At 69.0% G+C, this 113905-nt stretch carries 106 protein-coding genes and 3 pseudogenes (1 of these 109 only partly in view); 53 read left to right on the top strand and 56 right to left on the bottom strand.

All coding sequences use genetic code 11. The features are described from left to right. From NVU01S_RS35750 to NVU01S_RS35730, 5 genes and pseudogenes are all read left to right on the top strand, one after another. A protein-coding gene (locus tag NVU01S_RS35750) for an ATP-binding cassette domain-containing protein (RefSeq protein WP_043665627.1) crosses the window boundary here: on the top strand, window positions 1-147 show its final stretch. Its footprint begins 2139 nt before the window's first position; 147 of the gene's 2286 nt are visible here — the last part of the coding sequence; its start codon lies beyond the left edge, outside the window; its stop codon occupies window positions 145-147. A gap of 25 nt (window positions 148-172) precedes the next feature. After that, entirely contained in the window at window positions 173-1060 is an 888-nt protein-coding gene (locus NVU01S_RS35745; protein WP_244896324.1) for a glycoside hydrolase family protein, read from the top strand. A gap of 42 nt (window positions 1061-1102) precedes the next feature. Beyond that, a complete protein-coding gene (locus tag NVU01S_RS35740; RefSeq protein WP_043665250.1) occupies window positions 1103-2596 on the top strand; it encodes an FGGY-family carbohydrate kinase in 1494 nt (497 codons plus the stop codon). 59 nt (window positions 2597-2655) lie between these two features. After that, window positions 2656-3021, top strand: a pseudogene (locus tag NVU01S_RS35735) (thioredoxin family protein); the annotation flags it as partial. A 158-nt stretch (window positions 3022-3179) separates the two neighbouring features. Beyond that, entirely contained in the window at window positions 3180-4151 is a 972-nt protein-coding gene (locus NVU01S_RS35730) for a glycoside hydrolase family 172 protein (protein ID WP_244467124.1), read from the top strand. Here the strand turns inward: NVU01S_RS35730 and NVU01S_RS35725 are convergent. Beyond that, window positions 4127-4630 carry a hypothetical protein gene (locus NVU01S_RS35725; RefSeq protein ID WP_043665255.1) on the bottom strand — a complete coding sequence of 168 codons (504 nt, stop codon included), beginning with the start codon at window positions 4628-4630 and terminating at the stop codon, window positions 4127-4129. The genes NVU01S_RS35730 and NVU01S_RS35725 overlap by 25 nt on opposite strands. Window positions 4631-4754: 124 nt before the next feature. Here NVU01S_RS35725 and xylB point away from each other — a divergent pair, with 124 nt between their 5' ends. The 4 genes from xylB (at window position 4755) to NVU01S_RS35705 (ending at window position 9326) form a co-directional block, all read left to right on the top strand. Then, on the top strand, window positions 4755-6158 hold the full coding sequence (gene xylB, locus NVU01S_RS35720; RefSeq protein WP_043665258.1) for a xylulokinase: 1404 nt from the start codon (window positions 4755-4757) through the stop codon (window positions 6156-6158). 102 nt (window positions 6159-6260) lie between these two features. Beyond that, window positions 6261-7985 (top strand): N-acyl-D-amino-acid deacylase family protein, encoded by a 1725-nt coding sequence (locus tag NVU01S_RS35715; RefSeq protein ID WP_043665260.1) that lies wholly within the window; start codon window positions 6261-6263, stop codon window positions 7983-7985. Between the two features lie 144 nt (window positions 7986-8129). Beyond that, entirely contained in the window at window positions 8130-8780 is a 651-nt protein-coding gene (locus NVU01S_RS35710; RefSeq protein WP_043665263.1) for a maleylpyruvate isomerase family mycothiol-dependent enzyme, read from the top strand. A gap of 24 nt (window positions 8781-8804) precedes the next feature. Continuing rightward, window positions 8805-9326 (top strand): DinB family protein, encoded by a 522-nt coding sequence (locus NVU01S_RS35705; RefSeq protein WP_043665266.1) that lies wholly within the window; start codon window positions 8805-8807, stop codon window positions 9324-9326. A 7-nt stretch (window positions 9327-9333) separates the two neighbouring features. Here NVU01S_RS35705 and NVU01S_RS35700 read toward each other — a convergent pair whose 3' ends face one another. Further along, entirely contained in the window at window positions 9334-11613 is a 2280-nt protein-coding gene (locus NVU01S_RS35700; protein WP_043665633.1) for an ATP-binding protein, read from the bottom strand. Between the two features lie 96 nt (window positions 11614-11709). Then, window positions 11710-13035 (bottom strand): annotated as a pseudogene (locus NVU01S_RS35695) (2-isopropylmalate synthase); the annotation flags it as partial. 240 nt (window positions 13036-13275) lie between these two features. On the opposite strand from NVU01S_RS35695, the gene NVU01S_RS35690 reads away from it, so the two are divergent. The 5 genes from NVU01S_RS35690 to NVU01S_RS35670 all read left to right on the top strand — a co-directional run bounded on the left by NVU01S_RS35690 (window position 13276) and on the right by NVU01S_RS35670 (window position 16776). Continuing rightward, on the top strand, window positions 13276-13947 hold the full coding sequence (locus tag NVU01S_RS35690; RefSeq protein WP_043665271.1) for a FadR/GntR family transcriptional regulator: 672 nt from the start codon (window positions 13276-13278) through the stop codon (window positions 13945-13947). Then, window positions 13944-14783: an ABC transporter ATP-binding protein gene (locus tag NVU01S_RS35685; protein ID WP_052280233.1), complete on the top strand. Its 840-nt coding sequence runs from the start codon at window positions 13944-13946 to the stop codon at window positions 14781-14783. Before NVU01S_RS35690 ends, NVU01S_RS35685 begins: the two co-directional genes overlap by 4 nt. Window positions 14784-14804: 21 nt before the next feature. Further along, window positions 14805-15002: a hypothetical protein gene (locus NVU01S_RS35680; protein WP_043665273.1), complete on the top strand. Its 198-nt coding sequence runs from the start codon at window positions 14805-14807 to the stop codon at window positions 15000-15002. Window positions 15003-15117: 115 nt separating this feature from the next. Continuing rightward, window positions 15118-15468 carry a YciI family protein gene (locus NVU01S_RS35675; protein ID WP_043665275.1) on the top strand — a complete coding sequence of 117 codons (351 nt, stop codon included), beginning with the start codon at window positions 15118-15120 and terminating at the stop codon, window positions 15466-15468. A 12-nt stretch (window positions 15469-15480) separates the two neighbouring features. Beyond that, window positions 15481-16776, top strand: a complete 1296-nt coding sequence (locus tag NVU01S_RS35670) for an RNA polymerase sigma factor (RefSeq protein WP_043665277.1) — start codon at window positions 15481-15483, stop codon at window positions 16774-16776. On the opposite strand, the gene NVU01S_RS35665 is transcribed toward NVU01S_RS35670, so the two are convergent. The 3 genes from NVU01S_RS35665 to NVU01S_RS35655 form a co-directional block, all read right to left on the bottom strand. Beyond that, window positions 16770-16976, bottom strand: coding sequence for a hypothetical protein (locus tag NVU01S_RS35665; protein WP_043665279.1), 207 nt, complete (start codon window positions 16974-16976; stop codon window positions 16770-16772). The two genes, NVU01S_RS35670 and NVU01S_RS35665, sit on opposite strands and share 7 nt — an antisense overlap. An 83-nt stretch (window positions 16977-17059) precedes the next feature. Continuing rightward, complete coding sequence (locus NVU01S_RS35660; protein ID WP_043665638.1) at window positions 17060-17824, bottom strand: alpha/beta fold hydrolase; 765 nt, start codon at window positions 17822-17824, stop codon at window positions 17060-17062. A 51-nt stretch (window positions 17825-17875) separates the two neighbouring features. Next, window positions 17876-18244 carry a hypothetical protein gene (locus NVU01S_RS35655; RefSeq protein WP_043665281.1) on the bottom strand — a complete coding sequence of 123 codons (369 nt, stop codon included), beginning with the start codon at window positions 18242-18244 and terminating at the stop codon, window positions 17876-17878. A 21-nt stretch (window positions 18245-18265) separates the two neighbouring features. Here NVU01S_RS35655 and NVU01S_RS35650 point away from each other — a divergent pair, with 21 nt between their 5' ends. Then, window positions 18266-18868 carry a TetR/AcrR family transcriptional regulator gene (locus tag NVU01S_RS35650; RefSeq protein ID WP_043665283.1) on the top strand — a complete coding sequence of 201 codons (603 nt, stop codon included), beginning with the start codon at window positions 18266-18268 and terminating at the stop codon, window positions 18866-18868. Between the two features lie 12 nt (window positions 18869-18880). On the opposite strand, the gene NVU01S_RS35645 is transcribed toward NVU01S_RS35650, so the two are convergent. Further along, window positions 18881-19537, bottom strand: a complete 657-nt coding sequence (locus NVU01S_RS35645; RefSeq protein WP_042260862.1) for an HAD family hydrolase — start codon at window positions 19535-19537, stop codon at window positions 18881-18883. Between the two features lie 152 nt (window positions 19538-19689). Here NVU01S_RS35645 and NVU01S_RS35640 point away from each other — a divergent pair, with 152 nt between their 5' ends. Next, window positions 19690-20364 (top strand): PaaI family thioesterase, encoded by a 675-nt coding sequence (locus tag NVU01S_RS35640; protein WP_029892355.1) that lies wholly within the window; start codon window positions 19690-19692, stop codon window positions 20362-20364. A 46-nt stretch (window positions 20365-20410) separates the two neighbouring features. On the opposite strand, the gene NVU01S_RS35635 is transcribed toward NVU01S_RS35640, so the two are convergent. From NVU01S_RS35635 to NVU01S_RS35625, 3 genes are read right to left on the bottom strand one after another with little or no spacing between them, the layout of a single operon-like run. Further along, window positions 20411-21574, bottom strand: coding sequence for a sulfotransferase family protein (locus NVU01S_RS35635; RefSeq protein ID WP_043665287.1), 1164 nt, complete (start codon window positions 21572-21574; stop codon window positions 20411-20413). A 46-nt stretch (window positions 21575-21620) separates the two neighbouring features. After that, complete coding sequence (locus NVU01S_RS35630) at window positions 21621-22397, bottom strand: SDR family oxidoreductase (protein WP_014984279.1); 777 nt, start codon at window positions 22395-22397, stop codon at window positions 21621-21623. Then, entirely contained in the window at window positions 22397-23560 is a 1164-nt protein-coding gene (locus NVU01S_RS35625; RefSeq protein ID WP_043665293.1) for a hypothetical protein, read from the bottom strand. Before NVU01S_RS35625 ends, NVU01S_RS35630 begins: the two co-directional genes overlap by 1 nt. A 99-nt stretch (window positions 23561-23659) precedes the next feature. On the opposite strand from NVU01S_RS35625, the gene NVU01S_RS35620 reads away from it, so the two are divergent. The 7 genes from NVU01S_RS35620 (at window position 23660) to NVU01S_RS35590 (ending at window position 32184) form a co-directional block, all read left to right on the top strand. Next, on the top strand, window positions 23660-24559 hold the full coding sequence (locus NVU01S_RS35620; protein WP_043665296.1) for a helix-turn-helix domain-containing protein: 900 nt from the start codon (window positions 23660-23662) through the stop codon (window positions 24557-24559). 49 nt (window positions 24560-24608) lie between these two features. Beyond that, window positions 24609-25541 (top strand): sulfate adenylyltransferase subunit CysD, encoded by a 933-nt coding sequence (gene cysD / locus NVU01S_RS35615; protein WP_043665299.1) that lies wholly within the window; start codon window positions 24609-24611, stop codon window positions 25539-25541. Beyond that, the gene (gene cysC, locus NVU01S_RS35610) at window positions 25541-27376 is read left to right on the top strand and encodes an adenylyl-sulfate kinase (RefSeq protein ID WP_043665302.1); all 1836 of its coding nucleotides are present in this window, start codon (window positions 25541-25543) and stop codon (window positions 27374-27376) included. Before cysD ends, cysC begins: the two co-directional genes overlap by 1 nt. A gap of 144 nt (window positions 27377-27520) precedes the next feature. Continuing rightward, window positions 27521-28642, top strand: a complete 1122-nt coding sequence (locus NVU01S_RS35605; RefSeq protein WP_043665305.1) for a CaiB/BaiF CoA transferase family protein — start codon at window positions 27521-27523, stop codon at window positions 28640-28642. A gap of 76 nt (window positions 28643-28718) precedes the next feature. Beyond that, the gene (locus NVU01S_RS35600) at window positions 28719-30515 is read left to right on the top strand and encodes an acyl-CoA dehydrogenase (RefSeq protein WP_043665307.1); all 1797 of its coding nucleotides are present in this window, start codon (window positions 28719-28721) and stop codon (window positions 30513-30515) included. Window positions 30516-30560: 45 nt separating this feature from the next. Then, entirely contained in the window at window positions 30561-31187 is a 627-nt protein-coding gene (locus NVU01S_RS35595) for a TetR/AcrR family transcriptional regulator (protein ID WP_052280267.1), read from the top strand. Window position 31188: 1 nt separating this feature from the next. Then, window positions 31189-32184 (top strand): 1-aminocyclopropane-1-carboxylate deaminase/D-cysteine desulfhydrase, encoded by a 996-nt coding sequence (locus NVU01S_RS35590; RefSeq protein ID WP_244467125.1) that lies wholly within the window; start codon window positions 31189-31191, stop codon window positions 32182-32184. 144 nt (window positions 32185-32328) lie between these two features. Here NVU01S_RS35590 and NVU01S_RS35585 read toward each other — a convergent pair whose 3' ends face one another. Beyond that, window positions 32329-32928 carry a TetR/AcrR family transcriptional regulator gene (locus NVU01S_RS35585; RefSeq protein ID WP_043665314.1) on the bottom strand — a complete coding sequence of 200 codons (600 nt, stop codon included), beginning with the start codon at window positions 32926-32928 and terminating at the stop codon, window positions 32329-32331. A gap of 106 nt (window positions 32929-33034) precedes the next feature. Between NVU01S_RS35585 and NVU01S_RS35580 the strand changes: the two genes are divergently transcribed. Together NVU01S_RS35580 and NVU01S_RS35575 are read left to right on the top strand one after the other, a co-directional pair. Beyond that, window positions 33035-33730 carry an SDR family NAD(P)-dependent oxidoreductase gene (locus NVU01S_RS35580; RefSeq protein ID WP_043665317.1) on the top strand — a complete coding sequence of 232 codons (696 nt, stop codon included), beginning with the start codon at window positions 33035-33037 and terminating at the stop codon, window positions 33728-33730. 53 nt (window positions 33731-33783) lie between these two features. Beyond that, window positions 33784-34932 (top strand): MarP family serine protease, encoded by a 1149-nt coding sequence (locus NVU01S_RS35575; RefSeq protein WP_043665320.1) that lies wholly within the window; start codon window positions 33784-33786, stop codon window positions 34930-34932. Window positions 34933-34974: 42 nt separating this feature from the next. Here NVU01S_RS35575 and NVU01S_RS35570 read toward each other — a convergent pair whose 3' ends face one another. Both NVU01S_RS35570 and NVU01S_RS35565 read right to left on the bottom strand, forming a co-directional pair. Beyond that, window positions 34975-35559: an NAD-dependent epimerase/dehydratase family protein gene (locus tag NVU01S_RS35570; protein WP_043665322.1), complete on the bottom strand. Its 585-nt coding sequence runs from the start codon at window positions 35557-35559 to the stop codon at window positions 34975-34977. 49 nt (window positions 35560-35608) lie between these two features. Further along, on the bottom strand, window positions 35609-36154 hold the full coding sequence (locus tag NVU01S_RS35565) for a hypothetical protein (RefSeq protein WP_043665641.1): 546 nt from the start codon (window positions 36152-36154) through the stop codon (window positions 35609-35611). A gap of 164 nt (window positions 36155-36318) precedes the next feature. On the opposite strand from NVU01S_RS35565, the gene NVU01S_RS35560 reads away from it, so the two are divergent. The 4 genes from NVU01S_RS35560 to NVU01S_RS35545 all read left to right on the top strand — a co-directional run bounded on the left by NVU01S_RS35560 (window position 36319) and on the right by NVU01S_RS35545 (window position 39663). After that, on the top strand, window positions 36319-36780 hold the full coding sequence (locus tag NVU01S_RS35560; RefSeq protein WP_156161440.1) for a hypothetical protein: 462 nt from the start codon (window positions 36319-36321) through the stop codon (window positions 36778-36780). A 209-nt stretch (window positions 36781-36989) separates the two neighbouring features. After that, a complete protein-coding gene (locus NVU01S_RS35555) occupies window positions 36990-37724 on the top strand; it encodes a DUF6882 domain-containing protein (RefSeq protein WP_043665326.1) in 735 nt (244 codons plus the stop codon). Window positions 37725-37947: 223 nt separating this feature from the next. Next, window positions 37948-39240, top strand: coding sequence for an aspartate--tRNA(Asn) ligase (gene aspS / locus NVU01S_RS35550; RefSeq protein WP_043665643.1), 1293 nt, complete (start codon window positions 37948-37950; stop codon window positions 39238-39240). 66 nt (window positions 39241-39306) lie between these two features. After that, a complete protein-coding gene (locus tag NVU01S_RS35545) occupies window positions 39307-39663 on the top strand; it encodes a hypothetical protein (RefSeq protein ID WP_043665329.1) in 357 nt (118 codons plus the stop codon). Here NVU01S_RS35545 and NVU01S_RS35540 read toward each other — a convergent pair. After that, window positions 39660-40034: a hypothetical protein gene (locus NVU01S_RS35540; protein ID WP_043665332.1), complete on the bottom strand. Its 375-nt coding sequence runs from the start codon at window positions 40032-40034 to the stop codon at window positions 39660-39662. The two genes, NVU01S_RS35545 and NVU01S_RS35540, sit on opposite strands and share 4 nt — an antisense overlap. A gap of 349 nt (window positions 40035-40383) precedes the next feature. On the opposite strand from NVU01S_RS35540, the gene NVU01S_RS35535 reads away from it, so the two are divergent. Further along, window positions 40384-40878 carry a phosphoribosyltransferase gene (locus NVU01S_RS35535; RefSeq protein ID WP_043665334.1) on the top strand — a complete coding sequence of 165 codons (495 nt, stop codon included), beginning with the start codon at window positions 40384-40386 and terminating at the stop codon, window positions 40876-40878. Between the two features lie 79 nt (window positions 40879-40957). Here the strand turns inward: NVU01S_RS35535 and NVU01S_RS35530 are convergent, their stop codons facing one another. The 7 genes from NVU01S_RS35530 to NVU01S_RS35500 form a co-directional block, all read right to left on the bottom strand. Further along, window positions 40958-41494: a MarR family winged helix-turn-helix transcriptional regulator gene (locus tag NVU01S_RS35530; RefSeq protein WP_307684532.1), complete on the bottom strand. Its 537-nt coding sequence runs from the start codon at window positions 41492-41494 to the stop codon at window positions 40958-40960. Window positions 41495-41529: 35 nt separating this feature from the next. Beyond that, window positions 41530-42522: a pyridoxal phosphate-dependent aminotransferase gene (locus tag NVU01S_RS35525; RefSeq protein WP_043665337.1), complete on the bottom strand. Its 993-nt coding sequence runs from the start codon at window positions 42520-42522 to the stop codon at window positions 41530-41532. 12 nt (window positions 42523-42534) lie between these two features. Continuing rightward, window positions 42535-43557 carry a 3-oxoacyl-ACP synthase III family protein gene (locus NVU01S_RS35520; RefSeq protein ID WP_082031865.1) on the bottom strand — a complete coding sequence of 341 codons (1023 nt, stop codon included), beginning with the start codon at window positions 43555-43557 and terminating at the stop codon, window positions 42535-42537. Next, entirely contained in the window at window positions 43557-44213 is a 657-nt protein-coding gene (locus NVU01S_RS35515; RefSeq protein ID WP_043665339.1) for a DUF8713 domain-containing protein, read from the bottom strand. The genes NVU01S_RS35520 and NVU01S_RS35515 overlap by 1 nt, the downstream gene beginning before the upstream one ends. Next, window positions 44210-46009 carry a thiamine pyrophosphate-binding protein gene (locus NVU01S_RS35510; RefSeq protein ID WP_052280236.1) on the bottom strand — a complete coding sequence of 600 codons (1800 nt, stop codon included), beginning with the start codon at window positions 46007-46009 and terminating at the stop codon, window positions 44210-44212. Before NVU01S_RS35510 ends, NVU01S_RS35515 begins: the two co-directional genes overlap by 4 nt. Window positions 46010-46207: 198 nt before the next feature. Then, complete coding sequence (locus NVU01S_RS35505) at window positions 46208-46486, bottom strand: hypothetical protein (RefSeq protein ID WP_029892379.1); 279 nt, start codon at window positions 46484-46486, stop codon at window positions 46208-46210. Window positions 46487-46838: 352 nt separating this feature from the next. Then, a complete protein-coding gene (locus NVU01S_RS35500; RefSeq protein ID WP_052280237.1) occupies window positions 46839-47156 on the bottom strand; it encodes a type 2 periplasmic-binding domain-containing protein in 318 nt (105 codons plus the stop codon). Between the two features lie 18 nt (window positions 47157-47174). Here NVU01S_RS35500 and NVU01S_RS45310 point away from each other — a divergent pair, with 18 nt between their 5' ends. Then, window positions 47175-47306: a hypothetical protein gene (locus tag NVU01S_RS45310; protein WP_280140703.1), complete on the top strand. Its 132-nt coding sequence runs from the start codon at window positions 47175-47177 to the stop codon at window positions 47304-47306. A gap of 86 nt (window positions 47307-47392) precedes the next feature. Here the strand turns inward: NVU01S_RS45310 and curA are convergent, their stop codons facing one another. Further along, window positions 47393-48412 carry an NADPH-dependent curcumin/dihydrocurcumin reductase gene (curA, locus tag NVU01S_RS35495; RefSeq protein WP_043665345.1) on the bottom strand — a complete coding sequence of 340 codons (1020 nt, stop codon included), beginning with the start codon at window positions 48410-48412 and terminating at the stop codon, window positions 47393-47395. 109 nt (window positions 48413-48521) lie between these two features. Here curA and NVU01S_RS35490 point away from each other — a divergent pair, with 109 nt between their 5' ends. From NVU01S_RS35490 to NVU01S_RS35450, 9 genes are all read left to right on the top strand, one after another. Further along, entirely contained in the window at window positions 48522-49268 is a 747-nt protein-coding gene (locus NVU01S_RS35490) for an LGFP repeat-containing protein (RefSeq protein WP_043665347.1), read from the top strand. A gap of 98 nt (window positions 49269-49366) precedes the next feature. Then, the gene (locus NVU01S_RS35485; RefSeq protein WP_052280238.1) at window positions 49367-50104 is read left to right on the top strand and encodes an LGFP repeat-containing protein; all 738 of its coding nucleotides are present in this window, start codon (window positions 49367-49369) and stop codon (window positions 50102-50104) included. 16 nt (window positions 50105-50120) lie between these two features. Then, window positions 50121-51026 carry a class A beta-lactamase gene (gene bla, locus NVU01S_RS35480; protein ID WP_373864238.1) on the top strand — a complete coding sequence of 302 codons (906 nt, stop codon included), beginning with the start codon at window positions 50121-50123 and terminating at the stop codon, window positions 51024-51026. 33 nt (window positions 51027-51059) lie between these two features. Further along, complete coding sequence (locus NVU01S_RS35475; RefSeq protein ID WP_043665353.1) at window positions 51060-51551, top strand: VOC family protein; 492 nt, start codon at window positions 51060-51062, stop codon at window positions 51549-51551. A gap of 51 nt (window positions 51552-51602) precedes the next feature. Then, window positions 51603-52439 carry a MerR family transcriptional regulator gene (locus tag NVU01S_RS35470; RefSeq protein ID WP_082031883.1) on the top strand — a complete coding sequence of 279 codons (837 nt, stop codon included), beginning with the start codon at window positions 51603-51605 and terminating at the stop codon, window positions 52437-52439. 83 nt (window positions 52440-52522) lie between these two features. Next, on the top strand, window positions 52523-52981 hold the full coding sequence (locus tag NVU01S_RS35465; RefSeq protein WP_043665356.1) for an SRPBCC family protein: 459 nt from the start codon (window positions 52523-52525) through the stop codon (window positions 52979-52981). A 39-nt stretch (window positions 52982-53020) separates the two neighbouring features. Then, entirely contained in the window at window positions 53021-53551 is a 531-nt protein-coding gene (locus NVU01S_RS35460; protein WP_043665358.1) for an O-acetyl-ADP-ribose deacetylase, read from the top strand. 216 nt (window positions 53552-53767) lie between these two features. After that, window positions 53768-53977 (top strand): hypothetical protein, encoded by a 210-nt coding sequence (locus tag NVU01S_RS35455; RefSeq protein ID WP_043665361.1) that lies wholly within the window; start codon window positions 53768-53770, stop codon window positions 53975-53977. 209 nt (window positions 53978-54186) lie between these two features. Next, a complete protein-coding gene (locus NVU01S_RS35450; RefSeq protein WP_244467126.1) occupies window positions 54187-54783 on the top strand; it encodes a DUF6636 domain-containing protein in 597 nt (198 codons plus the stop codon). Window positions 54784-54802: 19 nt separating this feature from the next. Here the strand turns inward: NVU01S_RS35450 and NVU01S_RS35445 are convergent, their stop codons facing one another. Together NVU01S_RS35445 and NVU01S_RS35440 are read right to left on the bottom strand one after the other, a co-directional pair. Further along, the gene (locus NVU01S_RS35445; RefSeq protein WP_043665364.1) at window positions 54803-55522 is read right to left on the bottom strand and encodes a haloacid dehalogenase type II; all 720 of its coding nucleotides are present in this window, start codon (window positions 55520-55522) and stop codon (window positions 54803-54805) included. A 100-nt stretch (window positions 55523-55622) separates the two neighbouring features. Next, window positions 55623-56021 carry an NUDIX hydrolase gene (locus NVU01S_RS35440; RefSeq protein WP_043665367.1) on the bottom strand — a complete coding sequence of 133 codons (399 nt, stop codon included), beginning with the start codon at window positions 56019-56021 and terminating at the stop codon, window positions 55623-55625. Between the two features lie 166 nt (window positions 56022-56187). Here NVU01S_RS35440 and NVU01S_RS35435 point away from each other — a divergent pair, with 166 nt between their 5' ends. Together NVU01S_RS35435 and NVU01S_RS35430 are read left to right on the top strand one after the other, a co-directional pair. Next, complete coding sequence (locus tag NVU01S_RS35435; protein WP_052280240.1) at window positions 56188-56979, top strand: DsbA family protein; 792 nt, start codon at window positions 56188-56190, stop codon at window positions 56977-56979. Window positions 56980-57173: 194 nt separating this feature from the next. After that, window positions 57174-58556, top strand: a pseudogene (locus NVU01S_RS35430) (TerD family protein); the annotation flags it as partial. Between the two features lie 88 nt (window positions 58557-58644). Here the strand turns inward: NVU01S_RS35430 and NVU01S_RS35425 are convergent. The 3 genes from NVU01S_RS35425 to NVU01S_RS35415 all read right to left on the bottom strand — a co-directional run bounded on the left by NVU01S_RS35425 (window position 58645) and on the right by NVU01S_RS35415 (window position 59849). Then, on the bottom strand, window positions 58645-59016 hold the full coding sequence (locus tag NVU01S_RS35425) for a hypothetical protein (protein ID WP_014984233.1): 372 nt from the start codon (window positions 59014-59016) through the stop codon (window positions 58645-58647). An 11-nt stretch (window positions 59017-59027) separates the two neighbouring features. After that, window positions 59028-59465, bottom strand: a complete 438-nt coding sequence (locus NVU01S_RS35420) for a roadblock/LC7 domain-containing protein (protein WP_014984232.1) — start codon at window positions 59463-59465, stop codon at window positions 59028-59030. Between the two features lie 66 nt (window positions 59466-59531). Continuing rightward, window positions 59532-59849: a hypothetical protein gene (locus NVU01S_RS35415; RefSeq protein WP_014984231.1), complete on the bottom strand. Its 318-nt coding sequence runs from the start codon at window positions 59847-59849 to the stop codon at window positions 59532-59534. A gap of 450 nt (window positions 59850-60299) precedes the next feature. Between NVU01S_RS35415 and NVU01S_RS35410 the strand changes: the two genes are divergently transcribed. Beyond that, window positions 60300-61196 carry an aromatic prenyltransferase gene (locus NVU01S_RS35410; protein WP_082031866.1) on the top strand — a complete coding sequence of 299 codons (897 nt, stop codon included), beginning with the start codon at window positions 60300-60302 and terminating at the stop codon, window positions 61194-61196. Window positions 61197-61296: 100 nt separating this feature from the next. Next, on the top strand, window positions 61297-61497 hold the full coding sequence (locus NVU01S_RS35405) for a hypothetical protein (protein WP_042255509.1): 201 nt from the start codon (window positions 61297-61299) through the stop codon (window positions 61495-61497). 148 nt (window positions 61498-61645) lie between these two features. Here the strand turns inward: NVU01S_RS35405 and NVU01S_RS35400 are convergent, their stop codons facing one another. Beyond that, window positions 61646-62041: a nuclear transport factor 2 family protein gene (locus tag NVU01S_RS35400; protein WP_043665381.1), complete on the bottom strand. Its 396-nt coding sequence runs from the start codon at window positions 62039-62041 to the stop codon at window positions 61646-61648. A 281-nt stretch (window positions 62042-62322) separates the two neighbouring features. On the opposite strand from NVU01S_RS35400, the gene NVU01S_RS35395 reads away from it, so the two are divergent. Beyond that, window positions 62323-62793 carry a hypothetical protein gene (locus tag NVU01S_RS35395; RefSeq protein ID WP_042255511.1) on the top strand — a complete coding sequence of 157 codons (471 nt, stop codon included), beginning with the start codon at window positions 62323-62325 and terminating at the stop codon, window positions 62791-62793. A 3-nt stretch (window positions 62794-62796) separates the two neighbouring features. Here the strand turns inward: NVU01S_RS35395 and NVU01S_RS35390 are convergent, their stop codons facing one another. Genes NVU01S_RS35390 through NVU01S_RS35335 form a run of 12 tightly spaced genes read right to left on the bottom strand, consistent with a single transcriptional unit; the run spans window position 62797 to window position 88446 of the window. Further along, on the bottom strand, window positions 62797-63588 hold the full coding sequence (locus tag NVU01S_RS35390) for an ABC transporter permease (protein ID WP_052280241.1): 792 nt from the start codon (window positions 63586-63588) through the stop codon (window positions 62797-62799). Continuing rightward, entirely contained in the window at window positions 63575-64534 is a 960-nt protein-coding gene (locus NVU01S_RS35385) for an ABC transporter ATP-binding protein (RefSeq protein WP_052280242.1), read from the bottom strand. Before NVU01S_RS35385 ends, NVU01S_RS35390 begins: the two co-directional genes overlap by 14 nt. Continuing rightward, window positions 64497-66044: an SDR family NAD(P)-dependent oxidoreductase gene (locus NVU01S_RS42790; protein WP_043665384.1), complete on the bottom strand. Its 1548-nt coding sequence runs from the start codon at window positions 66042-66044 to the stop codon at window positions 64497-64499. The genes NVU01S_RS35385 and NVU01S_RS42790 overlap by 38 nt, the downstream gene beginning before the upstream one ends. After that, the gene (locus NVU01S_RS35375; RefSeq protein WP_063602714.1) at window positions 66041-66289 is read right to left on the bottom strand and encodes an acyl carrier protein; all 249 of its coding nucleotides are present in this window, start codon (window positions 66287-66289) and stop codon (window positions 66041-66043) included. Before NVU01S_RS35375 ends, NVU01S_RS42790 begins: the two co-directional genes overlap by 4 nt. Then, window positions 66279-68018 (bottom strand): HAD-IIIC family phosphatase, encoded by a 1740-nt coding sequence (locus NVU01S_RS35370; RefSeq protein ID WP_052280243.1) that lies wholly within the window; start codon window positions 68016-68018, stop codon window positions 66279-66281. Before NVU01S_RS35370 ends, NVU01S_RS35375 begins: the two co-directional genes overlap by 11 nt. 2 nt (window positions 68019-68020) lie before the next feature. Then, window positions 68021-68977, bottom strand: coding sequence for a hypothetical protein (locus NVU01S_RS35365; protein ID WP_052280244.1), 957 nt, complete (start codon window positions 68975-68977; stop codon window positions 68021-68023). Continuing rightward, a complete protein-coding gene (locus tag NVU01S_RS35360; protein WP_052280245.1) occupies window positions 68974-70740 on the bottom strand; it encodes a fatty acyl-AMP ligase in 1767 nt (588 codons plus the stop codon). Before NVU01S_RS35360 ends, NVU01S_RS35365 begins: the two co-directional genes overlap by 4 nt. Beyond that, complete coding sequence (locus tag NVU01S_RS35355; protein WP_052280246.1) at window positions 70737-76376, bottom strand: non-ribosomal peptide synthetase; 5640 nt, start codon at window positions 76374-76376, stop codon at window positions 70737-70739. Before NVU01S_RS35355 ends, NVU01S_RS35360 begins: the two co-directional genes overlap by 4 nt. Beyond that, window positions 76369-79350 carry a type I polyketide synthase gene (locus NVU01S_RS35350; protein WP_043665387.1) on the bottom strand — a complete coding sequence of 994 codons (2982 nt, stop codon included), beginning with the start codon at window positions 79348-79350 and terminating at the stop codon, window positions 76369-76371. Before NVU01S_RS35350 ends, NVU01S_RS35355 begins: the two co-directional genes overlap by 8 nt. Beyond that, complete coding sequence (locus NVU01S_RS35345) at window positions 79347-84380, bottom strand: non-ribosomal peptide synthetase (RefSeq protein ID WP_052280247.1); 5034 nt, start codon at window positions 84378-84380, stop codon at window positions 79347-79349. Before NVU01S_RS35345 ends, NVU01S_RS35350 begins: the two co-directional genes overlap by 4 nt. After that, window positions 84364-87627, bottom strand: a complete 3264-nt coding sequence (locus NVU01S_RS35340; protein ID WP_280140708.1) for a beta-ketoacyl synthase N-terminal-like domain-containing protein — start codon at window positions 87625-87627, stop codon at window positions 84364-84366. Before NVU01S_RS35340 ends, NVU01S_RS35345 begins: the two co-directional genes overlap by 17 nt. A gap of 57 nt (window positions 87628-87684) precedes the next feature. Then, complete coding sequence (locus tag NVU01S_RS35335; RefSeq protein WP_167829347.1) at window positions 87685-88446, bottom strand: CPBP family intramembrane glutamic endopeptidase; 762 nt, start codon at window positions 88444-88446, stop codon at window positions 87685-87687. Window positions 88447-89218: 772 nt separating this feature from the next. On the opposite strand from NVU01S_RS35335, the gene NVU01S_RS35330 reads away from it, so the two are divergent. Continuing rightward, window positions 89219-90643, top strand: a complete 1425-nt coding sequence (locus NVU01S_RS35330; RefSeq protein WP_043665393.1) for an MDR family MFS transporter — start codon at window positions 89219-89221, stop codon at window positions 90641-90643. 27 nt (window positions 90644-90670) lie between these two features. On the opposite strand, the gene NVU01S_RS35325 is transcribed toward NVU01S_RS35330, so the two are convergent. Then, window positions 90671-91411 carry an endonuclease/exonuclease/phosphatase family protein gene (locus NVU01S_RS35325; RefSeq protein WP_342028780.1) on the bottom strand — a complete coding sequence of 247 codons (741 nt, stop codon included), beginning with the start codon at window positions 91409-91411 and terminating at the stop codon, window positions 90671-90673. Window positions 91412-91576: 165 nt separating this feature from the next. On the opposite strand from NVU01S_RS35325, the gene NVU01S_RS35320 reads away from it, so the two are divergent. Further along, window positions 91577-93538, top strand: coding sequence for an ABC1 kinase family protein (locus NVU01S_RS35320; RefSeq protein ID WP_043665668.1), 1962 nt, complete (start codon window positions 91577-91579; stop codon window positions 93536-93538). Here NVU01S_RS35320 and NVU01S_RS35315 read toward each other — a convergent pair. Beyond that, window positions 93516-94766: an FAD-dependent monooxygenase gene (locus tag NVU01S_RS35315; RefSeq protein ID WP_043665395.1), complete on the bottom strand. Its 1251-nt coding sequence runs from the start codon at window positions 94764-94766 to the stop codon at window positions 93516-93518. The two genes, NVU01S_RS35320 and NVU01S_RS35315, sit on opposite strands and share 23 nt — an antisense overlap. Before the next feature lie 65 nt (window positions 94767-94831). Here NVU01S_RS35315 and NVU01S_RS35310 point away from each other — a divergent pair, with 65 nt between their 5' ends. Beyond that, the gene (locus NVU01S_RS35310) at window positions 94832-95428 is read left to right on the top strand and encodes a TetR/AcrR family transcriptional regulator C-terminal domain-containing protein (RefSeq protein WP_043665398.1); all 597 of its coding nucleotides are present in this window, start codon (window positions 94832-94834) and stop codon (window positions 95426-95428) included. On the opposite strand, the gene NVU01S_RS35305 is transcribed toward NVU01S_RS35310, so the two are convergent. Genes NVU01S_RS35305 through NVU01S_RS35295 form a run of 3 tightly spaced genes read right to left on the bottom strand, consistent with a single transcriptional unit; the run spans window position 95411 to window position 98004 of the window. Next, window positions 95411-95647 (bottom strand): 2Fe-2S iron-sulfur cluster-binding protein, encoded by a 237-nt coding sequence (locus NVU01S_RS35305; protein WP_043665401.1) that lies wholly within the window; start codon window positions 95645-95647, stop codon window positions 95411-95413. The two genes, NVU01S_RS35310 and NVU01S_RS35305, sit on opposite strands and share 18 nt — an antisense overlap. Then, complete coding sequence (locus NVU01S_RS35300) at window positions 95644-96981, bottom strand: oxygenase MpaB family protein (RefSeq protein WP_043665403.1); 1338 nt, start codon at window positions 96979-96981, stop codon at window positions 95644-95646. The genes NVU01S_RS35305 and NVU01S_RS35300 overlap by 4 nt, the downstream gene beginning before the upstream one ends. A 3-nt stretch (window positions 96982-96984) precedes the next feature. Next, on the bottom strand, window positions 96985-98004 hold the full coding sequence (locus NVU01S_RS35295) for an oxygenase MpaB family protein (RefSeq protein ID WP_052280250.1): 1020 nt from the start codon (window positions 98002-98004) through the stop codon (window positions 96985-96987). 47 nt (window positions 98005-98051) lie between these two features. Between NVU01S_RS35295 and NVU01S_RS35290 the strand changes: the two genes are divergently transcribed. After that, the gene (locus NVU01S_RS35290; protein WP_244467128.1) at window positions 98052-98717 is read left to right on the top strand and encodes a TetR/AcrR family transcriptional regulator; all 666 of its coding nucleotides are present in this window, start codon (window positions 98052-98054) and stop codon (window positions 98715-98717) included. 56 nt (window positions 98718-98773) lie between these two features. Here NVU01S_RS35290 and NVU01S_RS35285 read toward each other — a convergent pair whose 3' ends face one another. Next, complete coding sequence (locus tag NVU01S_RS35285; RefSeq protein ID WP_043665409.1) at window positions 98774-100198, bottom strand: amino acid permease; 1425 nt, start codon at window positions 100196-100198, stop codon at window positions 98774-98776. A 345-nt stretch (window positions 100199-100543) separates the two neighbouring features. Between NVU01S_RS35285 and NVU01S_RS35280 the strand changes: the two genes are divergently transcribed. Further along, window positions 100544-101314 carry a siderophore-interacting protein gene (locus NVU01S_RS35280; RefSeq protein ID WP_043665412.1) on the top strand — a complete coding sequence of 257 codons (771 nt, stop codon included), beginning with the start codon at window positions 100544-100546 and terminating at the stop codon, window positions 101312-101314. Window positions 101315-101360: 46 nt separating this feature from the next. Here NVU01S_RS35280 and NVU01S_RS35275 read toward each other — a convergent pair whose 3' ends face one another. The 6 genes from NVU01S_RS35275 to NVU01S_RS35250 form a co-directional block, all read right to left on the bottom strand. Continuing rightward, entirely contained in the window at window positions 101361-102227 is an 867-nt protein-coding gene (locus NVU01S_RS35275; RefSeq protein ID WP_043665414.1) for an alpha/beta fold hydrolase, read from the bottom strand. A gap of 72 nt (window positions 102228-102299) precedes the next feature. Then, complete coding sequence (locus NVU01S_RS35270) at window positions 102300-102917, bottom strand: TetR/AcrR family transcriptional regulator (protein ID WP_043665416.1); 618 nt, start codon at window positions 102915-102917, stop codon at window positions 102300-102302. Between the two features lie 10 nt (window positions 102918-102927). Next, window positions 102928-104073: an aromatic ring-hydroxylating oxygenase subunit alpha gene (locus NVU01S_RS35265; protein WP_043665419.1), complete on the bottom strand. Its 1146-nt coding sequence runs from the start codon at window positions 104071-104073 to the stop codon at window positions 102928-102930. A 144-nt stretch (window positions 104074-104217) separates the two neighbouring features. Beyond that, window positions 104218-105270, bottom strand: a complete 1053-nt coding sequence (locus NVU01S_RS35260) for an ABC transporter substrate-binding protein (RefSeq protein WP_042255570.1) — start codon at window positions 105268-105270, stop codon at window positions 104218-104220. Between the two features lie 2 nt (window positions 105271-105272). Continuing rightward, on the bottom strand, window positions 105273-106160 hold the full coding sequence (locus tag NVU01S_RS35255; protein ID WP_082031872.1) for an ABC transporter permease: 888 nt from the start codon (window positions 106158-106160) through the stop codon (window positions 105273-105275). Continuing rightward, window positions 106150-106989, bottom strand: coding sequence for an ABC transporter ATP-binding protein (locus tag NVU01S_RS35250; RefSeq protein WP_043665421.1), 840 nt, complete (start codon window positions 106987-106989; stop codon window positions 106150-106152). The genes NVU01S_RS35255 and NVU01S_RS35250 overlap by 11 nt, the downstream gene beginning before the upstream one ends. Window positions 106990-107135: 146 nt before the next feature. On the opposite strand from NVU01S_RS35250, the gene NVU01S_RS35245 reads away from it, so the two are divergent. Next, a complete protein-coding gene (locus tag NVU01S_RS35245) occupies window positions 107136-108824 on the top strand; it encodes an ATP-binding protein (protein WP_175068937.1) in 1689 nt (562 codons plus the stop codon). Further along, a complete protein-coding gene (locus tag NVU01S_RS35240; RefSeq protein ID WP_043665425.1) occupies window positions 108806-109477 on the top strand; it encodes a response regulator transcription factor in 672 nt (223 codons plus the stop codon). The genes NVU01S_RS35245 and NVU01S_RS35240 overlap by 19 nt, the downstream gene beginning before the upstream one ends. Before the next feature lie 3 nt (window positions 109478-109480). On the opposite strand, the gene NVU01S_RS35235 is transcribed toward NVU01S_RS35240, so the two are convergent. After that, the gene (locus NVU01S_RS35235; protein ID WP_043665428.1) at window positions 109481-110053 is read right to left on the bottom strand and encodes a carboxymuconolactone decarboxylase family protein; all 573 of its coding nucleotides are present in this window, start codon (window positions 110051-110053) and stop codon (window positions 109481-109483) included. A 69-nt stretch (window positions 110054-110122) separates the two neighbouring features. Between NVU01S_RS35235 and NVU01S_RS35230 the strand changes: the two genes are divergently transcribed. Next, the gene (locus tag NVU01S_RS35230; protein ID WP_043665674.1) at window positions 110123-110467 is read left to right on the top strand and encodes a winged helix-turn-helix transcriptional regulator; all 345 of its coding nucleotides are present in this window, start codon (window positions 110123-110125) and stop codon (window positions 110465-110467) included. Window positions 110468-110473: 6 nt separating this feature from the next. On the opposite strand, the gene NVU01S_RS43745 is transcribed toward NVU01S_RS35230, so the two are convergent. The 3 genes from NVU01S_RS43745 to NVU01S_RS35215 all read right to left on the bottom strand — a co-directional run bounded on the left by NVU01S_RS43745 (window position 110474) and on the right by NVU01S_RS35215 (window position 113393). Further along, complete coding sequence (locus NVU01S_RS43745) at window positions 110474-111013, bottom strand: LppP/LprE family lipoprotein (protein WP_167829348.1); 540 nt, start codon at window positions 111011-111013, stop codon at window positions 110474-110476. Window positions 111014-111147: 134 nt separating this feature from the next. Then, window positions 111148-111840 carry an HAD family hydrolase gene (locus NVU01S_RS35220; RefSeq protein ID WP_082031873.1) on the bottom strand — a complete coding sequence of 231 codons (693 nt, stop codon included), beginning with the start codon at window positions 111838-111840 and terminating at the stop codon, window positions 111148-111150. Further along, on the bottom strand, window positions 111837-113393 hold the full coding sequence (locus NVU01S_RS35215; RefSeq protein ID WP_167829349.1) for a mannitol dehydrogenase family protein: 1557 nt from the start codon (window positions 113391-113393) through the stop codon (window positions 111837-111839). The genes NVU01S_RS35220 and NVU01S_RS35215 overlap by 4 nt, the downstream gene beginning before the upstream one ends. Between the last annotated feature and the right edge of the window lie 512 nt (window positions 113394-113905).

Raw genomic sequence — 113905 nt, 5'->3', positions numbered from 1 at the left:
CGCGCGGACTGGGTCATCGATCTCGGGCCGGACGGCGGCAAGCACGGCGGCGAGATCGTGTTCACCGGAACGCCGGCGGCGCTGCTCGACGACCCGCAGTCGATCACCGCGGACTACCTGCGGCGCAGTGTGGTGCCCCACGACTGAGCGGATCGCGAGGATGATGGTGGATATGGCGATGCGCGAGGTGGTGAGCGCGGGACCGTTCACGCGAATCTATGACCCCGGCGCCGGGGAGGCCGAGGACTGGTACATCAACGACCACACGATCGTTCGGGAACCGAAGGGGCGTCTGCACCTGTTCGGCATCACGCATCCCGAGCCCGCGGACCCGTTCGACGAAACCGAATTCGCCCATGCGACGGCGCGCGAACTGCTGGGACCGTGGGTGAAACAGCGCCCCGCCCTGCAGGTCGACCGTGACTACGGCGAAACCCATTTGTGGGCCCCGTTCGTCGTCGCAGCCCATCGGCGGTACTACATGTTCTATGCCGGTGGCGGCGCCGACCGGACCGCCGCGGCGATCAACCTGGCCACCTCGACCGATCTGTTCCATTGGGTGCGAAGACGTTCGGGCCCGCTGTTCCGGGACGGCTACGACGCCCGCGATCCGATGGTGGCCAGGGTGGGCGATCAGTGGGTGATGTACTACTGCGCGACCAGCACCCCCGCCGGCGGGCATCACGTGGTCGCCTATCGCACCAGCAGCGATCTGGTGCACTGGGGGCATCGGCACATCGCCTACACCGACCCCACGAAGGGCACCGAGGCCGGAAACACCGAGTCCCCCTTCGTCGTCCAGCAGGACGGCTGGTGGTATCTGTTCATCGGCCCGCGGCCGACCTATGTCGGCACGGACGTCTTCCGTAGTGACAGCCCGTTCCGGTTCCGGATCGGGGACAAGATCGGCCATATCACCGCGCACGCCGCCGAGGTGCTGCCGGACGCGGACCGCTGGTGGATCACCAGCGCGGGCTGGGGTCAGGGCGGGGTGCACCTCGCGCCGCTGCGGTTCCCGCGGCCACGCGAGCCACATACCGCGAAAGTGGTGCCACGGTAGGTTCGGGTGGTCGCTGCGGCTCACTCACGGGAGGTCTCGGGTATGGCTGGTCCCCTGTTTCTCGGCGTCGATATCGGCACCGCCAGTTCGAAGGGCGTGCTGACCCGCGCGGACGGCACCGTGGTCGCCAGATCCGAACGGGCGCACGGGGTCTCGACGCCGCAGCCGGGCTGGGTGGAGCACGACGCGGAAACGGTGTGGTGGGCCGATTTCGCCGCCATCGTCGGCGATCTGGTCGGCGCGGCCGACGGTGCCGAGCTCGCCGGACTCGCGGTTTCCGGCATCGGGCCCTGCCTGCTGCCCGCCGACGCGCATGGCACACCGCTGCGACCCGCCATCCTGTACGGCGTCGACACCCGGGCCACCGCCGAGATCGCCCAGCTGGAAACCGAATTCGGCGCGCAGGCGGTGCTGCGCCGGGCCGGCTCGCCACTGACCAGTCAGGCCGTCGGGCCCAAACTGCGCTGGCTGGCCGCCCACGAACCGCACATCCAGGCCCGCACCGAACTGCTGCTGATGGCCAGTTCCTTTCTGGTGCACCGCCTCACCGGCCGATACGTGCTGGACCATCAATCGGCGAGCCAGTGCGTGCCGATGTACGACCTGCGGCAGCGCGAATGGGCCGCAGACTGGGCCGAGCAGGTGGCGCCCGGCCTGCGGCTGCCGGAGCTGGCCTGGCCGACCGAGGTGGTCGGCCGGGTCACCCCCGCGGCCGCGGCGAGCACCGGTCTGCCCGTGGGACTTCCGGTCACCACCGGCACCGTCGATGCCTGGGCCGAGGCCACTGCCGTCGGCGTGCGCGCACCCGGCGATGCCATGATCATGTACGGCACGACGTTGTTCCTGGTGCAGGTGCTGACCGAACCGAACCCGCATCCCGGTCTCTGGAGTACCTGCGGAACCTGGCCGGACACATACACTCTCGCGGCGGGCATGGCCACCGCGGGCGCGGTGACGGACTGGCTGCGCGAACTGGTCGGCGGCGAATTCGCCGAGCTCGTCGCGGCGGCCGCCGACGTGCCCCCGGGCAGCAACGGACTACTGGTACTGCCCTACTTCGCGGGCGAGCGCACCCCGCTGTTCGATCCGGGCGCCAGGGGTATCGTCGCCGGGCTCACCTTGCGCCACGGGCGCGCGGAGTTGTATCGGGCGGTGCTGGAAGGCATCGCGTACGGCGTGCGGCACAATCTCGCGGCGATGGCCGCGGCGGGCGGCCGGGCGGGGCGGCTGGTCGCGGTCGGCGGCGGTACCAAGGGCGGTCTGTGGACCCAGATCGTCTCCGACGTCACCGGACTGCCCCAGCAACTGCCCGCCGACCCGATCGGCGCTTGTCTCGGCGACGCCATGCTCGCGGCCGAGGCCGCCGGGGTGGACACCCGCGACTGGAATCCGATCGTCGGCACCGTAGCGCCGCGGCCCGGGCACACCGCCGACTACGATTCCTACTACCAGCACTACCGTGAGCTCTACGAACGCAATACCGATATCGCGCACTTCCTGGCGAGCGAACAACACCGTACCGGGGCGAGTTCCTGACTGTCGCGCGCTGTGCGAAGATGCACGGTTGCTCTGTCGGACACCTATGCGAGGATCACATGCCCACCCAGACCCTGACCCAGCAGAACTTCGACTCCGTGATCACCGGCAATCACATCGTGCTGGTGGACTGGTGGGCCGGCTGGTGTGGTCCGTGCCGGCAGTTCGCGCCGATCTTCGAATCGTCCGCGGAACGCCATCCGGACATTGTGCACGCGAAGGTGGACACCGAGGCCGAGGAGGAACTCGCCGCGCGGGCCCAGATCACCAGTATCCCGACGGTGATGGCGTTTCGGGAGGGCCTGCTCGTCTACGCCGAGGCCGGGGTGCCCGCGCCCGGCACGCTGGACGAATTGATCGAGCAGGTCAAATGGCTGGACATGGACCAGTTCCGCCGCGAAGTGGCCCGGCACCAGCAGGCGCAGCAGCCCGAGTATCCGTCGACCGCGCCGGTGCCGGCGACCGCGGGCGCCTCCAGAGCGGCCGGGCTGGCGCCGACCGCGAGCAAGTACGGCTGGCCGGGGCTGTGACCGCTCGGCGCCGGTCGGAGCTGTGGCTGCTCGACGATACGCGGACGCGGTCGGTGAGCGCCGAGAATCCCACCGGCGCTCCCGGCGGCGGCGCCCGCGCGACGACCGGTACCGGCGCGCACGCGGCCCGGTTGCTCGGCCCCGGCTGGAAGATCTCGCCGTCGATCATGCTCGGCGACGGTGAAACCGCCACGCTGGCCGATGTTTCCGGCCCCGGCGTGCTGCGGCACTGCTGGCTCACCACCGACCGTGCGGTCCTGCGCGACCTGACGCTGCGCATGTACTGGGACGATGCGGCCGAGCCCGCGATCGACGTGCCGCTCGGCGACTTCTTCTGCAACGGCTGGGACGAACTGGCACTGGTCGATTCGGAGATGGTGGTGGTCGCCCCGGCGGGCGGCCTGAACAGCTACTGGCCCATGCCGTTTCGCCGGCGGGCCCGCATCACGCTGGAAAACCACTGCGGCCGTTCGGTTCCGGTGTACTACCAGATCACCTACGGCGAAGAGGACGTGCCGGGCGAAGCCGGGTATCTGCACGCCCGCTGGTCCCGCAGTGCGCCGCTGGGCAGTCCCGCGGTGCACACCCTGCTCGAGACCGGTCCCGCGCGCGGCCGGTATGTCGGCACGTACCTGGCGATTCGGCCGGGCGCGCCGCGCTGGTGGGGCGAAGGCGAGCTGAAGTTCTATCTCGACGGCGACGACGAATATCCGTCGCTGTGCGGCACGGGCACCGAGGACTACTTCGGTGGCGCATGGAATTTCGATATGGACGGGAAGTACCGGACCTACTCGACCGCGTACCTCGGCCTGCCCCAGGCATTGCCCGCCGACGAGATCTACCAGGCGCACCAGCGTTTCGGCATGTACCGCTGGCATGTGCGCGACCCCATCTGCTTCCATCGCGAACTGCGCGTCACCGTGCAGGGACTCGGCTGGCGCGACAGCGACACCTATCTCCCGCTCGAAGACGCGGAGATCGCGACCACCGCATGGTGGTATCAGGAAGTACCGCCGTCCGCCTGATCCTCCGGGTCGCCCACGTCCGCGAGCAGTTCGTCCGCTCGCGCCAGCGCGTCGTCCATGCTCGACCCGATAGCGTCGAGCACCGACAGTCCGCCGAGCAGATCGTCGAACTCGCGCAGTACCGACCGGACCTCCTCCACCGCCGGGTCGACGCGGTACCAGGCGACCGACGCACGCCACCACGGGTTCTCGTCGATCCAGGCGAACATGACGTCGCGGACCATGCGGGCGTCGGAGGTGTACATCTGGAAGATCTCGGTCGCGTCGCCGGCGCAGTATTCCAGTTCGTACATGCCGTCGGGGAGCAGCCGCGCCCGGAGGTAGTCGTGCGCAGCGCGTTCGAGTTCGATGGACGGATCCCGCGGACTTTGCGGGTCGTCGAGAATCTCCGTGAGCAACGCGTCGGTCAACTCCGGCACCGGCGTTCCGGCACCGGTCCGGACATGCACGTCGGCAGGTCGGTCCGGATCGTCGGTCACCGGGCCAGTGTGCCCGATCCCGGGATCGAATACCCGAAATGCCTCGTGCGAAGGCGCTTCGGGTGCACAGTGGACTGATGTGTGCCGTGGTGATCGAGGGTGACAGCGGGCGGGGACAGCACCGATGACGCTGGTCGCGGGGGTGGACAGCTCCACCCAGTCCTGCAAGGTGGTGGTCTGCGACGCGGCGACCGGCGAACTCCGACACGAGGCGCACGCGCCGCATCCGGACGGTACCGAGGTCGCGCCGCAGGCCTGGTGGGACGCGTTGCGCGCGGCGAGCGCCGGACTGCTCGAGCAGGTGGCGGCGGTGGCGATCGCCGGTCAGCAGCACGGCTTGGTCGCACTCGACGCCGCGGGTCACCCGGTGCGAGACGCGCTGCTGTGGAACGACGTCCGCTCCGCGGCCGCGGCAGCCGACCTCGTCACCGAATTGGGTGGGCCGCAGGCATGGGCCGAGGCCGTCGGCAGCGTTCCGGTGGCCGCGTTCACCGTGGCGAAACTGCGCTGGCTGGCCGATCACGAACCGGACCGCGCCGACCGGGTCGCCCGGATCATGCTCCCGCACGACTATCTCACCTGGCGGTTGCGCGGCGGCGCAGCCGCGGAACCGACCACCGACCGGGGTGACGCCTCCGGTACCGGCTACTGGTCGGCGGCCACCGGCGGGTACCGGAAAGACCTGCTCGCCCTTGGCTTCCGGGGGCGCACGCCGGAACTACCCCGGGTTCTCGGCCCGGCCGAAGCCGCCGGGCGCACGCCGTCGGGCGTGCTGGTCGCGGCGGGCACCGGCGACAATGCCGCGGCCGCACTGGGACTCGGCATCGGCGACGGCGACGTGGTCGTCTCGCTCGGCACCAGCGGCACGGTCTTCGCCCGCGCCGCACGGCCCAGCGCCGACGCCACCGGGGCGATCGCCGGATTCGCCGATGCGACAGGCGCTTTCCTGCCGCTGGTGTGCACGCTCAACGCGGCGCGGGTGCTGAGCGCCACGGCGGACCTGCTCGGCGTCGACCTGCCTGCGCTCGAAGCGCTTGCGGCACAGGCGCCTCCGGGCGCGGACGGGCTGGTCCTGCTCCCCTATCTCGCCGGTGAGCGCACGCCGAACCGGCCGGACGCGACCGGCAGTCTGCACGGCCTGTGCGCGGCGACCATGCGCCCCGGCCATATCGCCCGCGCCGCCTTCGAAGGCATGCTCTGCAATATGGCCGAGGCGCTCGACGCGATCCGCGCCGCCGGCGTCGCGCCGCGACGCGTCCTGCTGATCGGCGGCGCAGCGCGCTCCGCACTGGTCGCCACGATCGCGGCGCAGATCTTCGCGACGCCGATCACCGTGCCCGAACCTGCCGAATACGTCGCGCTGGGCGCGGCGCGACAGGCCGCGTGGGCGCTCGCGGGCACGCCGCAGCCACCCGACTGGCCCGCTCGACCCGCCGGCGCAGTGCCGTCCTCGGCCGACGACGCCGCGACCGGTGCGGTGATCCGCGCACGCTATCGGCAGGCGCAGACCGCGCTGTATGGCGGCTGATCAGGACCGATCCGCCCGCGGGATGAGCCGCGGCGACAAACGTGCAACCATGTATCCAATACCCGCAGTAGCAGATACTGGGTGCTGGTCGAAGGAGCTCAGATGACGGCGTGCGACTTGGTCATCCGTGGTGGATCGGTGTTCGACGGCACGGGAGCACCGCCGCGCACCGCCGATGTGGGCATCACCGCGGGCAAGGTCGTGACCATCAGTGCCGCCCCGCTGCCCGACGGCGCGCGCACCGTGGACGCCACCGGCAAGTGGGTTATCCCGGGCATGCTCGACGTGCACACCCACTACGACGCCGAGGTGCTCGGCAGTCCCGGCCTCGGCGAATCGGTGCGCCACGGCGTCACCTCGGTGGTGATCGGTAATTGCTCGCTGTCCACGGTCTATTCGACGGCCGAGGACTGCGCCGACATGTTCGCGCGGGTGGAGGCGCTGCCGTGGGACGCCGTGCATTCGGCCGTCAAGGAGCACAAGGACTGGGCAAGCCCACTGGCATACCGGGACTCGCTCGCCGCGCGGCCACTCGGCGCGAATGTCGCGGCGCTGCTCGGGCATTCGGATATCCGCGTCGCCGTGATGGGGCTCGGCCGCGCCACCGACGCGACCGTCACCCCGACCCGCGACGAGCTGAATCGCATGCGGCACATGCTCACCGACGCGTTGGACGCGGGCTTCCTGGGCCTGTCCACCATCCGCAGCTCGTTCTCCAAGCTGGAGGGCGACCGCTTCCCGGCCCGGCAGCTGCCGTCCACCTATGCGAGCTGGCGGGAGTACGCGGCGCTGAACAAGATTCTGCGGCAACGCGATCGAATCCATCAGAGCACGCCGAATCTGACCTCCCGGCTCGAGATCGCTCGCTACTTCGCCGAGAGCGCGGGCCGGTTCCGCAAACCCCTCAAGACCACGCTGATCGCGGGCATGGACGTCAAGGCCGATCGCACCACCGCGCGGGCCGCGGCCACGGCGGCCTGGATCGCGAACACGGTCGGCGGCGCCGCGTTCCGCTGGCAGCACCTGCCGGTGCCGTTCGAGGTCTACGCCGACGGTGTCGATCTGGTGGTCTTCGAGGAGTTCGGTTCGGGCGTCGCGGCGCTCAACATCCGCGACGTGCTGAAGCGCGGCGAGCTGCTGGCCGACGAGTCCTACCGGCGGCAGTTCCGCAAGGACCTGGCCAAGAAGTACGGCCCCCGGGTCTGGCATCGCGACCTCTACGACGCCCAGATCGTGGCCTGTCCGGAGGCCGAGGTGGTCGGCAAGTCGTTCGGCCAGGTGGCCGACGAGCGCGGTATCCATCCGGCGGACGCACTGCTCGACCTGGCCGTCACGCACGGCACCGGGCTGCGCTGGCGCACGGTCATCGCCAACGATCGCGAAGAGGTGCTCGACCGGCTGCAGCAGTCGGCGGTGATGCAGGTCGGCTTCGCCGATTCCGGTGCGCACCTGCGCAATATGGCGTTCTACAACTTCGGGCTGCGCATGCTCGAGCGGGTGCACCAGCGCGGCTTCATGCCGGTCGAGCAGGCCGTGCATCGGCTGACCGGTGAGCTGGCCGACTGGTACGGCCTGGACACCGGCCGCCTGCGCGAAGGCGCCCGCGCGGACCTGGCCGTGCTGGACCCGGCGGGCTTCGACGGGTCCAGTGCGGCCTACGCGGAAGCTCCGGTTCCCGGCATCACCGGCCTGGATCGCATGGTCAACCGCAACGATCGGGCCGTCGCGGCCACCGTGGTCGGCGGCCATCTCGTCTATGAATACGGCGAGTTCGCGCCCGGATTCGGCAGCACCTTGCGCGCGGGAGCCTTCCTCACCGCGCAGTAGCTGGGCCTATCTACTACGTCTATCGCGACACGCCGCGCGACACACGGACGACCACTTGTCCGCAACGTCCCATTAGACCGACCAGTTTCGTGATTGGGTGACGTCTCAGGATGTGGGAAGGACGGTCGCGACGAGGAGACGGCGATGGCGGAGGTGCGCAGGGCGATCATCGACGAGCGGGCCGAGCTCGCCGAGTTGCTCACGGGTTTCGACAGTGCGGCCTGGGACGCGCCGACGCTGTGCCGAGGCTGGCGGGTGCGCGAGGTGGTCGCCCACATCACCGTGCCGTTCCGCCTGACCGGCACCCGCTTCGCCGTCGAATTCGTCCGGGCCGGCGGCAATTTCGACCGCATCGCCAACCACACCGCACACGTCGACGCCGCCACGCTGACCTCGGGCCAATTGCTGAAATCGCTCTGGGACAACGTCGGACATCCGTGGCGGCCACCGGGGTGCGCAGCGGTGCATGCCCTGGGCCACGACATCGTGCACGGCCTCGATATCACCGTCGCGCTGGGGCTGGACCGCAAGGTGCCCCACGATCGCCTGCGCCTGGTCCTGGACCTGATCAACCCGCGCTGTATCGAGTTCTTCGGGACCGACCTGACCGGTGTCGAGTTGCGTGCCGACGACCTGGACTGGAGCTATGGCACCGGTGCGGTCGTCACGGGCAACGCGCAGGATCTGTTGCTCGTGGCGTGCGGACGCACGTTACCGGCCCGGCGGTTACGCGGCGACCACGCGACCCGGTTCACCCGTAGCCGTCGCCGGGCGAAAAGGAGGCGCCGCCGCTGACCGTGCCGAGCTACAGTCGGCCGGATGAACTGGATCGCGCCCGAAGTGCCCCGAACCGCGGCCCCGCACGTCGCCGACGAGCGATCGATGTTGCAGGGCTGGTTGGACTTTCACCGCCGCACCCTCTTGGCGAAATGCGCGGGCCTCGACGACGAGCAGCTCCGGCGCAGTTCCGCCGAGCCGTCGACGCTGACCCTGCTCGGCCTGGTCCGGCATCTGACCGAGGTGGAACGCGGCTGGTTCCGGCTCACCGCGGCGGCCTCGGACGTGCCGTACGTCTACGGCAGCGAGGACGATCCCGACGGCGACTTCGATCTGCGTGAAGCCGACGCCGCAACGGATTTCGCGACCTTCCGGCGGGAGATCGAACTGTCCGACGCCGCGGTGGCCGACCTGCCGCTGGACCACACCTTCCGGCACCCGCGGCGGCCCGAACTCGAATACAACCTGCGCTGGATCTATCTGCACATGATCGAGGAGTACGCCAGGCACAACGGCCACGCCGACCTGCTGCGCGAACGCATCGACGGAACCACCGGCGCTTGAACGGATTTCACAGCTGCCGCGCGCTGACCCAGGACGCGACCTGCGCCCGTGAGGTGAACCCCAGCTTGGTCAGGATGTGGTCGACGTGGCTTTCCGCGGTACGAATCGAGATGACCAGTTCCGCGGCGATCCGCTTGTTGCTGTAGCCGGCCGCGACCAACCGGGCGACATCGCGTTCCCGGCGGGTCAGCGGTGCGGCCGCCGCCGCTTTCGGTTCCGCCGGCGCTTCGGTGCCGAGGGCGAAGCGGACCGCCTCGTCGAAGGTGAGCGCGCCCCCGCTGTCGAAGGCGGACCGGAAACTCTTGTCCCCCAGCACGTCGCGCACCTGCGACCGGACCCGCTCGCCGATCGTGTCGGTCATCGCGTGCGCGAGATGCTGGGTACTGCCGCTGCGCACCGTCGCCGCCGCGCCCATCAGCCGCGCGGCCCGGGGGTGCTCCCCCACCGCGGCCGCGGCCCAGGCCAGACCGTCGAACGCCGAGGCCGTCCACACGCACCGATCGAACAGCCGCAACTGTTCCACCGCGCGGCGCAGTTCCGCGATCGCCTTGTCCGCGTCGCCGTTTCGCCAGTGGTCGGTGCCGACCGCCCACGAGGCGAGCCCGCCGAGCAGATGCGAACCGTGCTCGGTGGCCTTGCGCAAGAATCGCTCGGCCAGGCCGCTCGCCCGGTCGTCGGAGCGCACCATCGCGCAAACATAGGCGAACGCAAGGCTTTCCATCTCCGTGCCGTGATGGGCGCAGGCCCGGGCGCGCGCGGCGGCGGCCTCGGCGAGTTCCAGCGCGCCGACCGGGTCGGCGTCGGCGAACGCGAGCACCGAGGCGAGCAACATGGCCTCGACGAGCACCTCCTCGGCGGCCAGTTCCGTCGCGATCGCCACGCATTCGTCCAAGAAACCGTGCGCCGTCGCGGGATCGGCGAACATGGCGGCGATCACCGAGGCCGCGGCCAGCGCGCGGGCCCGGTCGACGGTGTGCGCGAGATCCTTGCCGAGGGCATCGGTCAGCCACCGATATCCTTCGCGCAGGAAGCGGTAGTGCTCCCAGAACGGCCGCAGCTCTGAGGCGATCTGCAGACCACGGTGCACGCCCTGCGGGTCGGCCAGCGCGAACTGCAGTGCCGCACGCAGATTCGCGTGTTCGCGGGTGACGTCACGGAACCAGCCGACGTCGGCGTCGCCCCAATATTCGATGCGGCCGCGCTGGGCGATCCGGTAGTAGTGATCGCGGTGGCGCAGCCGGACGCTGTGCTCGTCGCCGCGGGCCACCAGGCGAGCCAGCGCGAACTGCCGCAGCGGTTCGAGCATGGTGTAGCGGCCCGCACCGTCGTGGCCCTGATTGCCGAAACTCAGCACCGACTTCTCGACCAGACCGGTGAGCGCGTCGAGCAGGGCACCCGGTGGCTCGAGCGCGCAGACCGCCTCGGCGGCGGTGAGGTCGAAACCGCCCGCGAACACCGCCAATTGCTCCCACAGATGCTGCTCGTCCGGAGTGCACAGGTCGTAGCTCCAGCGGATCGTCGCCTCCAGCGTCTGCTGCCGCTCGGGGGCGGTGCGCAATCCCGTCGTCAGCAGGCGCATGGTGTCGTCGAGTCGTTCCAGCACCTGCGCCGGAGTGAACGCGCGCAGCCGCAACGCCGCCAGCTCCAGTGCCAGCGGAATACCTTCCAGGCGGGCGCAGATCGCCGCCAGCGTGCCGAGACCGGCTGCGGTGGCCTGGAACTCGGGATTCGCGGCGGAGGCGCGATCGATCAGCAGCCGCAACGCGGCGTTGTCTGCGGTCTCGACGGCGCCGGACTCGTCGGCCGGCTCGGGTACCGGCAGCGGCGCCACCGGCAGGATCTGCTCCCCCTCGACCCCGAGCGGTTCCCGGCTGGTCGCGAGCACCCGCACGTCCGGGGTGCCCGCGAGCAGCCGATCGACCAGCGCCGCACACGCGCCGATGAGGTGCTCGCAGTTGTCGAGGATCAGCAGCAGGTGTTTGTCGCCCAGGTACTCGATCAGCCCGGCGACCGGCAGGCTGGTGTCGTCGCGCAGGCCGAGCGCCTGGGCGACGCTCGGCGCCACCAGCTCACCGTCGTTGACCGGAGCCGCTTCGACCAGCCACACACCGTCCGGGAAGGCCCGGCGGACCGCGTCGCCGACCCGCCGGGCCAGCCGGGTCTTGCCGACGCCGCCCGGCCCGGTGAGCGTGAGCAGCCGGGTGCCCGACAGCAGTTTCCTGGCAGTGGCGACTTCGCTGCCCCGCCCGACGAAGCTGGTCACTTCGGCCGGGAGGTTACCTGTCACGTGCCGCGCCACGCCGATTACCTTCGCACGGACGACCGCGGCCGCCGGGCGCTTTGCCCGAAGATGCGGTGACCGTCACCGCGTCCGCGTGGTCGGGTACACCGCCTCGAACAGCTCACGCAGTTGCGCCGCGGTGATCTCCGCGCCGGTCGCGTCGACATGCGCCTGCACATGCCGGGCGAACTCGATCTGCCGATGCCGCGGCAGGTCGATACCGTATTCGGTCTGCAACAGATACGCGATACCGCCCTTGCCCGACTGTGAGTTGACCCGGATCACGGCCTCGTAGCTGCGGCCGAGATCGGCCGGATCGATCGGCAGATAGGGAACCTGCCAATCCGCTTCGCGCTCCGGGATTCCCGCCTGCTCCGCGCGCGCCCGATGCGCCGCCATCCCCTTCTTGATCGCGTCCTGATGGGTGCCGGAGAACGCGGTGTGCACCAGTTCGCCCACGTACGGATGGCGTTCGGGCACCCGCATGCGCGTGCAGTATTCGACGGTCGCCCGGATTTCCTCGATATCGGAGAAGTCGATCATCGGATCGACGCCCTGCGCATACAGATTCAACGCGAGCGTGGCGAGATCGACGTTGCCGGTGCGTTCGCCGTTGCCGAAGACACAGCCCTCCACGCGTTGCGCGCCGGCCAGCACCGCGAGTTCGGCGGCGGCGACGCCGGTGCCGCGGTCGTTGTGCGGGTGCACGGACAGGATGACGCTGTCCCGGCGGGCCAGCTGGCGATGCATGTATTCGATCTGGTCCGCGTACACGTTGGGGGTCGCGACCTCCACTGTCGCAGGCAGATTCAGGGTCACCGGCCGCTGCGGGGTGGCGTCCCACAGGGTGGTCATCCGGTCGCACAGGTCCAGCACATAGTCGGGTTCGGTCAGGTTGAACACCTCGGGCGAGAACTGGAACCGGACGTGCGGCAGGCCGGCGGCGAATTCCAGGACGTCGCGGCCACCGGCCAGGATCAGCTCACGCAATGCGGCACGGTCCTTGCCCAGCACCGTGTTTCGCCAGGCGGGCGCGGTCGCGGTGTACATGTGGATCACCACATCGCGCAGGCCGCGGACGGAGTCGACGGTGCGTTCGATCAGATCCCTTCGGGCAGGGGTGAATACGACGACGGTCACGTCATCGGGCACCAGGTCGGACTCGGCGAGCAGGCGGACGAATTCGAAATCGGCCCGCGAGGCGGACGGATAGCCGACCTCGATCTCCTTGTAGCCCATGGCGACCAGCAGTTCGAAGAAGCGGCGCTTGCGCGCCGGATCCATCGGTTCGGCCAGCGCCTGGTTACCGTCGCGCAGGTCCACCGGCACCCACAGCGGCGCCGCGGTGATCCGTGCCGCGGGCCAAGCACGCTGGGTGTGGGGCACTTCCACGCGATCGTAGACGTCGCGATATCGGTGGAACGGCATCTGCGAGTGCCGCTGCCGATTCCAGGCGGGGGCGGATTCCGGTACGGCACCCTGCGGAGTGTTGATCATGATGCGGTCTGCTTTCTGGCCGGACGGCCGTCACGAACGAGGTGACCGGCCACGACAAAGCCCCACGGCGGGGGGCCGGTCGGTCAGGCCCCGCCGTGGCGGCTAAGCAGAAGCATGGTGCGCATGATGGGTAGACTATACACAACTCCTCAGACAAGTAGAGAGGTTGCGATGGTCTCGCAGGTACGCAGGCATCCGCTCGCCGCCCAGGCGGCCGAGCTGCTGCTGACCCGGATCAAAGCGGGCGAATGGCCACTGGGACACCGGCTTCCAGGGGAAACCACGCTGGCCGCGCAGCTCGGTGTCGGCCGTTCGACGCTGCGCGAAGCGATCCGCGAGCTGGCGGGCAAAGGCGTGCTCGACAGTCGCCAAGGGGCCGGGGTGTTCGTCACGGCGCTGGACGCGAAACAGGACTGGGACATCGTGCTGCGCCGGGCCACCATCGCCTCGGTCATCGAGGCGCGCATCGCCATCGAGGCCGAGGCCGCCGCGCTGGCCGCGCACCGCCGGACCCGGGCCGACCTGCGCATTCTGCGCACGACGCTGGCCGCCCGGGCGGCGCACGGCGAGCCGGTCGCCGAGCATGTGGACGCGGACATGGCCTTCCACCGCGCGGTGCTCGTCGCCGCGCACAACGAGGTGCTCGTCCAGCTGTTCGACACCTTCCTGCCCCGGCTGCGGCTCGCGATGATCGACATGCTGACCATCCGGCCCGTCCCGTCCGAGCCGGCCGACCACGCGGCGCACGAGCAGTTGGTCGAGGCGATCGTCGCCCGAAATGCCACGGCGGCAGCGGAATTCAGCCGCGCCCATCTGACGAGCCTGAAGGAGGCCTTCCAATGACCGATGCGCCGGTGCTCGAACTGACCGATGTGACCTTCCGCCGCGAGGGCAAGAAGATCATCAACGGCATCTCGATGACCGTGCACGCGGGCGAGCACTGGGCGCTGCTCGGCCCGAACGGTGCGGGCAAGAGCACCCTGCTCGGCTTCTGCGGTGCCGTCACCTTTCCGACGACGGGCACCGTGCGGGTGCTCGGGCAGCAGCTCGGCCGCGTCGAACTGCAGCGACTGCGCCATTCCATCGGGCATGTGAATCCGCGCCATCCTTTGCAGTACCCGCTGACCATCCGCGAAGTGGTGCTCACCGGCATCACCGCGACCATCGACACCCCGATGCGCTGGACACCGACCCCGGAGCAGGTGGCACGCGCCGAGGCGATGATCCATACCGTGGGACTCACCGGGAAAGCCGGCGAGATCTGGCCGACGCTGTCCCAAGGGGAACGCGGGCGCACCCTGATCGCCCGCGCGCTCATCGCCGAACCCCGGTTGCTGCTGTTCGACGAACCGTCCACCGGCCTGGATCTCGCCGCGCGCGAACAGCTCCTGGAAACCCTCGACACCCTCGGCGACACCCACCCCGACGTCGCCTCGATCCTGGTCACCCACCACCTCGAGGAACTCCCCAGCAGCACCACGCACGCCATGCTCATCGCCGACGGCCACACCGTCGCCGCGGGCCCGGCCACCCAGACCCTCACCACCGAGACCGTCACCGCCGCCTTCGCCCACCCGGTCGAGGTCCGCTACGACGGCCGCTGGTCCGCCCGCGCCGCCCACACCCGCCCCGCCTGGCCCAGCCGACTCCCCGAGCACGGGCCAGCTGCAACGCCGTGACCAGCAGCAACGACATAGCCAGTGGGTTGCCTGGTCAAGATGTACGGCCTGCTGAGCGTCGCGGGTTTCGCGCTGCTGCTCGCCACCCTCGAGGTCGACATACAGGTCAAGACCGCGACGTACACGCTGCTCGGCATCATCGCGGGTTACCTGGCCGGTGCTCGGGTCGACAAAGAACCGGCCGAGACGCGCGGCGAGCACGCCGCCCGGCCGAGCTGACTTCGGGGGATGTTTGCGGAAGAATTTTCGGGGAGGTGTCGATTCGGGGGGTGGCCGTTCGATGCAGTGAGGTGAGGGTCGGCCGATCCTGACGACGACGAGCAAAGGACGCGCTATGCGCTACATGATGTTGATCCGCCTCGACCCGAACACCTCGCCGGAACCGGACGAGGCGTTGATGGAGCAGGTCGGCAAGGTGATCGAGGAGATGACCAAGGCGGGCGTGCTGCTCGACACCAACGGCTTGCATCCGATCGCCGAGGCCACCCGGATCACCCAGGCCGGCAGTAAGCAGACGGTGCTCGACGGACCGTTCACCGAGACCAAGGAGATCGTCGGCGGGTACTGCATCCTGCAGACCAAGTCGAAAGACGAAGCGGTGGAATGGACCTCGCGGTTCCTCGGCGCACACGGGCCGGAATGGGAGATCGAGGTCGAGCTCAGGCAGATCGCGGAACAGGGCTGAGCGAGCACCCGAATGAGCCCCGACCGGTCGCCGGAGCAGGCCCGTCGCGCCGTGGAAACGGTGTGGCGGATGGAATGGCCCCGGCTGGTCGCGGGGCTCACCCGCGTGGTCGGCGATATCGACCTCGCCGAGGAACTGGCGCAGGACGCGCTGGTCGCCGCGCTGGAACAGTGGCCGCGCGACGGGGTGCCGCCGAACCCGGGCGGCTGGCTGATGCTCACCGCCAAGCACCGCGCGATCGATCGGATCCGGCGCAACCAGACCTTCGCCCGCAAACTGGCCCTGCTCGGGCACGATCTACTGACCACACCGGAGCCGGCTCCGCAGACCGAAGCCGTCGAGGACGACCTGCTGCGGATGATGTTCACCGCCTGCCATCCGGTGTTGCCGGAGCAGGGCCGCGTGGCGTTGACCTTGCGGTTGCTGGGCGGGTTGACCACCGGCGAGATCGCCCGCGCCTTCGTGGTACCCGAATCGACGGTGGCCCAGCGGATCGTCCGGGCCAAACGCACCATCGCGGCCCGCGCCCTGCCCTACGAAGTACCCGGCGCCGACGAGCTCGCCGACCGGCTCGATTCGGTCCTCGCGGTGATCTATCTGATCTTCAACGAGGGCTACGCGGCGACCGCGGGCGAGGATTGGATGCGCGTCGAATTATGCCAGGACGCATTGCGTTTGGCGCGCATGCTGGCCGAGCTGCTGCCGGGTGAACCCGAAGCGCACGGGCTGGTCGCACTGCTCGAATTACAAGGCTCCCGGCTACCGGCGCGCACGGGTCCGGCGAAAGACGTTGTGCTGCTGGCCGATCAGGATCGGTCGCGCTGGGACCGGCTGCTGATCCGGCGCGGTTACGCGGCACTCGGCCGAGCGAATACGGTCGCGCGCGAGCGCGGACTGCCGCCGGGCCGCTACGCCTTGCAGGCGGCGATCGCCGCGGTACACGCCATGGCGGCGGTACCCGAGGAGACCGACTGGCGGCGCATCGCCGGACTGTATGCCGTTCTGGCCGAACGCTTTCCCTCCCCCATCGTCGAACTGAACCGCGCCGTCGCCGTCGGCAAGGTGCACGGCCCCGCCGCCGCCCTCGACCTGGTGGACGCCCTCGTCACCGTGGGCGCGCTCGACGCCTACCACCTGCGCAGCGCCGTTCGCGGCGACCTGCTCGCCCAACTGGGCCGCCGAGCCGAAGCCCACGCCGAATTCATCCGCGCCGCCGACCTCACCGCCAACCGCGCCGAACAATCACTCCTGCGCGCCCGCGCCGCCGAATGCGCATCCGGTGACCGGCCCGAGCACGGCGATCAGTAACCGTTGGGCAAGCCGCCGATGATGCGGGGTAGTTCGATGGTGTCGTCGTCGCGGCGGGCGGCGTGGGCTTGCGCCAGCTTCTCCAGGAACGCTTCCGCGGAGCCGAAGCGGGCAGCGACCTGCGCCAACAGCTCCTCCGCCGGTTTCATGAAGTCCATACCGATCAGCATGACCGGTTCGGCGATCAACCTGACCATCATTCGCCCACAGTTTGCCCAAATGTCGCGCGGCAGCAAGGCCCTGCGGACTTATGCCATCACCGCGCCACATGCAGCACACTTGTTCAGGCGCGCCGGATGGGCTGCCAGGTAGGTGTCGCGTCGGTGGCGAGGAAGTTGCCGACGAGGTGGTAGACCTCGGCGGGCTTCTCGACGACGAGCAGATGCGACGTGCCGGGCACGATCGCCAGTTCGGACTCTGGGATCGCCCGGTAGAGCGCGATCGTGTGTTCCAGGCTCATCGCGTCGTCGTCGGCGGCGAGGACGAGGGTGCGCGCGGCGATCCCGCCGAGTTCCTCGACCGTCAGCGTGGGCTCGGCGTTGGCCATCCGGAACAGCTTTTCCGCGAAGACCGGAAAGTGGTCCACGCCGTCCGGGGAGACCTCGCCGTAGCGAGCGGCCAAGCGCCGCATGGGTTCTTCGTGCGCGAAGCCGTCGAGCACACCGGGCAGCAGGCCGTGGTGGTGGAAGTTGCCGCTGATCGACACGAGTTTGCGGACGAGATCCGGCCTGCGCAGCGCGACCAGCAGCGCGACGACCGCGCCGTCGCTGTAACCGACCAAGTGGGCCGGACCGCCGATCACCGCGTCCAGGAACGCGATGGTGTCCTGGGCCATCAGGTCGTACGAGATCGGCCCGGCCACATCGGCGGTCCGGCCGTGCCCGCGCCGATCGGTCCGGAACACCCGGAACTGTTCGGCGAGAACCGCAACCGCCGCATCGAACGATCGCGAATCCACGAACCCACCGTGCAGCAGCAACACCGGCTCACCATCGCCGGTCACGTCATACCAGGCCCGAACCTCGCCGAGCTGAACATCTTTCGCCATGCCGACGATCATCCTCGATGGGCATGACATGTTTTCGGGCGGTGCGCGAGGTCATACCGCCGCCTCGATCCGGCGCAGCAGCTGACGCATCACCAGACGGTGGCCGCCGCTGCCGATCACCAGGGCGCGATAGATCTTGCCGTGCAGCCCAGGGAAATTCGCCAGGGATCTGGCGCGGATGCGGGTGCGGTTCGCGTCCTGCTCGTCGAGTTCGAAGATCAGGGCGTAGCGGGCGAACCAGTGCTGTCCGCTCAGGGCCAGCTTGCTCGGGGCCTCGGCGACGTCGAGCACGAAACCGGTGGGGACCGTCGCCGGGTCCGCCGGGTCTTTGCAGACTACTTTCAGCAGTGCTTGCCAGACCCGGTCGCGGTTCGCGGCGATCGATCTGGCATGCTCGTCAATATAGGACAAACGCTCCATATAGAAGGAACGTACTAGTAGATGGCGCCACCCCGCAAGCACGACACCGACGTGATCCTCGACGCAGCCCGTGCCCTCGTCCTCGCCGACGGGCCGCGCGCCGCCAGCGTGGCCGCGATCGCCGACGCCAGCGGTGCGCCGGTCGGCACGCTGTACCACCGCTTCGGCAACCGCAACGGCGTACTCACCGCGGCGTGGCTGCGGGCGCTCGCGCGCTTCCAAGCCGGCGTGCTCACCGCCGCGGAGCACCCCGATCCGGTCGAGGCGGGCGTCGCCATGGTGCGCGCCGCGCTCGTCTTCGGCCGCGAATTACCCGATGACGCAAAGCTTCTGCTCAACCTGCGCCCCAGCGATCTGCTGGACGGCGGCCCCGACGACGAATTCCGCGCCCGGCTGGCCGAGATGAACGCGCCATTGCTCGACCACCTGCGGCGCATCGCCACCGGCGCCTTCGGCCGGGCGGACCACCGCGAGATAGACGCGGTCAGCCGCGCCGTGGTCGATCTCCCCTACGCCGCCCTGCGTCGGCACGCACACAGTCCCGAGTTGCCGGACTGGCTGGACACCGACCTGCCCGCGGCCGCCCGGACGTTGCTCACCACACCGCTACCCGGGCCGGACTGAGCCCGCGCACGGCTACGCCGCGCCGCCGACCAGCTCGGGCGTCAGCTGGGAGAGGTCATCGATGACGTGCGCGGCCAGGGCGAGCGCGTCGTCGGCCGGTGGGTATTCGGGGCGCGGCGCGGCGATCACCCGCAGGCCCGCGGCGTGGGCGGAGCGCATGCCGTTGCTCGAATCCTCCACCGCCGCACAGTCGGCCGGGCGCTGCCGGAGCAGGCCGGCCACCGCCAGGTATACATCCGGAGCGGGTTTGCCGCGGTCGACTTCTTCGGTGGACAGGGTGCCCGTGAAGAACTCGATCAATCCGGTGCGCCCCAGGACCACGTCGATCAGGGACCGCGGTGACGAGCTCGCCACGCCGAGCGGCCACTGCTCGCTCATCCGCTGCACGGCGTCGATCGCGCCGGGCAGCAGCGGCACCGCGCGGTCGTAGTGCGCCACCATCTGGTCGATGACGTCGCGCGCCACGGTCTCCGGCGATTCCCCGACGCCGAGATCGGCGCTGAGGTATTCCGACCATTCCCGGGTGCTCATCCCCATCAGCCGCTGCTGGGTATCGGGCAGCCACCGCCCGCCCTTGTCCGCGACGTAGGCGCGGCGCACCTGCTCCCACACCGGCTCGGAGTCGATCAGCACGCCGTCCATATCGAAGACAACCGCCGTAATACCCATCTACCCTTAGCCTTTCGCCGCCGGACCGGTCCACCCGCCGGGCGACCGGCCTGTCCCGGCCGGCGCCGTCCACCCCGGACCAGCCTAGGCCACGCAACCCGCCGAGCCCCTGCGGCGCGAGCATTCCGATGGCAACCTATAACGTGTTCCTTATGAACGAAGAGCAGGCCGGTGCCTCGCTGCCGAGCAAAGAGCATCACGAGGGCGCGTTCCGGCCGATGACCGAGCTGATCAACGCGCGCGAAGAACAGGGCGCCGATATCGAGCGCGGCGGACCGCATTACGGGGAGTTCGTCGAACAGGTGCGCGGGTTGATGGACCGCGTGCGTCTGGCCTGCCCGTCCGATGAACTCGCGGTGGAGACGATCGGCCTGCTCAAGGAACTCAACGACAAACTCGACGCGGCCCGGGTGGACGAGTGGTCCACGCCGAACTGGACCCGCCACGATCTGCCCGCCCGCGGCAACATCACGCTGCCGCCCTACGTCATCGATCACGCGGGCAAGGACGGCGTGGACGCGCGCGTCACGTTCCGGACCTTCCACCTGGGCGGCAACAGTGCCGCACACGGCGGCCACATCGCACTCAGCTTCGACGACCTGCTCGGCATGGCCGCCGCGGTGCACGCCCGCGCGGTGACCCGTACGGCGTCGCTGACCATCGACTACCGCTCGATCACGCCGCTGAACACCGAACTGCAGGTGCACGCCTGGGCCGAGCGGCAAGAGGGGCGCAAGGTCTACGTCCGGGCCACCCTGCACGACGGCGAGCGCCTCTGCGCCGAAGCGCACGGCCTGTTCATCGTGCTGAAGCCCGGTCAGCCGTAACAACACCGCCGCCACCGTCCCGGAAGACGGTGGCGGCGTGCTGGATTCAGGCCTTCGGGAAATGTTCGGCCCGGTAACCGGCGAACCGGGCGTCGACCTGTTCGGCCGTCAGGCCGAAATCCTCGAGCGTGTACCGATGTGCCGGACGCGCTGCGCCGGAGGTACTTTCGGCGTGCAGTGCGGTCATCGCCGCGGTGGCCTGCGCGGTCAGCGGCAGGTCGAACTGCCGGTAGATTCCGGCGACGGTGCCGATCGGGTCCGCGACGAAATCGTCGTAGTACACATCGCAGAACTGAGCGGCGTTGTGGTGCTGACGATCCGCCAGGAAACGGTCGGCCCCGCGGGCCCAGAGATCGAGCTGCGCGGCGCCCACCACCGGACCGCGGAACTTGTCCGACCACCCGGCCGAGGCCTGTTCGTTGAGGCTGCACACCGAGGCGATGATGGTGCGCGGATCGCGGTGCATCTGAATGATCAGCGCGTCCGGATACACCTCGAAGATGGCGTCGAGGGCGAACAGGTGGCTCGGGTTCTTCAGCACCCAGCGCCGTCCGGCATCCGGCAGCCCGATCAACTGCAGGTTGCGGCGATGCCTGCGGTAAGCCGGGGTCCAGTCCTGCGCACGCAGCCATTCCGAGTAGGTCGGCAGATAGCCCAGGCACTCGTAGGACACCGACATCGCCGACTGCCGCAGCAGTTGCCAGCACTCCTCCACCTGGTCGGCCGAAATATGGTGCACCCCCATGAATTCCGGGTGTTCGACGTGGTGCTTCTCGAAGGCCGCCTCGATCCGCTGATAGACCGGGTTGCTCGCCCAGGTGTCCCGGGGCGGGCGCGGCTGCGGCATCTCGGTCAGCCACATCTCCAGGCCCTGATGCGCCGAATCGGCGTTGAGCAGCCGGTGCACGGCCGTCGTCCCCGAACGCGGCAGACCGGTCACGAAGACCGGACGCTCGATCGCGACCTCGGCGTGTTCGGGAAAGCGTTGCCACGCCGACTCACTGAGCAGCCGGGCGATCAGCGCCCCGCGCAGGAACGCACGATTCACCTTGTTGCCGAACGGGGTCAGCTCCGCGTCCTTGGCGTAGGACGCCAGCAGGACCTCGAGCCCCGCGCGGTAGTCGTCGCCACCGAAATCGTCCAGCCCGACGACCTTGGTCGCCGAAGCGTGCAGATCGTCGATGGTGCCGACGTCGTCCCTACCGATCACTTCATCTCCTCTGAATCGCCGCGAATCTGTGTTGCCGTGCATCCGGCTAGTGGTGGTACTCGCCGCCGTTGACGTCCAGGCACGCACCGGTGATCGCCCGCGCCATGGCCGAGGCGAAGAACACGACCGCGTCGGCGATCTCGTCGGGCTCGGGCAGCTTGCGCAGGTCGATGGTCTTCGCCGTCTCGGCGTACACCTCGTCGGCGGTGATGCCGCGCTGCTCGGCGAGGTAGTTGAAGTACCACTTCAGGTTGTCGGCCCAGATATAGCCCGGGGCAATGGTATTCACCCGGATGCCGCGCGGGCCGAGCTCGGTGGCCAGGCTCTGCGCCAGCGCGAGCAGGCTCGCCTTGGCCATCTTGTAGGGGCCGAAGGTGCGCCGCGAATGCCGCAGCACCGCCGAGTTGATCATCACCACCGAGCCCTTCGACTCGGCCAGCGCGGGCACGAACAGCCGCGTCAAGCGCAGTGCCGCAAGCACATTCGTCTCGAAGCCGGCGCGCACCTGGTCCAGGTCGACCTCGGCGAGGTCGGCGATCGGCGGAATGGCGAAGGCGTTGTTCACCAGCGTGTCCACCCGGCCGAACGCACTCTGCGCCGTCTCGACCAGATTGATCGCGGCCGCCTCGTCGTTGATATCGGTGGGCACCACGACCGCGCGCCTGCCGAGCTCGGTGATCTCCTTGGCCACCTCGGTGAGCCGCGATTCGGTCCGGGACGCGAGCACCACGTCGGCGCCGGCCTTCGCGCTCTGCACCGCGATGGACCGGCCGAGCCCGGGACCGATACCGGAGACGACGACAACTTTGTCCTGCAACAACATCAGCCGAGCATCCTTTCCGCGACCGCGGCCTGCCGGGCCGCGATTCGTGCGCGCCATTCGTCCGGCGTGACGCGCGCCTGGTCATAGAACGGAAGTCGTTGTCCCAGTTCGGCGACCGGAACCACCTCCACCGTCGGGCCGTCCTCCGGTTTCATCTCCCGGGACAGCCGCTGCCACCGGAATTGGAGGTAGCCGCGGTCGTGCCCGGTGCGTTCGATCCAGTTGGCCAGCCCGGGATCCCGCTCGCTGACCACGAGGCGGATCATGCCGTCCGGGTCCACCCGCGCCTGGTCGGCGGTGAGGCTGGTCTGGTGGTTGATGTAGTCCAGCGACAGGTACCACATGCTGCCGAGCTGGAAACCCTGATACGGCGCATCGGATTTCGGCACCGTGATGATCATCGCCTGATCGTCGGTCAGCTCGTAGTGCCCGGCCGAGGAGAACTGGGTGGTGAGACCGCCCGGCGTGGAACGCGGTTCGGTCATCGTGTTCACCGGCAGGTTCAGATAGAACCATTCGGGGAAGGCGAGGAAGGTCTGCAGGCGCGAGATCAGCATCTTTCCCGCCACGCCGTAGCGTTTGGTCAGCAGGTCTCTGGTCAGCGGCGGCGGGGCGTCGCCGATGCCCTCGACCCGGGCGATGCGCACGGTGCCCGGGCGCTCGTTGCCCCAGTCGCTGTAGACCTCGCGGATCACCAGCATGGCGGAGTCCGCCGCGAGGTGGACGTAGCCGGGACGCGCGGGACCGGGGCCGAGCCGCAGTTCGTAGGACCCGTCCGGCGCCACCTCGAGTGTCCGGTCGTCGAAGGCGGTGAGGCTGTCCGGCACATCCACCGGGGAATAGTTCCCGTTCAGCACCTGGAAGCTCAGATCCCTTGTGGTTCCCCGCTTTCCGGTGACCACATATTCCGCGTCCGGGCGCAGGTAGGAGTGGAAGTAGAGCGTATCCGGGTTGTCCAGGCCCATTTTCGTGTACGGCCCGGTGGACTGGACGAAGAACGGGAAGTCCCGCTCGTAGGCCCACGCCATCTGCAAGGCCGCGCGAATGCTGCCGGCCAGGTAGTCGTAGCCCTCGACGAGGTCCTGCTCGGTCCGGATGTGCGCGGCTCCGGTGATGATCTGCTCGGCGGCGGCGATAGCGTCCGCGAACGGCTGTGTCAGCAAAAGGCTCTCCGTTGAATCACACGCTGTGGTGTTCCAAATATGTACCGCTCTGGTACATTTCCTCTCAGCTGAGATTAGAACGTGTTCTAGGAGTGGTCAATGGTCGGCCGTAGATCCGCACCGACGGTGCGCGTGGTGCAGGTGCTGGATTTCTTCGTCGAACAGCGCGGCAAGCGCTTCGGCCTGTCCGAGCTCGCCCGCACGCTCGACCTGGCCAAACCCACCTGCCTCGGCATTCTCACCGAGCTCGCCGCGGGGGGCTACCTGGTGCGTGATGCCGATACCCGGACCTACGGCCTCGGCCCCGCGCTCATCGCCGCCGGCCGGGTCGCGCAGGACAGCTTCGCGATCTCCGCGCTCGCGCGGACGGAACTGGAACGACTCACCGGCGAATACCGCACGACCTGCACCGCATCGGCCGTGGTCGGCGATCGGATCATGGTGCTGGAGAGCACCGGCCCGGGGATGGTCAAGGTCGGCGCCGCCTACCACTTCGCGCCGCCGGTCGGGCTGATGTACGTGCTGTGGGATACCGACGCGGCATTCGACGCATGGCTGGCCCAACCGCCGACCGTGCCGCTCCAGCAGGACGAGACACGATTGCGCCAGGTGGTCGCCGAGTGCCGCGAGCGCGGCTACCTGGTGGAGAGCCTGACCGCCGCGGGCCGCAGGTTGTACTCCCTGCTGGCCGGGTTCGCGGCTCGCGATCTGCCCGGTGAGCTGCGCGAATTGGTGGGCGAGCTGGTGACCAGCCTGGGCGAGCGGGTGTACCTGGGCACCGATCTGCGACCACGCAAGGAACATCCGGTGAGCCTGCTCGCCGCCCCGACCTATGGCGGCGACGGCAGGCAGAACATGGTGCTCACGATGTACGTTGGTAAGTCCATCACGGGTGCCGAAATCGATAGGCGCGGAACGGCTCTCATCGCCGCCGCGGACGCCGTCACAGCCGCCTCGGGTGGCCGGAAGCCGGCCACTCGACCGGCATCGCACGGTTGACGCCCGCACACCCATTGCCAATAACCGAAACGTGTTCTAGTTTTGCGATGTGAGCCAGTACGCGAAGTCGACGGCGAGCACCTACGAGCTGCCTCATCTGGACGCGCTCGAGGCCGAGTCGGCACACATTTTCCGAGAAGTAGCGGCGACCTTCGAGCGACCGGTGCTGCTGTTCTCCGGCGGCAAGGACTCGGTGGTGATGCTGCACCTCGCGGCGAAGGCCTTCTGGCCCGCGCCGCTGCCGTTCCCGGTGCTGCACATCGACACCGGGCACAATTTCGACGAGGTGATCGCCTACCGCGACGAGACGGTCGCGCGGCTGGGACTGCGCCTCGTCGTCGGCCGGGTGCAGGACGATATCGACGCGGGCCGGGTCACCGAGGAGACCGGCCCGCGCGCCTCGCGCAACCGATTGCAGACCGCGACGCTGTTGCGCTCGATCAAGGAGGGCGGCTTCGACGCCGTCTTCGGCGGCGCGCGCCGCGACGAGGAGAAGGCGCGCGCCAAGGAGCGCGTGTTCAGCTTCCGCGACGAATACGGCCAGTGGGACCCGCGCAGTCAGCGACCCGAGCTGTGGAACCTCTACAACGGCAAACACCGTGCGGGCGAACATATTCGAGTGTTCCCGCTGTCGAACTGGACCGAGCTCGACATCTGGACCTATATCGCCGCGGAGGGCATCGACCTGCCGCCGCTCTACTACGCGCACCGCAGGCCGGTGGTGCAGCGCGACGGAATGCTGCTGGCGCACACCAGGTTCCTGCAACTACTGGACGGTGAGCAGCCTTTCGAGACCACGGTGCGGTTCCGCACGGTCGGCGACGCCACCTGCACCGGCTGCGTCGAATCCAGCGCGGCCACCCCCGCCGAGGTGGTCACCGAGGTGGCCGCCGCCCGGGTCACCGAGCGCGGCGCCACCCGCGCCGACGACCGGATCTCCGAGGCGGGCATGGAAGATCGCAAACGAGAGGGCTATTTCTGATGACCGCCACCCTGCTGCGCCTCGCCACCGCGGGCAGCGTCGACGACGGCAAGTCCACCCTCATCGGCCGGCTGCTGTTCGACTCCAAGACGATCTTCACCGACCAGCTCGCCGCCGTCGAGCGCACCAGCCGCGACCGCGGCGACGACTACCCGAACCTCGCGCTGCTCACCGACGGGCTGCGCGCGGAACGGGAACAGGGCATCACCATCGACGTGGCACACCGCTACTTCGCCACGCCCCGACGGAAGTTCATCATCGCCGACACCCCCGGCCATATCCAGTACACCAGGAACATGGTGACCGGCGCGTCCACCGCCGATCTCGCGCTGATCCTGGTCGACGCGCGCAAGGGGGTGGTCGAGCAGACCCGCAGGCATGCCTTCCTGGCCGGCCTGCTCGGCATTCCGCACCTGGTGCTCTGCGTCAACAAGATGGACCTGGTGGACTGGTCGCAGGCCCGTTTCGAGCAGATCCGCACCGAATTCGCCCAGTTCGCCTCGAAATTGGACGTCTCCGATCTGACCTTCGTGCCGATGTCCGCGTTGCACGGCGAGAACATCGTGCACCGCGGCGCGAGCATGCCGTGGTACGAGGGCACGCCGCTGCTGCACCACCTCGAGGAGGTGCACATCGCCTCCGACCGCAACCTCATCGACGCGCGCTTCCCGGTGCAGTACGTGACCCGCAGCCACGCCCAGGATTTCCGCGGTTACGCGGGCACGGTCGCGGGCGGTGTCTTCAAGCCCGGCGACGAAGTGGCGGTTCTCCCTTCGGGATTGACGAGCACGGTGGCCGCGATCTGGGGGCCGGGCGGCACGCCCGTCACGGAAGCGTTTCCGCCGCAGGCGGTCACGATCCAGCTCGCCGACGAGATCGACGTCTCGCGCGGCGACATGATCTGCCGCCCGAACAACCGGCCGATCGCCGGGCGCGACCTCGACGCGATGGTGTGCTGGTTCGCCGACGACAGCCGGCTCTCCCCCGGCGCGACCTACACCATCCGGCACACCACCCGCACCGCCACCGCCGAGGTGCGCAGCCTCGACTACCGGCTCGATGTGAACACGCTGCACCGGGACGAGAGCCCGGAATCGCTGTCGCTCAACGAGATAGGCCGAGTTCAGCTCCGCACCCGGCAACCGCTGCTGTTCGACCCGTATCGGCGCAATCGGTTCACCGGAAGCTTCATCCTGGTCGACGACACCACCAACAACACCGTCGCCGCGGGCATGATCACCGGCCCGACCCTGCCGTCGTCGCGGGTCGTCTGGCATTCGACCGCGGTCGGCCGGGACGAGCGCGCCACGCGGGGCCTGACGGTCTGGTTGACCGGCCTGTCCGGCTCCGGAAAGTCCACCGTCGCAGTGGAACTCGAACGCCGCCTGGTCGCCGCGGGGCGTCCGGCCTTCCTGCTCGACGGGGACAATCTGCGCCACGGACTGAACGCCGATCTCGGCTTCAGCGCCGCCGACCGGGTCGAGAACGTCCGCCGCGTCGGCGAAGTCGCCCGGCTGTTCGCCGACGCCGGTGTGGTGGCGGTGGTCTCGCTGATCAGTCCGTATCGCGCCGACCGCGACCGGGTCCGGGCCGCGCACCTCGCGGCGGGCATCCCGTTCGTCGAGGTCTTCGTCGATACGCCGCTGGAGGTCTGCGAAGCCCGCGACCCGAAAGGCATGTACGCCAAGGCCCGCGCGGGCGAGATCAGCGGCTTCACCGGCATCGACGATCCGTACGAGGCGCCCACCGACGCCGAACTCGTGCTGCGCCCGGACCACGGTGACCCCGCCGCCATGGCCGCCACCGTACTCGCGCGGTTGTCGCGTCTGGACTGAGCGTGAGCGCTGCGGTCACGGTTACTCGAGCGCGACGGTCATAGGCCGCGTGCCGAGTCGGACCTACGGTCGGGGGCACCGACCGGACGGGCGGGGTTCGGCCGTGGCCGCATGCCCGCGTCGAGGACGACAGAGAGCGGAGCCATGGGACCACTGCACGGAGTCAAAGTCATCGAGATCGCCAGCCTCGCACCGGGTCCGTTCGGGGCGATGATCCTGGCCGATCTCGGCGCGGAGGTGCTGCGGGTGGACCGCGGCGGCACCCCCGGTGCGGGCATCGTCTCGCCGGAGGGTCCGCTGGACCGCGGCAAGCACAGCATCACCCTCGACCTCAAGAACCCCGCCGATCGGGACACGCTGCTCGCGCTGGCCGAACACGCGGACGTGCTGATCGAAGGGTTCCGGCCGGGCGTCACCGAGCGCCTCGGCATCGGCCCGGCCGATCTGGCCGCGCGCAACCCGCGCCTGATCTACGGCCGGATGACCGGGTGGGGCCAGGAGGGTCCGCTGGCGCGCACCGCGGGCCACGATATCGACTACATCGCCGTCTCCGGCGCGCTCGGACTGGTCGGGCGCGCGGGCGAAGCTCCGGTGCCGCCCGCGAACATGCTCGGCGACTACGCGGGCGGCGGTCTGCTGCTCGCACTCGGCGTGCTCGGCGCGCTGTATGAACGGGAGCGCTCCGGCCGGGGCCAGGTGATCGATGCGGCCATGGTCGACGGCGCCGCGCTGTTCACCGCGTCCATGCACGGTCTGCACCACCTCGGGCTGTGGAACTTTCCGCGCGGGGAGAACATGCTCGACGGCGGCGCGCCGTTCTACGACACCTACGAATGCGCCGACGGGGAGTACCTCGCCGTCGGCTGCGTCGAGATCCCGTTCTACAACCAGATGCTCGCGATCCTCGGCATCGACGACCCCGACCTGCCGTTCCAGCTGGACAAGAACGGCTGGCCGCAGCTCAAAGAGGTGCTCGGCGCCAAGTTCAAGGAGCGCACCCGCGACGAGTGGACCGAGCTGTTCACCGGTTCCGACGCCTGTGTGGCCCCGGTGCTCAGCCCCTGGGAGGCCCACGAGCACCCGCACAACGTGGCCCGCAACGCCTTCATCACGGTGAACGGCGTCCTGCAGCCCGCGCCCGCACCACGCTTCGACCGCACGCCCACCGACGTCCCGGCGCCGCTCTCCGCCGACCCGCAGCAGGTGCGAAAGCTGCTGTCCGGCTGGGGTGTTCCCACCGACGAGCTGGATCGCCTCAGCACCTGAGGCTACGATTTCCGGCAAGCGGGCCAGGCCGCAGCGTAAGATACAGTAGATTGCACATGTCTCGAAAGGATGGGTGATGCGGTCTACGCTGCTTTCCCGGCGCGATCTCGACTTCCTGCTGTACGAGTGGCTGCATGTCGAGGAGCTGACCAAACGCGAGCGGTACGCGGATCATTCGCGGGAGACCTTCGATGCGGTGCTGGACCTGAGCGAGCAGCTGGCGACCAAGTACTTCGCGCCGCACAACAAGCTCAACGACGCGCACGAGCCGACCTTCGACGGCGAGCGCGTCACCATCGTCCCCGAGGTGGGCGTGGCGCTCGACGCGTTCGCCAAGGCCGGATTGCCCGCCGTGGCAATGGATTACGAGTTCGGCGGCGGGCAGCTGCCGGTGACCGTCGCGCAGGCGAGCTACGCGTGGTTCCAGGCGGCCAACCCCGGCACCGCCGGCTACTCGTTCCTCACCGTCGCCAACGCCAATCTGCTGCTCGCCCATGCCAGCCCCGCGCTCGGTGCACGATTTGTGCGACCCATGCTGGAGGGCCGGTTCTTCGGCACGATGTGCCTGTCCGAACCGCAGGCCGGGTCCTCGCTGGCCGATATCGTGACCCGCGCCGAGCCGCGCGAGGACGGCACCTATCGCCTCTTCGGCACCAAGATGTGGATCTCCGGCGGCGACCACGAGCTCGGCGAGAACATCGTGCACCTGGTGCTCGCGAAGATCCCCGGCGGCCCGGCGGGCACGAAGGGCATCTCGCTGTTCGTCGTGCCGCGCTTCCTGGTCGGCGAAGACGGCGCGCTCGGCGAACGCAACGATGTCGCGCTCGCCGGACTCAACCACAAGATGGGTTTCCGCGGCACCGTCAACACCGTGCTCAACTTCGGCGAGGGCAAGTGGACGCCCGCGGGTGCGCCCGGCGCGATCGGCTACTTGGTCGGCGAGCCGCACCGCGGTCTGAGCTACATGTTCCACATGATGAACGAGGCGCGCATCGGCGTCGGCCTGGTCGCGACGGCGCTCGGCTACACCGGATACCTGGAGTCGCTGGACTACGCGCGCACCCGTGCCCAGGGCCGCGCGAAGCTGCCCGCCGACCCCACCGCTGCGCAGCGGCCGATCGTCGAGCACGCCGACGTCAAACGAATGCTGCTGGCGCAGAAGGCTTATACCGAAGGCGCGCTGGGCCTCGTGCTCTACTGCGCACGACTGGTCGACGAACAGCGCACCGCCGATACCGACGAGGAGCGCCAGGCGCGCACCCTGCTGCTCGACATCCTCACCCCGATCGCGAAGAGCTGGCCGTCGCAGTGGTGCCTGGAGGCGAACAATCTCGCGATCCAGGTGCTCGGCGGTTACGGCTACACCCGCGAATACAACGTCGAGCAGCACTACCGGGACAACCGGCTGAATCCGATCCACGAGGGCACCCACGGCATCCAGGGCTTGGATCTGCTGGGCCGCAAGGTCACCCAGCAGGGCGGCGCCAGTCTGCTCGCGCTCGGCGGCCGGGTGCAGGCCACGGTCGCGGCGGCGCAGGCCGTCGGCGGCGAAGCGGCCGAGCTTGCCGCGCAACTGGATTCGGCGTGGCAGCGGCTGGTGGAGGTGACCGCGGGCCTGTTCGCCTCGGGCGACTTCGAGGCCGCGCTGGCGAACAGCTCGGTCTATCTCGAGGCGTTCGGCCACATCGTGCTGGCCTGGATCTGGTTGGAACAACTGCTGGCCACCGGCGCGCACACCGGCGACTTCTACGACGGCAAGCGGCACGCGGCCCGGTTCTTCTACCGCTTCGAGCTGCCCAAGACCGGACCGGCGCTGGATCTGCTCGCCCGGCTCGACACCACCACGCTGGAGATGCGCGACGCCTGGTTCTGAGCACAATCGGTTCGGTACACAAATGGAAGGATGTACCATTTTCCGATGACCTCCTCCAGCCAGCGGACCACCCGCCCGCCCGGACGACCGGCGTCTGCGACCAGGGCCGAGGTCATCGATCTCGCCCGCCGCGCGTTCCTGGCCGGCGAGCGGGTCGACATTCAGGCGATCGCCGCGCAACTCGGGCTGAGCCGCGCCTCGATCTACCGCTGGTTCGGTTCCCGCGAGGGCGTGCTCGGCACGGTGCTCGCGGGTGAGTTCGAGGCGCTGCTCACCCGGGCCGACGCACGCCGGCGTTCGGCCGGGGCGCGGCGCATCCTCGACGTGCTGTATCGGGTGAACCGCTGGATGACCGACAACGAGCCGTTCCGGCGGTATTTCGAGAACGAGCCGCTGGCCGGGCTGCGCATTCTCACCGCGAGCGACGGACCGGTGCAGCCGCTGGTGGTCGCGACGGTGCGCGAACTGATCGCGCGCGCCGAACGCGAGGACGACTACCACCCGCCGCTCGAGCCGGATCTGCTCGCCTACGCGCTGGTGCGGCTCGGCGAGGCCTTCCTCTACAACGACAATGTGGCGGGCATCAGCGGCGACGTCGATCGCCTGCACGAGGTGCAGGCCGCGCTGCTAGGCATCCCGGGGGCGATCACCAAACCGCGTACGGATCGCTGACGTGCCCACGGATTCCTTACTGCACCAACGCTTTCCCGAGCTCGCCGACACCCTGCCGTATTTGCGCCTCGGTACCGCCCCGACCCCGATCCGACCGCTCGACGTCGGCACCGGAGTTCGGCTGTGGTGCAAGGACGACAGCGCCTATGGCGACGGGGGGTGGGGCGGCAACAAGGTCCGCAAACTGGAATGGCTGCTGCCCGAAGCCCATCGGCGCGGCGCGCGCACCATTCTCACCGTCGGCGGTACCGGCACCAACTGGGGCCTGGCCACCGCGCTCTACGGCCGCGCCCACGGCATCGGCACCGTGCTCGCACTCGTCGACCAGCCGGTGGACGAGCACGTCCGGGCGCAACTCGAGCGTTTGGCGAATTCCGGTGCGACGCTGCATTTCACACACACCAAACGACAGACCCTGCTCCGGGCGCCGTGGTTGTATCTGCGACATACGCTCGGCCGCAAGCGACCGTACTTCTTGCCGGTGGGCGGCTCGTCCCCGATCGGGGCGCTCGGCTACGTCGAAGGCGCGCTCGAACTCGCCGCCCAGATCGACGCCGGGATCCTCGCCGAACCCAGCCATATCGTGACGGCGGTCGGATCCGGCGGCACCGCAGCGGGATTGGCACTCGGGCTGCGGCTCGCCGGATTGCGCACGCGGGTGATCGGTGTCGTCGTCAACGACTCGCTACCGCTCGACGCCGCGCACATAATCGGTCTGGCCCAGCGGGCCGAGCGCCTTTTGCGTTCACGCGGAGCGCGATTCGCGCCGACCGGGCTGCGGCCCGCCGACGTGACGATGACGACGGACTGGCTCGGCCCCGGCTACGGTCACCCCACACCCGCCGCGGCAGCGGCCGCGAACCGCGCCGCACACGACGGGCTCCGGCTCGAGCCGGTCTACACCGCCAAGGCCTTGGCCGCCCTGCTACACCTGGACACCACGGGCGAGTTCGGGACCGGGCCGGTGCTGTTCCTCAATACCTACGGCCCGCGATGATCCGCCGCATTCGAATCGTGTTCATCGCCGTCACCGCGACGTCGGCTCCGGGCGCTGACCAGCCCACCGCGTGACCGCGGATCGCACCGGTCGCCACTGAATCCGGTTGTCCGCCTTCAGATCTACGCAAGCAGGCCGGGCCGCTCACTCGGCGACCGGTACGAGCAGGCGGTCGACGAGGGTGTCCACCAGGTCGCGCGGAATACTCGCGCCGGTCATGGCGCGATAGACGAGCGGCCCGACGAGTGCGTCGAGCACCGCGTCCGGGCCGAGCACGGGCGCGATCTCCCCCGCTTCGACGGCGCGGGCGAGCAGGTCGCGCTCGGCGGCCCGGCGCGGACCCAGATAACGCGCCTGAACTCGCTCGGCCGTGCCCGGATCGTGCTGGGCCTGGGCGAGGAGCGCGAGCAGCACCTTGCCCGCCGGATCGCGGGCGACGAAACGCGCGAAGTCGCGCAAATACGCCCGAATGCCCGCGGCCGTCGGCTTTTCCACCGGCACCGGAAAGTGTTTGGCGCTGTCCTCGATGAGCGTGTCGAGCAGGATCTCGACTTTGGACGGCCACCAGCGATAGATCGTCTGCTTGGCGACACCCGCCCGGCGCGCGATGGCCTCGACGGTCAGCGCCGCGAAGCCGTGTTCGACGAGCAGATCGTCGGCGGCGTGCAGCACGGCCAGGCGCGCGGCCTCGTCGCGCTGGTTGCCGGAGCGCACCCTGCGGGCCGGTGATTTCGCGTCGGGCATGCAGGACACCCTATCGGCCCGCTCGGATGTGCAGATTCGATCCGCCTGCTACTGTCTAGACGCAACGTCTAGTCTAGACAAATTGCTTTATTGCCAAGGAGTGCACATGTCCGACACCACCCAGCCCAGCGCCCTCGTCCTCGGCGCCGCCCGCGGCCTGGGCCTCGTCCTCGCCGCCGAGCTCGTCCGCCGCGGCCGCCAGGTGATCGCCACCACCCGCAGCGGCGGCGGCGAACTGGCGGCGCTCGCGCAGACCTCGCACGGGCGCTTGCGGATCGAGACAGTGGAGATGACCAGTCAGGAACAGCTCGCCGCGCTGCGCGCGCGTCTGGCCGGCTGCCCGCTCGATCTGCTGTTCGTCAATGCCGCGATCGACCGCGGCGATCTGCCGATCAGCGCGGTCTCCACCGAGATGTTCACCGAGGTGATGATCACCAACGCGCTCAGCCCGCTGCGCGCGATCGAAGCGCTGCGCGATCTCGTCGTGCCCGGTGGCACCGTCGCGGTCATGTCTTCCGAGCAGGGCAGCATCTCGCAGAACACCGAGGACGGCTACGAGCTGTACAAGGCGAGCAAAGCCGCGCTGAACCAGCTGATGCGCAGCTACGCCACCCGCAACGCCGACGACGGGCACACGAAGCTGCTCATCGATCCCGGACACAATCGCACCGCGCTCGGCGGACCCGACGCGCCGCTCAGCCCGAAGGAGAGCATCCCGGCCGTGGTGGACGTGCTCGACGCCCGAGCGGGCGCACCCGGACTGCAGTTCCTGGACCGGCACGGCGTGCCCGTCCCCTGGTGATACCGGGCAGTCGACGAACCACAGCGCCGACGAGCAGTCGCTACCGTGGAGGCGTGCCCTTGCCGAACTGGCTCGACCTCGCCGTTCTCGCCGCGACCGGACTGGCGGCCGTGCTCGGTTGGCGCCGCGGCGCGCTCGCCGCGGTGATCGGCGTGCTGTGCGTCGTCGCGGGCGCAGTGGCGGGCGCGTTCGTCGCGACGGCGACGCTGGCCCAGCTGCCGCCGGGACCGACCCGGCTGCTGTTCGTGCTGTGCCTGATCGTCGGCATGGTGGCGCTCGGCGAGACGGCCGGGCACCGGCTGGGCCGGGCCGCGCGCCGCACGATCCGCGGCCGCCTCGCCCAACGCGTCGACGCCGCCGGTGGCTCGTTCGTGCACGCCGTGGCGGTGCCGCTGGCGGTGTGGCTGCTCGCCGCCCCGCTCACGGTGTCGACGCAGCCGGGACTGCTGGCGGCTGTACGGGATTCGGTGGTGGTGCGCTCGGTCGACGAGGTCGCGCCGTACTGGTTGGCGAGCCTGTCCACCGTCGTCACCACCCCGATGGTGGCGGCGGGACTGGTGTTGCCGCTCCCGCCGCCCGATCCGCGCATCCTGCAAAGCCCGGTCCCGCGCGACCTCCAGCAGAGTGTGCTGCGGATCCATGGCGAGGCGCCGGCGTGCGGTAAGCAAGAGACCGGTTCCGGCTTCGTCGTCGCCCCGGAGCGCGTCCTCACCAACGCGCACGTCGTCGCGGGCACGACCGATCGCTGGGTCGACACACCTCGCGGTCGATTGAAAGCCGCTGTAGTGCAATTCGATTCAGCACGTGACGTGGCGGTGCTCGCGGTGCCGGGTCTCAGCGCACCGGTGCTCACCGTGGCTCCCGAACCGGGCGCGCCAGGCGCCGACGCCATCATCCTCGGATATCCGAGGGGCGGACAGTACACGGCCGCCGCCGCGCGGGTGCAGCAGCGCGGCCCGCGCTCGGTGCCCGACATCTACCACCGTGCGACGAGCGAACGCGCAACCTACACGGTGCACGGCCCTGTTCAGGACGGGAACTCCGGTGGACCGCTGATCGACCCGCAGGGCCGGGTGCTCGGCATGGTGTTCGGCGTCGACCCGGACAACGGCACGGTCGGGTACGCGGCGAGCCTGCCCGAACTGCTCGACGGACTCGCTCTCACCGGCCCTGCCGTGGACCCGGGCCCCTGCCTTCGGTGACACCGAGGCACTGCGGAGTTTCCGCCCCGGAAGCGGATCGGCTCAGGCGTTCTCGGCGATGATCACCACGCCACCGGCCGCTTCGAGCAGCGGAATCGTCTGTGCCGCGGCCTCGTCCACGTGCACCCGCGGATGCGCGGGCAGCTCCGTCACGTAATAGGTTCCAGGGCCGTAGAACTGGCCGTACTTCACGACCACGCCGCCGATGTCGAGCACGGCCGCCTCGTGCTGCCGGATGACCTCGCCCCGGCCGCCTGCGGGCTCCCACGCGATGCTCTGCGCGAGAAAGCGTTTCGCACCCGCGGCCTGCGCGGCGGCGACCAGGTTGCGGGTGCCCTCGGTACGGATGCGGGAATTCGCCGCACCGGATTCGGGCAGCAACGCGGCATCGTCGGGCAGGTCGGTCAACTGGTGCAGCACCAGATCGGGACCGAATTCCCGGACGGCCGCGGTCAGCGCGTCCGCGTCGTACACATCGCAGATCACCGGCTGCGCACCGGCCGCGCGCACCTGCTCGGCCTTGCCCGCCGATCGGGTCATCCCGGCCACCTCGTGCCCGGCCGCGATCAGTAGCGGCACCAACCGTGTTCCGATGACGCCGGTCGCGCCGGCCAGAAAGATCCGCATCGTCCCACCATAGTCAGCCCGTCCCGCACGCCGCGGCGCGCAGCCACGGTCACCAGACGAGCGTCATGTCCTGCACGCGAACGCTGCCGAAGAACCGCTTGCCGATCTCGGGGCCGTCCCGGTTGTAGCTGTCCATGATGTCGGCCAGCGCCGCGGCGAGTTCGTGCAACGCCGGGGCGACGGTCTCGATCCCGTCCGCCGCCGACCATCCCCACTCGAGCGGGACGTTCTCGATGCCGATGACGATCCGGCCGTAGAACGGCGACTCGACCGCATAGGTGATCCCGGCCGGAGCGTCGCGGATCGGGCTGCGGAGTTCGAGTTCGGCGACCTCCCCCGGCACCGTGAACCGCCGCGCGAAATCGATGTCCGCGCGGATCATTTCGACGATGCGCGCAAGATCGGCATGCCGCCCGCCGCGATCGTGCCTGGCGCCGTAGGACCGCTGCGCGGAACCGGTCCTTGCGCTGGTACCGGACTTGTGCAGGATGCGGTCGAGCATCCGCTGCGCCACGGCCCGTTCGCCGGCGCCGGTACCCGGATGATCGATCAGCGCCCGCAACCGGGCGATGCGCAGTACGCCACCGGTTGCCATGAACCACCTCCCGTAGCCGGGCCCACCTGGCCCGGGTTCGATCATGCCACCCCGGCGTCCGGGACGGCCGAACGCCCGCTGTGCGCGGTGGACGCGGTTGCGGTGCGCGACTGGGGAATAGGTGAACGATTACGTTCGCCGACCTGTCTGAGTAGCGTAGAAGCATGCGGAAACCGCGATTTCACCGCAGGCGAGTACTGGCGGCGGCCTTCCCGATCGGAGTGGCCGCGGCACTGCTCGGAGCCACCGGCTGTGGCTCGGAATCCAGCGGTCACGCACCGGACCCGTCCACCGCCGCAACAACATCCGCGGCGGTACGCATCGAACTACACCAGACCGGTGGCATCGCGGGGGTCCACGACATCTACACCGTCGACAGCGCGGTCGCCGACCAGCGGCGCGGCCAATTGTTCGACCTGGTCGGCAGCCAGCAGTTCCGCACGCTCAGCGACAGCTATCTGGGGCCGGACGAATGCCTCGACCAGTTCTACTACGAGGTGGTCGTGACCTACGCCGACAACACGACGAAGAACGTGAACACCGACGACTGTAGCCAGGCACCACCACTGCTGACCGACGTCCGGGCGCTCACCAAGCAGATCGGCGTACAAACCAGCCACCGGTAGTCTGCGCACGCGAACACATCGTGCACACCGGTCGGTTCTCCGGGACATCGGGGTATATCCACGCCCACGCCACGCCGACGACATCGGTTCCGGCGGGCGTAATTTCATAATCATCGGATCACCAGACGCTCATAACGACAGGCGAACCGCTATGGACGCCAATTCTAGGGGGATGCGTCGTGTATGAAAATCGATCAGGATTAGCTGTCGTGACGGCTTATCTCCGCAGTGAATCGCCAACCCTCGAACAGTTGCTCGATGACGCGGCATTAATGTCGTATGAACATCAAGAGCGCAGTATCGAAGTGCTCGGCGCGCACCGCTGGCATGTCACATATGAGCCGCCATTATTCGAGTTCTTCGGCGATCATCCGTTGGCCTGTACGCGGTTTCACGTCCTCGGCACGGCCGCGCCCGGTCCGCGCAGCTGGCTGTGGAGCTGGGCCAACTACGACTGGTATCCGTCGGAGGTCACCGAACTGGCCCGGTCGGTGCGCGATTACGGTCTGCGCCACGGGATCCCGGAACTGCACACCGCCGAGATCCCGTTCGCGAAACTGCCCGGCGCGCCGACCGAACCGAACCGGGTCACCTGGCTCATCGGTGAACTGTGCAAGGCGGTCTCGGGCAGCTGGACGTGGTACAGCTGCGATGTCGGCGGCGGCACCCGGCTCGCGGTGCTGATCGAGCACCCCGACCTGACCCCGCCCGCGCTCGATCTGCTCAGCCTCATGCACGTGCTCAACGGCGTCTTCCGGCTCGAACTGCCCGATCATCGACGGGCCATCCACAGCTACGCGGTGCAGCGCGGGCTCGCCGCGACCTTCACCGACGACGCGAGCAAGCTCCTGCTCGCCGGTCCGGGTCTGGAGGTGGCCATCGCCTTCGACACCGCCGGACGCGTCACGACCATGTCGTCCTCACGGGCGGACAGCCTGGCCTGAATCACCGGGCCGCGCCGGGAAAATGACTGGCGCGGCCGCCGGTGGTCGCTACCATCGAGGACGCGGCGCCGACGAGCGTGACGAACTCCGAGCCGCGTCGGCCGGTCACCGATCCCGAATCGACCAGCAGAGGCGGCGCGCCACGCGCCGCGAAGGTGTGGTGGCACCGCGACATACCCGATCGCCCACACCTCCCGGGGACGACAACCAGGAGGTGATTTCGATGCCACGTACGCTCTGTGCGGGACTGCCCGCAGCCCTGCGACAACCGGATCCGGTGACCATCGAGGGCTGGATCCATCGGCGCAGGCAACTCGCGAGCGTGACCTTCGTCGTGCTCCGCGACCGCTCCGGACTGGCCCAGGCGGTGGTCACCGATCCCGCTGTGCGTCAGCAGGTTTCGGAACTGCCGGAGGAGACCGTGGTCCGGCTGACCGGCACCGCGAGCCGCAACGCCAAAGCGCCGGGCGGGGTCGAACTCGTCGACCCGGCCGTGCACGCGCTGAGCGCACCGGCCGCGGCCTCGTCGCTCGAGCTGTGGCGCCCCGAACTCGGCGTCACCCTGCCGGTCGCGCTGGACCACGCCGCGCTCAGCTGGCGCCATCCCACCCGACGGGCGGTGTGGCAGATCGCCGCCGCCTCGCTCACCGGTTTCCGGCGGCACCTCGACGGTGCGGGTTTCACCGAGGTGAGCACCCCTAAGATCGTCGGTCAGTGCGCCGAGTCAGGCGCGAATGTGTTCGCGCTGGACTACTTCGGGGCGCCCGCCTACCTGGCGCAGTCCCCGCAGTTGTACAAGCAGATGCTCACCGGCGTCTTCGAGCGGGTGTACGAGGTCGGTCCGGTCTTTCGCGCCGAACCGCACGACACCGCCCGGCATCTGGCCGAATACGTCTCCCCGGACGTCGAATTCGGGTTCGTGCGCGACCACCGGGACGTACTCGCCCAGCTCCGTGCGACACTCGCGGCCATGCTGGCGGCCATCGCCGAAAAAGCCTCCGCGGCAGTCGAAACCGCGGGCGTGCACCTGCCCGTCCTGCCCGAGGAGATCCCGGTCGTGCACTTCCGCGAGGCGCTCGAACTGGTCGGCGCCGCCGCCGACGAGCCCGACCTCGCACCCGAACACGAGCGCTTCCTCGGCGCCTGGGCAAAGCAGCGCTACGACTCGGATTTCCTTGCCGTGGAAGGCTATCCGGCGGCCAAACGTCCCTTCTACACCCATCCGCAGCCGGACGACCCGCGCTGGACCAACTCCTTCGACCTGCTGTTCCGCGGGCTGGAACTGGTCACCGGCGGGCAACGCCTGCACCACCATGCCGACTATCTCGCCGCGCTGGCGGCGCGCGGCGAGGATCCTGCCGCGTACGAGGCCTACCTGGCCGCGATGCGGCACGGCATGCCGCCGCACGGCGGTTTCGCCATCGGGCTGGAACGGTGGGTGTCGCGCCTCACCGAGGCCGACAACATCCGCCGGGCGGCACTGTTCCCCCGGGATCGCCACCGCCTGCGGCCCTGAGGTCCGACCCGTGGCGCGTCCGGCGGGTACGGTGGGCTGATCAACCGAGGCGCAGCCGGGGGAAACATGAGAAGCGACAGGGCCATTCGCCGGTTCACGCCGGACGCGCAGGAAACACGGGTTTATGGCGAACCCTATGAAACCGCCGACGGGTCGACGATCGTCACTGTCGTCAGGCCCGGCGGTGGTCCCCGCGCGGCCGCGCCGCTCGGTATTTTCGTCGTGCACGACGGCAAGGTGACCTGGGAGCCCGTCGTGGATACCACCCGTCTCGCGCTGTTGGGCGAATTCATCGGGCTGGCAGCAGCGGTGATCACGACGCTGGCGATCCTGCGCCGCCCGCCGTGGCCCGATCTGTCCGTCGCGGGTCTGCGCGCGATGCGCGGGCTGCACGACTCGTGGCAGGATCGCCGCCGGGACTAGCCGCCCAGCGCGCCTTCGTAGACGTAGCAACCGAATCCGTCGACCTTCGCCGGCAAGGCCGCCTCGCCGAAAGCCTCCTTGCTCTCGCCTTCGCAGACCGCGATCATCTCCGGCTTCGGCGCCACGCCCCGCTGGTGCAGCTTGAACTTCTGCTTGATCGGCCCGGACTCCGGAGCGCCGTTGCGCGCCTGGCAGTTCCCCGTGCCGACCGCCCCCACCTGTTCCGGCTCCTCGATGTCGTCGCACACGTAGGTCCATGGTTCCTCGGCGCCCGCGATCGCGGCCACGGAGGTCAGGCCGGCTACCGCCGCGATGAACAGGACTGCGAGGACCGCGATCCGGACCGGGGACAGGCGCATGACAATCCTCATTTCTCTAGTGCACGGGAGGCAGGAAAGGGGTCGAGGTGAGACCCGATAGCGCGAACCGTAGCCGACGCCACAAACGTTTTGCCCGATTTCAAACGGGTGTCGTCCACGTATCGGCACACCCGGAAAAGCCGGACACAATTCCGCCGGAAATCGCACAGCGGAATGCGTTCGCGCCGTTTGGCGACGCCGCGAATCGGGTAAAGGGCTTTCTCCTTCGAAATCGGGCCGAGCGGCGCGCACCGGCCCGATGCACCTGCGTGGCCGGACCGGACGCGGACCGTGCGGGCGGCCACCGTGTTCGCCCCTCGTATGCTCGGTGCGCAGTCGCGACGAGGGAGATGGAGGATCCATGGCGGATCGGGAAGTGCTGACCTGGGAACTGTTCGGTTCGGCGAGTCGGGAATTGGCGACCACGATCGCGGACGACGGGTTCGAGCCCGATCTGATCCTCTCGATCGCCCGCGGCGGGTTGTTCGTGGCGGGCGCGCTCGGCTACGCGCTGGACGTGAAGAACCTGCACGTGATGAACGTCGAGTTCTACACCGGCATCGACCAGCGGCTCGATCTGCCGGTGATGCTGCCACCGGTCCCGCAGGCCGTGGACCTGGCCGGCGCCACCGTGCTGGTCGCCGACGACGTCGCCGACACCGGGGCCACGCTGAAACTGGTGCGCGACTTCTGCGAACACCACGTCGCCGAGGTGCGCTGCGCGGTGATCTATCAGAAGCCGCGCTCGGAGGTCGACTGCGAATACGTGTGGAAGCGCACCGATCGCTGGATCAACTTCCCGTGGTCGACCGAGCCGCCGGTGGTGCAGCGGCAGGTCGAGGTGCTCGACGCCTGAGCGCACGATGTTCGAGCGCTCGATGTTCGAGCGCTCGATGTTCGAGCGCTCGATGTTCGAGCGCACGATGTTCGAGCGCCTACCGCTCCTTGCGCTCGCCGGTCAGTGCGTCGAGCCGGGTGCCGAGCGCGTTGACCTGGTCCCGCAGCGCGATGAGGGTGTCGAGCGGGTAGCCGACCGAGGCCATCACGGACTCGATCATGTCCCGGGCCTGGCGCTGCAGCGCGATACCCGCCTCGGTCGCGCGCAGTTCGACCGAGCGGCGGTCGTGCGCGCTGCGCACGCTCTCCACGAAACCGTGCGCCTGTAGTCGCTGGATCAGCGGCGACACGGTGCCGTAGTCGAGGCGTAACTGTTCGCCCAGTTCCTTCATGGTCATCCCGGGCCGCTCCCACAGCGCGAGCAGCGCGAGGTACTGCGGATACGTGATGTGCATCGCGTCGAGGAACGGCCGGTAGGCCGCGGTCATCGCGCGCGAGGTCGAGTACAGGGCGAAACACAGCTGGTTCGTCAGCGAGAGCAGGTCGTGGTCGGGATCCCCGGCGGTTGCGACGGTGCCGTGTGGTGCAGCCGGCTCGACACGCACCGCTGCGGTGGGATGCGCTTGTTCGAACATACCTTGCACTGTACGCATGGTGGACAGGGAATTTCTCACCGTGCGGCCGCGACCACCGCCTCGGTTGCCGCGGTGTCGCCCACCGTGATCCTGATGCCCGTAACGCAGTGTTTCACCTGGATCCCGGCGCGGGCGAAACCCACACGCAGCCGGTCGAGTTCGAGCGCATCGCAGCCGGTGAGATAGACGAAGTTCGCGGCGCTGGTCGGCACCCGATAACCCAGCTCGCGCAGCCCCGTCGTGAGCCTGCCGCATTCGCGGGTGATCGTCGCGGTGCGCACTGCCAGTTCCGCCTCCGCCGCGTAGCAGGCGCGCACGCCCGCCTCGGCCAGGGCGGTCATCCCGAAAGGCAACTGCCAGCGCCGGATTCGGGCCATGATCGGCACCGCACCGAGCGCGTAGCCGACCCGGAGCGCGGCCAAACCGTACGCCTTGGAGAAGGTGCGCAGCACGATCAGGTTCGGATGCCGCGCGAGCAGCTCGGCGGTGCGCACCCGTTCACTCGGCCGCACGAAATCGACGTAGGCCTCATCGAAAACCACCACCACCGACCGAGCGGTACGTTCCAGGAACCCCGCCAGTTCCTCGTGCCGGATCCCGGTTCCGGTCGGATTGTGCGGACTGCACAACACGACGACGGCCGTCCGCTCGTCGACGGCCGCGGCCAGCGCGGGCAGATCCTGGTGTCCGGTCGGCGTCAAGGGGACTTCCACCACCCGGCCGCCGACCGTCGCGGTCAGCAGCGGGTAGCCGTCGAAGGTGGGCGTCGCCAGCACCACCCCCGCGCCCGGCGGCACGAACTCCTGCAGGATGTGCATGATCACGCCGGTCGCGCCCGCGCCGAGCACGACCTGCTCCGGCGGGTAGCCGAGCCGGGCCGCGATCAGCTCGGGCAGCGTGCGCGGCAGGAACTCCGGATACCGGTTCGCCGCGCCGAGCGCCCCGGCCAGCGCCTGCCGCACCGAAGGCAGCGGGCCGTACGGGTTTTCGTTCAAGGACAGCCGATGGCCGCGCTGCGCGGTGTGCATCAGCCGCGGCCCTCAGCGTCCGCCCCAGCGCACCGCGGCGGCCGCCGCGAAATCCCCGGCGTGCGCGAAACCGGCGAGCAGCAGCAGCGATCCGGCCGGCACTTTCCCGGCGCGGACCGCGTGATCGAGCGTCACCGGGATGCCCGCGGCGAACAGGTTGCCGCACTCGTCGAACGTGTCGGGATGCCGGTCGACCGGAAGTTGCAGTGCGTCACGCCAATTGCGCAAGAACGCCCGGTTCGGCTGGTTCGTCACCAGCAGATCCAGCTCATCCGCCCGCACGCCGATCCGCCCGCATACCGCGTGCGCCACCTCCGGCACGATGCGATTGCCCCGGGCGAGGACTTTCGCGATCTTCGATTCGGTGAAGCCGACATGCATCTGACCCGGGCCCGCCTCCCAGTATTTGCGCGGCGGATCGGCGAGCACCGTCATCTGGCCCGCGAACTCCGGCAGATGCCGGGCTTCCACGTCGAGAATCGGTGATGCGCCGGACTTCACGAGCAGACCGACGCCCGCCCCGTCCCCGGGGACGGCGGCCTGCGGCTTGGACCGCACCTGCTCCTGGGTGAAGATCTGGCCCGCCGCGTTCTGCACGGTGACGATCAACGCCGACCGCGCGGCACTGCTCAGCAAGAGCTGCCTGGCGATCTTCATCGCGTAGACGAACGCCACACACCCGCCGTTGTGCAGGTCGATCAGCCACTCCGGGGCGAGGCCGAGCCGCGCGGCGACCTCTCCCCCGTTGCCGACGATGCCGAGTTCGGGGATCTGCGTGTGCACGATGAGAACGTCGATCTCCCTGAGGAATTCGCTGCCCCGGCGTTCGAGCATCGGCGCGATCGCCTGCTCCGCCATGTCGGCCGGTGTCTCGCCGGGCGCGATGTGATGCCGGAACGGCGGGGCCTTGAACATCGCGTTCGAGGTGTTGTCCGCGGGATCGGCGTAGCGGGCGAAATAGTCCGCGGCGACCCGGTTCTTCGGCAGGTAGCTGGAAATGTCGGCCAGGCTTACGGTTTCGGTCATCGTGCCCATCAGTCCATCCATTTCGGCTTGACCGGCTCGCCGTTGGCGTGGCGGTGCTCGCAGATCGCTTTCAGGTTCCGCAGTTCCAGCAGGTGGCCCGCGTAGAAGAGATTCCAGAAGTCCCCGACCCAGACCGGGCGATCCGGCGGGGCGGTGTCCGGGTAGCCGTTCTCGTCGTAGAACGGGTGGTGACAGTTGGTCCACACGACCACCGACCCCGGCTTGTTCAGCACCACCTGCGCGTCGAGCACGCGCATCAGATAGATCATCCAGAGATGCTCGGATTGATCCCAGGCACAGTGGTAGTCGACGGTGCGGGCCGCGGCGTTGGCGACCGTGCGGGTGTAAATGCGGGTGTGCTCGCCGATCCGATCGTCGGACACCCACAGGTCCGGTTCGGCGGTGCGCTCGAAACCCCGCATGCTGTAGGTCCATTCGCACAGGCTGCGGGTATCGGACAGGTACTCGAACACCTCGTCGGGCGGGGCGGCGACGTACTCGTTGACAGTGCAGAACTGCCCGTAGACCTCGTCGTGCGGGTACACCGCGCGGGTCATGTCCAGGACGATCGGCATGCCCTCTTTGACGCTGATGTTCTCGATCCGATAGACGCCTGGCACTTCGACATCCGGGACCTCGATCGGCGCGGCGGCGGGTTCGGTCATGCGTAGAGCTCCTTCAAGAAGGGGGCGAAGGGTGGGATTTCGTCTGGGTCGCAGCGGATCTCAAGGAAGACCGGGCCGGTCGCGGTGGCGGTCGCGTCCAGTGCGGCCTCGAACTCGGCCCGCGTGTCCGCGCAATGGGCCGGCAGATGCGGGAACATGGCGGCCACCGCCGCGCCGATGCGCGCGGGCCCGAACCTGTTGTAGGTGTAATCGCCGGAGTAGTAGAGCTGTTCGCGCGTGACGCACATGGCGTGCGCGTTGTTGTTGAAGATCACGAATGTGACCGGCGCGTGGTACTCCACCGCGGTGTGCACCTCGTGACCATGCATGAAGTAGGCGCCGTCCCCGGCGAGGACGAACGTGCGCCGCCGCCGGCCCAGCGCGCTGCCGATGCCCGCGCCGAACGCATAGCCCATGCCGCCCATGCCCAACGCGATCACGAAGCGGCCGCCCGGTGGCACCGGTAGGTGATGGACCGCGGCCGCGCCGGTGTTGCCCGCGTCGACCACCACGTCGGTGCCCGGCGTCAGGCGTGCGGCGATCGCGTCGACGGCGTCGCGGTAGCGCACGCCGGGGCCCGCGGCCTGCGGAACCCGCAGTGGCGCAGGCATGATCGGCTCCCGGGCGGTCGCATCGGTCGCCGCCGACGCGGCCAGCTCGGCCAACCGGGTTCGCAGCGGTCCACACAGCCATGCGTCTGTGCGCACGAAGGCGCGATCGGTGCCGATATGCCAGACCCGCGGGCACGCGGCGAGCGCGGCCTCGAGCCCCGCCCTGGCAAGCACGGGCAACGGAGTGCCGACCACAACACACAACTCGGCAGCAGCCAGTAGCTCCGCTACCCGCGGATGCCCCATACTCCCCGCGATCCCCGCGAAGTGCGCGTGCCCGTTGGGAAAGACGTCTTTCGCGTCGGGCGTCACCGCCACCGCCGCCCCCAATGCCACTGCGGCAGCGTGCAATTCCTCCCGCGCGTCCGCCCGCGCAACCTCGGGTCCCGCGATGATCACGGTGCGCCACACACCCGCACGCCCCGCGCCGTCGACCCGTCGCGCCTGGCCCCTTTGCGCCGCGCCTTCGCGGCAATCGCCCTTCGGCTCGGAGTCGAGCGCGCCGGCAAGCTGCACTCCGCCTCTACCCCGCCTCGCACCGTTTCCGTATGGCTCACCGCCAACAAGGTCGAGTGGCCTCGGTCCAGGGCCGATCGGCCAAGTTTCTTCGCCGGGCGCTTGCTGTGCCTGAATGTCCTTGGGGAGCAAGAGGACTGCCGGGCCGCCTGCTTGTGCGGCTTCGATCGCCCGGGCGACGACCTCGGTGACGTCCTCGGCTCGGTCCAGACGCAGGCAGACTCGTGCGACGGTGCCGAACAGGCGTTCGGCGTCGATCCGGCCGTGGCCGCCGCCGGTGTCCTGGAAGGCGCCGTGTCCTTCGAGCGGGCGCGGCGGCTGGCCGACCAGGGCCAGCACCGGTATCCGCGAGTCGAACGATTCGCCCAGCGCGGCAACGAGATTCAGTGCCCCACCGCCGGACGTCGCGACCACGACCCCCAGGCGTCCGGTGGTGCGGGCATAGCCGTCGGCCATGGTCGCGGCACCGAACTCATGTTTCGCGACGACGCCGGTGAGTGGCGCGGGGCTGCGGTGCAGCGCGTCGTAGACGTCCTCGATATTCGCGCCGCCGACCCCGAAAACATGATCGGTATGCGCGGCGATCAGCTCGATGATGCGGTCGGCGACCGTTTTTCGGCATTCGACAGCGACGCCGTTCACTTCCGAGATAGATCGCGTGCGATTCATCGCACACAATGTATCTGGGACAGTTGTGCGTCACAATGTGATCTGAGTCATATTCCAAGCGGAATTAGATTGCGGCACAACAGCTTTGAGCAAGCGTCCAATTGTTGTGCCGCCGCCCAACGGGCACTGTGCAGATGACAGCTGAGTCCGGCTCAACGAGATCCACTCGCCGAGCCGGTGATCGAAATCGGGACGAGGTCAGCCGATAACGGAGTTCATGATGGTGCCTGCACTTGTTGCCACCGCACCGCCGGCCATCGCACTGGCGATCATCTTGGGCGACTGCAAACCGCCGCCGCTCCACTTCTCCCACGCGAACCGGCCGCCGCCGTAGGTGATGGCGGTGATGCCGGAAAGTTGCACGAGCCAGGTGAAGTAGCGGCCCATTTGCATCAACTTGTCCGCCAGCGGCGGCGCCTCCGGAGTCGGATTGCTGACCTCCGCAAGAACGGTGTCGTGTAGCGCGGCCAGAATCATGCTCACGTTCGTTGCTCCTTTTCGCAGGCTGAGGTGGGTCCGGACACGAGGAAATCGCGCTGTCGTGCGCGATTCGATCAACCGAAGAAATGCGCCGGCACAGAATTCGCCGACACCACTGGCACGACGGAGCTATCTGCCGCTACGAACTCGTGCCATGTCGCTCCCGCTTTCCGCTCGTCGCCGGAAAAACTCGTGACCTGCGCAATTCAACCTCACCAAGATCACGCGTGGTCTGCGACACACCGAAAATTCGACACACCGAAGCGAGACCGTGATCTGACCCGAAGACGACCCACAAACGCTAGCGGAAGGTTCGCCGAAACCGGATAACCGCCCGAAACCACCCGGGCTAGCAGCTCGCCTCGGTCAGCAAAGTCTGGGCGGACCGGCGAAACGCGGCCACCAGATGTGCGCTGTCCCCGGCGCGGGTGGCGAGCACCACCTGCGCTGGCTCGACCCCGTGCAGCGGGATCGAGATCAGGTCCGGCCGGGTGCCCTCGTCGCGCAACCCGGCGGGCAGGATGGCGACCGCCTGCCCGGGCGCGATCAGTTCGAATACGTCCTCGATATGGCCGGCCAGCGGCCCGTCGGGTGCCGACGTGCCATCGGGGCGGGGGTCGACACGCCAGAACGAGTCCCACTCGGCAGCGGGGCCGGTGCGTGCCACAGCTGGTACCGCCTGGGCATGGCGGGCAAGGTCGTGACCAAATGGCCCGGAAGCCTCGCGAGCTTCCAGAAAATGACCAGCACGATCGACCGGGGAGATCTCGTGCTGAAGTTCGGCACGCCCGGAGCCCCGGCCCTGGTGACCTCGTAGTCCGCGGACCCGACGTCGAATCCGCCTGGCACTGGGCAGGTATCGGCCGCAAGCCCTGACCGCGCCGGCCGGTGACTGTCGTTGCGCTAGTCGGCGACCTTCACCACGAGCTTGCCGAAGTTGCGCCCCTCGAGCAGCCCGATGAAAGCCTCGGGCGCGTTGTCCAGCCCTTCGACGACATCCTCGAGGTAGCGGATGCGCCCCTCGGCGATCCAGCCGGAGACCTCACGCAGGAAATCGGGATACAGCTCGCGAACGAACTCGGTCTGGATGAAGCCGCGGATGGTCAGGCTCTTGGTGAGAATGCGACCGTAGAACGACGGGAAGCGGTCGGGACCGGCCGGCTTGCCGCTCGCGTTGTAGTTCGCGATCATGCCGCAAACCGGCACGCGCGCATAGGTATTCAGCAACGGATACACCGCGTCCGCGACGTGGCCGCCGACGTTCTCGAAATAGATGTCGATACCGTCGGGGACCGCCGCCCGCAGCTGATCGGCGAAGTCGGGGGCGCGGTGATCGAGGGCGACGTCGAAGCCCAGCTCGTCGCGCAGCGCCGCGCACTTCTTGGGCCCGCCCGCGATACCGATCGCGCGCGCACCCTTGATCTTGGCGAGCTGCCCGACCGTGGCACCGACCGGCCCGGTCGCCGCGGCGACGACGAGCGTCTCCCCCTCCTGCGGCTGACCGATCTGCAACAGTCCGGAGTAGGCGGTAAAGCCCGGCATGCCGAGCACACCGAGCGCCGTGGAGATCGGGGCCTTGTCCGGGTCGAGCTTGCGCAGGCTCGACCCGGACGCCACGGCGGCGCTCTGCCAACCCGAGTAGGCCAGCACCACATCGCCCTTCGCGAACCCGGAGTCGCGCGAGTCGAGCACCTCCGCGACCGTGGCGCCGACCATCACCTGGCCGAGCTCGACCGGCTTCGCGTAGGACTCCGCGTCGCTCATACGCCCGCGCATATAGGGGTCGAGCGACAGGTACAACGTTCGCAGCAGCACCTGCCCGTCCTCGAGCGGTGGCAGCTCCGTGGTTTCGAAACGGAAGTCGGCGGGGGTGGGTGCGCCCACCGGCCGGGATGCAAGCACGATTCGCGTCGACTCGACCATGCGGCCAAGCGTAGTCCTCGGCTAACGACCTCGCCGGTACCGCCGATAGGGCTGGTGTCGGATTGCGCGACACCGTTGTCTCGTACTCACCAGCACCCCGGGAGTTCTTTTGGCACGTCTATCTCGCACCCCTCGCCCACTCGGCCGCGTCGCGCTGACCACGGCCACCGCCACCGCGCTCGCGGCACTGCTCGCGGCGGGCCCGGCGGGCGCCCGGCCGATCGGGCCGTTCGATGTCGGCGGCGCGATCGAGGTCGAGTACGACCAGGCGGGCGGCGGCGCCGTGTTCGGCGACCCGGTCACGCCGGAATCCGACGCGGGCCGCGGCGGGAAGTTCCAGGCCTTCGAACGCAACGCCTCCATCTACTGGCATCCCAGCACCGGCGCGAACGCGGTCGGCGGCGCGATCCGCGATAAATGGGGCAACCTGGGCTGGGAGAACGGCGTGCTCGGCTACCCCGTGACCAGGGAGGAGTCGACCCCGTCGAAGCCGGGGCGCTACAACCACTTCCAGGGCGGGTCCATCTACTGGTCCGTCGGCACGGCCGCCCACCAGATCGGCGGCGCTATCCGGGACAAGTGGGCCGCCTACGGCTGGGAGAACAGCCCGCTCGGCTTCCCGATCACCGACGAGGCGGCCGCCAAGAACAACGGCCGGTACAACCTGTTCAACGACGGCGCCATCTACTGGTCCCCGAAGTACGGCGCGCACGTGGTCTGGGGCGCGATTCGCACCACGTGGGAAGCACGGGCGGGCGCGAACGGCGGCTACGGCTATCCCACCAGCGACGAATACGACTACCAAGGCGGCAAGGCGCAGGACTTCGAAGGGGGACGTATCACCTGGCAGCCCTGAGCGCACCGCCGGGTCGGCGGGTTCGACGCGGTCGCGGCGTGTCATCATCCTCGGCGACGCTGTCTCGTCATCGAGGATCGCCTGACCGAGGAGTTTCATTGGCACGCCTGTACCGGATTCTGCCCGGATCGCATTCGACCGCACTGGCCACCGCGGTGCTCGCGGTAGCCCTCACCGCGGGGGTCGCGCACGCCCGGCCGATCGGACCGTTCGAGGTCGGCGGCGCGATCGAGGTCGAATACGACGCGGCCGGTGGTAACGCGGCGCTCGGCGACCCGACCACTCCCGAAGCCGACGCCGCGAACGGCGGCAAGTACCAGGACTTCGAGCGCAACGCCGCGATCTACTGGAACGCCGAGGTCGGCGCGCACCAGATCGGCGGTCCGATCCTGGAGAAGTGGCGGGGCCTCGGCGCGGAGTCCGGCGCGCTGCGCTACCCGGTCACCCGGGTGGAGCAGACGCCGGTGAAAGCGGGCAGCTTCAGCCATTTCCAGGGTGGTTCGATCTACTGGTCGGTGGGCACCGCGGCGCATCAGCTCGGCGGCGTGATCCGGGACAAGTGGAACTCGCTCGGTTCGGAGAACAGCCCGCTCGGCTTCCCGATCACCGACGAGGCGGCCGCGAAGAACAACGGCCGCTACAACCTGTTCAACGACGGCGCCATCTACTGGTCGCAGAAGACCGGTGCCCATGCGGTGTGGGGCGCGATCCGGCTCACCTGGGAATCCCGCGCCGGGGCCAACGGCGCCTACGGCTACCCCACCGGCGACGAATACGACTACGAGGGTGGCAAAGCCCAGGATTTCGAAGGTGGTCGTATCACCTGGCAGCCGTAGCATTCATCGGATGACCTTGGGTGACAAGCGCATCAGCCGCCGCACACTGCTCGGCGCGACCGCACTGCTACCGCTGACGGCCTGTTCGACAAGCGCGACAACGGATTCCGCGCCGACCGTCTCGCCGACTGCGCAGGCGCGACACGACCGGCTTTTCGAGCTGGAACGAAAGTTCGACGCGCGCTTGGGTGTCTACGCCCTCGACACCGCGAGCGGTGCGACCGTCACGCACCGGGCAGACGAGCGGTTCGCGTTCTGCTCCACCTTCAAGGGACTGGCCGCTGCCGCCATGTTGCAGCGAAACCCGTTGTCGCACTTGGACACTGTGGTTCGGTACACCGATGAGGACCTGACGAAGAATGCCGCGATCACGCCGCAGCATGTCGCCACCGGCATGACGATCCGTGACCTGTGCGACGCCGCCGTGCGCTACAGCGACGGCACGGCGGGCAACCTGCTGCTACGCGATATCGGCGGACCCGCGGAACTGACGGCGTACCTGCGCGGGCTCGGCGATCCGATCACCCGGATGGATCGGATCGAACCCGCGATCACCGAGGCGACACCCGGCGATCCACGCGACACCAGTTCACCGCGCGCGCTCGGCACCGACTACCAGCGGATCGTGCTGGGCGACGCGCTGCCCGAGGACAAGCTTGCGTTCCTGCGAGATCTCTTGGAGCGCAACGCGACCGGTGCGGGCGCGTTGCGCGTCCGGGCGGGCGTGCCGCAGGGCTGGAAGGTGGCCGACAAGACCGGGACCGGGGATTACGGCACGCTCAACGATATCGCCATCGTGTGGCCGCCGGACCGGGCGCCGCTGGTCCTGTCCCTCATGTCCAGCAAGGCGACCGCGGACGCCGAATACGACCAGGCGTTGCTCGCCGAGGCCGCCGCGTACGTGGTGAAAGCGTTGGCTTGACCCTTACGTCGCGTGAGGCTCGACGCTCGAGGCATGAACGAATACATCAGCCCGGTTCCCGTGCCCGCACTCGACGCGGTCGCTCCCGAGGTCTACCGCAGCTACTACGGCATGCCGATGTTCCTCACCGTGCCGACCGCCGATTTCGCCGGCTCCGCAGACTTCTGGCTGCGCGGGCTCGGGTTCATCGACATCTTCACCATCCCCGGTCAACTGATCCATCTGCGGCGCTGGGCATTTCAAGACGTATTGCTCGTCGCCGGGGAGCCGGCCGACGCCGCGCCCGCCATGCGGGTCGACTTCTCCTGTGTGCCCAGTCAGATCGACGAGATCGCAAGCCGCTGCGAAGAACTCGTCCCCGGATCCACTCGCGGCCCGCGGGAGATGCCGTGGAACGCCCTCGAATTGACGGTGATCACGCCGGAACGCGCGCACGTCGTCATGACGGCGGCGCGGCCGATCGACCCGAGCAGTCCGCAGGCGGACGCGCTGCGGGCCGTCGGATTCCCCGTACCGGAAGCGTGACCTGGGATTCGCCGGAGATCGGAGAGAATAGCCATGCGCGATACTGACCTGATGACACGAGAGGCCCGCGACGCACCGGCCGGGACGGGCGAGCCGATCGACCCCGACGGCGCGACCGTCGGCCGGACCGCCGCGCTCGTCGGGATCAGCGTGCGCACGCTGCACCACTGGGACGTGATCGGCCTGGTCCAGCCGAGCGGGCGGACCTGGGCCGGCTACCGGCTGTACTCGGACGAGGACATCGCGCGGATCCATCGCGTGCTCGTCTACCGGGAAATCGGGCTCCCGCTCGCCGATATCGCCCGAGTCCTCGATGACCCGGCCACCGACGCGCGCGACCACCTGCGCAGCCAGCGATCCCACTTGGTCGACCGGATCGCTCGTTTGCAAGAAATGGTCGGCGCGGTCGACCGGATGCTGGAATCCTTCCGGTCCGGCATCCGGTTGACACCGCAGCAGCAGGTCGAGATCTTCGGCGACCAGTGGCGCAGCGAATGGGTCGAGCAAGCCGGACAACGCTGGGGCGACAGCCCGCAGTGGGCGCAATACGCCGAACGGGCCGCGCACCGCTCCGCGGACGACTGGCGCGAAATCGCCGCCGAAACCGAGCAGCTGTACGCCGACCTGGCCGCCGCGAAACTCGCCGATATCGCCCCCGGTTCCGACGCGGCCAACACCCTCGCCGAACGTCATCGCGCCTTATTGTCGCGCTATTTCGACTGCCCCCACGCCCGCCACGTCTGCATCGCCCGCATGTTCGTCGACGAACCCGGCTACGCCGAGTACCACGACGCCATGGCCCCCGAACTCACCCCGTGGTTGCGCGACGTGGTGTTCGCGAACGCCCGCGCGCACGGAGTCGAGCCGGAGACGGCTACGTGGGGTTGAACGTCGAGGGTGGATGGTGCGGTCGAGGTGAACGCGGACGGTTGGGGGTGCGGGATGGGTGTGGAGATGTTTCGATCGGAAGCATGACAGAGACCGATGAAGTCGCTCAGGTGGTACAGGCCAGCCGGGAGGTTGCCGCGGGGGCGGCGGCGATCTTCGAGTTGATCGCCGACCCGGCGCAGCAACCGCGCTGGGACGGGAACGAGAATCTGGCCGAGGCGCCGGCCGGCCAGCGGGTGCGTGCGGTCGGGGACGTGTTCACGATGACGCTCACCATCGGGGCCGTGCGGGAGAATCACGTGGTGGAATTCGAGGAGGGACGCCGAATCGCTTGGCGCCCATCCGAAGTCGGGCAGGAGCAGCCAGGACACCTGTGGCGCTGGGAGATCGAACCGCTCGATGACGCACGCACCCGGGTGACGCACACCTACGACTGGTCGCAGCTGACCGACGAGAAGCGGCTGGTCCGAGCCCGCGCCACCACCTCGGACAAGCTCTTGGCGTCCGTCGATCGCCTCGCCGAACTCGCCGAGAAGTCCTGAACCGGCTCACTTCTCGACACACCCGCTACCGTCGACCCCATGACCGCTGAATCGCCTCGGACCGCCGACATCGTGCTACTGCGCGGGGACATCACCCGGCAGTCCGTCGACGCGATCGTCAACGCGGCCAACTCTTCCCTGCTCGGCGGGGGCGGCGTCGACGGCGCGATCCACGCGGCGGGCGGCCCCGAAATCCTCGCCGTCTGCCGCGAATTACGCGCCACCCGATACCAGCAGGGCCTCCCCGTCGGACAAGCCGTCGCCACCACCGCGGGCCGCCTCCGCGCCCGCTGGGTCATCCACACAGTCGGCCCGATCTGGTCGCCCACCGAAGACCGCTCCGCCCTCCTCGCCTCCTGCTACCGCGAATCCCTCCGCGTCGCAGCACAACTCGGCGCCCGAACCATAGCCTTCCCCGCCATCTCCACCGGCGCCTTCGGCTGGCCCCTCGACGACGGCGCCCGAATCGCCGTCGACACCGTGCGCAACACGAAAACCACCGTGCGAGAAGCCCATTTCGTGCTGTTCGACGACTACGGATACGAGGCGTTCGCCGCCGCCGCGGGGTAAGCGGTTCTCGCGTGCTCGCCACGACCAGAGCCAACCATCGAGCCCGGTCCGGGCTTCGGTGGTGTCTGCACCGGTTGTCAACCTGGCGATATGTAGCTACTATTCGGCTATCTGTGATCAGTGTTCTCTATTTGAACGCCGATCAGATAATGCACTTCACCTGCGAACACAGCGTCCTACGCCTCGCAGGTCCAACCTTGGCAGGAAGGAACACCTATGCGGAAGTTGCTGCTCTCGGGCGCAGCCGGGGCGATCATCGCGTCGACGGTGGTAGTGGCGGCGCCGGCTCAGGCCTCTCCGCCGCCGCCCTCGCTGCTGTGCTCGGTGTTCACCTGGCCGGCGGTGTTCCTGATCGAGATCACAGGCGGGAAGGACGGCCCCGTGAGCCCGCTGCTGACTCCGCTTCAGCCGTTGTTCTGCGGTTGACCGGTTTACCGCACGAGGCCCTGCGTGACACCTCGGCGCAGGTCGTCCACCACTGTCTACAGGCACAGAGAAGTGAGGAAGGGGCAGCCAGCACGAGGGCGCGGCAGGCATCAAGATCACGGGTGCGCGCCGCCGAGTCGTAACAAGCCGGTCGGTCGGGTCGATGGAAAGCTCAGTTCGTTGGGGTGGAATCGACTGTGGGAGACGACATGAAGACATTGGTACTGGCATTTGCTCTGCTGGCGGCGGTGGGTGGCGCGGCCGGATGTACGGACAGTTCGAAGTCGAGCAGCGACAGCACCTCGAGCGTGTCGAGCGCGGTGCCGGGGCTGTCACCGCAGCGCAGTCCGGATGCGGCGGGGACACCTGCGGCGCCGACGAAACTGCCCTCGCGCGAGGACGCGACGGTCGACGCCCGGGACTATCAGCAGGAGGGCTACTACTACTTCCAGTCGCCGAGCAAGAACATCAAGTGCGGGTTCATCGAAAGCAACGGGCTCGGCACGGGATGTCAGTTGAAGAACGCGACGGTGATCCCGGCGGAACTGCCCGACTGCGGGAAGCGGCCGGATCGGGCGGTGGCGGCGCAGGTCGTCGGCGGGGAAGGCAAGTACCTCTGCTTGAATCAGGGTGTGTTCGTGGGCCCGCCGATCGAAGGCGGGAGCGAAGGCGGCGGCAAGGTGCTCGCTTACGGCGAGACGATCGTCGTCAAGGGGACCGCGTGCACGTCGTCGGAGGCGGGTATCCAGTGCAGTCAGGCCGGGCACGGGTTCTTCATCGCGGCGGACAAGCAGTCGCTGTTCTGAGCCGATCCGCGAAAGCTGCTCAGCAGCCCAGGATTTCGGCGAGTTGGAGGAAGTCGGACGCCGTCAGATCGCTGACGGTGTCCGACGGACGGTCCGCCTGCCGATGCGGGCCCTTCTCCCCCGGTCGTTCGACGAAAGCGGTGCGCAAGCCCGCCGCCCGTGCACCATCGATGTCCCAACCGTGGGTGGCGACCATCAGCACCCGATCGGGGTCGACATCGAGCAGCGCTGTCGCGGTGCGATACACCTTCGGTGCCGGCTTGTAGGACCGAGCCAACTCCGCGGACAGGATGCAATCGAACGGCAGCTCAGCAGCTTTCACCAGACGGGTGAGCAACGCCATGCCGCCGTTGGACAGCGCCGCGACGGTGTAGCGGGTCCGCAGCCGAGCCAGTCCGGCTGCCGCTTCGGGCCAGGCGGGCAGTAGATGCCAGGCTCGGACCAGCCGGGCGCGAGCGTCGTCATCGAGGACGACGGCGTGCCGCTCCAGCAGACTGTCCAGCGATTCACGGTGCAAGGTGTCGAGATAGGCCCACGGTCGCTCACCCGCCCGAACCCGTTGCATCGCAGGCAGATACATGTCCCGCCAATCGTTGGCGAACGCCGCTGCGTCGAGCGGCACCTCGGCCGCCGCGAAGATCTCCGCCGCCTGCCCGCTTACCCCGCTGAACCAGTCCACGGTGGTGCCGAAGATGTCGCACAGAATTACCTGCACCGCATCCCGCTCGAATCCGGACATTCGGACTCCCTTCGAGTAGGTGCGCCGCAACCCGGCCTTCGCCGAATCTCGCAGCCGAGCGTAGCGCGGAGGTATCCGCGAGACCGCAATTCTCACGGACCTACCAGTCGACGACGCCCAACTCGTGCAACCTGCGGAACACCAGCATCGAGCCGGGGGCGACGTGATCCATTGCCGCGTACTCGCTCACCGTGAAATAGCGCAGCTCGGCGATCTCACTGGTCGGCTGGGGCTCCCCGTCCAACTCCGCGGTGAAGCACGTCATGTGCAGCTGAGTGCCGGCCGCGTGGCCGTAGGCTTCGGCCTCGAACACACCGAGTTCATCGCAGGACAGGACGCCGACGCCGAGTTCCTCGCGCACCTCGCGGTGCAAGGCGCCGACGGGCGTTTCCCCGGGATCGATCTTCCCGCCCGCCATGTAGAAGACTTCCTTGCCGATCGATCGCGTCTGCAGCAGACGGCGATCCCTGACGTGGGCCAACGCAGCTGTCCGAATCACCGGACCACCCTACTTTTCCGCTCCGGTGACGGGTCAACCGAATATGCACTAACCGCCGATCATCCGCGCGCCGAGTGCTATTCGCCGGTCGGCGATACGAAACGCGGTCGGCGACACTAATGTGTCGGAGCGAACCTGTTCGATCGGCGAAAGGCATGGGGGAACGATGAACACCAGTCGGAGTGGGTGGCCCAGCCTGCCGCCGAGCGGGGACCGCAATCGCACGGTGCTGGCCTGCATGGTCGCGGGTGCCCTGCTGTTCGCCGTCATTTCCGGGGTCAGCGTCGTGATCGTGGCGCAGGACCTGAGCCGCGACTTCGTCGGTACCGCGGTCGCGGCGCCGCAGGCGCAGCAGCCCGCGACCGGCCAGCAGCCCGCCGCCGAACAGCAGCAGCCGCTGGCCGCGACCCCCGCCAATGTCACCGCCAACGGCGCCATCCAGATCGGGGATCCCGCCGCGAAAAACGTTGTCCAGGTGGTCGCCGACCTGCAATGCCCGGCCTGCCAGGCGTTCGAGCAGGCCAACGCCACCGCGCTGGAGGACGCCGCGACCCGCGGTTCCGCGCTGATCGAGTACAACATCATCTCGTTCCTCGACCGCGCCTCCACCACCCAGTACTCCTCGCGCGCGGGCAACGCGGCCTACTGTGTCGCCGAAGCCGACCCGGCGAAGTTCCAGGGCTGGCTGGCCTCCATGTTCGAGCAGCAGCCCGCCGAAGGCGGCGCCGGCCTGCCCGACACCGAATTGATCGCGATCGCCCAGAGCGCCGGCTACACCGAATCCGCTGTGGCCCAATGCATCACCGATCGCCGCTACGACACCTACCTGCGCACCAAATCCAAGGAGATCATCGACGGCGGCATCCGCTCCACCCCCACCGTCCTGATCAACAACCACCCCGTAGCCGACCCCAAACAACTCTTCACCCCCAACGGCCTAGCCCCCACCCTCCGCTGAGCACCAGCGCGCACCCAGGACTCAGCAGACCGATAAGTCTCGAAAGCCCTGCGTAACAAGGCCGCACCCCCGCCCGACTATCACTGCATCGTCGCACTTCGCGCGACGCCGACGCAGTGGGGGCCAGTAATGGCTTGCGTGCCGATGCGATCGAGGTTGTCGCGGTGGCCGATGCGCCGCAGCAGGACACCGCGCCGGTAGTGCGCCCGCAAACCCGCACTCGCGGTGTCCGGACCGCCAAACGAGCGCCACGCAAGGCGAAACCGGTCGAATTCAAACTGGCCGAACTCGATTCCTGGCAGCCGGCTCCGCTCTTCTCGGTCGCCGGCGTCGGTGCGGGTGAAGAGCAAGAACGACGCGCGACCTCGGCGCTCGTCGCCACCATGCAGGCGGTACGCCCGTTCGCACGCGCCGTCTGTGCCCGAATGGGTGCACCGGTGGGCGTTTTCGAGGGCTACGTCGAGGTGCAGTACGAGCGAGGCGATTCGAAGGTCATTCCGGACGCGGTGCTCGAGGTCGCGCGCGGTAGCCGGGTGTGGACGGGGCTGCTAGAGGTCAAGACGGGCAACGGCAAGCTCCGGCGCGACCAGCTCGAAAGCTACCTCGACGTGGCGCGCAAGAAGAAGTACGACGTAGTGGTCAGCCTGTCGAACGACATTCCGGCCGGGCCCGGCGAACTCCCGGTCGAGGTGGACCGGCGCAAACTCACCAAGGTGGCACTGCGGCACCTGTCTTGGTCCGAAGTGGCGCACGAGGCGCGAATGTTGCTCTCGCACGGCGGCATCGACAACGACCTGCACGCCTGGATCCTGCGCGAGTTCCTGCGCTATCTGGATCATCCGCGGTCGGGTGCGGCGGAGTTCGTCGACATGGGCAGGCATTGGGTCGCGGTCCGCGACGCCGTTGTCGCCGGCACCTTGCGTGCCGGCGATCAGAAGGCCCTGACCGTCGCCGATACCTGGGTCGCGCTGTCGCGCCACCTCGCATTGCGATTGACCGCCGAACTCGGCGTGACCGTCACGCATGTCCTGCCGCGCAGGCATCGCGCCGATCCCGGGGCCCGCAATGCGGCGGTGGCCGAACACCTCGCCGCCGACGGGAGTTTCGAGGCGGTGCTGCGAATCCCCGACACCGCAGGCGATCTCGTCGTGATCGCGGATGTGCGGACGAACAAGATCCGCTGCCGCACCACGTTGGACGCACCGAACGAAGGCACGTCGGGGCGCCGATTGGCTTGGCTGCTGCGGCAATTGAGCGACGCACCGGGCGACGTCCAGGTCGAAGCAGTCTTCTCCGAACGAGGAAACGAGACCTGCGAACACCTCGCCACGGTGCGGGCGGATCCGAAGGTGCTGACGAACGACCGCGTCGGCTCGATCGTGTCCTTCGCGCTGGAGCAGACGTTTCCGATGGGTAGCCGACGCTCGGGTACCGCCGCGAGCTTCATCGCCAGCGTGACCTCGGCGACCGATGCCTTTTACGGCTCGGTCGTGCAACCGCTGCGGGGATGGGTGCCCGCTGCGCCGAAACAGCCCGAACCTGCGGCGGTGGAGGTGATGGCCGCGGCCGAGGACTGACCTCGGACAGACCGAACCGGCGCGGCAAACGGGTTCGGATGGTAGGCGCCCGGGCGGCGAGGGGCCGCCGCGCCGGCGCTACCGGGGGTCAGACCTCGAGGTCTTCTTCTATGCCTTTTAGGCGGTGGCGGGCGAGGGCGAGGTTGGCGCGGGTGCGGTCGAGGGCGAGGTAGAGGAACAGGCCCTTGGATTTTCGGCCGCTCATGGGGCGGATGATGTGGTACTGGCCGGAGAGCGAGATGAGGATGTCCTCGATGCCTTCGTTGAGGCCGAGCTGCTCGATGGTGCGCATCTTGGCGCGCACCACCTCGGTGTTGCCGGCGGCGGCGACCTGCAGATCGAGTGCTTTGGAACTGCCGAGGGTGCCGAGCGCCATCCCGCTGTTGTAGTCCACGACCGCGGCGCCGAGCGCGCCGTCGATCACCATCATGTCTTTCAGCGACAGATCCAGATTGGACATGTCTGTTCCTCTCATTCGGTGTGTGTTGTCTGGTCTGTGCCGAAGTCGTTCGCCAGCATGTGGTCGGCGATGGCGCGGGCCACCGGCCGTGACTCCAGGTGCAGCCGGCCGACATTCACGTCGGGCCCGGCCAGGACGGTCAGCGAGGTCCACCCCGCCGCGTAGATCACCACGTGCCCTTCGCTGCCGCGTACCACGACCTCGTGGAAGCCGCCCCCGTGCGCGGTGGTCGTCAGCCGATAGGACAGCGACAGTTGCGCGGCCGCCAGGGCCGCCATGCCGCCGGGCTCGATGTGCGGTGGTAAATCGTGGGCGACGAGCAACCCGTCGCTGGAGGCGACCAGCGCGCCGGTCAGCTGCGGGACCCGCTCGCGGAGCAGCTTCAACTCCCCCAGTACGGTCGTGTTCAGTTCCGGTGCGGTCATCGCCACCTTGGTCAACCTTCCCATCAAATCTCCGAGCAATTTCCTTCGCGCGGTCACGGGTCCTCCCAAGCTGCCCCTCGGACTTCCGCCTCAACGCTCATGATCGTCCGCAGCGAATTCCGCGAGAATTCCCCGCAGCCGGTATCGGGCCAACGCCAGATTTCCGGTGTCACCATCGAACAGGACGTGCACGAAGAGCTGCCCGGCGAAATCTCCGGGCAGCGGATTCAAGAGGTGATAGGCGTGCGTTCCGCACACGATGATCTCGGTGTCGTCGGAACCGGTCGCGAGTGCCGCGCAGTGCAGCACCGAACGCACGATATCGGTTGTGGCAGCGGCATCTTCGTGTTGATCGACCAGGTCGTGCCGACCCGCCGCGGCGATCGCGAGACCGCTCGTACCGTCCACTAGTGTCGTACTGCACGCACCGGGTATATCCATAATGCGCGCAAGGCAGCCGTCGATATCGAGCACGCGCTCCTCGCCTGTTCTGTAAGGGTTGAGGATTCCAGACGCTACACACCGTCTCCGCGTGTTGTACGGCAAACGCGGGGGGAATTCGCAGCAGCGCGACATTTACCGAGGATACGTCCTAAATATACCTCGCAGTATTTAATACCCAACAGTTTCAATACCTTTCGGTATCGCCGTGCAGGGCGAAAAGGTACCTTTCGGTTTCCTCCGGCCGGGTCCGGCGTCGCCGCCCGCTCGGTCAACGCTTCAACTTTCCTGCCCACTTCGCCGTATCCTGCGCCGAGACGGACTATCGTGTCCCCTCGGACGTCGTGTCGGTCCATCCGTTCCCACAGCCATCGGCGGCTCGGGCAGCCTGTGGCGGTTGCATATTCGAGGTGACTGATGAGTTCTACCGCAGTGGTGACGCTCGACAGCCTGCGCCGGGATCTGCGCGAGTACGCGCGCCTGGCCGAGGTCGGTTACGACCCGGCGGTCGTGGACCCGGTCCTGGAGCCGCTCGCCGACCTGTGGACGAATTCCGTTGTCGCCGTACGCACCACCACGCACCCGGTGCCCGAGCGCGATGTCAACATGCGGTTGATGCACGCGGGCGAGCCGACCGAACTCGTCGCCACCCTGCGCGAAGCCGGGCTGCTCACCTACACCGGACATCCGATGGAGGAGCTGCTGGCCGCGGTCAGCGCGGCCGTGCCCGCCCGGGCGGGCGTCGACGTCGCCCTGTCCGACGGCGTGCAGAAGATCTGGCTGATCTTCCCCGAACTGCTGAGCGTGGAACGGATGCTCGCGTTTCCCGGGATACCGGAGTCGGCCCGCGCGCACGCCGCGCACCTGTCCCGCTACGGCGGCCGAATCGGCATCCTCGCAGTCGATTTCGCCGCCCGCACGATGAATCTGTACTCGAACGTGTTCGAACCGGGCAGCCTCGGCTCGGCCGATATCGCCGAGATCCTGGCCGACCTCGACTTCACCGCGGCGACCGAGGAGGAGCTCGCGCTACTCGGCCGCACCTTCAATATCTATCGCACCTTCTCCTGGACTTCCGCACGCATGCAACGCATTTGCTTCCCGCTGCGCGTGCAGGCCGCGAACTTCCCGACCCACCTGCATCCGGTGCTGGCCCGTTTCGTCGAGGGCGCGCCCTTCGTCGACCCGCAGACGCGCGGCTTCGTCTTCTATGCCGCGTACGGCCCGCACGACCGCTACTACAAAGTCCAAGCCGAATACGCTACCGCCCAGCAGGTCACCTTCCCCGGCGGCACCGCGCCCCGCGTCAACTGACGCCCTGCGCAACAGCGGCGGCGACGCTGACAATCCTTTCGCCGCAAGGTGTCCGGCGAGTTGCCGAAACGCGTGGGCGGCGCGCCGCGATGGGGAAGGTATGCGTAGCGACGTACTCACCTGCAGGGAGCGGCGGCAGGTCGTGCGACGGCTCGTCGCCCTGTGCCATCAGATGAACGAGCTCATCGATGTGGCGGAGGCCGAATCGTCGGAGCTGCTGCTCGCCCAGGCGCACACCACCTGCCGACTATTGCAGGATCTGGTCCTGGACATGGTCGCGGCCGAGAGCAAGATCCGCTGAGCGACCGGACCGCACCGAGATCGCCGAGATTGTTTCGGCGTGTCGACAATCCGCGAGGGTGACCGAGCCGAACTCAGATGTGTAGGCATCGATGTTTCGGAACGAGGTCACCATGCGCACACCGGGACTGCCCGGTATCGCGAGTCGCTCAGGCGGCCAGCGCGGCGCGCCAGCACCAGGTATCGGTGTACTGATGCAGCGCGCTGATCTTGCCGTCGGCCACGTGCCACAGATGCGCGAACTCCGCGAGTACGGGTTTGCCCGTCGCGCGCGCAGTGCCGCGATAGTGCCCGGTGACGAGCACCCCGCCGTCCTCGGTGTCGTACCAGGCCTCGGCGTAGGGCGCGATGGCGAAGTCCTCGCCGACGGGTCCCCACACCGTGGCCAGCGCGACCTCCGGACCGCGCGGCGCGAAGTCGGTGACGCTGGGCATGCCCGGCGCCACCGCGGCCTCGAACCGCGGATGCAGCGCGGCCAAGATCGCGGCGCCGCTGTTGGCCTGCGTCGCCAGATAGAACTGATTCACCACATCTCTGTTGTTCATACCCTCGATATTAGAGTGATCATTCTAAATCGGCCAGCGAGGCTACGGTGATCAAAAGCACAACCAACTTCGCGCCGAGATCGGTTGCGGGCCATAGCCAACACGCATATCGCACCGGACGATTCGCGCGGCGTTTGCGGTGTCACGATGACACCGTGCGGCTATCATTTGGTTAATCGTTCCGTGTACCGGGGGTCGGGTGGTGCCGAGGAACGGCTCGGCGAGGCAGACAAGGCAGGGGTTGAGTGGCCACGATCGCGCAACTGAGGGCAATTCTGGCAGTGCTGCACATCGACCCCGGCGACATCGATGCCCTCGCCACCGAGAACAACGACCCCGCGGTCGAGCGCGCCAAACTGGCCGCGTTGTTGCAGCGGGTGTTCAGCAGCGAACTGCGCAGCGCGGTGACCAACACGCCGGACCAGCAGGAGTTGGCCCGGCGCTGGACCGCGGCGAGCACCCAGCCCGCGCTGGACGGCGAGAATGCCACCGAACAGGCCCATTTCGACGCGCACTGGCTGCACAACCGGATCGACGCGCTGGCCCCGCGCCATCTCTCCGATCAGGCCCCGGTCCTGCTCGACGCGGCGGCTCGCGCGGCCGAGGCCGCACAGGTGCTGCTGTCACTGAGCAGCGGAAACCCGCACGGTGACGGCACCGAGTCACTCTGGCAGACCGCCCTGGACGACCTGGCCTCGGCCTTTCATCTGATCAACGACGAGCACAACGCGATCACCCAGCCGATCGAGTAACGCTCAGCTGCGGCCGACCTTGCTGTGGCTGAGCCGGAACCGGAACAGGGCGACCAGTCCGCCGACGACGCCGACCCCGAGCAGAATCAGGCACGGTTCGACGATGTCGGCGAACCCGGCTCCGCGCAGGATGACGTCCTGGTAACCCTTCAGCGCCCAGTACTGCGGCGTGAACGGCGACAAGGCCTGCGCCCAACCGGGCAGCGTGTCACGCGGCGTGATCGTGCCCGCCAGCCCCCCGATGGCCAGCGAACCGACCTGCGCCATGATCGAGAGCTGATCGATGGTGCGGCACAGCGAGACGAGCGCGATGCCGAAGCCCCAGGTCGCGACCATGAGCGAGGCGCTGATCGGGACCAGCAGCCAGACCGAGCCCTTGCTGTGCAGGTCCCACAGCGTGAAGGCGACCAGCCACAGGATGCTCAGGTGCACCACCGAGAACAGCACCGACGGGAGCGATTTGCCGAGAATGATCTCCCCGGCACGCACGGGCGCGGCCCGCAGCCGGTCCCAGGTGCCCCACTCGTGCTCGCGGAAGAACGAGGCGCCGAGCAAGGTCGTGATGAAGAACGCGAACATCACGATGGTGCCCGGACCCGCCTGCTCGATGCCGCTGGCGTTGGGGAACCCGCCGAAGAAGCGCAGCTGCGCCTTGTTCGCCGGGGTCAGGAACGCCATCATGCCGATGGGCAGCACCGTGAGCACGATCAGCTGGGCCGGATCGGACCGGATGCGGCGCAGGTCCGCCCAGGAGAGCGCGCGCACCCGGTCGACGGCGGAGTCATGCAACAGCATCTCGGATCCCTTCCACGGGCTGGTCGGCGCCGGCCGCGGCCGCGCGCATGATCGCCAGGTAGGCGTTCTCCAGGTTGGGGTGCTGGATCTCCGCGGCAAGCAGTTGCTCGGTATCGGTGTCCAACGTGGTGAACAGCTGCGCGAGCAGCTGGCCGGGCGCGTTCGTCGGAATGTCGAGCCGGCGCGCGTCGACCACCGTGGCGCCCGGCGCGGCGAGGAACCCGCCGAGACACGCGGGGATCGCGGTCACGAATTCGAGACTCACCGCCGCCTGCGCGTGGCGCTCGATCAGCTCGGCAGCGCTCCCCTGCGCCAGAATCCGGCCCTGATGCAGCACGACCACCCGAGCCCCGAGCACCTCGAGTTCCGGCAGGTAGTGGGTTGCGTACACCACCGCCGCGCCCCGATCGGCGAGCGCGCGCACCTCGTCGAGCAGGTCTTGCCGGGCCGCGACGTCCGCACCGACAGTCGGCTCGTCCAGCCAAAGCACGTCCGGCTCGTGTAGCAGCGCCATGGCGGTGTGCAGCCGGCGCTGCTGACCGCCGGAGAGCTGGTGCGCCCGGGTGGTGAGGAACGGGGTGATGCCGAGCCGCGCGGCGACCTCGTCGATCCGCGCGGGCAGTTCCTTGCGGCCCACCCCCATCAGCTTGCCGAAGAAGGTCAGGTTCTCCCGCGCGGTCAGCGTGGGGTACACGCCGAGTTCCTGCGGCGCGAAGCCCAGCTTGCGCCGGGCCTGGCGCGGCTCGGTCGCGAGGTAGATATCGTCGATCCGGACCGTCCCCGAGTCGGCGGGCGTGAGACCCGCGACGATGGACGCCGTGGTGGTCTTGCCCGCGCCGTTCGGACCGAGCAGGCCGACGATCTCGCCGGGTCGCACGAGCAGGTCGACTCCGGTGAGCACCTGCTTCTTACCGTACGACTTGTTCAGATCGCAGATCTCCAGCATCTCGCACCTCCTCGTGCAGCAGTGGCCAGGGCGCGCCCCATCCGGCCGCGCCGAGCACCGAAACTTCCCCGGCGACAGCGTCTTCGGCGGAAAAGGCATTGACGATATCGGCGGCGACCGGCGCGATGGGGTTGCTCACCGCACGCCCACCCGGGGTGTTCGTCAGGTCGGTCCACAGCCGCGGCGGGCGGACCACCACGACATGCCACGGATGGTGGCGCGCAACGTATTCCGCGAGCCCCTCGACTGCCGCCTTGGCCGCCGCGTAGTGCGGCCACCAGCGGGGCGGGGCCAGCACCGCCTCCGACGAGATCAGCACCACGGTGGCGCCCTTCTCGAGCCGTGGCACGCACACCGACAGCGGCGCGAAGACCAGCCGGGTGCTCGCCGCCATGAACTGCGCGGCGGTCTCGACCGCGTCCGGCGCCAGCGGCAGCGTCGGAATCGCCGGGGCCGCGAGCAGCACCACGCCGTCGAGCGGACCTTCCGGCAGGGCGGCGCCGAGCGCGTAGCCGTCGCTGGCGTCGGCGAGCACCGGCCACAGCCGATCCCGGTAGGCGTGCGAGGCGGCGGCGAGCACCTCGGGCGCGCGGGTGCAGCTCACCAGAACCCGCGCACCCTGACTCGCCAGCCCCAGTGAGACGGCCGCGCCGAGCCCCCGGCTGCCGCCGACGACCAGGATGGTGCGGCCCGCGAGCCGCTCCGAGGGCGGTAGGACGGCAGCCAGTTCCTGTGGGTCCGGTCCGGGCACCGATTCCCGGATCAGGCTCTGCACGGTGACGTCGGCGCTGGCGCCGCAGCGCATCCCGGCCTGCAGGGTGACCAGCCCCGAGCGCCGGTCCACCTCGGGCGCGGCGGTATCGAATTCCACTGCGCCGGAACCGGACCCGTGCAGCACGATGGTCGTCGCGACGAGCAGCGCGTCCCGGCCGGGGGTGCACATGCCGGTCCAGTAGCTGGCCCAGCCGAGCACGGCCGCGACATGTTCGGGCACGCGCCCGCCGATCACCCGCGAGACCAAGGCGGCGATCAACGGGTAGTCCACCGCATACGTCCCCCCTTCGGCACCCGGCGCCTGCGCGGAATCGCCTGCCACATCGGCCAATCCGAGCACACGCGGGGTATCGCGGCGCGGTTGGTCCGCGGCGGCGGGCCCGCACCACGGCAGCACCGAACCCAGCCGGCACCGGACGCCGACCACCTCGATACCGCCGAAGCTGACCCGGCCGCGGGCCTCGCTCTCCGACACCGTCCAGTCGACCTCGTAGCGGCGGCCCGGAATCGTCGGCTGCCGGAACGTCGCCCGGATATCGCGCACCGCCATCGGATCGGTGGTCTCGGCGAGCGCGGCCAGCGCCAAGGTGACCACGAGCGCACCGTGCGCCACCGGTCTGCCGTACGGCGAGCGGTGGCCGAAATCGTTGTCCACGTGCAACGGATTGCGATCACCGGTGGCGGCCGCGTAGGTCGCCACGTCGGTATCGGTCACACGGAACACGCGGGCGGTCACGACACCCGCTCCCGCCGTGCGGTCACCACGGCCGCGGCGAGTTCGGCGAGCGTGGGTTCCGACGTGAGCGTGCGCTCCGGAAGTTCCACCGCGAACGCGCGTTCCACCGCGTACACCAATCGGACCTGGGCCAGCGAATCCCAGGTGTCCATGTCGGCGCGCACCGTATCGGGGCCGTGAGCGGCCGGCTCGCCGACCACTTCGGCGAACAGCTCGAGCAACTGCTCCATCACATCAGTAGCCATGGTGGGTCTGCGCCTCTCGCACGTGCGGGCTGCGCGCGGGCGCGCCACCCGTCAGGTCGAATCCGTATACCGCCCCCTGCGCCGATTCCGCCTCGAGTGCGAAACCGTGCCGGGGGTACAGCTCGCGCACCAGCGCGTTGCGGGCGGTCGGGAGATACCGGCCCACCAATCGCGAACTCCCCTGTGCCAACGCCCATTCGGCGGCCGCGGCCAGCAGATTGTCTTCCACGTTCCGGCCGATCACCCGGCAGCTCAGCAGCAGGGTGTCGATCTCGACGGCGCCCTCGCGATCCTCGGCGAGCAGCACGCCGACGATGCCGTGATCGGCGAAACGGTCCCGCAGGCGCAGGATCGCGGCGAACCACCGCGGATCCTCGGCCATCTTCCGGACCTGGCTCTGGGTGTGCCTGCGGGTGGTCAGGTTGAACTGGTTGGTCTTGGCGATCAGCTGGGCGGCCCGGTCCAGGGTGGTGCTGTTGATCGGCTCGATGGTGGCGACCATGTCCAGGCTCGCGAGGAACTCGTCCAGGTTGTCCGTCACGATCCGTTCGGCGGCGGCCAGTGCCTGGTAGGAGCGCTGCCGCGTGAAGTCCTCGCTGGACAGCGCCCCGGGGTGCAGCCAGGGCAGCGCGGCCAGCGCGGCGCGGAACTTCGCGGGCGCGGCGGGCAGGCACAGCGCGCGCACCTCGGGGTGCGCGGCGACGACCTGGGCGCATTCGGCCGGGTTGTCGTCGACGAACGCGATGCTGCCGAGGCCGAGCCGGATCTTCTGCGAGATCTCTTGGAGCTGTTCGGATTTCGGCCGCCAGTCGGCGACGATATGGGTGAAGTCCGCGGCCCGCAGCACCATGCCCGGCGCCTCGTCGATGGCCCGCAGCGCGAGCTCGCGATCGTTCTTGCTGGCCACCGCGAGCAGCACGCCGCGTTCGGTGAGCGCCCGCAGATAGCGTTGGAAATCGGCGAACGCCTCGCCCTCGGCGCCGGTGCCGACCCGGATGCCGTCGATGCCGTCGTCGCCGAGGACGCCGCCCCACAGGGTGCCGTCGAGGTCGACCACCACGCACCGCGCGGACCGGCCGCGGTCGGCCGCGACCGTGTCGGCGATCGCCGCGGCCAGCCACGGCAGGCTGTCCGGCGCATACGGTTGCCGCACCCGGTACCAGCTGCGCGAGTCCTCCCACTGCCGCAGGCCCACCTGAGCGGCAAGCTGTTCCACGTCGACGAACAGCACTCGGCCCGCCGCCTGTTCGGCGAGCCGCGCGTTGATCTCACGCACTCGGTGCGAGAGCGACTGCGGGGTACGCCAGGCGGCCGCGTCGTACGCGTCGATCGCGGGCGGCGCGAACCCGAGCTGCACCACCCGCACGCCGGAGCGCGCCGCGGCATCCCACAGCCCGACCCAGCGGTCCACGGTCTCCTCGACCGTGCCGGTGACGTCGTGGTGCGTACCCGCCAGCACGACGTAATCGCCTTCGTGGAACGGTGTTTGGGGCGCGAGCAGGACCTGTTCGACCTGACCGAACGGAAACTCGAGCAGCTCGGGGGTCACCCCCGCGCGAGCGCAGGCCAACGGCAGCAGCTCGGTGAGGAAGTCGGTGGTGTAGGTCGCCAGCACGGCCAGCCGGACGGCGACGCCCGGCGGGTTCGGTTCGCGGGCGAGCGTTTTCGCGTGCTGGGTCCACGCGACATATCCGTCGGCGGGTGCGATCCGCACCGCGATATCGGCCATCGCTACGCTCCTTCCGGCCGGCGGTGCACGAAGGCCTGGTGCTTGCCTTCGTATTCGGCCAGCGCGAGCAGGTTTTCGGCGATGCGCGCGGTCTGCACGGTGCCGCCCGCGGCGGCCCGCATCCGGGCGTGCATCAGCAGCGGCGGTAGTTTGCGCCACAGGGCTACCGCCCGCTCCCAGTGTTCGCGGCCCGCGTCGTCGAGCACCTCGTCGTCGAATTCCGCCGCCCACAGCAGCAGTTCACGGTGCCGCAGGGCCTGCCACAGGTCGTCGAGCTGGGTGAAATCGTCTGGGGTCGAAGCGAATTGGTAGCGGCTCGCCAGTGCCACCAGCGCATCCGCACCCACCAGCCGGTCGGCGCGCGGCGCGCGCAGTTCGGCAGGGCGGGTCTGCAGCCAGCGATAGGTCCGGCCCACCTGGATCTCCGAGGTGCCCGCCATCGCTTGTTCGCGCAGCAGCGCGACCGTGTCACCGGGGCCGAGGCTCACCGACCACTCCCGCAGTTCGGCGGCCGAGAGCACCGGAACCCGTTGTCCGGCTTGCAGTCCGAGTTCGGTGGTCATCGTGAGCGGGTCCTCCACCACCCAGCCGTCGACGGTGGCCACGATGGCCAGCCAGTGCGGCGCGTGCCATTTCTGATAGCCGTGCTGCCAGGGCAAGTGGAAGATATCGGCGAGTAGCACGACCGAACCGTGCGCGGCCACCTGCTCCTCCAGCGCGTGGTACGCGGTGGCCCAGTCGTCGTCGCCGTGCACGCCGAACCCCAGCGCGGGCAGCGGTGCGGTGGCATCGTGTTCGAACAGCAGCAGGTCCTGCTCGGCGGGGGTGACCGCGAGGGTCGGGCCGCCCGCGAGCAGCGGCCGCCACCACCGGGTTTCGCCGCGGGCCAGCAGTGCGCTCGCCAGCGCGGCGGTGAAGCAGGTCAGCTTGTCGCCGTGGGTGGACAGTGCCGTGGTCATTTCTCGCCTCGCACCCGGAGCGTGCCGTCGAGGTAGGCGGTGCGCGACGCCGAACGCTGGATCTTGCCGCTCGACGTGCGGGGAATCCCGCCGGGGCTCAGCAGCAGCACCTCGTGCACGCCGACGTCGTGCACCCGGAAGATGGCCTCGCGCACGGCGTTGCGCAGTTCCCGCGCCGTCGTCGCGTCGTCGGCGGGAATTCTGGCCTCGACCAGCACCACGATCTTCTCCTGCACACCGACCTCGATGGAGAAGGCCGAGCAGCGCCCCGGCAGCACCAGCGGATGCGCCTGCTCCGCGGCGTCTTCCAGATCCGGCGGGTAGTAGTTGCGGCCGTCGATGATGATCAGGTCCTTGAGCCGGGTGGTCGGATAGACCTCCCCGTCGTGCAGGAATCCGATGTCGCCGGTGCGCAGGTAGTACTTGCCGTCGCGCGGCGAGAGTTCGCCCCGGAACGTCGCTTCGGTCTCCGCGGGCCGGTTGAAGTAGCCGGAGCAGAGCGACGGTCCGTGCACCCAGATCTCGCCGAGCCGGTTCTCGGGCAGCGGCTCCCTGGTGTCCGGATCGACGATCTGCACCGCCGTACCGGGTGCCGGAGCGCCGCCGCTCACGATGTCCGCGCCGTCCGGCGCGAGCACCACGGACCCCGCGGCGAGCGCCGTGCGGTCCACCGTGACGGTCTGCACGCCGGACAGGGTGCGCCAGTTCACCGAGACCAGCAGGGTCGCCTCGGCCAGACCGTATCCGGCGATCAGGCTCGACTCGGACAGGCCGTGTCCGGCGAAGGCGGCGTAGAACTTCCGGATCGTGCTGACCCGCACCGGCTCGGCCCCCGACAGGGCGTAGCGCCAGCGGCTCAGGTCGACGCCGTCGAGTTCTTCGGGGCCGACCCGTTCGGCGCACAGTTCGTAGCCCACGTTCGGGGAGGCGGCGAAGACCTGTGCGGGATGGTCGCTGATCGCGCGCAGCCAGCGTTGCGGGCGGCGCAGGAACGAGGTGGGCGACATCTGAACCACGCCGTGGCCGTTGATGATCGGCATGATGACGCCGACCATCAGGCCCATGTCGTGGAACAGCGGCAGCCAGCTGACGAAGCCGACCTCGTCCTCGGGGCCCACCCCGACGTGGTACATCATCTGGTAGGTCTGCCTGGCGTTGGCGAGCAGGCCGCGGTGCGGCACCATCACGCCCGCGGGGGTGCGCGTGGAGCCGGAGGTGTACTGCAGCAACGCGATCTGTTCCCGGTCGACCAGCACCGGCTCCCAGTCGGTTGCCAGCCGCGCGTTCACCTCGCCGGTGGTCACGATCAGCCGGGTGGTGTCGGTCGGCGAATTATCCAGCCACGCGGTCACATCGGGCAGTGCGTCGTCGGTGGTGACGAGACACGCCGGGTCGGCGTCGACGCACACCGCGTCGATCCGGCCGTTGGAGTTGTGCGCGCTCGGCGGATACAGCGGCACCGCGATGATGCCGGCGTACAGGCAGCCGAAGAACGCTTTCACGTACTCCAGGCCCGGCGGCAACAGCAGCACCGCCCGGTCCCCCGGGTGCGCCACCTGGAGCAGCGTGGCCGCGTACGCCCTTGCCGCACGGTCGATCTCGGCGTAGGTGAGCGACTCCGTGACCCCGATCGCGGAGGTCGAATCGGGATAGCTCAGGAAGCTGTAGGCGAGCCGGTCCGGATGCTGGGCGGCCTGCCTGGTCAGCGCGCGTACCAGCGTGTCGTATTCGATATCGCCCCCGGTGAGCAGTGTCGTGGTCATACTCCGACCTCCTGTGGTGACGGTGCGGCGAGGAAGCCGACCTTGCGGAAGTAATCCAGGTAGCGGGTGAACAGGTCGTGCGCGACCGGCGGGCAGTGCACACCGACCTGTTCCAGCGCGGTCACCGCGTCGTCCACCTCGAACTGGATCAGCGGCGTCAGCCCGTCACCCGCGTTCAACAGGCTCAGCACGCTGTAGGACGCCGAGCCCGGGCCCGTCTCGGCCGCGTGCGCGGCGATCGCGGCACGCCACTCGTCCAGGGGCACCAGCCGCACCGGCGTGCCGCTCGCCCGCAGCCAGCCGACGGCGTCGGCGAACGATCCCGGCGCGGGGTTACGCACGTGATAGATGTGCGTGCCGGGCCGGGTGTCGCGGGCCAGTTCGACCATGGCCGCGCCGGTGAAGTCGGCCGGCGCGAGATCCACCGCGAAGTCCACCTCGGGCGCGCGGCCGACCTCCTGGCTGGCTTTGACCAGCAGCCAGAAGAAGTCGCTGGTCTGGCAGGCGCCGGTGCGGCTGTCGCCGCCGATGCGACCGAGCCGGAACACGGTGACCGGCAAGCCGCGCGCACCGGCCGCGCAGACCAGCCGTTCGGCGACCCACTTGCTGCGCAGGTAGCCCAGCGACAGTTGCGACGGGTCCTGCGCGGGCAGCCGTTCGGCGACCCGGCCGTCCACCGCGTCGCCGGGGCCGAGCACATACAGCGACGACACGAAATGCAGTGGCGCACCGCTGTTCCTGGCCAGGGTGAGGAGTTCATCGGTGCCGCGCACATTGGCCGCCGCCAGCACCTGGTACGGCAGCGCGAAATTCACGTGCGCGCCGTTGTGATAGATCGCGTCGATCGTGCGGCCGAGCAGCAGGAACTGCTTCTCGCTCAAGCCGAGTCGTGGTTCGCCCAGATCACCGAGTACCGGCACGACCCGGTCGAACGCGGTACGCGGCAGCTCGTAGGTGTCGAAGGTCGCCGCGAGCCGGGCCAGGCCCGCCTCCGGGGTGTCCGCGCGGACCAGGCAGTGCACCCGGGATTCGGTGCGCTCCAGCAGTTCCCGGAGCAGGAACGCGCCGACGAAGCCGGTCGCGCCGGTGAGCAGCACCTCTCCCGTGTGCGGCCGGGCGGTGGTCCATGGTCCGGCGGGCCAGGATTCGACGACGGCGGCCACCTCGGCGGCCAGGTCGATCGCCTCCTCCGTCGACGCCTCCCCCGCCAGCAGCGCCACCACACCGGCGACCGTCGGCCGGGCGAACAGCGAGCCGAGCGGAATGTCTTCGCCGAACGTCTCTTTCAGGCGCAGGATGAGCTGCGCGGCCAGCAGTGAGTGACCGCCGAGATCGAAGAAGTTGTCTTCCCGCCCGACCCGGGGAATGCCGAGCACCTGCGCGAAAACGCCCGCGACCCGCTGTTCGAGCGGCGTGCGCGGCGGCTCGTAGGCCACCGGATTCCGGCGCAGCACCGGTGCGGGCAGCGCGCGACGGTCCAGCTTTCCGTTGGTGGTCAACGGGAATTCGTCCAGCACCAGCACCGCCGCAGGCACCATGTGCTGCGGCAGCCGGCGCGCCAGGTGAGCCCGCACGTCGACCACGAGATCGTCGCGCGCCTTGACCCGCAGCGGATCCGAGACGATCTGATCCTCGGGCCACTCGGCGGCCCGCGCCGGTGCACCGGACAGTGCGACATCCCAGCCGGTCGCCACGACGTCGTAGCGCCCGCCGGGGCGGCGCAGCGCCTCGATCCGATAGGGCATCCGGTCGGCGAGCGCGAGATAGTCCTCGGGACTCACGCCGCCGGAATCGGCCAGTACGGAGCGGATCTGGGCGGCGCTCGCCCGGCCGCGCCGCAGCTCCTCGACCACCGCGAGCGGTCCGGCCACCCGGGCATCGAGCACATCGGTGACGAGCACGGCCGCGGGCCGGTCCTGTTCCAGCACTTCGGCCAGTCGCTGCGGCGTCGTCGTCGCGTCGAGCACCTTGGGCCGCACCGGAAGTCCGCGGGCGCCCGCGTAGAGCACGGCGTCGTAACGGAATCGGGACATCTCGTTGAGCTGCACACCGCGCTCGAGCCGGAAACGGCTGCCGGTCAGCACGGGGCTCGCGGCGACGAAATCCTCGAAAAACTTCGGCGAGATCACCAATTCGGCGTCCCGATCGAGCGCCGCGCGGACCGCGGGCGCGAGTTCGCTCGCACTCGCGGTCGGTGCGTTGGTCGCCTCGACCGTCGCGTGGAACGATTCGCTGAGCAACAGATCGCGGACGTCGCCGACGAACAGCACACCGTCGGGAGCGAGCAGTTCGGCCGCATCGTGCAGCACCCGGCGGAGGTAGTCGGCGCTCGGGAAGTACTGCACCACCGAGTTGATCAGCACGACATCGTAGGAACCGGCGAGGTCGGCGGGCAGTTCGTCGGCGGCGCACAGCTCCAGCCGGACGTGCGCCAGCCCTGGATCGGGGTCGACGATCTTCGCCCGGACGTTCGCGATGGCGGAGGCGGACACGTCGGTGGCGTCGTAGACCTCGCACCGCGGCGCCAGACGGGACAGCAGCAGGCCGGTGCCGCAACCGATTTCGAGAATCCGGCGCGGCGCGAGCGACCGCACGGCCGCGACCGTCGCCTCGACCCACTCCCGCATGTGCTCCTCGGGAATGGCGGCATTGGTGTAGGAGCTGTTCCAGCCGGAGATATCGAAATCGGCGTCGCCCTCACGTCCCTGCCGATAGGTGCTGTTGAACACGACCTGCCAATTGGCGACCTGATCCTGTTCGGCGTCCGCCGCGTCCGCCGTCACGTCGCCCGGCGTGAAATAGGCGACGAGCGCGACGTTTCCGCCGGTGTCCTTGCGCGCCAGCACAACCGACTGGTCCACACCCGGGTGCGCGGTGATCGCCGCCTCGATCTCGCCGAGTTCGATCCGGAAGCCGCGCACCTTGACCTGCTGATCGATCCGGCCCAGGTACTCGAGGTCACCGTCGGCGCGGCGACGGGCCAGATCGCCGGTGCGATAGACGCGGCGGCCGTCCAGCGCGGGGCTCGCCACGAACCTTTCGGCCGTGAGTTCGTCCCGGTTGAGGTAGCCGCGAGCGACGCCGGGGCCGGACACCAGCATCTCCCCTGCCACGCCGTCGGGCACGGGACGCCCCGCGGGGTCGACGATCAGCACCCCGAGGTCCGGCAGCGGCACACCGATCAGGCTGCCCGCCGCCGATTCCACATCGGCCCTGGTGAGTTCGCGGTAGGTGACGTGCACGGTGGTCTCGGTGATGCCGTACATGTTCACCAGGCGTGCGGCCTGGCCGAACCGGTCGAACCAGGGGGTGAGCGTGGCGAGGTCGAGCGCCTCGCCACCGAAGATCACCCAGCGCACGGCGAGTCCGGCGCCCGGCGCGCTCGCCAGCGCCCGCAGCAACTGGGTGAACGCGGACGGCGTCTGGTTCAGCACCGTGACCTGTTCGCGCGCAAGCAGTTCCGCGAACTCGGCGGTGGACCGGCTCACCGACCCGGGCACCACCACCAGTCGGCCGCCGTAGAGCAGCGCGCCCCACATTTCCCAGACCGAGAAGTCGAAGGAGTAGGAGTGGAACATCGTCCATACGTCCCGCGCGCCGAAGTCGTACCAGCGGGCGGTGGTCGAGAACAGCCGCACCACATTGGCGTGCTCGATCACGACGCCCTTCGGCACTCCCGTCGATCCGGAGGTGTAGATGACGTAGCACGGGTCGTGCGGTTCCGCCTGCGCCGGCGGCAGATCCGGCACGGATGCCGCGGGCGACTCGTCGATCAGCAGCAGTTCCGGCCCCGCGCCCTCGGTCGCCGAGAGCAGCGAGCTGTGGCTGATCACCAGGCGCGCACCGGAATCGGCGATCATGAACTCGATCCGATCCGCCGGATACATCGGGTCAAGCGGCACGTAGGCGGCACCCGCGCGCAGCACGGCGAGGATCGCCACCACCACGTCGGCGGAGCGTTCCAGGTGAATGCCGACGAAGGACCCGCGATCGACGCCGCGCGCCCGCAGTCGGCGCGCCAATCCGTCTGCGGCGGAGGCGAGTTCGGCATAGGTCAGCGCGCTGTCGCCGAAAGTGAGCGCCACCGACTCGGGCGTCTGGATCGCCTGGGCCGCGAACAGCTCGTGCAGCGTGAGCCGCGTCGCGGCGGCCGGCGCACACGGCAGCGCCGCGGCAAGCGCCCGCTGGCGTTCGCCGGCTTCGAGGAAATCCAGCTCCGGGAGCGCGGTATCCGGTGCCGCGACCACCGCGGTCAGCAACGCGACGAAGTGCCGGGCGATCGCGGACACGGTCGGCTCGTCGTAGAGATCGACGTCGTATTCGAACGCGCCCGCCAGTTCGGCACCGACCTGCCGCAGGGTCACCAGCACGTCGAATTTCGTGGTGCCCGAATGCACTTCGACGTACTCGGCGTCGAGGCCGGGGATGGTGAGTTCGGGCAGGCTGGTGTTCTGCAGCACCACGGCGGTGCGGAACAGCGGCGAATGGCTCAGTTCCCGGTCGGGGCGCACGTGTTCGACGACCAGGTCGAACGGGGCTTCCTGGTGATCGAACGCGTCGAAGACCACCCGCTGCTCACGGACCAGCAGTTCCCGGAACGTCGGCGCCCCCGACAGGTCGGTGCGCAAGGCGAGCGCGTTGACGAAGAATCCGATGAGCGGCTCGATCTCGGGCCGGGTCCGGCCCGCGATCGGGGTGCCGACGGTGATGTCCTCCGCGCCGGTGTAATACCGCAGCAGCGCTTTGAATCCCGCCATCAACGCGATGAACAGCGTTGCGGGACGGTCGTGCACCCTGACCTCGTCGGCCAGGCGGCGCAGGCCGGCCAGCACCGGGGCCGGAATCGTGAACAGCACCCGCGCCCCGCGGTTCTCCGGTTCGAGCGCCCGTGGTCGATCGGGATGGAACGTCACCAGCGGCGGCTCGTCGCCGAGCACGCCGCGCCAGTAGTCGAGGTCGGCGCCGAACTTGTCGCGCTGCGCGAGATCCTGCAACCACACGGCGTAGTCGGGATACTGCAGCGGCAGTTCCGGCAGCTCGGGCGCGTGCCGGCCCGCGGTGAGATCGGCGTAGGCCGACATCAGCTCGGTGGCGAACACGCCGAGCGACCAGCCGTCGGAGATGATGTGGTGCATCGCGACGGCGAAGATCGCGTCGTCCGCGCCGAGCCGCACCAGCAGCACCTCGACCAGCGGACCGGACAGGTCGAACACCGTCCGGCTGAACTGCTCGACCTGTGCCATCGCGTCGGCGAGCGGTTGCGTGGGGTCCAATTGCGCCGAGTTCACCACGGTCATCGGCAGCGGGGCCACCGGCCCGACCACCTGTACCGGAATGCCCTCGCGCACTTCGATACTGGTGCGCAGCGATGCGTGCCTGGCCACCACCAGCGACAGTGCGCCCTGTAATGCGGCGATATCCAGGTGGCCGCGCAGGCGCAGGGCCAGCGGCATCGTGTACGTCGCCCGGTCGGGGAACAGCTGCTCCAGGAACCAGATCCGCTGTTGCGCGGCCGAAAGCGGGGCGGCCGCGGTGGGATCGGGTCGGCGCGGAATGGCCGCGCGCGGCGTGTTGCCCGCGGCCCAGCGCCGCAGCAATTCCCGGCGGGAGGCGCCGGTATCGACGAGTTCAGGCATTGTTGCTCCGTTCTTCGGCCGCCCCGGGCTGATTCAGCAGCAGTTCGACCTCGCTGTCGGACAGCTCGTCCAGCCGTCGCATCAGGTGCGCGGCGATGGTCTCGGCCATCCCCGCGACGGTCGGACCCGCGAACAGTTCGCCCAGTGCGAGTTCCAACGGGAAGATGGCGCGCAGCTGGGTGGCGACGTGCACCGCCAGCAGCGAATCGCCGCCCAGTTCGAAGAAATTCGCATCCACGCCGACCGCGTCCACGCCGAGGGCGGCACACCACACGGCGCGCACGCGCTGGCGCACCGCCGCGACGAACTCGTCCTCCTCGGCGCCCGCGGCATCGCTCGCCTCGGGGGCGGCAGGCTCCGGCGGGGTCTGTTCGACCGTGCGAAAGCGCGTCGGCGCGGTCTCCGGCGGATCGACCCAATAGCGCTTCAGCGCAAAGGGATACGTGGGCAGGCCGACCGTCGCGGGCGTCCGGTCGCCGTAGATCGCCTCGAAGTCGACGTCCACGCCGGACAACCACAGGCGACCCGCCGCCTCGACGATCGCCGACTCCGGCGCACCGGCCCCGAGGCCGACGGCGAGCGTGCCGACCGTGGCCGACCCGCGATCGGCGGTGCGCAGGAACGAGACCAGCGATTTGCCCGGGCCCACCTCGAGCGCGACGGTGGACAGATTACGGGCGAGCAGGCCCAGGGCCGCCTCGCGGAAGCGCACCGTACTGGTCATCTGCCGGGCCCAGTACGCCGGGTCCACCGCTTGCTCGGCGGTGATCGGGGCGCCGGTCACGGTGGACCAGAACGATGTTCGCGGCGCCCGGCGGGGCACGCCACGCACCAGTTCCGCGAAGCGCGCCGCGGCCTCGTCCATCAGCGGCGTGTGGAAGGCATGCCCGACCGGGAGCAGCGAGCTCGCCGCGCCTGCCGCGGACAGCTCCTCCGAGAGCCGGAGCAATGCCGCGGGCGCGCCCGCGACCACGCAGCGGGTCGCGGAATTGTCCGCGGCCAGCCACACGTCCTCCGGCAGGCGTGCGGCGACGGCGTCCGCGCCCTGGGAGATCGCGAGCATACCGCCGGGCGGCGCGGCCGCCATGATCCGGCCGCGCGCGGCCACCAGGCGCAACGCGTCGGGCAGTTCGAAGACGCCGGCGAGGGTGGCGCAGACCAGTTCGCCGAGGCTGTGCCCCAGCAGTTCCGTCGGCGCGACGCCGAACTCGCGCCACATGCCCGCCAGCGCGTATTCCACCGCGAACAACGCGACCTGGGTCTGTTCGGTGCCCTCGGCCTGCCGGACCGCCGCGTCCAGCTCGAACCCGTCCGCGCGGAGCAGCTCCGCGCACTCGCGCAGGCGGCTGCCGAACGGACCGACGGTGGCCGCGAGTTCGAGTACCGCCGCACCGAGTGCGACCCCTTGCCCGGGGAACAACCACGCCACCGCCGGCGCGGGCACCGCCTCGCCCGCCGCGGGCTTGCGCAGCGCCGTGGCCGCCTGCGCCGTCGTGCTCGCCACCACCATGCGGCGATGTGGGAACCGGCGGCGACGATGCGCCAACGTGTGTGCGACGGCCGCCAATTCGACGTCGGTGTCGTCGAGGTGGTCGGCCAGGCGCGCCGCGGCACGGTCGGCGTCCTGCGGCGTGCGCGCCGAGATCAACAGCGCGCGTGGGCCGCCCGTCGCCGCGACGGGTGCGGGCACCGGCGGCTGTTCCACGATGACGTGCGCGTTGGTGCCGCCGATACCGAACGCGCTCACCCCGGCCCGGCGCACCTCGGCGGTCCACTCTTTCAGTTCGGTGTTCACATAGAACGGGCCGGACGCGAAATCGATCTCGGGGTTCGGCCTGGCGTAGTGCAGGCTGGCCGGGATGCGGCCGTCACGCACCGTGAGCACCGCTTTGATGAAACCGGCGACACCGCCCGCGGAATTCAAGTGGCCGACATTGGTTTTCACCGAACCCAGCGCGCAGTACTGCGTGGCCGCCGTGTGCTCGCGGTAGGCGGCGCTCAACGCCGCGATCTCGATCGGGTCGCCCAGTTTCGTTCCGGTGCCGTGCGCTTCGACGTAGCCGATGGTGTCGGCACCGATCCCGGCCGCCGACAAGGCTTCTCGGATCACGGCCCGCTGACCCGCGATGCCCGGCGCGGTGTAGCCGATCTTGTCGGCGCCGTCGTTGTTCACCGCGGAACCGAGGAGCACGGCGTGCACCCGGTCGCCGTCGGCGAGCGCGTCGGTAAGCCGTTTGAGCACGACGACGCCTACGCCGGAACCGAATACGGTGCCACCGGCGTCGGCGTCGAACGCCCGGCAGTGCCCGTCCGGGGAGAGGATCGAGCCCTCCTCGTAGATGTAACCGGCTTGCTGCGGCACCTGCACGCTCGCACCGCCGGCCAGCGCCACATCGCACTGGAAGTCCAGCAGGGCCTGCGCCGCCTGGTGAATCGCGACCAGCGAGGTGGAGCACGCCGTCTGCACCGCGAAACTCGGTCCGGTCAGGTTGAGCTTGTAGGAGACCTTCGTGGCCAGGTAGTCCGAAGCGTTGCCGTGCAGGGCGTGCAGTTGCGAACTCGGGGTCTGGAACAGACTCGCGTGCCCGGCCAGGTTGCGCAGCAGATAGGTGCTCAGGCCCGCGCCCGCGAAAACACCGACGGAGCCGGGATGCTCGGTGGCGAGGCGGCCGCTGTCCTCCAAGGCTTCCCACGCGCACAGCAGGAACAAACGCTGCTGCGGGTCGGTCAGCTGGACCTCCCGCGGGCTCATGTCGAAGAACTCCGCATCGAACTTGTCCGCGTCCGGCAGCAGCGCACCCACGTGCACATAACCGGCGGGCGGGTCGGCGGGCATGGTCTCCGGCGCGAGCGGGCGCACCGATTCCCGGCCCTCGCACAGGTTGCGCCAGTACTCGGTGACCGTGTCGGCGCCCGGGAAGCGGCAGGCCATGCCGATCACGGCGATCCGGAAATCGTTGTCGTCGTGCGTCATCGCGGGTCCCTGCTCTCGTCGTCGGACAGGTGCGGCGCGGGTGCCTCCGCGCTCTGGCGGTGTGCCCGCCGGCGCGCGGCGGCCGCACGCCGGTCGAGCCCGCGGTCCCCCTCCGCCGGCGCACTCGCCCGACCGGCCAGGGCTTTCGCGAGTCCGTCGACGGTCGGCGCGGCGAACAGGTCGGTCATCGCCAGTTCGATGCCGAGCCGCCGCTCCAGCAGGCCACGCACCCGGGCCACCGCGAGCGAATGCCCGCCCAGATCGAAGAAGTTCTGCCCCAGACCGACCTCGCGGTCGAGCACCTGCGTCCACACCTCGGCGACGATGCGCTCCAGTTCGGTGCTCGGCGCGATGTACACCGGCGGCGCGGCCGGGGCGATCCTGGGCAGCTTGGCCCGATCCAGCTTGCCCGTGAGGCCACGCGGCAGCCGGTCGAGCACCATGTACGCCGACGGAATCATGTAGTCGGGCAGCCTGGTTCGCAGGAACGCCGACAACTCCAGGTAGTCGGGCTCGAGCGGGCCCTCCTGGGTGAGATAGGCGACCAACCGCGGCACCTCGGCCTCGGCGTCGAGCACCACGGCCGCTTCGGCGACCGTCGGGTGTGCCCGCAGGAAGGTCTCCGCCTCTCCCGGCTCCACCCGGTGGCCGCGAATTTTCACCTGCCGGTCCTTGCGGCCGACGAAGACCAGCTTGCCGTCGGGCAGGCGCCGGGCCAGATCGCCCGTGCGGTAGTACGGCACGCCGTCGCGGCCGGTGCCGAACGCCCGCTCGGTGAGTTCGGGTCGATGCCAATAGCCGAGGGCCACATGGGAACTGCGCAGCGCGATCTCGCCGTACACCTCGGTGGGCCGGCCCGCGGCATCCACCAGGTCCACCGCCACCCCCTCGACCGGACGGCCGATCGGCACGCCCGCGCGATCCGCGTCCGCGGGAGAAACGATGTGCTGCAACGCCACCGAGCATTCCGACGGTCCGTACAGACTCACCAGCCGGCAGGCGGCGGTGAAGTGCTTGCCGAAGTCGGTGACATCGCCACGCACCACCTCCTCGCCGCCGAGCGCGACCAGGCGCAACGCCTGCGGTGTCCACGGCCCGTCGGCGTCGCTCAGCAGGTAGCGGAAAAGCGTAGGGGTGCAGTGCAGGACAGTGATCCCGGCGCGTTCGATCTCCGCGCGCAAGGCGGCCGGACCGTAGTCGTGCGGATCGATCACGCACAGTTGGGCACCCGCCACCGCCGCGCCGAACGAATTCAGCACACCGGCGTCGAAGGTGTATCGCGCGGGGGCGGCGACGACATCGTCGGGGCCGAGGCGTAGCCGTCGCGCGTAGGTCACCGCGTGCGCCAACGCGTTACCGCGGCTCTGCGCCACACCTTTCGGGCGTCCGGTGGACCCGGACGTATGCAGGATGTAGGCGAAATCGTCGGCGCTGATATGCGATTTCGCCCACGTCGACAGGTCGTTGGTGGGCACCGCGCCGAGTGCGGGGTCCGGATGATCGGCCCGCGCCGCGACGGCGAACACGTGCGCGCCGCCCGCGACGGACCGCGCGAGCGCGGTCAGCGCCGGATCACACACCAGCGCGGACACCTCGGCTTCCTCGAGGATCTCGATCAGCCGGGCCTCGGGGGCCCGCGGATCGAGCGGGACGTAGGCCACGCCCGCGCGCAGCGCCGCCCACACCGCGACGAAACTCTCCGGCGTGTGGTCGTAGAGCAGCGCGACTCGGCTGCCGTCCAACCCGGCGCCGATGAGCTGCTTGGCAATGGCTGCGGTGAGCAGGTCCAGTTCGGCGTAGCTGGTGATGCGCTCGCCGCCGCGCACCGCCGGTGCCTCGGCGCGCACATCGATCACCGCGTCCAAACGATCGATCAGACGCTCGCCGGGCTCCGCCACCGGCACGAGCGCGGTTCCGGGCAGCTCCCAATCCGGCTCGCCCGCAGTCGGTTCGGTCCGCTCCAGCACGATCGCGCCGACGAGCTGTTCGGGGTCCGCCACGATCGCGGCCAGCGCGGTCGCGTAGTGGCGCAGGGCCCGGTCGGCGCTGGGCTCGTCGTAGAGGTCGAGGCTGTATTCGAGACTCAGCTTGGCGGTGCCGTCGGTTTCGTCGACGGTGAGATCGAAGTCCATCTTGGCGGTCGCCCGTGGGGCGTCGACCAATTCGACCTCGAGTCCGGCCATGTCGAGCGTGGGCGGCGGCGTGTTCAGGTAGTTGAACATGACCTGGGCCAGCGGGGTCCGGCTCAGGTCCCGGTGCGGCACCATCGCCTCGATGACCTTCTCGAACGGCAGATCCTGGTTCGCGTGCGCCGCGAGCACGGTCCGCCCGACGCGGGCGATCAAGCCGGTGCAGGTTTCCTCCGGGTCGACCTGGGTGCGCAGCGCCAGCGTGTTCAAGAAGCATCCGACCAGGGGCTCGACCGCCGAGCGGGTCCGTCCGGCGATCGGGGACGCGACGATCAGATCCGGTTGGCGGGTATACCGATTCAGCACCGTGTAGAAGGCCGTGAGCAGCACCGCGAAGGGCGTGACGCCCTGCCGGGCGGCAAGCGCGCGGACCTGCGCCATCACCTGCGGGTCGATCGCATGGCGCGCCACCGCGCCGCGCGAGGTGCGCCGAGCCGGACGCGGACGGTCGCCGGGGATCTCGGTGACCGTCGGATCCGCGAGCTCACCGCGCCAGAAGTCCAGTTGCCCGGCCAGACTCGTCGCGCTCTCGCGCTGCCAGCCCGCGTAGTCCGCGTACTGCACCGGCAACGGCGGCAGTGGTGCGAAGTCCCGGTCGGTGCGGGCGCGGTAGTGCGCCGAGACCTCCTGGCTCAGTACCGCGATCGACCAGGCGTCGCACACGATGTGGTGCAGCGCCATAGCGAGCAGGTATTCGCCGGGGCCGGATTTGATCAGGTGGTACCGCCAGACCGGGCCTTCCGCCAGGTCGAACGGCGCTCGGTACACCTGGGTCGCGAGGTCTGCCTCGGCGCCGGGCCGAGCCGCTGCCGGAAGGGCGCTCAGATCCGTAATCTCCAGCGGCCGTGCGGTATACGGGCGGATCAGCTGGCGCAGCTGTCCGTCCGGGGTGGTCCGGTAAACGCTGCGCAGCACCTCGTGCCGCTGCTCCACCTGTGCCAGTGCGTGTTCCAGCGCGGCGACGTCGAGCACGCCGCGCAGCCGCAGCCCGCCGGGCATGATGTAGGTCGCGTTGCCGGGATCGAGGGTCTCCAGGAACCAGAGCCGCTCCTGGGCATAGGAAACCGCGAGCAGTTCGTCCTCGGCGCGCGGCAGCGCGCGCAGCGGCGGCAACGACTCCTCCTGCGCGGCAGCGGCTTCGATCAGACGGGCCGCCGTGACGATGGTCGGGCTCTCGAACAACTCGCGCAGCGAGACGCTCACCCCGAACTCGTCGAGGATCTGCGAGATCACCCGGGTCGCCGCCAGCGAAGTACCACCGAGCAGGAAGAAGTCGTCGTGGCGACCGATCTCCGGACGCTCCAACGCCGCGGACCACAGTGCGGCCAGCCGGATCTCCCGCTCGCCGATCGGGGCCTCGAACGGGGCCGCTTCGGGTTCGAGCGAATCCTCCGCACCGCCGAGATCGCGCGCCTCGTACGTCCGCACCGGGAGGCCGGCGAGCAGATCGTCGATTCTGGTCGTCGGGGTAGCCGCGGCCGCGGCGGCTGCCACCGTACGGAAATCCAGCGCCAGATCGGCGGCCGCGGTCGCGGTCAGCAGTGCCGAGTTGTAGGTGAGCTGCACGACCAGCTCCGAGCCCGTCTCGGCGACGTGCATGACCAGGTCGTACAGCGTCGCGCCGGTATCGATGGTGTGCCAGTCGACGGTCAGGCCCCATTCGCTCAGATCGGGGCGCTCGAGCACCTGCTGGACGAACAAAGTCTGGAACACGGGGCTGTAGGCCGGATCCCACGGCCCGCCGATCGCTTCGACGATCCGCTCGAACGGCACGGTCTCGTCGTCGTAGGCCGCCATCGCGGTATCGCGCGTGCGATGCAGCAGATCCAGGAAGGTCTGGCCGGGCGCGACATCGGCGCGCACCGGCACCGTGTTCACGAAATGCCCGATGGTCTTGGCCAATTCGGCATACGGCCGGGCCGCCATCGGGATGCCGACACAGAAGTCGGACCGACCGTAGCGGTGGGCCAGGATCAGCTCGTAGCAGGCGAGCAGGAAGACGAACGGCGGCACGCCATTGGCCGCGGCGGCGGCCCGCACCGCCGCGCTCACCTCGCGCGGAAACGAATCCTCGACGCGCGCACCGTTGTTCCCGACGCGCCGGGGCCGTCTGCCGATCGCGATATCCAACGGCGGCGCCCCGCGCAGGAGCGCGGCACGGCGCTCGGCGGCGGCCGCCTGGGTGGCCGGAGCACCGTGTTCGGCGCTCCACACCGCATAGTCGGCGTACTGCCGCGGCGGCGCGGACAACACGGTCTCCGCACCGCGGCGCAGTGCGCCGTAGGCCAGCCAGAGCTGATCGAACAGCAGCGCGATCGAAAGTCCGTCCAGGACCAGGTGATGCGCGACGACCGCGAGCAGCCACTGCTGCTCGGCCAGCCGGATCAGCGCCCAGCGCACGGGTGGCCGTGTCGCCGGCTCGAACGGCGCGGTCGCCAGCGTCTCGAGCAACTGATCGACCGCCGCCGCCCGGGATTTCGCGGGCACCAGCCGCAGATCCGGTGTCTGCCAATCGGCGCCGTCGGTCTCGACGATCTCGGCCCGCAGTCCGTCGGGCGTCTCGGTGAAAATCGTGCGCAGCGCGTGGTGCTGGCTCGTCACGGCATTCGCCGCCGCGCGCAGGGCCGCCGCGTCGAGCGGTCCGTCGATCCGGATGCCGAGCGGCACATGGTAGATCGCGGGATGGCCGGCCAGCTGCTCGTGCAGCCAGATGCCGCGCTGGGCTCGGGTGACCGGGAACGGGCCCGCGCCCTCGCGCAGCGGAACGGTGGTGGTGGCCAGGCCGGCCGCGCGGCGTTCCCGCAGGCGCGCGAGGGCCAGGCTGCTAGCTGGTGAGTTCATGAGCGGTCTCCAAAAGGGCATCGGCCTGCTCGACCATGAGTTCCTCCAGCGCCGCGGCCACCTGGGCGACGGTCGGCTCCAGCAACATGCGCCGGAGGGCGAACTCGATCTCGAAGAGCTCGCGCAGCCTGCGCACGAACTGGGTCGCGGCCAGTGAATGGCCGCCGATGCGGAAGAAGTTCTCGAACACGCCGACCTGCTCGAGACCGAGCAACTCCGCCCACATCTCGGCGACGACCTGTTCGTATTCGGTACGCGGGGCGACATAGTCCGCGTCCGCGGCGAACAGTTCGGTGGCCCGGCTCACCGGGGTGGACTGGATACTGGGCACGCCGTCGACCACCCGGTACGACTTGCGGTCGTACGGGTACAGCGGCAGCCGAGCCGCCGGCCGGTCCACCGGATCCACCCCGGCCCAGCGGACCTCGTGACCACGCACGTGCAGTTCGCCGACCGCGGCCAGCAGCACCGAGAGATCGTCGATGTCGCGGACCAGCGACGGCACCGCGATGCCGGGCCGATCATGGTGGCGGAGCAGGCTTTTCAGCATGCCGTTGAGCGCCGGATGCGGGCCGATCTCGACGAAGGAGCTGACGTTGGCCTCGATCATGGCACCGACCGCCGCGGCGAACTCGACCGGCCGCACCACCTGGTCGGACCAGTACAGGCCGTTCAACTGGGTGCCGTCGATCCGATCACCGGTGACCGTCGAGTAGAACGCGATACTGCCCGAACTCGGCTGGATGCACGGCATGTCGGCGACGAACTCCGGCAGGCAGTCCAGCATCAGCGGGGAGTGGAAGGCGTAGCGGCCCGGCAGCCGCCGGGTCATCACCTGTTCGGCGTCGAGCCGGGCGAGGAAGCCGTCGACGGCGGCGGTGTGCCCCGAGATCAGCGTCCACTTGGGCCCGTTCGTGCCGGCCAGATGCACGCGCGGCGGCAGTTCCAGCTCCGCGGCGGGCAGGTTCACCACGGCCATGCAGCCGTTGTCCCGCAGGCGCGCGGTCGCTTTGGCGCGGGCCGCGATGATCTGTGCGGCGGTGCGCAGATCGATCGCACCGCTCACGTGGGCAGCGGCGACCTCGCCGACACTGTGCCCGACCACCGCGGCGGGGACGATCCCCCACGACCGCCACAGGGCGGCGAGCGCGACCTGGAGGGCGAACAGCACCGGCTGCGCGGTGCCGGTGTCGGCCAGGGCTTCGGCGTCGCTACCGCGATCCAGCACCGCGAAGGTCGACCAGCCGAGTTCGATCCGCAGCTCACGATCCACCGCGAGCAGTGCGTCCCGGAACGCAGGTTGCTGACGAATCAGCTTGCGGCCCATGCCTACCCACTGATTGCCCTGACCGGTGAAGACGAACCCCACCTGGCCGGGACCGCTGCGCGGCACCCGGCCCGCCGCCGCGCCCAGCGGCAACGCGCCGGCGGCGATCGCGGCGAGCTGATCCGCGAGGTCCGCGTGATCGCGTGCGGGCACCGCGACCCGGAAGGGGTGCTGCGCCCGGCGCGCGGTGGAGGTCTGCGCGAGTTCGGCGACCGGCGGCGCCGAACCGTCGCGCAACAGGTCCAGCCAGCTGTCCACCAGCGCCAGCGTCGACTGCTCGCTGCGCCCGGAAAGGCTGACCAGATAGGGCTTTTCGGGCTGGACCGGCGGCGGCGTCCGCGTCGGCCCGGTGGGCGCACCGGTGAGCACGGCGTGCGCGTTGGTGCCGCCGAAGCCGAAGGAACTCACCCCGGCCAGCGCGCGTCCGCCGTGCGCGGGCCAGTCCCGGCTCGTGGTCGGCACCTCGAACGGCAGGTCCGCGAAAGCGATGTGCTTGCTGGGCGATTCGAAGTTCAGGTGGGCGGGCACCTGACCGTGGTGCAGCGCCAGCGCGGTTTTCACCAGGCCGGTGATACCCGCGGCCGCCTCCAGGTGGCCCACCACCGTCTTGGCCGAACCGACCAGGAATTCGCCGCTGCCGGTGCGGTTCTCGCCGAACACGGTGCCGAGCGCGCGGGCCTCGATGGCGTCGCCCAGGATGGTCCCGGTGCCGTGCGCTTCGACGTACTGCACGTCGCGGGGATCGACCCCGGCTCGCCGGTAGGCCCGGCGCAGCACGTCGACCTGGGACTGGAAGCTCGGCGCGGTGAGGCCGTTGGTGCGGCCGTCCTGGTTTACCGCCGAGCCGAGCAGTACGGCGTACACCCGGTCGCCGTCCCGCTCCGCCTGGGCCAGCGGCTTCAGCACCACGGCCGCGCTGCCCTCGCCGCGGACATAGCCGTCGGCGCGGTCGTCGAAGGTTTTGCAGCGTCCGTCGGCGGCCATCATGCCCGCCTCGGCCAGCGCTGCGGTGATATGCGGATCGAGCGTCAGGTTGACGCCGCCGACCACGGCGACGTCGCAGTCGCCGTCGTGCAGGCTGCGCAACGCCAGATGCAGCGCGACCAGCGAGGACGAGCACGCGGTGTCCACGCTGACGCTGGGCCCGCGCAGGTCGTACAGGTAGGACAAGCGGTTGGCCGCGATGCTGGCCGCATTCCCGGTGACGGCGGCGATCGGCAGCCCCGCGTGCGGGTCGTGGCCGGCCCCGCGGGCGTATTCACCCGCGGTGATGCCGACGAAGGCGCCGGTCGCGGTCCCGGCGAGCCGCTCGATCGGTACGCCAGCGTCCTCGAACGCGTCCGCGACGGTCTCGGCGAGCAGCCGCTGCTGCGGATCCATCACGGCCGCCTCGGCGTCGGAGATGCCGAAGTAGTTCGCGTCGAACGCATAAGGGTCGTCGAGGAAGGAGCCGAACCATGGCGTGCGATGTTCGTCCGGCACGTCGGCACCCGCCGCGGCCTGCGGCCGATCGTATCGGCTGCGCGGTGCCTGACCCACCAATTCTTTTCCGTGCCAGAGGGTTTCCCACAGCTGCTCGGGACCGCGCAGGCCGGCGTAGGCGCAGCCGATGCCGATGATCGCCACCGGCTCTTGGCCGGTGTGCGGGCGCGTGGTGGCCGAGGGCACCGGCTCGGCGCTGTCTTGCGGCAGCGGGGCGGGGCCGTCCTGTGCGGCCGCCAATCCTTCGGCCAGCGCGTGCACGGTCGGGTATTCCCAGGGCAGATCCGGCGGGAGCGGCTTGCCCATCCAGGTGGAAATCTTGCCGACGAATACCAAGGCCACCGCGGAGGTGAGACCGAAACTGGAAAACGGCTCACTCAATGCGACATCATCGCTGGCAATATCGAGTAATTCACTGAGCGTTTCGGTGAGAAACATGCTGATTTCGTCGGCCGTCCGACGGGCCATTTCTGCAGACATCTAACGCTATCCCTACTACGTAGAAACAGAAGTACGAGACTCCACGGAGTTGTCAGGATTGTCCGCGTCGGCGGGGACATTCTGTTCGGCGAGGGTTTTCCCCGGAATCTCGGACAATCCCCGAGCGGCCAGGTTCCGGCGCGCCTGCGCCAGCGGGAATGCGAGAACGCGCAGGTCGTGGAATAGCTTCACGGCGATCGTCGGCCAGATCGCGCCGGTCAGTTTGTACAGCAGCGCGAGCGCGACGCCGCCGAAGATCACCTGCGCGGAGACGGCGGGCCGGAAACCGTGCCGCAGGCCGTCGATGACGCCACCGGCGAGGATGACCAGCACCCAGAAGGGCAGGTCCGGCCAGAGCAGCGCGACCGCGTAGAGGGTGAAGCCGCGGTAGACGACCTCCTCGGCGGGCGTGCTGAACGAGTTGGCCAGCCACCAGAAGCGCTCGATCGAGTTCTCCGGGGTGATGAACACGACGTACTCGATCTTGCGGGCGATCCAGTCCTTGCCCGCGCGCCCACCGACCAGCGGAATCAGCACCGGCCCAAAGAGATACGAGACGTAGACGGCGATGATGGCGAGGCTGATGACCTGTTCGGGCAGCGAGAAGCCACGGAAGATCGCGGTGTCGAAGTGGGTCAGGCCGAGTTCGCGCACCGAGGTGCCGCTGATCGCGAACGCGACCAGGATGACCGCGAGCGTGGCCCAGGTCCGGAACACGCCACCCTGGTACAGGCGCACGCGCGCATCGGACCGCTGCCCGAATTCACGCGTGAACACGCGGACCGAGAATATCTCGAAGAATGGTTCCGCGAACACGAGATAGACAAGCAGGACTATGCAGAATATTTCCATCGGGGAGCCCCGTTCACTTCCGGTCGGGTCGGTATTCGTATCTGAATGGAATGGGGTCGTCCGCGTCCTTGCGTTACAACTATTCCGTGGGAGACTCAGCGCACATCGGTGAAATTCGCTCTACTGCCCGAGCTGAAGCATCACCTACTCGCTGGTCCTGAACACATCGGCCAGACAGTACGCCCGTACTGAGATAACTGTCTACAGCTTCCATCTGGAAGATCCTGTGAGGTGGACCACCGCCGATATACGGAGTAAATACCTCCACATACCGGCGGTGCGGAAAGTCTGATTTGCGTCGTTTTTTCGCCCGATTGGGGTGAATTCGACGAGCCTGGTTAACCCTGCGGCGCAGGCCATTCAACTGCCCGAAACGTTGCTCACCGGCGCACGCAACATCGCGTATCGGCAATATGATTGCCAATTGTTTGCCACTCCTGGAGCGAGTAACAAGACCATTTGTGCCCGTCCCCAAATTGCCGCCGCGCGGCGGCTGCACCGCATGCGCGAGTGTTCATGCGACGGCCATCCACCGGGCCAGTGCCGCGCGCCTGCCCGTCGGCGGCCGTCCACCGCCCGGTCACGAAACCGGCACCGGCGTACCGCGTCGGGACCGCGAAAATTCCCATGCGGGAATAGCTCGGCTGGAGATACGTTCGTTGTTGGTGGTTAGGTGAGCGAACGAGAGGGGCCGCGTGTGGCGACCGAGACCGTGCAGTCGTCCGTAGGTCTTCGTTCGGAGCGTGGCGCCATTCTCGGCTCGCTGATGCTCGCGACCGGACTGGTCGCCTTGGATTCGACCATCATCGCCACCGCGGTGCTCACGATCACCAGCAGCCTCGGCGGATTCGCCCAGTTCCCCTGGTTGTTCTCCATCTATCTGCTCGCGCAGGCGGTCACCGTCCCGATCTACGGCAAGATCGCCGACACGGTCGGCCGCAAGCCCGTCATTCTCTTCGGTGTCGCCGTGTTCGCACTCGGCTCGCTGCTGTGCGGCCTCGCGACCAGCATGCTGGGACTGATCATCTTCCGCGCCGTGCAGGGCATCGGCGCGGGCGCGATCCAGCCGATGACGATGACCATCGCGGGCGACCTCTACACCCTGACCGAGCGCGCCAAGGTGCAGGGCTACCTGGCCAGCATCTGGGCGTTGTCGTCGGTGGCGGGACCGCTGCTCGGCGGCATCTTCGCCGACTACGTCAGCTGGCGCTGGATCTTCCTGATCAACCTGCCGCTGTCCGCGGTGGCGGGTTGGATGCTGTTGCGCAGTTTCAAGGAGAGCGCGCCGCGGCGCAAGCAGCAGGTGGACTATCTCGGCGCCGCACTGCTGACCATCGGCGCGGGCGCACTGATTCTCGGCCTGCTCGAGGGCGGGCAGGCCTGGGCCTGGAGCTCGCCGACCAGCGTGGCCATCTTCGCCGGGGGCGCGCTGCTGCTCGTGCTGTTCGGTCTGGTGGAACGGCGCGCCGCGAATCCGGTGCTGCCGCTGTGGGTGTTCACCCGCCGGGTGCTCGTCGCGAGCAGCGTGGTGGGCGTGCTGGTCGGCGCCATCCTGCTCGGATTGACCTCCTACGTCCCGACTTTCACGCAGGGGGTGCTCGGCACCGGCGCGCTGGTCGCCGGGCTCACCGTCGGCGCGCTCACGCTCGGCTGGCCGATCGCCGCCGCACTCGCCGGAAAGGTGTACCTGCGCCTCGGATTTCGAGCCACCGCGCTGATCGGCAGCGGATTGGCCACGGTGGGCGCCGCGACAACCCTGCTGATCACCGAGAATTCGACGCTGTGGCAGGTCGCCGCCTCGTGTTTCCTGATCGGCGCGGGCATGGGCTTGGTCGCCGCGCCCACGCTCATCGCCGCGCAGGCGAGCGCGGAATGGTCCGAACGCGGCGTCGTCACCTCGGCCAACATGTTCGCTCGCTCGATCGGCAGCGCGGTCGGCGTCGCGGTGTTCGGCGCGATCGTGAACGCGCGGATCGGCGACACCGACCATCCGGCGCCGGCCACGCTGTCCTCGGCGGTGCATCTGGTGTTCGTCACGGTGACGGTGATGGCGGTGGTCATGCTGCTCGCCTCGGCCTGTATGCCCGCGCGCAAATCCGTCGGCAGCGCACCCGCCGAATGATCGCTACTGCTTGGAACTCGCTGCTGCTCAGGTGAATTCGAACGTCGCGACCACCGGCGCGTGATCGGACTCCGGGTACTTCTTGTCCGTCGCGAAGTCGGCCGACTCGTCGTGCAGCACCTCGTTGTGGATCTCGGTGCCGCGGTAATCGGCGAGCAGGTTGCGGGTGACGAGCAGGTGGTCCAGCATCGCGCCGCGACCATGGTGGAACAGCGTGTAGCGCGCGGGTTCGGGCACCGTGTGCTCGAGCGGCACCAGGACCCGTCCGGCGAGCGCGCCGTTCCCGGTGTCCTCCACGTCGCCGCGGATCGCGACCAGCGGCACCTCGTCGACGGTCGCGTTGAAGTCGCCCGCGACCACGATGCGGGCCGCCGCGTCCCGGTCCAGGATCTGGTCGATGAGCCTGCGCACCTCGACGGCCTGGCTCATCCGCTTCATGCCGGACAGGAACGAGCCCTCGGCCATCGCCCCGGCGTCGCGCCAGGTGAAGCGGTCGGCTTTCTGGCCGGGGATATCGGTCGGCAGTTTCGACTTCAGGTGCACGACGATCACGTGCAGCGGGGCGCCGAGCAGATCCAGTTCGACGTGCAGTACCGGGCGCTCGATATTGATCGGGCGCGGTTGCGCCGCAGGCGGATTCGCGGTCAGGATCTGATACATCGGCGCCGCGACCAGGTCGTTGAGCAGCTGTGTGCGCGCGGTGACGGGCAGCGAGGGGTGACCATGTCCCACATCCTCATCAGGCCCCGACGATTCGAACGTTTCCATTGTCACGCGGCACACCGCCGCGCATACAGGTACTCGACTACCCGAATTCGCACCGGGGGCTGCGCGGAATCCCCCGCTCCACCCTGCGGCATCAGGGTGATCCCCGATGGTCAGCGGGCAGGGGCTCCGGCATGCTCGGCGCATGGCGAATCGCGGGTGGTCGTGATGACGGTGGTATCAGCGGTTTTCGTGCTCGTCGGGTGGGCACTGCTGGTCTGGCTGGTCGCGACCGTCGCCCGGCGGGTGATCGGGACGCCGGTGGGCTGGCCGCGGACCGTGCTGCTGTCCGCGGTGTTCCCGGTGGCGGGGTCGACGGCGGCCACCGCGTTGGCGCACCGGCTCGGACTGGTCGACGACGGTGGTGCGATCGCCGCGCCGTGGGGCGCGCTCACTGTGGTGGTGCTGCTGTGGGCGTGGATCTTCGTGCTGCTGCTCGCGGTGCTGTACGTCGCGGAGATCATCGTGCCCAGCGGCTCGGTGCCGGGCCCGATCGCGCTGGTGCGGCGCTGGCGGCGGTCGCGGCAGGAGGCGATCCGGTACTGGCAGTTGCTCGGTGTGCTGCTGCGGCACGGGCTGGGCGGGTTCCTGCTGCGCGGCTCGCGGGCCCACCCGGACCGGACCAGCGCGGCGGCGGCCAACCTGCGTGACGCGCTGAACGATGCCGGTGTCACTTTCGTCAAACTCGGCCAAATGCTTTCCACCCGAAGGGATGTCGTCCCTGCCACGATCGCCGACCAACTGGCGACGCTGCAAACCGACGCGACGCCGCTGCCGTGGGATCAGGTGGAGCTGATCATCGCGGCGCAGCTCGGGCGTCCGGCCACCGAGGTCTTCGCCTCGATCGACCGGGAACCGCTGGCCGCCGCGTCGGTCGGGCAGGCGCACGCCGCGGTACTCACCGACGGCAGCCGCGTGGTCGTCAAGGTGCAGCGTCCGGGGGCCCGCACCCAGGTCGCGCGCGACTTGCAGATCATGCGACGGTTCGCGCGCAAGCTGGAGCGCGACGCGTCCTGGGCTCGCGAGATGGGTGTCACCGATCTCGTCGCGGGCTTCGCCGCCTCGCTCACCGAAGAACTGGACTACACCGTCGAGCTCGACAACATGCGCAATCTCGCTGGGGCGGCGCAGGATTCGGCGATCACGATCCCCGTGGCGTATCCCGAGTTCTCCTCGTCGAGCCTGCTCGTGATGCAGCGGCTCGACGGCGCGCCGGTCGGCTCGGCTCGCACGGTGCTCGACCACTTGGACTCTCCCACCCGAGCGAGCGCCGCCGCCACGCTGCTGTCGGAAACGCTGCGGCAGATCTTGGTCACCGGGGTGTTCCATGCCGATCTGCACCCGGGCAATGTGCTCATCGATGACCAAGGACGGCTCGGCCTGCTCGATTTCGGCGCGGTCGGCCGGCTCGACGAAACCGAGCGGCTGGCCATCGCCGCGTTCCTGATCGCCCTCGACGGGGACGATTCGGTCGGCGCGACCGACGCCATGCTGCGGCTGCTCGGCGAGCCCGCCGACTTCGACCGGCGCACCTTCGAACGACGGATGGGGCAGGTCATCGTCCGGTTCCGGGGCGGGTTCGGCGCCGGCGGCAGCAAAGCGCTGTTCACCGAGATGATCGGATTGATCGCCGCGGCCGGGTTCGCCATCCCCGGCCAGGTGGCCGGGGTCTTCCGCACCCTCGCGTCGGTGGAAGGCACGCTGCTGCTGCTCGATCCCGGCTTCGATCTGCTGGTGTCGGCGCGGCGCGCGGGCGACGACATCCTCACGCCCCTGCTCTCCCCCGACCGCCTCGCCGTTCGCGCCAAAGGTCAGGCCCTGGCGGTTCTCCCAGTGCTGCAACGGCTTCCGGGGCGGATCGACAAGATCAGCGCAGACCTGGCGGCAGGGCGATGTACTGTCGGCGTGCGCGTCTTCGAGCATCCGGCCGATCGCGCGTTCCTCTCCGAACTCGCCCAGCGGCTGATCACCGCGCTGTTCGCCGCGGCGTGTGTGATCGCCGCGGCCGTGCTCCTGGTCGCCGGGAGCGACGCCGAATTGATCGGCGGCGTAGCGGTTTCCGCGGTGCTCGCCGCGGCGCTGGGCTTGATCGGCGCGGTGCTGGGGATCAGGACGCTGCTGCGGAACTGAGTTCCGGATACGCCGGAAGCGACCAGTCGCCGCCCCGGTCGGTTTTCGCGCGCCGGGCGACGAGTTCGGGAATGCGCAGAGCGCAGGCGGCTGCGGTCAAGGCATGAAACGCGTCGATGCCGAGCTGCGTCGACGGCATACCCAACCGGAGCAACCGCGGTTTCACGGCGGCTTGGATCTCGTCCACGAACGGCCGCAATGTGGTGTCGTAGTGCGCCAATGCCGTGGGCAGGTCTGCGGCATGCCGGTTGATCTCGCCCGCCAGCACGTACGCGCCGACCAGGGCACCCGAAACACCCATGCCGCTGTACGGCGAGGCACAGTGTGCGGCATCGCCGACCAGCACGACGCGCCCCTCGGACCAGGTGTCCGTGCGCACCTGCAGCGCCTCTTGGGAATAGAAGCTTTCGGTGGTGCGCATGCCCGCGAGGAACCGCTCGGTCTGCCAGCCCGCGTCGAGGAATCGTTCGGTCCAGAACTGCTTTTGGCGCTCCACCGGTTCGCGATGCACCGCCGACGCTTCACCGGAGGTCTCGCGCAGCATGAAGTAGACCTGCGTCTCGGCCGGATTATGGCTGCGGCGCATGATCATTCGGCCGTGCGGCGCGTGATGGGTGTCGCGGATATCGCTGTCCGCGGCGATGCGCGGAATGAACCAGTAGGCCATGTGGATGCCCACCGGCCGGTACGGGTCGGGCGCGGCGGCGGGCTGGATCGCGCGGCGGATCCGCGAGCCCTGGCCGTCCGCGCCGACCAGTAGGTCGAATTCGCCGGAGCTGCCGTCGGAAAAGTGGGCGAGCACCCGCTCGTCGTCCTGTTCGAACCGTTCGACCGTGCGGCCGAACAGGTATCGCACGTCGTCCGCGGTCGCCTCGTGCAGGATGCGCACCAGGTCACCGCGCATGATCTCGTACTCGGAAGTCAGGGTCTGCCTGCCCTGGCCGGAGGTGTTCGCCATGATCGTCCCGCGCGCTCGGCCCCGCGCGTCCACGAAGGAGACGCCGGCTTCGTGCACGAGCTTGCTCCGGACCGCGTCGAGCAGGCCCATCCGCTCGACCGCATCGATGCCCTGACCGCGCAGGTCGACCTGTGCGCCGGTGGCGCGCAGCGCCGGGAAGCGTTCCGCGACGACCACCTGGTGACCGCCGCGGGCGAGCCAGTAGGCCAGGGCCTGCCCCGCGATGCCGCCACCGCAGACGAGGACTTTCAAGGAACGAACGACCGTCATGACCACTCCAATCTATCAGTGATAGGTTCTGCTTCGAGGCTACCTATCGCTGATAGATTGTCAATATGGCAAAGCTGAACCGGGAAACCGTGATCGCCGAGGCGCTCGCATTACTGGACGAGGTGGGACTGGACACGGTCAGCACGCGGCAACTCGCCAAGCGACTCGGCGTCGAGCAGCCCTCGCTCTACTGGCACTTCCGCAAGAAAGAAGACTTGCTCGCCGCCATGGCCGAGGCCGCGATGGCGCCGCACGCGACGGCCCCGCTGCCGACGGCCGCCGACGACTGGCAGGACTGGTTCCGCGAGAACACCCGCAGCTTCCGGCGCACCCTGCTGCTGCGCCGCGACGGCGCGCGACTGCACGCCGGCACCCACCCGGGCGCGGGCGACCTCGGCCGGCTCGAGCACAAGATGGCGTTCCTCATCGCGGCCGGGGTGCCCGAGCGGGACGCGCAGATGGCGATGTTGACCGCGAGCCGGTTCACGGTAGGCGCGGTGCTCGAAGAACAGGCGGACGACGGCTCCGCGGCACAGATACCGGATATCCCGCGCATCGATCACGAATCGGCGTTCGAGGCGGGGCTGACCCTGATCGTCGACGGGTTGGCGCAACGCGTCGAACCGGCTGGGGCACAGACGAACTCAGAGATCCAACGTTAGCAGGCCGTCCTGTCCCGCCGTGGTGACACAGGGCCGGATGACGCGCGGCGGTGCGGCGAGAGCCACGGTCTCGCAGGTGCCGCAGATGCCCGCCCGGCACAGCGACGGGATCTCGATGCCCGCGCGCTCGAGCGCCTCCAGCACGGTGAGTTCGGCGGGGACGGTGAGGGTCCGGCCGGAGCGTCGCAGCCGCACCACCAGCGCCGGCGGCCGAATCATCGGACGGGACAGCGGTTGAGGTTCGCGGCGGAATCGTCGTGCTGGTCGTAGGGCGTGCCGTAGATGCCGACCCGAGCCGCGAGCAGCGCGGCCACCTTGGTGTTGCGCCGCCAGACCGGGTCGTCGGCGGCGGCGCGGCGGGTCCGGCGCTGCCGGGCGCCCGGCAGCTTGTCGTCGAGTGCGCGCAGCCGGACGTCCAGCCCGGCCGCGAGGCCGGTCAGCGCCGCCCACGGCTGGCTCGGCACGCTGTGTAATGGTGTGTCGCGCAGCAGTTCTCGCACCAATCCCGGGCTGCTGAAGTAGGCCAGCAGGCCGACGAGCGGCGCCGTCGCCTGTACCTTCAGCCGATCGGCCAGGCTGGTGCCCGCGAGCCGGTGCGTCGCCGCGCCCGCCATATTCGCGGTCCACTCCGGCGCCGTGCCCGCCGTCGCGACCATGTAGTCCGACATCTCCATGCCTTCGACGGCCGAGCGCGGGATCAGTTCATCGGCCACACCGAAGACGTAGGCGATGTAGGCCCAGTAGTGCATCACCGCGTTCAGTTGCCGCTCGGTGCAAGGCCGTCCGTGCGCATGGTCGAAACACATCGGGGACAGCCCGAACGTCACGGCGGCGCCCATCATGGTGCTGTTCGAGATGGGATTGCCGTGCGCGGCGAAATGGTCCGCGCCCCAGGCCCGGCGCAACCCCGCGCGCACCTGGGCGTGCATCAGCCGCACCCGCACGGTGTCCTTGAACACCGGCGACCAGCGTTGCATGCCGCCGCGCACGGTGACGTTGCGAAACCAGGTGGCGGTCTCCAGGTTTCGCCGGTACGGGTCGTTGACGAACCGCCCGGTGGCACCGGTCGCCGAGGCCACCTCGGCGCCGACGAACGTGCCCATGAAGTCCTGCACGCCCATCGCGAGTTTGCCGGAGGTCGAGACGTTGATCCACAAGCGGCGGCCGTACTCCCACAGCTGCGGGTCGTACCAGTCCGGCGGGGTGTCCAGGCCGGCGAACAGCGAAACCAGTTCCGGCGGTGGGTCGTCCACCGTCTCGATGCCGTGGTCGAGCGCCTGGTCGAGCTGGCGCCGGCCCGCGGCCGTGCCGATCCGGGTGAAGGCGGCGACCAGCCGGTCCATCGGCTCGTCGCCCTGCCACAGATGGTCCGCCATCAGACGGGTGCGCGGCGTCTCGACCGGGATCGGCCGCACTTCCAGCCACGGCGACAGGATCGATTTCCTTGGCTCATACCATAATTCGGTGGCCACGGCGCGCGGCGGAGCGGGTCGCAACGGCATCCCCGGACGGTAGTAGTAGTCGTAGGGATGGTCGGCATGCACGTCGGGCATCGGTCAAAATCCTGTCAGTTGGCGGAATCTCGTGACCGGCGTGCTGCCGTGATCCGCGTGCACGGGGCAGTAATGTTTGGGATCGGCGCGATGTTCCGGTGCGGGCCACAGCAATTCGGGGGCTTCCGGTGGTGCCAGCGTGGCCGGGCGCAGGCCACGGGCCCGACGTCGCCCGGCTCGGATCCGCGGGAAGAAATAGCGGATCTCGTCCGGCGTCACCCGGTTCAGTGCGGTGAACAAGGCGCACCACCGGTCGAACCAGAACTGATCCCGCGCGGTCCAGTCGAAGCCCATCGTGCGCCGGATCGCCGGATCGCACAGGCCGATCGTGACGAACTGGTAGAACCTGGCACCCGCCGGGCGAAACAGCCGGTTCCACAAGGGTTGCGGTAGCAGCTCCAGGATCGGGAACGGCGGCACCGGGGCCTGCTCGGCCAGGCGGTACACCTCCCATGCGGCCTTTGTCGGCTCCAAGACGTGCGCGCACATGTGATTCCAGTACTCCTGGAACTCCGGCCAGCTCTTCGGCACGACCCGCATGCTCATCCCGTACATCTCGTACCACTGGTATTGCTCGCGCCAGAGCTGCTCGCGCTGTCGCGGCGTCAGCCCGCCCATGAACAGCTCACCGGCCCGCAGGGTCTGCACGAAGAACACCGCGTGCGCCCAGTAGAACGTGCCCGGGTCGAGGGCGTGATAACGCCGCCCCCGTTCGTCGCGGCCTTTGATCGTGCGGTGATAGTCGACGATCTCACGCGCGGTCTGCTCGGCACGCGGGCCGTCGAAGACCACGCCGACGATCGGGTACGCCGACCGCAGCACGCGCTGATAGAACTCGTCCTGGATCTGCGAGTGATACTCGACTCCCGCACCGAGACCTGGATGCATGTTCTGCACCATGCCGAGGAACAACCCGCTCGGCGCGAAGTACAGCGAGCCGAAGATCTTCCAGGTCAACGAATCCGGGCCGAGCGGAACAGGTACACGGCGACCCTCGTGCACCACGTCATTGTGTGCCACCATGAATCGATGCTGACACGAATAAATACTCGCGTTCAATTCGTCTTCTGATGCCACCGAAGACCCGGAAAACACCGCAGCAGCAGCGGTCTCGTGCCATGGTCGCCCGCCTCGTCGACGCGGGCCAGGACGTGCTGATCCGGCACGGCTACGACGGCGCGTCCACCAACCGGATCGCCGACGCGGCCGGGGTCAGCCCCGGCTCGCTCTACCAGTACTTCCCGGACAAGGACGCGATCGTCACCGCCGTGATCGACCGCTTCAACACCGAGGTCGCGGCCGTGGTGCACGACAGCGTGCTGGCGAACCTCGCCGAGCCGCCCGAAATCGCTGTTCCCGCAGCCATTTCCGTGCTGCTCGAGGCGCTGGGCAAGCATCCCGCGCTGCTGCGCGCGGTGATCGAGCAGACCCCGCGACTCAGCGGCGCGAACACGGTGTTCGCCTTCGAACAGCAGATCGGCGGTATCGCCAGGGCTGCGCTCGCCATGCACAGTGCGGCGCTGCCCGACGACGTCGATTTCGACGCCGCCTCGTGGCTGCTCGTGCGCACCGTCGAACATCTGACGATCCGCTACGTGCTGGACCAGCCGCCCATCTCCCGCGAGCGGTTCCTGGCCGACATCACCAGGTTGATCCTGAACTTCTTCTATCCCGCGCCGAGCGGCCTACCTGCGAAGAGACCGACGCCGCGCCGGTCACGAGCAGAACGCGAGTAGCCGATACGACAACGGGCACGCGCCGCCCCCGGCGGTCGCGTGCCCGTTTCGACGCTCTAGTGCTCGGCGGCCTTCGCGCGCGCACCGAACCGCGTCAGGCCCACATAACCGGCCGAGACCAGCACGGCCCACACCAGGCCGACCACGAGCGCGGTGCGCCCGCTCTCGGTCCAGAACAGCAGCACGACCACCAGGGCCAGGAAGGCCAGCGCCGCGACGGTGGTGTACGGGGCGGCGGGCAGGCGATAGTCGCTGGCGGGCAGTTCGCCGCGCGCGACCTTGGCGCGGTAGATCAGGTGGCAGACCAGGATGATGCCCCACACGAAGATGATGCCGATGGTGCTCACCGAGGTGATGTAGGCGAACGCCTTGTCCGGCGAGATGACATTGACGATCACGCCGATCACCATCGCGGCCGCCGACACGCTGATGCCGACGTAGGGCACCTGCCGCGAACTCAGCTGCGCCAACGCCGACGGGGCTTCGCCGTGCATCGACAGCGTGCGCAACATGCGGCCGGTCGAGTAGATACCCGAGTTGCACGACGACAGCGCCGCGGTCAGCAGCACGAAGTTGATGATGCCCGCCGCACCCGGAATGCCGATCTGCTGGAAGACCTCGACGAACGGGCTCTTGCCCTCGTGGAAGGTGCGCCAGCTCGCCACCGACATGATCACCAGCAGCGCGCCGACGTAGAACAGGCCGATGCGGAACGGCAGCGTGTTGATCGCCTTGCGCAGCGTCTTGCGCGGGTCGCGGGCCTCGCCGGCCGTCACGCCGACCAATTCGACACCGACGTAGGCGAACAGCACGATCTGCAGCACCAGCAGCGACTGCCCGAAACCGTTCGGGAACACGCCGCCGTCGGCCCAGAGGTTGGTCACGGTCGGGTTCGCGGCGTGGCCGAAGCCGATGGTCAGCACGCCGAGGCCGAGCAGGATCATGCCGATGATCGCGGTGACCTTGATGGCGGAGAACCAGAATTCGCCCTCACCGAACAGCCGCACGGAGATCAGGTTCGCCGCGAACATCACGGCGAGCACCACCAGCGCGGTGATCCACGGCTCGATATCGAACCAGTACTGCACGTACTTGCCCGCGACCGTGATCTCGGCCATGCAGGTGGCCACCCACACCGCCCAGTAGGACCAGCCGGTCACGAAACCCGCGAAGCGGCCGAGGAATTCGTGCGCGTACTCGGCGAAGCTGCCCGACACCGGCCGATAGGTGAGCAACTCCCCCAGCGCGCGCATGATGACGAAGATCGCCACGCCCGCCGCCAGGTAGGCCAGGATCAGCGCGGGGCCCGCCTGCTCGATCGCGCCGCCGGCGCCGTAGAACAGGCCGGTGCCGATCGCGCCGCCGATGGCGATCATCTGAATGGTGCGCGGGCTCAGGCCGCGCGCGTAGCCCTCCGATTCGCCGGCGCCGGTCTGGTCGAGGGGTCCGGCGTCCGATACTTCACGGTCGGCGGCTGTCATAGTGCGGTCCTTCTCTCTTGCGGCAACGACGCGACGGCCGGGGTCGTCGGTCGGTGACCCCGGACACATGACATGGGATCATCGCATGTTCTCGCATTGATCGGCACGTCGCGCTACCGGTAGCGCCCGCCCGCCGGGCACCGCCGCGCCGACGGCAAACCCGACTTCGCAGGTAAGCGCCTCGGACGGGTGCAATCGGACCGGTCCGCTGAGCGAACTACGCCGAAACGGTGCCGAACGATCCCGCGGCGACGCCCGCAACCGAACGCCGCGCCGCCTCGTTCACGATCAACGGGGAGTAGTGTCAGTAAGGTAACCCTAATTCTAATCGTGGGAGGATTACCTATGGCTCGACCTCGCACCACCCTCACCGTGCAGCGCACCGAGTGGCTCAGCCCGCATCTGATCCGGGTCCACCTCGGCGGACCCGGTTTCGCCGCGTTCAAGGACAACGAATTCACCGATTCCTACGTCAAGTTCATCTTCGAACGCGACGGTATCGAGGTGCTGCGCACCTACACGGTTCGCTCGGTCGATCAGGAAGCCGGCGAACTCGCCGCGGATTTCGTGTATCACGGCGCCGAGGGCATCGCGGGACCGTGGGCGGCCGAGACCAAGCCCGGCGACACCATCGACCTGTACGGTCCCGGCGGCGCCTACGCACCCCGGTCCGACGCGGACTGGCATCTGCTGGCCGGCGACGAGGCGGCGCTGCCCGCCATCGCCGCGGCACTGGAGGCGATGGACGCGGACGCGGTCGGCTACGCGTTCGTCGAGGTGGCCGGACCGGACGACGAACTGCCGCTGCGCAAGCCCGACGGCATCGAGTTCACCTGGTTGCACCGCGGCAGCCGCGGCCCCGGCGAGGTGCTCGCCGAGAGCGTGCGCAGCGCGCCGTGGAAAGACGGCCAGGTGCAGGTCTTCATCCACGGCGAAGCCCAGACGGTGATGCACGACCTGCGGCGCTACGTGCGCCGCGAGCACAATGTGCCCGCCGAATGGGCGGCGTCGATCTCGGGCTACTGGCGGCGCGGTCGCACCGAAGAGGGCTTCCGGGAATGGAAGGCCGAACTGAAGGCGAACGACGCGGCCGAGCCCGCTGCTTCACCGAGCTGAGCAGGGTTCGACCCGAGCCGACGGCCCGAGGCCGCGTGACGATGGGTCACGGCGGCGTCGAATTTCCGGAGTCCTTCAGCACCTGCTCGATCGCCGTACGCGTCGCCGCCACATACTTTTCCGGCTCGGCCAGGAAAACGTCATGGGCGGCGTCCAGCTCGATCACCTCGGCGCCGAGCAGTGCGGCCAGTTCTCGTTGGTCGGTAGGTGGCACCGCCCCGTCGCGGGCGGTGACCACCACCGTCGTGGGCAGCCCCGCGAGTTCGGCCGCGTGCGGCCGGAAATCGAAGGCGTACTCGGCCAGGATCACGTCGACGATCACGCGCGGATGGCACTGTCCCAGTTCGGCACTCAGCCACGGCCATAGTCGCGCCACCTCCGGCACGCGTGCCCGCGCGCGGCGAAAGTAGGCCAGCGGCAGGGTGCGGCCGATGCCCGCGCTGACATGCGCGAGCGGGCGCAGCCCGCGGAAGAACACCCGGCCGATCTGGTCGGTGCGGCTGTCGAAGGCCATCGCGGTCGCCTCGAACACCAGCCCGCGCACCCGATCCCGGTGGCGCCGAGCGAATTCCAGGCCGACCGGCCCGCCCAGCGAATACCCGCACACCACCACCTGATCGATGCCCAGCGCGTCCAGCACCGAGGCGGCGTCGTCGGCGCACTGAGCGATATCGAATCGTTGGTCGGCGGCCAGTGGCAGGCCGCGGCCGTGCCCGCGCAGGTCCAGTGCGACGAGGCCGTGCTCCGCCGCGACCGACGGCATCAGGTGACAGAAATTGACGTCCGCCGTCAGCGCCCAACCATGCAGCAGCAGAACCGGATCGGGGCCGGGCACGAATCGGACCGCGATCGTCGCCCCGTCGGGTAGCACGATCGTCCGGCGTGGCGGCAGCCCGGCCGGACCCTCGACCACGTCCCCACCACCGTGTTCAGCACCCCCCGACAGGCTCGCCATCACCCGAACGACGGTAGCCGATGATCGCGATCAGGAAAGGGGTAACGCCTGCGCCGCCCGCCGGATCTCGGGCAGCCGCGCGGGGTCGGCGAGCAGTCCGGTCAAGGCGAATTCGACGATCTCCGCCGGGCGCACCGCGATCTCCGGCAGTGCGAGAGCATCGAAGAGGGCCTGGACGAGGCGCGCCCCGGACACCGGATTCATCGCGCGCACGTCACCTTCCCGCTGTCCCGCCGTCACCAGCTCGATGACGATGCGATCCAACCGGGTGACCAGCCCCAGCTCGGCGGTGAAGCGTTCCCGGGTCAGCTCCTGGGTGGTGAGGATGGACGCGAGTACATACGGCGACGCTTGCAGATGGTCCAGCGCCTCGCCCAGCCACCGGTGCAGTTTCACCACCGCGGGCGCGTCGAGCGCCCCCAGTTCGTCTGCCAGTGCCAGCGGCCGTTCCAGGCCGAGGCGGACCAGTGCGGCGAGGATGTCGTCTTTCGCGGCGAAGTGCTTGTAGATGGCGGGTTGGCGCACCCCGACGGCGGCGGCGATATCGCGCGTCGAGGTGGCCGCGAATCCGCGCACGGCGATGAGCTCGGCGGCGGTACGCAGGATGCGTTCGGCCGCCGGGCTCGATCGGGTCGTTTCCGCCGTCATGCGTTCCAGGCTAACGGCCGTACGGTTCGTCCCCGAGCAAGGCGGTGGCCAGATTCCGGTAGAAGGCCAGGATGCCGGGCCGCTCCTTGGGGCTGAGGTGACCGCGCGCGGTGAACTGCGCGGCGACGCCGCGCTGCACGGCTTCCAGGCCGTCGCGGTCCTCGTCGTTGATCATCATGGTGACCGCCTGCTGGGTGCGGCGCAGCGCTTCGGAATCGGTGGCCAGTTCCGGCAGGGTGAGCACGCCACCGATCACCTGGACCCGGTCGATCGCCGTCGGCGTGAAGCTGAACCACACCACCTGGTCGCCGATCGCGATGAACGCGCTCACCGGGAAACCCAGCAGCAGCATGCCGTTGTTGCGCTGGATCTCGTTCAGCCGCACCGCTTCCGGTTCCACCGGCAGGGCGAGCGGGATCCTGGCGTGCAGCACCCACGGCGAGTAGTGCTCGACGTGGATATCGCTGCCGCCCGGCATGAACGGTTCGAGCGTCTCCCGGTGCAGGCCGATGACGTGATAGTTCTCGTGCCCGTTCTCCATCACCAGTTTCCAGTTCACCCGCCATTCCAGCGACCACGAGTCCACCTGCACCATCTCGCCGAGGCGGTACCCGTCGAACTGGGCCGCGGCCCGATCGAGATGGTCACCGATCGGTGCGGCGTCCGCGTCGAGGTTGATCCAGACCAGGCCGTTCCACTCCGCCAACGCGAATTGCGGCAGCCGGCACAGCTTGGGCGCGAAGTCCTGGTTGCCACCCATGTACGGCGCCCCGCGCAGCCTGCCGTCGAGGCCGTACTTCCACAGGTGATAGCGGCAGGTGAACGAATCCGTATGGCCCGCACCGGGTTCGACGAGCGGCATCAGCCGGTGCCGGCAGATCGAGGACATCGCGCGCAGTTCGCCGTCCTGGGCCCGGGTGAGCACCACCGGCTCTCCCGCGATCGACAGCGCCACATAGTCACCGGGACGCGCGAGCTGATCGACGTGCGCGGCCAGGATCCAGCCGCGCCGGAAGATCAACTCGCGCTCCAGCTCCCACAGCTCGGGCGAGGAGTAGGCGCTGGGCGGCAGGGTGAGCGCCGGAGGTTCCGGCTCGAGGTAGCGGTGCAGTTCCGCGAGGATCTCGCGGATGCCCGAGGTGGTGATCGCGGTCATGGGGCCTCCCGAACGTGAGGTTATCGTTCGATAACTCTCTTCAGGTTATCAAGTGATAACCACTCGTCAAGGCATTAATTCTGGTGCCGACACGACAGCGGGCCACCCCGGAAGCCCGGGATGGCCCGCCGCACCTCGAGCGCGCTACTGCTTCGGCGCGCGCAGCGCCTCCTCGACGAACCGGGTGGTGTAGGTCTTCGACAGATCGATGCGGTCCCGGACCGGGCGCACGTTCTTCGAGTACTGGCCGAGGATGTTCAGAACATTCTGGGCGCCTTCGGGTTTCATCACGCCGTCACCGTTGAACATGCCGATCGAATCACGGATGGACTGGACGTAGAGGTCCTTGCCCGCACTCGCGTACTGCGAGGGCATCTGCGCGGCGATCTCCTCCGGAGTGTGCGCCTTGATCCACTGCAGGGTCTGCACGAACGCCGCCGCGAGCTTGCGCACGATCTCCGGATGCGCGTCGATGGTCGCGCAGCTCATGTACAGCGAGGTGGCCGGATACAAACCACCCAGGGCGGCCCGGGTGCCCGCCTCGGTGCGCATGTCGACCAGGATCCGCGCCTCCCCGGAATTGACCATCTGCGCGACCGTCGGGTCGGTGGTCATGCCCGCGTCGATGCCGTTGTGGTTCATCCCGGCGATGAACGTCTGTCCCGCACCGACTTTCACCCTGGTGTAGTCCGCGGTGGACATCCCCTGCTGACCGGTGAGCGCCTGGGTGAGGAAATCGGTCGACGAGCCGAGCGAGGTGACGCCCAAATTCTTGCCGCGCAGATCGGCCGTCGACTTGATCTCGTCCGCGTCCGCCGTGGACACCAGCTCCACCTCGCCGGGCACGTCGGAGAACTGCACCACCGAACTGATGCACTGATCCTTGGCCTGCAGGTCGATGGTGTGGTCGTAGAAACCGACCACCGCCTGCACATCGCCGGTGAGCAACGCGGTCTCGGCGTTCGCGCCGGACTGTTCGCCGAGCAGCTTCACATCGATGTCGTTGCTCTCGAAGTACCCGAGTTGCTTGGTGAGCATCGCGGGCAGATAGATCACCTTCTCCAGCCCGCCGACCATGATGGTGATCTCCGGTCGCCCGTTCACCATCGGAATATGGCGCGAATCCCGGCATCCGGTGGCCAGCAGCAGCGCCGCCACGGCCAGCACGACGACCGTCACATGCTTGCGATATCTCATGCTCAGATCCCGTGGCTCTGGTTCGCCTGCGAGGGACGCCATTTCAGCAGGCGGCTCTCCGCGTAGCCGATCGCCCACTCGGCGAGCAGCGCGATGACGGTGATGATGATCATGCCCGCGTAGATGCCCGCCGAATCGAAGGTGCCCTGCGCGTTGCTGATCAGCAGACCCAAACCCTTACTTGCCCCGGCATATTCACCGACCACCGCGCCGATCAGCGCGAAGCCGAAGGCGGTGTGCAGACTGGACAGGATCCAGGTGGTCGCGCTGGGCAGCACGATCGCGGTGAGCACCTGCCGCTTGCCCGCGCCGAGGATGCGCGCGTTGTTGATGACGTTGCCGTCCACCTCCCGGGCGCCGGTGAACGCGTTGAAGAACACCGCGAAGAACACCAGCACGACCACCGTCGCGACCTTCGAGCTCAAGCCGAGACCGAACCAGATGATGAACAGCGAGGCGAGCACGATTCGCGGAACGGCGTTGAGCCCCTTGATGAACGGCGCGAGCACATCGGCCCAGTAGCGGCTGCGCCCGAGCAGCACGCCGAGCACGACACCGGCCACGGTGCCGATCACGAAACCGAGCACCGCCTCCTGCACGGTGGTGTAGATCTGCAACCAGATCGAGCCGAATTGGGTTCCGTCGGTGAACCATTCGACCAGCCGGCCCCAGATCAGCGACGGCTTCGAGTAGAAGAACGGGTCGATCCAGAGCGAGGCGGTCAGCTCCCAGGACCCCAGCCACAGGGCCACCAGCGCCGCGCGCAGTCCCCAGGTGCGGATGCCCGCGCGCCGGGCGTTGGTGCGCACCCGTGCGAGGATCTGCTCCTCGGACTCGTTCTCCGGGACCGGCGCTGCGGCGGAACTCTTTTCGAGAATGTCATGCGACACGGGTCGCCCCTTCCTTGACCGCTCCGCGGGCCGCGGTCCCCCCGGCGCCCCGCGCCGCCTCGACCTGATCGCGCAGCGTTTCCCAGATCTCTTTGTAGATATCGCGGAACTCCGTGGTGAGCCGCACCTCTTCGACATTGCGCGGGCGCTCCAGCGCGACGGTGAAATTGCCGCACACCGTCGCCGGGCTCGCCGTCATCACGATCACCCGGTCGGCGAGCACGATGGCCTCTTCCAGGTCGTGCGTGACGAAGATGACGGCGGCGCCGGTGCCCGCCCACACGCGCAGCAGTTCGTCCTGCATGAGCTGGCGGGTCTGCACGTCGAGCGCGCTGAACGGCTCGTCCATCAACAGGATTTCCGGATCGTTGACCAGCGTCTGCGCCAGCGCGACCCGCTTGCGCATACCGCCCGAGAGCTGATGCGGATAGTAGGTTTCGAACCCGGCCAGACCCACCTTGCCTACCCAGCCCGAAGCCTGCTCCCGCGCTTCGGCTTTCGACTTGCCACGCAGCCGCGGGCCCAGGGCGACGTTGTCCAGCACGCTCTTCCACGGCAGCACCGCGTCCTGCTGGAACATGTAGCCGATGCCGTCGGGAATGCCCCGGACGTCCTTGCCGCGCACCAGGGTCCGGCCCGCCGAGGCCGGTTCCAGCCCCGATACCAGGGACAGGGTGGTGGACTTGCCGCAACCGGTCGGGCCGACCACGGCGACGAATTCGCCGGGCCCGACCTCGAGGTCGAGGTCCTTGACGGCGGTGTGGATGCCGCCACCGGTGCCGGGGAAACGCTTGGTCGCGCTCCGCAGCTCGATGAGTGGGTTGGTCATGATTGCTAGCTCCTGCGAGTCGAGATAGAGCGAACGTACGTGGCCCCGGTCACAGGCCGGAGCTTGTGCGCACAAGCCGTGCAAAGTGCCGATTCGGAGGTTCTGCGCATTCTGCTCACGCCGGGCGGGTGGTCTATGCTGCGGCAATGGCCACTGAGGGCGCGCCGGCCGTGCGATTGAGGACGCAAGTTCTGCTGCTGCAGATCGTGGTGGTCACCCTTACCCTCGGCGTCGCCTTCGCGGTTTTCGGCTATCTCAGCGATCAGCGGCTGCGCGACGGCTACGGCCAGCGCGCCCTCGCGATCGCGCGCACGGTCGCCGCCGATCCGGTGGTACGCCGCGAGGTGGCCCGGTACGCACCGGGCGCTATCGACACCGATCCGGCGCTGCGCCGCGAACTCGCCGACGGGCCGCTGGAGCGCATCGCGGTCGACACCACCGTGCGCACCGGCGCGCTGTTCGTGGTGATCACCGACGACGCCGGCATCCGGCTCGCGCACCCCGACGCCACCCGGCTCACCGAACACGTCAGCACTGATCCGTCCGGCGCGCTGGCCGGGCGCGAGGTGATCGCCGAGGAACGCGGCACGCTCGGCGACTCGGTACGCGCGAAAGTCCCCGTGCTCGAACCGGATTCGGAGCAGATCGTGGGTGCGGTGAGCGTCGGGATCGCCACCGACGCGGTGCGCGATCAACTGCTCGACGACCTGCGCACCGCGGGACTGCTCGTCGGCGCCGCACTGCTGGTGGGGATCGCCGGATCCATGGTGCTCGCCCGGCGCTGGCGCGGGTTGACGCTCGGGCTCGAACCCGCCGAACTCGCCGAACTCGTGCGCGGGCAGGCCGCGGTGCTGCACGGCATCGGCCGCGGCGTGCTCGCCGTCGACGCGCGGTGGCGGACCACGTTCGTCAACGACGAGGCGCGCCGGCTGCTCGGCATCGGCGCGGAGACCGGACGCCCGGTGGAGGAGATCGGGTTGACGCCACGGGTGCTCGAGGTGTTCCGCGGGCTCGACGAACAACCCGCGTCGGCCACGGTCGGCTCGCACATCGTGGTGGTCGCGGCCCGGCCCGTGCAGCGCGACGGACGCGACCTGGGCGCGGTGCTCACCGTGCGGGATCGCACCGACGTCGAAGCGCTGACCCGCCAGCTCGACGCCGTCCAATCGATGAGCACCGTGCTGCGCGCCCAACGCCACGAGTTCTCCAACAAGATGCACCTGATCAGCGGGTTACTGCACAGCGGGCACACCGAGGAGGCGTCGCGCTCGCTGGACGAGATGATCGGAGCCGGGCCGCTCGGCGCCGCCGCGCCCGGTATCGACGCCATCCACGACGCCTACCTGCAGGCCTTCCTCGCCGCGAAGGCCGCGCATGCCCGCGAAGGCGGCGTCGAGCTCGTGCTCGGCCCCAACACCTGGGTGGACGGCACCCTCGCCGACCCGGTCGACGTCACCACCGTGCTCGGCAACCTGCTCGACAACGCGATCGAGGCCGTGCACGCCTCGGGCAACACCGTGCGGCAGGTGGAAGTAGAACTGGTTCAGCAGGATTCGACGTTGCACATCGTCGTGGCGGACAGCGGTGACGGTGTCGCACCGGAGCTGATCGACGTGCTGTTCACCGAGGGTGCCTCGACCCGCGACGGCCGCGACGTCCCCGGCGGACGCGGGGTCGGGCTCGCGCTGATCCGCCAGATCGCCCGCACCCACGGCGGCGACGTGCGCCTGGCCAGTCCGCGCGGCGGTGCGCCACCGCTGACCGGCGCCGAATTCATCGCTCGCATTCCCGGCGTGCTCGTAGACAGCAAGGTGTCATGGCCCCAACAGATTTGACCGTTCTCGTCGTCGACGACGACTTCCGCGTCGCCAACCTGCATGCCGCGATCGTGGACTCCATCGCCGGATTCGCCGTCGCGGGCACCGCGAACACCCTGGCCGCGGCCCGGGTGATCCTGGACGCGGGACAGGTCGATCTCGCACTCGTCGACGTGTACCTCCCCGACGGCTCCGGCGTCGACTTCGTCCGCGAATTACGGTGTGACGCCATGGTTCTGACCGCGTCCACGGACAGCGACACGGTCCGCGCGGCGCTGTCCGCGGGCGCGCTCGCCTACCTCGTCAAGCCGTTCCAGCACACCGAGCTCGCGGCCCGGTTGGCCGCGTACGCGCGCTACCGGCGCATCCTCTCGGCGCCCCAGGTGGACAACGCCCGGGTCGACGCGGCCCTGCAGGCCTTGCGCCCGGCCGCCCCGGCCACCGCCGCGACCACCGTCGCCTCCCCCACCAAAGACCTTGTCCTTCAGTCGATCCTGGCCGCGGGCACGCCGCTCTCCGCGGGCGAGGTGGCCACCGCGATCGGCATCTCCCGCGCCACCGCGCAGCGCTACCTGGCCACCCTCGTCGGCACCGGCACCCTGCGCATGAGCCTGCGCTACGGCAGCACCGGCCGCCCCGAACAGGAATACTCCGCGACGAGCCGGAGCTGAGGTTCAGTTCGGGAAGCGGCGTGCCCAGGATTCGTGCGGGACCTGCGCAGCGTTGATCACCGCGCTCAACAGCCGATACCAGCCGGCGATGGTGACGAGTTCGAGCACCTGATCGTCTCGGTAGCGCGCGTGCAGTTCGGTCCACAAGTCATCGGAAAGGCTTGCGGTCTCGTACATTTCGTCGGCCAGGCGCACCAGTGCACGGTCGTCGCCGGGCCACGCCGGATCGGTAGGCGCGCCCACCGCCGTCGCGTCGATCTGCGCCGGGGTGAGGCCGACCTCCGGAGCCTGGAGCACTGCGTGCACGCCCCATTCATACTCTGCGCCTGCCCGTGCGCAGGTCCGCAGGATGACGATCTCGCGGGCACGCGGCGGCACGCGGCCATGGCCGAGGATGCCCGCGCCGAGCGGGCGCATACGGCTGAAGAGTTCGTCGTGCACCGCGAGCGTACGGAACAGTGCGAGCGGCTCGATCGCCGCCCCCGGCGGCATCCACTTGGTGAGTTGCGCTTCGATATCAGGAGCATAGGGCGGTTGCAGCGGCGCGATGCGCGGCCGGGATTCGATGGTACTCATGGCGGATCCTCACGAATGCCAGACGGACGGAGTACCCTTGCTTCGAAAAACAGAGCAAGGATGGTGCAGATGGTAGCTTCGGATTCCGAAGCGAACAAGGGTCCGGCGGTCGGACACCCGGTACGCGGTTCGCAGTCCGGGCGCCCGATCATGGTGCTGCTGGATCTGCTCGGCCGACGCTGGGCGCTGCGGGTGCTGTGGGAACTACGCGACGGCCGAGCTGTGACGTTTCGCGAATTGCAGGCCCGCTGCGGCGGCATCTCCGCCAGCGTGCTCAACGATCGGTTGCGGGAATTACGCGAGGCCCGGGTCGTCGCCGCCGAGCCGGACGGCTATCAGCTGAGTCCCGACGGGACCGACCTGCTGGCCGCCCTCGCGCCGCTGCAGGTGTGGGTGCAGCGCTGGGCGGACTAGGGACAGCTACTTCGGCGGCGCGCCGATCATCGCGACTTTGCTACCGTCCCAGCGGAATTGGACGTGGGTGACGGTGCCGTCGTCGCACGCGTTGCAGCTGCCCGGCGTGCGATAGAGCAGGCCGACCGTGTCGTCGGTGGTCCGGTCGACATCGAGTGCGGTGAAACCGTACGCCCGCGGCGTCGCGGTGCCGAGGTAGGCCCCCTTGTGGAACAGCAACGCGTGATTCGGCGAACTGCCGGTGGCGCCTTCGACCGTGACGATGACCGTCGACAGGGTGGCGCACGGATCGAAGTTCCCTTGGAAACCGCGCGCGTCGGCGGACCACGGCGCCTGCGTGGCCGGCTCGACCGGCAGCGTGGCGAGCGCGGACTGGATCACCTGCGCCGACAGGTCGATACCGCAGCGGACCGGCGTGGTCGAGGTGGTGGGTACGGCCGAATGTTCGTGCGGCCCGGCCGCCTCCGGCTGCCGATCCCCCGCACACCCGGCGCACCCGAGCAGGAGCACAGCACAGGCGACGAGCACAGGTCGAGCAATCCGCACCACGGAAATCCTTCTCGGGTCCACCGACAGGTTCGAGCGAGCAGTGCACAGTCTCGCCCATCCGGCCGGCGATGTCGATCACCGCGGGCGGGCCGCCCCCGACGGCCGGCCCGTTACCGTGGCGCGCACCCGCGCTAGGCGGTCTTGGCGGTGGTTGCGGCGTTCACCGCCGCGACGTACTCGATGACCCGGTTCAGGTCCGGGTAGAGCCGGTGCGCGATGCGCCGCGACTCCTCCGTCGGCTGCACCAGGTCCGGGACCAGGATGCAGCGCAGCCCGGCCGCGACGGCCGCTCGGATACCGTTGGTCGAATCTTCCAGCGCCAGTGTGGTTTCCACGTCACCGTCGAGTGCGGCCATGGCCTTCAGGTAGGGCTCGGGATCAGGCTTGCCCTTGGTCACGTCCTGCCGGGTCACCACCGCGTCGAAGCGGTCGGCGATGCCCGCGAGTTGCAGGTGATGGTCGGCCCGGTCCCGGGACGAGGAGGTGGCGATCGCCTTCGGAATACCCTGCGCCTCCAGCGCGTCGAGCAGCGCGAGGGCGCCGGGCTTGGTGGCCAGCCGGCCGCTGTCGACCAGCTGACGCAGGTGCACTTCGTGCAGATCGAAGTACTCCGCCAGCGGAAAGCCCCGTCCGTAGGCGGCCGCGGCGAGGGTGCGGCAGCGATCGGCGGGCACGCCGATCATGCTGCGGCAGAACTCGATCGGCATGTCGTAGCCGAGTTCCGCGCCCGCGCTCACCAGCGACTCCATCGCCAGGCTCTCCGAATCGATCAGCAGACCGTCCATATCGAAGACGACTGCGCGCACCGGATTTTCGGCGTTCACCTGTTGCTCCCTTCCCATTCCGGCGCGAGCCTGCGCCGTACCGCTGCGTCCACACCGTCGCGCGTCAGGTCCGCCAGGGCGTCGCCGACCTGACGCTGCACCCGCTGCGCTTCCGGCAGCGTGCCGAAAATATCGGTGCGCTGCAAGAACGCCTGCGCACAGCGATGCGGATCGGCGTCGACCAGCTCGGTGAGCGAGTCCGCCCGGGGATCGATCAGCTCCATCACGGCGTCCGGGTGGTGGCTCGCGGTGAACCACCGGATCCAGGCGGCGATCAGCAGGTTCGCGCCCGGAGTGGGCCGGCCCGCGGCGATGTTGTCCCGCAGGGCGTCGACGACCCGCGGGATCATCTTGTCCGAGCCGTTGCGGCCAATCCGGGTCATGTCCTGGACGATGGCCGGATTGCGGAAGCGGCGCATCAGGTCGTCCACGGTCCGGTGCAGCTCGGGGCCGGGCAGGGCCAGCGTCGGCCCCTGCTCGTCCAGCATGAACTGCCTGGCCAGCGCGGCGAGCGCCGGATCGGCCGTCGCCTCGGCGATGGTGCGGTGGCCCGCGACGCCGCCCAGGTAGGCGAGCAGCATATGCGTGCCGTTGAGCAGGCGCAGCTTGGCCAGCTCGTAATCCTTGACGTTGGCGACGAATTGGGCGCCGCCGAGCTCCCACTGCGGGCGTTCGCCCTCAAAATCCTCGATCGTCCAGGTCATGAACGGCTCGGCGGACACGGGAGCGTGATCATCGATGCCGCCGAGCCAGTTGCGCGCGATCGCGGCGTCGGTGGGCGCAGTCGGTTGCACGATGCGATCCACCACGCTGTTCGGGAACTGGACGTGCCGGGCGATCCACTCGGCGAGGTGATCGTCGCGCAGCAGTGCGAAGTCGATCACGGCACGGCGCAGCGTGCTGCCGTTCGCGCACAGGTTGTCGCAGCTGATCACCACCGGCGGCGTGCTGCCGCGACGACGCACCAGTTCCAGGCCCTGGGTGAGCATGCCGATCGGGGTGATCGGCCGGGTCGGGTGCCGCACGTCGTGGCGCACACCCGGACAGTCGGCCTCCAACCGCCCGGTGACCGGCGATACGCAGTAACCGCTGGCGGTGACGGTCAGGGTGACGATCTTGACCCGGGGATCGGCGATCCGGTTCGGCACGCCGATCGAATCGGAGGGGGCGTGCACGGTCTCGGTGAGCGCGCCCACCACCTCCACCCTGGCCTGCCCGTCCTCGTGCAGCAGGGTCGTGTACAGGTTGTCCTGGGCGCGCAGGGCGTCGACGATCGTCGGCCGGTTGATCGCGACGGCGGCGATGCCCCAGCGCGCGTCGCCGGTCTGGTTCATCGCGTGCTGGGTTGCCAGCGCCTGGTGTGCCCGATGGAACGAGCCGCAGCCCAGATGCAGGATGCCGGTGGTCAGGCTGCGCGGCGCGAAGCCGGGGCGAGCCACCGTCTCGGGCAACCGATGGAGCAGGTCCGCGGACAGTCGCGGGACCACATGACCGGGTACCCGGGTGTTCATTTCGGTTCGGGTTTTCTTCGCCGTAATCAGCGGCACACGCATGTGCGGCCTCCGTTGGGTTATACGAGGGGCAAGCGGCATAACGCCTAATCACCATTGACTCAGCGATATTTCAAACGCTAGATCAGGGTTGCCAGTATTTCGACAGCTAATCCGTGATCCAGCTAACTGAAGGCATGGCGCAGCAGGTCACCTGCGGTATTGCAAAAATTCCGTAAAGTGCCACTTCAGCGCGGGCGAATCCGCACGCGAATTCGGACATACGCGATTTGCCGACCGGCGTGAGTGAAATACGTCACCGACGGGCAATGGCGATTCGCCCGATACGGCGGCCTTTAAGTATGTTCTCAGATTTGCCAAATAATTGCCGATTTTTTGTCGGAGAATACAACGCCACGGTCGAATGCCCATCGCGCCACGCCTCGAAAAAGCGATCTGACAGTGTTAGTTCCAGATGGAAGCGACTACGCGGCGCGGCCGCACCCGAGAGACCGGTCACAGCGTCGTCGGGCGCCGAACCCGCGTTTGCTTCGACGTTGCCGCCACACCGTAGC

It is taken from the genome of Nocardia vulneris, assembly GCF_001613425.1.
Lineage (GTDB): Bacteria > Actinomycetota > Actinomycetes > Mycobacteriales > Mycobacteriaceae > Nocardia > Nocardia vulneris.
This window is presented reverse-complemented; position numbering and strand designations above follow the sequence as displayed.

Coding starts and splice junctions, on each gene's coding strand:
- NVU01S_RS35745 (WP_244896324.1), top strand. CDS start 173: ATGGCGATGCGCGAGGTGGTGAGCGCGGGACCGTTCACGCGAATCTAT.
- NVU01S_RS35740 (WP_043665250.1), top strand. CDS start 1,103: ATGGCTGGTCCCCTGTTTCTCGGCGTCGATATCGGCACCGCCAGTTCG.
- xylB (WP_043665258.1), top strand. CDS start 4,755: ATGACGCTGGTCGCGGGGGTGGACAGCTCCACCCAGTCCTGCAAGGTG.
- NVU01S_RS35715 (WP_043665260.1), top strand. CDS start 6,261: ATGACGGCGTGCGACTTGGTCATCCGTGGTGGATCGGTGTTCGACGGC.
- NVU01S_RS35710 (WP_043665263.1), top strand. CDS start 8,130: ATGGCGGAGGTGCGCAGGGCGATCATCGACGAGCGGGCCGAGCTCGCC.
- NVU01S_RS35705 (WP_043665266.1), top strand. CDS start 8,805: ATGAACTGGATCGCGCCCGAAGTGCCCCGAACCGCGGCCCCGCACGTC.
- NVU01S_RS35690 (WP_043665271.1), top strand. CDS start 13,276: ATGGTCTCGCAGGTACGCAGGCATCCGCTCGCCGCCCAGGCGGCCGAG.
- NVU01S_RS35685 (WP_052280233.1), top strand. CDS start 13,944: ATGACCGATGCGCCGGTGCTCGAACTGACCGATGTGACCTTCCGCCGC.
- NVU01S_RS35675 (WP_043665275.1), top strand. CDS start 15,118: ATGCGCTACATGATGTTGATCCGCCTCGACCCGAACACCTCGCCGGAA.
- NVU01S_RS35670 (WP_043665277.1), top strand. CDS start 15,481: ATGAGCCCCGACCGGTCGCCGGAGCAGGCCCGTCGCGCCGTGGAAACG.
- NVU01S_RS35665 (WP_043665279.1), bottom strand. CDS start 16,976: ATGATGGTCAGGTTGATCGCCGAACCGGTCATGCTGATCGGTATGGAC.
- NVU01S_RS35660 (WP_043665638.1), bottom strand. CDS start 17,824: ATGGCGAAAGATGTTCAGCTCGGCGAGGTTCGGGCCTGGTATGACGTG.
- NVU01S_RS35655 (WP_043665281.1), bottom strand. CDS start 18,244: ATGGAGCGTTTGTCCTATATTGACGAGCATGCCAGATCGATCGCCGCG.
- NVU01S_RS35650 (WP_043665283.1), top strand. CDS start 18,266: ATGGCGCCACCCCGCAAGCACGACACCGACGTGATCCTCGACGCAGCC.
- NVU01S_RS35645 (WP_042260862.1), bottom strand. CDS start 19,537: ATGGGTATTACGGCGGTTGTCTTCGATATGGACGGCGTGCTGATCGAC.
- NVU01S_RS35640 (WP_029892355.1), top strand. CDS start 19,690: ATGAACGAAGAGCAGGCCGGTGCCTCGCTGCCGAGCAAAGAGCATCAC.
- NVU01S_RS35630 (WP_014984279.1), bottom strand. CDS start 22,397: ATGTTGTTGCAGGACAAAGTTGTCGTCGTCTCCGGTATCGGTCCCGGG.
- NVU01S_RS35620 (WP_043665296.1), top strand. CDS start 23,660: ATGGTCGGCCGTAGATCCGCACCGACGGTGCGCGTGGTGCAGGTGCTG.
- cysC (WP_043665302.1), top strand. CDS start 25,541: ATGACCGCCACCCTGCTGCGCCTCGCCACCGCGGGCAGCGTCGACGAC.
- NVU01S_RS35605 (WP_043665305.1), top strand. CDS start 27,521: ATGGGACCACTGCACGGAGTCAAAGTCATCGAGATCGCCAGCCTCGCA.
- NVU01S_RS35600 (WP_043665307.1), top strand. CDS start 28,719: ATGCGGTCTACGCTGCTTTCCCGGCGCGATCTCGACTTCCTGCTGTAC.
- NVU01S_RS35595 (WP_052280267.1), top strand. CDS start 30,561: ATGACCTCCTCCAGCCAGCGGACCACCCGCCCGCCCGGACGACCGGCG.
- NVU01S_RS35585 (WP_043665314.1), bottom strand. CDS start 32,928: ATGCCCGACGCGAAATCACCGGCCCGCAGGGTGCGCTCCGGCAACCAG.
- NVU01S_RS35580 (WP_043665317.1), top strand. CDS start 33,035: ATGTCCGACACCACCCAGCCCAGCGCCCTCGTCCTCGGCGCCGCCCGC.
- NVU01S_RS35570 (WP_043665322.1), bottom strand. CDS start 35,559: ATGCGGATCTTTCTGGCCGGCGCGACCGGCGTCATCGGAACACGGTTG.
- NVU01S_RS35565 (WP_043665641.1), bottom strand. CDS start 36,154: ATGGCAACCGGTGGCGTACTGCGCATCGCCCGGTTGCGGGCGCTGATC.
- NVU01S_RS35560 (WP_156161440.1), top strand. CDS start 36,319: ATGCGGAAACCGCGATTTCACCGCAGGCGAGTACTGGCGGCGGCCTTC.
- aspS (WP_043665643.1), top strand. CDS start 37,948: ATGCCACGTACGCTCTGTGCGGGACTGCCCGCAGCCCTGCGACAACCG.
- NVU01S_RS35545 (WP_043665329.1), top strand. CDS start 39,307: ATGAGAAGCGACAGGGCCATTCGCCGGTTCACGCCGGACGCGCAGGAA.
- NVU01S_RS35540 (WP_043665332.1), bottom strand. CDS start 40,034: ATGAGGATTGTCATGCGCCTGTCCCCGGTCCGGATCGCGGTCCTCGCA.
- NVU01S_RS35535 (WP_043665334.1), top strand. CDS start 40,384: ATGGCGGATCGGGAAGTGCTGACCTGGGAACTGTTCGGTTCGGCGAGT.
- NVU01S_RS35530 (WP_307684532.1), bottom strand. CDS start 41,494: ATGTTCGAACAAGCGCATCCCACCGCAGCGGTGCGTGTCGAGCCGGCT.
- NVU01S_RS35525 (WP_043665337.1), bottom strand. CDS start 42,522: ATGCACACCGCGCAGCGCGGCCATCGGCTGTCCTTGAACGAAAACCCG.
- NVU01S_RS35520 (WP_082031865.1), bottom strand. CDS start 43,557: ATGGGCACGATGACCGAAACCGTAAGCCTGGCCGACATTTCCAGCTAC.
- NVU01S_RS35515 (WP_043665339.1), bottom strand. CDS start 44,213: ATGACCGAACCCGCCGCCGCGCCGATCGAGGTCCCGGATGTCGAAGTG.
- NVU01S_RS35510 (WP_052280236.1), bottom strand. CDS start 46,009: ATGAATCGCACGCGATCTATCTCGGAAGTGAACGGCGTCGCTGTCGAA.
- NVU01S_RS35505 (WP_029892379.1), bottom strand. CDS start 46,486: ATGATTCTGGCCGCGCTACACGACACCGTTCTTGCGGAGGTCAGCAAT.
- NVU01S_RS45310 (WP_280140703.1), top strand. CDS start 47,175: ATGGCGGGCAAGGTCGTGACCAAATGGCCCGGAAGCCTCGCGAGCTTC.
- curA (WP_043665345.1), bottom strand. CDS start 48,412: ATGGTCGAGTCGACGCGAATCGTGCTTGCATCCCGGCCGGTGGGCGCA.
- NVU01S_RS35475 (WP_043665353.1), top strand. CDS start 51,060: ATGAACGAATACATCAGCCCGGTTCCCGTGCCCGCACTCGACGCGGTC.
- NVU01S_RS35470 (WP_082031883.1), top strand. CDS start 51,603: ATGACACGAGAGGCCCGCGACGCACCGGCCGGGACGGGCGAGCCGATC.
- NVU01S_RS35465 (WP_043665356.1), top strand. CDS start 52,523: ATGACAGAGACCGATGAAGTCGCTCAGGTGGTACAGGCCAGCCGGGAG.
- NVU01S_RS35460 (WP_043665358.1), top strand. CDS start 53,021: ATGACCGCTGAATCGCCTCGGACCGCCGACATCGTGCTACTGCGCGGG.
- NVU01S_RS35455 (WP_043665361.1), top strand. CDS start 53,768: ATGCGGAAGTTGCTGCTCTCGGGCGCAGCCGGGGCGATCATCGCGTCG.
- NVU01S_RS35450 (WP_244467126.1), top strand. CDS start 54,187: ATGAAGACATTGGTACTGGCATTTGCTCTGCTGGCGGCGGTGGGTGGC.
- NVU01S_RS35445 (WP_043665364.1), bottom strand. CDS start 55,522: ATGTCCGGATTCGAGCGGGATGCGGTGCAGGTAATTCTGTGCGACATC.
- NVU01S_RS35435 (WP_052280240.1), top strand. CDS start 56,188: ATGAACACCAGTCGGAGTGGGTGGCCCAGCCTGCCGCCGAGCGGGGAC.
- NVU01S_RS35425 (WP_014984233.1), bottom strand. CDS start 59,016: ATGTCCAATCTGGATCTGTCGCTGAAAGACATGATGGTGATCGACGGC.
- NVU01S_RS35420 (WP_014984232.1), bottom strand. CDS start 59,465: ATGGGAAGGTTGACCAAGGTGGCGATGACCGCACCGGAACTGAACACG.
- NVU01S_RS35410 (WP_082031866.1), top strand. CDS start 60,300: ATGAGTTCTACCGCAGTGGTGACGCTCGACAGCCTGCGCCGGGATCTG.
- NVU01S_RS35405 (WP_042255509.1), top strand. CDS start 61,297: ATGCGTAGCGACGTACTCACCTGCAGGGAGCGGCGGCAGGTCGTGCGA.
- NVU01S_RS35400 (WP_043665381.1), bottom strand. CDS start 62,041: ATGAACAACAGAGATGTGGTGAATCAGTTCTATCTGGCGACGCAGGCC.
- NVU01S_RS35390 (WP_052280241.1), bottom strand. CDS start 63,588: ATGCTGTTGCATGACTCCGCCGTCGACCGGGTGCGCGCGCTCTCCTGG.
- NVU01S_RS35385 (WP_052280242.1), bottom strand. CDS start 64,534: ATGCTGGAGATCTGCGATCTGAACAAGTCGTACGGTAAGAAGCAGGTG.
- NVU01S_RS35375 (WP_063602714.1), bottom strand. CDS start 66,289: ATGGCTACTGATGTGATGGAGCAGTTGCTCGAGCTGTTCGCCGAAGTG.
- NVU01S_RS35370 (WP_052280243.1), bottom strand. CDS start 68,018: ATGGCCGATATCGCGGTGCGGATCGCACCCGCCGACGGATATGTCGCG.
- NVU01S_RS35365 (WP_052280244.1), bottom strand. CDS start 68,977: ATGACCACGGCACTGTCCACCCACGGCGACAAGCTGACCTGCTTCACC.
- NVU01S_RS35360 (WP_052280245.1), bottom strand. CDS start 70,740: ATGACCACGACACTGCTCACCGGGGGCGATATCGAATACGACACGCTG.
- NVU01S_RS35355 (WP_052280246.1), bottom strand. CDS start 76,376: ATGCCTGAACTCGTCGATACCGGCGCCTCCCGCCGGGAATTGCTGCGG.
- NVU01S_RS35350 (WP_043665387.1), bottom strand. CDS start 79,350: ATGACGCACGACGACAACGATTTCCGGATCGCCGTGATCGGCATGGCC.
- NVU01S_RS35345 (WP_052280247.1), bottom strand. CDS start 84,380: ATGAACTCACCAGCTAGCAGCCTGGCCCTCGCGCGCCTGCGGGAACGC.
- NVU01S_RS35340 (WP_280140708.1), bottom strand. CDS start 87,627: ATGTTTCTCACCGAAACGCTCAGTGAATTACTCGATATTGCCAGCGAT.
- NVU01S_RS35325 (WP_342028780.1), bottom strand. CDS start 91,411: ATGGAAACGTTCGAATCGTCGGGGCCTGATGAGGATGTGGGACATGGT.
- NVU01S_RS35320 (WP_043665668.1), top strand. CDS start 91,577: ATGACGGTGGTATCAGCGGTTTTCGTGCTCGTCGGGTGGGCACTGCTG.
- NVU01S_RS35315 (WP_043665395.1), bottom strand. CDS start 94,766: ATGACGGTCGTTCGTTCCTTGAAAGTCCTCGTCTGCGGTGGCGGCATC.
- NVU01S_RS35310 (WP_043665398.1), top strand. CDS start 94,832: ATGGCAAAGCTGAACCGGGAAACCGTGATCGCCGAGGCGCTCGCATTA.
- NVU01S_RS35305 (WP_043665401.1), bottom strand. CDS start 95,647: ATGATTCGGCCGCCGGCGCTGGTGGTGCGGCTGCGACGCTCCGGCCGG.
- NVU01S_RS35300 (WP_043665403.1), bottom strand. CDS start 96,981: ATGCCCGACGTGCATGCCGACCATCCCTACGACTACTACTACCGTCCG.
- NVU01S_RS35295 (WP_052280250.1), bottom strand. CDS start 98,004: ATGGTGGCACACAATGACGTGGTGCACGAGGGTCGCCGTGTACCTGTT.
- NVU01S_RS35290 (WP_244467128.1), top strand. CDS start 98,052: ATGCCACCGAAGACCCGGAAAACACCGCAGCAGCAGCGGTCTCGTGCC.
- NVU01S_RS35285 (WP_043665409.1), bottom strand. CDS start 100,198: ATGACAGCCGCCGACCGTGAAGTATCGGACGCCGGACCCCTCGACCAG.
- NVU01S_RS35280 (WP_043665412.1), top strand. CDS start 100,544: ATGGCTCGACCTCGCACCACCCTCACCGTGCAGCGCACCGAGTGGCTC.
- NVU01S_RS35270 (WP_043665416.1), bottom strand. CDS start 102,917: ATGACGGCGGAAACGACCCGATCGAGCCCGGCGGCCGAACGCATCCTG.
- NVU01S_RS35265 (WP_043665419.1), bottom strand. CDS start 104,073: ATGACCGCGATCACCACCTCGGGCATCCGCGAGATCCTCGCGGAACTG.
- NVU01S_RS35260 (WP_042255570.1), bottom strand. CDS start 105,270: ATGAGATATCGCAAGCATGTGACGGTCGTCGTGCTGGCCGTGGCGGCG.
- NVU01S_RS35250 (WP_043665421.1), bottom strand. CDS start 106,989: ATGACCAACCCACTCATCGAGCTGCGGAGCGCGACCAAGCGTTTCCCC.
- NVU01S_RS35245 (WP_175068937.1), top strand. CDS start 107,136: ATGGCCACTGAGGGCGCGCCGGCCGTGCGATTGAGGACGCAAGTTCTG.
- NVU01S_RS35240 (WP_043665425.1), top strand. CDS start 108,806: ATGGCCCCAACAGATTTGACCGTTCTCGTCGTCGACGACGACTTCCGC.
- NVU01S_RS35235 (WP_043665428.1), bottom strand. CDS start 110,053: ATGAGTACCATCGAATCCCGGCCGCGCATCGCGCCGCTGCAACCGCCC.
- NVU01S_RS35230 (WP_043665674.1), top strand. CDS start 110,123: ATGGTAGCTTCGGATTCCGAAGCGAACAAGGGTCCGGCGGTCGGACAC.
- NVU01S_RS35215 (WP_167829349.1), bottom strand. CDS start 113,393: ATGCGTGTGCCGCTGATTACGGCGAAGAAAACCCGAACCGAAATGAAC.